Raw genomic sequence first — 115,343 nt, 5'->3', positions numbered from 1 at the left:
CATCGCGCGGGCAAACGGGAACTCCGAGACGCGGTTGTCGCGGGCGCCCGGGGCCGAGCCGGGGATCGGCACGGTTCCGGCGGCGGCCGACGGCACCGTCAACACCGGCGACGCGGGTGCTCGGGGCAATGCCGGGCGTACCGCGAACGATCCGTCGACCGCTGTCGCGGGGCAGGCGGTGCCGGGGCAGGAAGTGCCGGTGCAGCAACGTCGCGCCGTGCGGCCCGAGCTCGGTACGGAGGCCGTGGCGCGTCGGGGCGGTTCGGTGGGGCCGGAGGAGCATTGAGGACGTGGGTGCGGGCGGCGGTGCCGCTCGGGGTCGCCGTCGCCTGCACCCTCCCCGGGATATATCTCGGCGCGACCGGCGCGCACATCGCGCCCCCGGTCGCCGCGGCCCTCTACGGCATCGCTGTCGTGGGGGCCGCTTTCGTGCTGGGGTGGGTGGCCGAGGCGATCCAGGTGGACATCTCCGCCGGGCTGGCTATCACGGTGCTCGCGCTCATCGCCGTGCTGCCCGAGTACGCCGTCGACTTCGTGTTCGCCTGGGAGGGCGGGCACGCGTTCGCCACCGACGGGCCCGCGTGCAGCGCGGGGAGCTGCGGGCTGGCACTGGCGAACATGACCGGCGCGAACCGGATCCTCGTCGGCATCGGCTGGGCCGCCGTCGTCCTGCTCGCCGCATGGCGCACCCGGAAAGGCGGTTCCCGCACCGTCACCCTGGAACGCACCGACGCCGTCCCGCTCGCCTTCCTCGCCCTGGCCACCGTCTACTCGCTCACCCTGCCGCTGCGCCACAGCGTCACGATCGTCGACACCACCGTCCTCGTCGCCATCTTCGTCCTCTACGCCGTCCGTGTGGCCAAGGCGCCCGCGGGCGATCCCGACCTGGCGGGCGTCGCCGAGCTGATCGGCAGGCAACCCCGGCAGCGCAGGCGGCTCACCTGCACGGCGCTGTTCGCGTTCTCCGCCATGGTGATCCTGCTCGTGGCCGAGAACTTCGCGCACGCCCTCGTGGAGACCGGCGAGAAGCTCGGCGTCAGCAGGTTCCTGCTCGTCCAGTGGGTCGCGCCGGTGGCCTCCGAGGCGCCCGAGCTGCTCGTCGCCTGCCTGTTCGCGTGGCGGTTGAAGACCACCGACGCGCTGGCCACGCTCGTCTCGTCCAAGGTCAACCAGTGGACGCTGCTCGTCGGCACCCTGCCGGTGGTCTTCGCCGTCGCCGCCGGAAGCACCGCCGGGCTGCCGTTGGACGCCGCGCAGCGCGACGAGCTGCTGCTCACCGCCGCGCAGTCGCTGTTCGCGGTGACACTGCTGGTGAGTCTGTCGATCACGGTCCGTGCCGCGCTCGTATTGCTCGGACTGTTCGTCGCGCAGTTCGTGCTCGCCGCCGTGCTGCCCGACTCGGTGCGCGGCGTCGAGGTGATCGCGCTGTCCGTGGCCTACCTGCTCGGGGCGATCGTCGTCGGCGTCCGGTCGCGGGCGCACGTGCGCACGCTCCTGCGGGACGGGTTCCGCACGTCCTACCGCGACCTCGCGCGCTCAGGCCCGGACGTGCGGGGCCAGTAGCACCCGGGTGTCCGCGTGCACCCGGAACGTCTGCCGCAGCCCCGTGATGTCCAACGGCCGCAACACCGCCCGCGTGGTCGCCACCAGCCGCAGGTCGACCGCGCGCACGCGCGCCTGCTCACGCGTGTGCACCAGCGCGGTGAGCCCGGCCGCCGCCATGAAGTCCACTTCGGACAGATCGACCACCAGCACCAGCAGGTCCGGCCCGGCCAGCACCGACGCCAGCGCGCGCTCCACGGCGGGCGCGGTGCTCAGGTCGACCTCCCCGCGCACCCGGGCCAGCGCGGCCCAGCGGCCCGCCCGGGTGACCCGGACGGCGGCCCCGGGATCGCGCGCGCCGCGGGGCAGAGGGATCTCGGGAACTGTCGCGGGTGTCCATGTGCGAGGAGCCATGTCGGCCTCGGTTCCGGGACGCGGGTGGGAAGTCTTCGAAGCATAGAGCACCCCCGCGCGCGGGCAAGGTCCGCGCGTCCGCTTCGCCCGATGGGCGCAGGAAGTCCGCCGGAGCGGGCGATGTCCGGCGATTGGGTGTGACGATGCAGTGGTAGGTCATGTTCACCGGTGTACTAGGGAGGACGCATGCTGCGGCGTTGCTACCGACTCGGCTGGACGACCGTGGCCGCCCTGGTGGCCTTCACCGGCGTCGGCACCGGCGCGGTGCTGCTGCGGTCGTGGACCCTGGTGTTCATCGCGATCACCGCGGTCTGCCTGGCCATGGCCGCGGCCGCCGCGCTGACCGAGCAGCACGGCACGGCGCCCGGCGCGGTGCCGCTGACGCTGGTGATCTCCACCGCCCTGGTGGGTATGTCCGGGTTGGTGATGCTGGTCGAGTGGGTCGCGGTCGGCATTGTCGTGGCGTTGGTGGTGGCCGCGTATCCGCTGGTCGGGCTGCGCGGGCTGACCACCGACCAGCTGTGCGAGCGCTGGACCGCCGGGCTGGCCGGGCTGCGCGCCGCCCCCTCCGCCGTCGCGGCGGCCGCGATCGTGCGCGACCGGCAGCGTTGCCTGGACGAGCTCGAACGCCGCGACCCCGCAGGCGTGCGCCGCTGCCTGGCCACGCCGGGCGCCGACCCGGCCAGCGTGCTGCGCCACCGGCAGGGCTCGCACTGACGCGCGGGGCCGGGGGATCGCTGCGATAGTGGGCGGGTCCTCGTCCCCAGCCCTCGGGAGCGGCCGTGTCGACCTGTCTCGTCCTCGGCGCGAGCGGCTACGTCGGCGCCCTGCTGGTGGAGGCGCTGGCCGCGGCGGGGCACCGGGTGCGGGCGCTGTCGCGGGGCATCGAGCACGCCCCCGCCGGGGTGGTGGTCGTGCGTGCGGACGTGCGCGACGCCGACGCGCTGCGCGAGGCGATGGACGGTGCCGACGTCGTCTACCACCTCGTGCACTCGATGGTGGCGACCGGTTTCGCGCGTGCCGACGAGGAGATCGCCTACGCGGTGGCGGACGAGGCCTTCCGCGCGGGTGTGCGGCAGCTGGTCTACCTGGGCGGCCCGCGTCCGTGGGACGGCGAGGTGTCCGATCACCTGGCGTCGCGGGCCAGGGTGGGTGACATCTTCCTGGACTCGCCGACGCCCGCGCTGGTGCTGCAGGCGTCGATGGTCATCGGTGCCGGGTCGGCGAGCTTCACGCTGCTGACCAGGGCCGCGCGCGGCGGGCCGGTGCTGCCCAGCCCCGCGTACATGGCCAACCGCAGCAGACCGATCGCGATCGACGACGTGCTGCACTACCTGGTCGAGGCGGCCGAGGCGGAACCGGTCGACTGGGTCGCCGACATCGGCGGCCCGGAGGTGGTCACCTACCTGGAGCTGGTGCAACGCTGCGCGCGCGTGCTCGGGCTGCCGCGCCGGTTGTCGGTGCCGGTGCCGGAGGTCCCGATCGCGCTCGCCGCCGCGGTGAGCCCGTTGCCGGAGCCGCTGGTGCGGGCGTTGCTGGACTCGCTGCGGCACGACCTGGTTCCCACCTCCGTGCTGCCGCCCCCGCCCGGCGGGTCGACCAGCCTCGACTGCGCGATGCGCAGCGCCTTGGGCGTGCCCGTGCCGGTGGGGCCGCCGGACGACGTGGCCGTGCTGTGCGATCACCGGCGGTTGCGGGTGCGCGCGGGGCGGCGGGCGCTGTGGCGGGTGATCACCGACATCGGCGGTGACGCGGGCTGGCACACCCTGCCCGGCGCGTGGGCGTTGCGCGGCTGCGTCGACCACCTGCTCGGCGGCGTCGGCCTGCACCGCGGCCGCCCGGCGCGGCTGACGCCGGGCGACGTGGTGGACAGCTGGAGCGTGGTGGACCGTAGCGACGCCGACCGGACCCTGGTGCTGCGCACGGACATGCGGCTGCCCGGCCGGGCGTGGCTGACGTTGCGCGCGGTGGAGGGGGAGCGGCCGGGGGAGAGCGGCTACGAGCAGACGGTCACCTTCGCGCCGGACGGGATGCTCGGCAAGCTGTACTGGTACAGCCAGAAACCCGCGCACGAGCTGGTGTTCGGCCTGATGGCCCAGGGCGTCGCGTGGTCGGCCGAGCGCTCGCTCAGCCCTCGTCGGCCAGCGCGCTGAGCAACGCGATCGCGTCGCGTTCGGACACCGGACGGAAGAACGCGGCGTCCACGGCCTCCACGGCGGCGACCGCCTCGGGCGCGGCCGCCCGGCCTGCCGCGGTGATCCGGACGTGCTTGGCCCGCAGGTCGGACGGGTCCGGGGCGCGCTCGACCAGGCCCTTGCGCTCCAGCCCGGCCAGCACCTGGGAGGCCATCTTGATGTCCACCCCGGCGAAGCGGGCCAGGCTCAGCTGGTTGGGCACCTCGCCCTGTCCGTCCAGCCACCAGGTGCTCGCCAGCAGCACGAACTGCACGTGCGTCAGGTCCAGCGGCGCGAGCGCGGCGGCGATGTCGCGTTGCCAGCGCAGGGTCGCCCGCCACAGCAGCAGCCCCGGGCTGGCGGCCGGATGCCTGCTCACCGCCGCTCGGCCAGCGCGACGAGCGCGGCCATGGTCTCCGGGAAGTCGCCGGAGATGGTGGGGCCCAGGTCCGGCCCGGCCTGGCCGGTGATCTCCATCCGGTAGGTGACGGTGGTGCCGGTCGGGGTGGGGGTGAGCAGGTGGTGGGTGCGCACCAGCAGGCCGGGGAAGCGGGCCTCGTCTGTGAACGAGCGGTCCGCCTGCACGTCGGCCAGGGTGAGCGGGATCCGGTCGCCGTCCAGGGTGGTCATGGCGATGGTGCTGCCGGTGGCGAACGGGCCGTCGAGCACGCTGGCGGTGACGTCCCCGTTCCAGGCCCGCCAGCCGGGGACGTCGGCCCACAGGGCGAAGACGGCGGCCGGGGTGGCGGTGGTGTCGACGGAGTGTTCGTGGGTCCACATGCGGGTGCCTCTCAGTTGGTCTGCGCAGAGACTATCTGTGCGCAGACTATATGTCACCACCTGCGGCGGATGGATGTGACGGTGCCGGCTGCGGCGCTCGGGCGCGAGCGGGCGGCCCCTGCGCGATCATGGGGGGATGACCGCTGGGGACGGGGTGAACCGGATCGCGGGTGATGTCGGGCGGGCGGTGCAGGCCGGGGAGATCCACGGCGACGTCCACCTGCACGCCGGGGCCGCCGCCGAGCGGGCGCGATGCCGGTTCGGCCAGGTGCCGCCGCGCGTGGCCGGGTTCCAGCCGCGTCCGGTGGCGGGCGGCGGCCTGGTGCTGGTGGGGATGGGCGGCGCGGGGAAGACGCAGATCGCCGCCGATCTCGCGCACGCCGCCCGGGAAGCCGGGACGGAGGTGGTCGCGTGGGTGAACGCGGCGTCGCGGGACCGGGTGATCACCGCCTACACGGAGTTGGCGCATCGGATCAGCGGGGTGGAACGGGCGCCGGACGACGCGGTGTCGTGGCTGCTGGGCTGGCTGGACACGGCGCCGTCGTGGCTGGTGGTGCTGGACGACGCGGGGTCGCCGGACGAGGTGCGCGGGTTGGTCCCGGCCGCGACCCCGACCGGGCGGGTGGTGGTGACCACGCGGCATCGCGGGGTGGCGTGGCGGACGTTCGACCGACAGGTGGTGGAGGTCGGGTTGTTCAGCGCGGAGCAGGCCCGCGAGTGCCTCACCGCCTGGCTGGCTCGGGAGCCCCATCTCCTGGACGGCGCGGACGAGTTGGTGGCGGAGCTGGGGCGGTTGCCGTTGGCGGTCGGTCAGGCGGGTGCCTACCTGGCGGACCGGGGCATCTCCTGTGTGGACTATCGCCGGCGGTTTCGCGAGAGGCGGCTGTCGGACCTGTTCCCCGACGCCGACGAGTTGCCCGAGGGGCTCGACCGGGTGGTCGCGTTGACGTGGGCGATCTCCCTCACGCGCGCGGATGAACGGGAGCCGGTCGGGGTGGCGCGGCCGCTCATGCACGTGCTGTCCGTGTTGGATCCCAACGGAATCCCGACCGGATTGCTCGCGGCGCGGCGTGTCCGGGACTACCTGTCGACCGGCCGCGACACGCCGGTCACCGAGGAACAGGTGTGGGACGCGGCACGCTCGCTGGCGCGCCTGAACCTGATCGCGATGGACACCCGGCCCGAGGCGAGCGCGGTCGGGATCCGAGTACACGCCCTGGTCCAGCGTGCCACCCGCGAACACGCCTCCCCGGAACGTGTCACTGTGCAGACTCGCGTGGCCGCGGACGCACTGATGTCGATCTGGCCCAGCGTGCAGAACGACCCGACACTCGGGGATTCATTGCGGGCCAACGCGGCCGCGCTGCCGGATGGTCCATTGTGGACTATGGGAGTGCATCCGGTGCTGGTGCGGGTGGGACAGAGTCTGGGCGTGTCGGGGCAGGTTCGGGTGGCGCACCGGTATTTCACCGAGCTGCACCTCCGTGCGGTCGAGGCATTCGGGACCGATCACCCCGACACGCTGTCCGTCCGCCATGAGGTCGCGTTCTGGCAGGGGAGGGCCGGGGACGCGGCAGGCGCGATGGCCGCCTACGAGACACTCCTGGCCGACCGCGTGCGGGTGCTGTCCGAGGATGATCCGGCCATCGTGAACACCCGTGCCTGCATCGCCCATTATCGTGGTGAGTCCGGTGATCCGGCGGGCGCGCTGGTCGAGTTCCGCTCTCTGCTGCCCGACCAGATCCGGCTGCTCGGCGCCGACCACCCCCAGACCCTGCTCACCCGCAGCAACATCGCCTACTGGCGTGGCTGGTCCGGCGATCCGGCAGGTGCCTTGGCCGACTTTCGGCTGCTGCTCCCCGACCAGTTGCATCTGCTCGGCGCCGATCACCCTGACACCCTGCTTACCCGCAACAACGTCGCCTACTGGCGCGGCCGCTCCGGTGACCCTGAGGGTGCCCTTGCCGACCTGCTAGCCCTGCTGCCCGACCGCGCTCGCGTGATGGGGGTGGACAATCCGAACACGTTCGTCACTCGCGCCGCCATCGCTGCTTTTCGTGGTGAGACCGGGGATGTTGTCGGTGCGCTGGCCGATCTGCAAGCCTTGCTTGCTGACCAACACCGGGTCCTGGGAGTGGATCATCCGGCCGCCCTTGCCACTCGTGCTGATATAGGTCGCTGGTCGGTGGTGGTCGAGTCCTGAGCACTGATGTATAGCGGCTGCTGCTGTGTTTGTTGGCCTCGACTTCGCCTCGGCGGCGGGATCGCCTTCAGCCGGTCTCTTCCCACCCGATCACGTGCGGCCCGGGGGGCCGAACGCGATCGGGTGGGAAGAGACCGGCGCGATCCCGCGTGGTGGTCCAGCCAGGGGTGGTCGAGTTGGGGGTGGCTGGGTTAGTGGTGGTTGGGGTGGGGGTGGCTGGGTTGGGGGGTAGAGGGGGGTGGGGGAGCCGGGTCTGCGGCGGAACGTGTGCGGGTCGGGTTCAATAGGGGGCGATCCGACCGGCCGGGTGAAAGGGTCCCTTGTGGACGATCGTCTGATCGAGCGCGCTGCCGCGCTCGGGGTTGCGACCGAGTATGAGAACGGCGCGCGGGAGCGGGTGGTGGTCGACCCGGCGGTGGTGCAAGCCATCCTCGACGAGCTGGGGGACCCGACCCCGGCCCCACCCTCGGTCGTGCGCCAGGGAACCCGTGTCGAGGTCGGCCGAGGCGAGATCCTCCTGGAGGACGGCGATATCCGTCCGGTCGACGGCGCACTTCCGGACCTCCCTCCTGGCTGGCACACCCTCCGCACGGACGGCCGGGAGCGTTCGCTGGCCGTCGCCCCGAACGGGCTGCCTCAGGTCGCTCGGACCTGGGGATGGATGACCCAGCTCTACGCCCTGCACACATCCGACTCCTGGGGGATCGGCGACTACGCCGACCTGCGCGCGTTCGTCACCCGCGCCGCCCGGGACGATGCGGGCGCGGTCCTGGTCAGTCCCGTCTCGGCGGGCGCGCTCACCCATCCCGTGCGCAAGTCCCCCTACTCGCCGTCCAGCAGGCGCTTCCTCAACGCCCTGCACCTGTCCGTCGCCGACATCGACGAGTTCCGTGGCGCCGACCCCGACACCCAGGCCCGTGTTCGCGCTCTCAAGCCCGACCTTGGCGCCCGGATCGACCACGACGCGGTGTGGCAGGCCAAGACCGCCGCCTTCGACCTGCTCCAGCCGCGGATCCCCGATCTGGACACCCTCGATCCCGCGCTCCGCGACTTCGCCACCTACAGCGCCCTCGCCGAACGGCACGGTCCCGACTGGCGTGCCTGGCCGGCCGAGCTGCGCCACCCCGCGAGCGAGCATGTCGCCAGGGCTCGGCGTGAACTCGTCGATCGGGTGGGGTTTCACGCGTGGCTGCAACAGCGGGCCGACGAACAACTCGCCGCCGTGCACTCCGCCGCTCGGGGTATGTCGGTCGGAGTGATCCATGACCTGCCGGTGGGGGTCGACCCGGGCGGTGCCGACGGGTGGTCACTCCAGGACGTCCTCGCGACCCGGTGCACAGTCGGCGCGCCGCCGGACGCGTTCAGTCCGTTGGGGCAGGACTGGGTGTTGCCGCCGTTCCGGCCGAACGCCCTGGCCGAGGCCGGGTACCTGCCGTTCCGGGACATGATCCGGGCCATCCTCGCGCACGGCGACGGCATCCGGGTGGACCACGTGGCGGGGTTGTGGCGGCTGTGGTGGATCCCGCCGGGCGAGTCGCCCGATCGTGGGACGTATGTGCACTACGACGCCGAGGCCATGCTGGGCGTGCTGTTGCTGGAGGCGCACCGGGCGGGCGCGGTGGTGATCGGCGAGGATCTCGGGACCGTGCCCGAGTACGTCACCGACACCCTGCAGGAACGTGGCGTGCTCAGCTGCGCGGTCGCGTGGTTCCAGCGCGACCGGGAAGGGGACCCGCTGCCGTCGGACCGCTACCCCGCGCAGGCCGCCGCCAGCATCTCCACCCACGACCTGCCGACCGCGCCCGGGTTTCTCGCGGGCGAGCACGTACGGGTGCGGACCGAGCTCGGGCTGCTCACCGACCCCGAACGCGAGGCGCGCGCCGCCGTCGAGGAGCGCGCCGCGATCGTGAAGATGCTCGCCGATGAAGGTTTGGTGGGGGAAACCGCGACCACCGAGGAGATCGTGCTCGCGTTGCACGAGTTCATCGCGCTAACGCCGTGTGCGCTCGTCTTCGCCGCGCCGCCGGATCTCGTCGGTGAGCTCCGACAGCCCAACCTGCCCGGCACGGTCGACCAGTACCCCAACTGGCGGCTGCCGTTGCCGGTGACGGTGGACGAGCTGTTCGACCACCCGGCGGTGCGCGCCGCGGTGGCCCGTCTGCGGGCCCGGTGACTCGGACGGCCTACTGGTCCTGCTCCTGGGGTTCCGGCAGGGGGGTGACGCCCTGCTCTTCGAGCAGCGCGGTGTAGATCGGGGTCGGGTCGGTGTCCGGCACGGTCCTCGGTCTCCTGGGGACTAGGTCGAATGGTGATCGACTGCTGGTCTGTTCAACGCTGTGTATCCAAATCGTCTTCCCCGCACACCTCCGATCGGGTGACAGTTGCCGGTTCGCAATAGTCGAAGATCATTCAGTATCGCCCGATGTGGCCCGCAGCAGGTCGAGGTAACCGGCGCTGGCCTGCCACAACGCGTCCGAGAACGGTTCGAGCTTCCCCGGCTTCCACCGTCGCCGCTCGTACTCGGCAGTGCGCTCCGTCAGCGCCCGCAGGCTCACGTCAAGCTCGTCCCGCAGCCGCGCGGCCGTCTCCTCCTCCGAGGGTGCGGGCTCGCGCAACGCCTCCACGTCCCCGGCCGCCAACGCGTCGAGCACGTCCTCACGCACACCGTCCGCCGACCACACCGGCAGGGGCCGGTGCAGCACGTGGTTCCACACCGGCGCGCGCGCCGACCGCCAGTACGCGGTGAACGGCAGCTGCGGCAACCGGGTCGCCTGCGCCCAGTGCCGGGCCCCGTGCGGCTCGGTGCGCCACGGCACCTCGGGGACGTCCACGGTCAACGCGACCGTCACCGCCTCCACCTCGCCCGCCGGGCCGAGCAGCTCGCCCGCCACCCACAGCCCGTCCACCCGCAGCGGGTGGATCGCGATCGGCCGGGTGGTCATGTCGGCGCAGGTCTCGGCCAGGGCACGCAGGTGGTGCAGGGCGCGGGTCCGGTTCACGCGGGCCATCCTGCCGCACCGGTCCGTCGGTCACCCTCCGCCACTGGTCGTTGACGGTCCGCGCAACCAGGTCGTAGGTTGTGAATGTCAACCGAATCCCCACCGGTGTCCGGCGCCCACCAGGCGCGCGGTCGATCGGGCCTGCCCGGGTGGGGACCGGGTCACCCGGTGCCGATCGCGAGGGGAAGACGATGACCACGGCCGACGAGCGCGTGCACACCTATCCGTTCAACCGGCCGGAAGGACTGGAGCTGTCCCCGGCCTACCGGGACGCGCGGGTCGCCCCCGGCATGATCCGGGTGCGGCTCCCGTTCGGCGAGCCCGCCTGGCTGGCCACCCGCTACGAGGACGTCCGCTTCGTGCTCGGCGACCGCCGGTTCAGCCGCGCGCTGGCCGCGCGCAGCGACGAGCCGCGCAACCAGTCCTACCGGCGCCCCGGCGGCATCCTGGCCATGGATCCGCCTGACCACACCCGGCTGCGCGTGCTGGTCGCGGGCGCGTTCACGGTGCGGCGGGTGGAGAAGCTGCGGCCCTGGGTCCGGCAGATCGCCGCCGGGCTGGTCGCCGACCTGGTGGCCGCGGGTCCGCCCGCCGACCTGGTCGACGCGTTCGCGCTGCCGCTGCCGGTCCAGGTGATCTGCGAGCTGCTCGGCGTCCCGGCCGAGGACCGGCACCTGTTCCGGGCCTGGAGCGACGCCATGCTGTCCACCTCCAGCCTCACCGCCGAGGAGTTCGTGCGCAACGAGCGCGAGCTCAACGCCTACATGGCCGGGCTGGTCGCGCAGCGCCGCGAGCGGCCCGCCGACGACCTGATGTCGGCGCTGATCGCCGCCCGCGCGGAGAACCTCGACCGGCTCACCGAGGAGGAGCTGGTCGAGCTGTGCATCGGCGTGCTGGTCGCCGGGCACGAGACCACCGCCACCCAGATCCCCAACTTCACCCACGTGCTGCTCGCCCACCCGGAGCGGTTCGACCAGCTGCGTGCCGACCCGGACCTGATCCCGGCCGCGGTCGAGGAGCTGATGCGGTTCGTGCCGCTGGGCGCGGGCGCCGGGTTCGCCCGCTACGCCACCGAGGACGTGCTGGTCGGCGACGTGCCGGTGCGGGCGGGGGAGCCGGTGCTGTGCGCGGTCGCCTCGGCCAACCGGGACGAGGGCCGGTTCGAGGAACCGGAGGAGCTGCGGTTCGACCGCCAGGAGACCCAGCACCTGGGCTTCGGCCACGGCGTGCACCACTGTCTGGGCGCTCCGCTGGCCCGGTTGGAGCTGCAGGAGGCGCTGCGGGCCTTGATCACCCTGCCCGACCTGCGGCTGGCGGGCGACCCGGTGTGGAAGACGCAGATGCTGGTGCGCGGCCCCCGCGAGCTGCCGGTGGCCTGGGGCTGAGCCGAGAGACGAGGGAACCATGAGCTGGACGATCACCGTCGACCGCGGGACCTGCATGGGCTCGGGCATCTGCGCCGGGTCCCGGCCGGACGTGTTCCGGCTCGCGGGCACCGCATCGGAGCCGGTCGTGGACCGGATCGAACCGGACGAGGACGTGCTGGACCTGGCCGACACCTGCCCGGCCGCGGCGATCACCGTGCGGGACGAGGCGGGCACGGAGCTCGGCCCGCGCCCCTGAGGACCCCCGCCCGATCCGACCGTCTCGGACGGACGGTCGGATCGGACGGGCCTACCACTAGATCCGGCTGGACTCCAGCGGGGTCACCAGGATCGCGCGTGCGCCCACGTCCCACAGCTCGTCCATCACCAACGGCGCGCGGTCGCGCGGCACCAGCGAGCGCACCGCCACCCAGCCCTCGCGGGCCAGCGGCGACACCGTCGGCGACTCGATGCCCGGGGTCAGCGCGCAGGCGGCCTCCCGCACGTCGGCCGGGCAGTCGAAGTCGATCATCACGTACTGCCGGGCGATCAGCACGCCCTTGAGCCTGCGGTGCACCCGCTCGATCGCGTTGGCGGCCGTCTCGTCCAGGTCGGGCCTGCGCACCAGCACCGCCTGGGACCGCAGGATCGGGTCGCCGAACACGGCCAGCCCGGAGTTGCGCAGGCTGGTGCCGGTCTCCACCACGTCGGCCACCGCGTCCGCGATGCCCAGCTGCACCGAGGTCTCCACTGCGCCGTCCAGCCGGACCAGCCGAGCCTCCACCCCGTGCCGGGCCAGGTACTGGCCGACCAGGCCGGGGTAGCTGGTGGCCACCCGCTTGCCGCGCAGGTCCTCGACGGCGCGCATCTCGTCCGGGCGGGCCGCGAACCGGAAGGTCGACGCGGAGTAACCGAGCTCCATGACCTCCTCGGCGCCGGTGTCGGCGTCGATCAGCAGGTCGCGGCCGGTGATGCCCGCGTCCAGCGTGCCGCTGCCGACGTAGAGCGCGATGTCGCGCGGGCGGAGGAAGAAGAAGGCCACGCCGTTGCGCGTGTCGTCGATCATGAGCTCGCGGTTGGCGCGATGGACCTGGTACCCGGCGGCGGACAGGAGCTGTTCGGAGGGGACGCTGAGCGACCCCTTGTTGGGCACGGCGATCCGTAGCGTGGTCACGCGCCGGAATCTTGCCACAGTGGACCCCTCGCGGCCCCGGTGACGGGCGTCGCACACAGTCATTGACAAAATTCTGTTTTACGTACAAACTCGTTTTTGCCATGAGAGATGTCCTGTACCTGGAGCGGATGGAGCAGGCCGAGGCCCTGCTCAAACCGCAGCGCGTCGAGGTGCTGCGACAGCTGGCCGAGCCCCGTTCGTGCACCGAGGTGGCGAGCAGGCTGGACCAGACCCCGCAGCGCGTCTACTACCACGTCAAGAAGCTGGTCGAGGTGGGCCTGGTGACCCAGGTCGCCGAGCGCAGGGTGCGCGGTATCGGCGAGGGGGTCTACCAGGCGGCGGCGCGGGCCTACTGGCTCTCGCCCCGGCTGGTCGGCCGGGTCGCCCCGCGCGGCGACGATCTCGCGCTGGGCTACCTGGTGGACCTGATGGAGCAGGTCCAGGCCGATATCGGCGCGCTGGACCGGGCCGCGCCCGAGCTGCCGTCGCTGGGGGTCTCCGGTGCCATCCGGCTGCCCCCGGAGCGCCGCCAGGAGTTCTTCGCCGACCTGCGCGCCACCCTCCAGGACCTGTTCACCCGCTACGGCGGTGCCGAGGGCGACCCGTTCGCGCTCGTCGTCGCCTGCTACCCGAAGGAGACGACCGATGAGTGAGCCGCTGGTGCTCAAGGCCCGGATCGCCGCCGACCCCGAGCGGGTCAGCCGCGCCATCACCGACCCGGCCGAGCTGCGCGGCTGGCTGGCCGACCACGTCGAGTCCGACGCCGCGACCTTCGCCTTCTGGGGGCCGACGATCCCCGAGGGCGACGCCCCGCACCAGCGGCTGATCACGCGCACGCCGACCGAGCTCACCTTCGGGTGGCGGGTGGGCGGCGAGGACACCACGGTGTCGCTGGTGCTGGCCGAGGCGGCGGACGGCGGGACCTCGCTGACGCTGACGCAGAGCCACTTCCCCGGCTGGGCCGTGGCCGCGTCGCGCGAGGGCGGCGTGCTCGCCCTGCTCGGCACGATCTGGGGCCTGGTGCTGGCCAACCTGGTCGAGTACGTCGAGGGGCGGCCGCTGACCCCGCGCCAGGACCTGACCTCGTCCGAGCTGCGCGCGGAGGTCGTCATCGCGGCGGACGCGGCGCGCGTGTACGACGCGCTGGTCGACCCGGCGCGGTTCGAGGAGTGGTTCGGCCACGCGGTCGGCATCGAGCCGTGGGTCGGCGGCCGGTGGGCGATGGGCGGCCTCGACGTCAACCCGAACCCGGCGACCATCACCGTGCTGGAACCGGGACACGGGCTGACCCTCGACTTCGGGTCCGGTTTCGGCGTGACCTCCTGGGAGCTGGCCGAGTCCGACGGCCGCACCCGGCTGACCATGGTGCAGAGCGGTTTCGACCCGGCGAACCCGCCGTACGGCGGCTGGTGCGGCTGGCTCAGCGGCATCGCCGAGCTGCGCCGCTACCTGGAGCAGGCGGCCTGGCGCTCGACCTGGGTCGACCTCGAACAGGTGGGCTGACCTGCTTCCCTTGCGCGGGGCGGACTTCCGGACACGAGTGTCCGGAAGTCCGCGCACGCCAACCGTACGGCGAACGATTTTGCACGGTGTTCAAGCGACGCTCTGATGCGGATTGGTCCGATCCGGTGATCCGCGCGGCCACGCGTGTTGGTCTACGACGGTTGACGGTCGCGTGCGGTGATCACCCGGCGGTGTCCTGCGGTACTGGGGGAGGAACCCGGCGAGGCCGGACACGCAGGGCGTAGGTCGCGTGTCCGGCCCGTACCCGTGGCCGACCCACCATTCGGGTGGCCCGGGGCCCGGAGCCGACGGCCGGTTTCCGCGGCGGCCGTCCACGCTCCGATCGGAGTGGTGCAGGGTGACTTGAGCATGCCGGATCCCCGCGCGGCGCACCCATCCCAATCCCTCATAGCCCCGCGTTATGATCAATTCGGGTACCAAGATCGTCTTCGCCGGACGGTGTCCGGGGAAACTCGCTCGCCGCAACGGGGTTCGCCGACCTACGCTCGGCGCGCACTCCCGGTGCGAGGCCCGACGGATACTTCTGCAAGAGGAAACGACCGTAGGGTGTCCGGTGAACTCGGGAGGGCCCGGACGCGATCCGGTGCGCAGGCAACGGCTACTTCGCTTCTAACGACGGGGTCGTGGGTTCGATCCCCACCACCTCCACCAAGGTGGAGGTGTAGCTCAGCGGCAGAGCACGAAGCCGTCGCCGACCCTTGATCTCGGATCGCGCCCAGGGTTCCTCCCTCGGGATTCCTTGGGGGAAAACGATGTCCAAGTTCAACAAGGTCGGCGTGCGCCCGGCCGTCCGCTCGCCGGTCGTCACCACCGACCGCGAGCCCAACCACGCGGGCCGTCCCGGCCACGCGCGCGACCTGCGCGGCGAGCTGTTCCTGCTGGCTGTGTCCAACATGGCCGGCGAGCGTACTTTCCACGAGTCGGCCGGTTCCCGCGACGAGCGCTACGCGGAGCTGGTGCGCGCGGCGACGGTCGCCGACCCGGACTGGACCGCGCGCCTGCTGCGCTGGCTGCGCGCCGAGGCCAGCCTGCGCTCCGCGTCCCTGGTGGGCGCGGCCGAGTTCGCCAAGGCGCGCCTGGACGCGGGCCTGCCCGGCCGGTCCCGGCAGGTGATCGATTCCGTGCTGCTGCGCGCCGACGAGCCGGGGGAGCTGCTCGCGTACTGGATCTCCACGTGCGGCCGCGCGGTGCCCAAGCCGGTCAAGCGCGGTATCGCCGACGCGGCCGCGCGCCTGTACGACGAGCGCGCGCTGCTGAAGTGGGACGGCGACAGCCACGCGTTCCGCTTCGCCGACGTGCTCGACCTCGCCCACCCGTCGCCGCGCGCGCCGTGGCAGGGCGAGCTGTTCCGGCACGCGCTGGATCTGCGGCACGACAATGCGGACGGTGTACCGGCAGGGCTGCCCGTGCTGACCGCGCGCGCCGCGCTGATGGCGGTACCGGTGGCGGAGCGCGCGGAGCTGTTCGCGCGCGACGACGCCGTGGAGACGTTACGAAGTGCGGGTATGACGTGGGAATCGGTGGCCGGTTGGCTGCAGGGTCCGCTGACCGCGCGGGTGTGGGAGTCGCTCATCCCGTCGATGGGATACATGGCCCTGCTGCGCAACCTCCGCAACTTCGACGCGGCGGAGGTCTCCGACGAGGCCGCCGCCCGGGTCGCGGCCCGGCTCGCCGACCCGGCGGAGGTCGCCCGCTCCCGCCAGCTGCCGATGCGGTTCCTGTCGGCCTACCGGGCCGCGTCGGCGCGATGGGCGTACCCGCTGGAGCGCGCGCTGGAGTCGGCACTGGCCAACGTCCCGGCCCTGCCGGGGCGGACGCTGGTGCTGGTGGACCGCTCCGGGTCGATGTTCTGGTCCCGGACCTCCGGCCGCTCCGAGCTCACCTGGGCCGACACCGGCGCCCTGTTCGGCTCGGCCCTGGCACTGCGGGCCGCGCACGCGGACCTGGTGGAGTTCGGGTCGACCAGTCAGCCCGTGCACCTCCGTCCGCGTGAGTCCCTGCTGCGCGCGGTCGACGGTCGCTTCCACGATCTCGGCGGCACCGACACGCCGTCGGCGATCCGGGAGCACTACCGGGGGCACGACCGGGTGGTGATCGTGACGGATGAGCAGTACACGAACGGATACGACCCGACCTTGCTGGTGCCCGCGGACATCCCGGTCTACACCTGGAACCTGGTGGGCTACGGCGTCGGCCATGCACAGTCCGGAATGGACAACCGACACACCTTCGGTGGTCTGTCGGACGCCGCGTTCCGCGCGATCCCGCTGCTGGAGTCGGGTCGGACGGCCGACTGGCCGTTCTGACCTCGTTGTCCGGCAAGGGTTTCGGCAGCACCGACTGCCTGGGACGTGCCGACGGTCTCCGGTTGCCGCCTGCTCACGGCAACCGGAGACCGGGTCGTCAGGAGGCGTTGAGATCGGGGGAGAACTGGGCCACGGCCGCGGCGCGGGCGGCCGCGACCTCCTCGGCGGACGCCGTCTCCGCCGCGACGGCGGTCCACGCCTCGATCGAGGCGAGGCTGAACTGTTGCGCCTCGGCCGAGTTGCCCGCGGCCACCGGGTCGTCGATGACCTCGCCTGCGAGATACAGGCCCAGAGCGAGGACCGCGCCGTCCCAGCCGGGGCCGACGTAGAGCGAGCCCGCGGCCCCGCCCGCGAGCTCGATCGGCACCGTGTGCTCCAGCACCAGCTCGGTCTCGTCGCCGTGGGTGGACAGTCGCACCTCGACGACGCTGGTCGGGCCGCCGAAGGTGACGCGCAGCAGGGTCGGCGGCTCGCAGTGCAGGATGTCCCCGCCCGCGTTGCCCTCCAGCTGGAACGTGCCGCCGGGGCGCAGGTCGCCGGACAGCGGCAGGAACCAGCGCGCGACCCGGTCGGGGTCGGTGATGGCGTCCCACACGTCCGCGGCGTCGGCCCGGTAGCGGCGGGTGAGCAGCACGCCCACGCTCTCCCCGGTCTGCTGGACGGCGCGCGTGACGGCGGCGATCTGGGCGGCTATATCCATCATGAGGGTTCCTTGTCGGTGGTGGGTCGGCGCTCGCGTCGCCCCCGGGCCAGCTCGGTGGCCAGCGCGTCGAGGTGTCGGTCCCAGAACCGCCGGAACCGCCCGAGCCACTCGTCGACCTCGCGCAGCGCCGCCCCGTCCACGGCGTACAGGCGGCGCGTTCCCTCGGCGCGCACGGTGGTGAAACCGTGCTCCCGCAACACCCGCAGGTGCTGCGACACCGCAGGCTGGGAGATGCCGAACTCCGCCCGGACGATCTCGGTGATCGCCCCGGAGGCCTGTTCGCCCTCGGCGAGCAGTTCGAGGATCCGACGACGCACCGGGTCGCCCAGGACGTCGAACGCGTGCATGGCGGCAAGTGTCTAGGTGCAGCTTATATAAGTCAAGGCTTTGTCTGTCGGTGCCCGCCGCTACCGTGCGCGACATGACGATCGCCACCGTGTCCGGCGTCGGCCTGACCCTCGACTGCGCCGACGCCGACCGCCTCGCCGACTTCTACCGTGCGGCGTTCGGCTACGCGGACCAACCGGTGCCCGCCCCCTTCGCCACCCGCGCCGAGTGGGTCGCCTCCGTCGGCGATGACCCGGACGAGGGTGGCGCCTGGCTGTGCCACCCGGCGGGAGTGATGCCGGACCTGTTCCTGCAACAGGTCCCCGAGCCCCGGCCGGGCAAGCTCCGCCTGCACCTGGACGTGTCCCTGTCCGGCGATCCCGACTGGTCCCGCGTCATCTCGGTCGCCGACGCCCTGGTCGCCATCGGCGCCACCCGCCTCGCGGACTTCCCGGGCCGCTGGGTGGTGCCGGCCGATCCGGAGGGGAATGAGTTCTGCTTGTCGTGATAATCCATTAAGGACACGTTCGTCACCCCGCGATCCGCGATACACTCGGGACCCATGCGGCCGCGCGCGGGGTGTCGCCCCCGATGAGAACACTGCTCACCTTCGCCCGCTCCACCCTGGACGACTGCGTCCTGCTGGAGGTCCACGGCGAGGTCGACATGTCCTGCGCGCACCTGCTCGACACGGCGGTGCGCGAGTCCCCCGGCGACATCCTCGTCCTGGACCTCACCGGCGTCCGGTTCCTTAGCGGCGCGGGCGTCGACGTGGTCCTCAACGCCGCCTGCCGCGACGGCCACGCCACCGTCGTCGTGGTCGCACCGCCCGCCTGTCCGGCCTACCGCACCCTGGCCCTGGCGGGCGTCGAGGCCACGACCACCCTGTACCACTCCATCACCGACGCCCTCACCGCGACCCGGGACGTGGCCTGGTAGTCGATCGTCTCTTATGGACGGACCGGGGCGGGGTCAACGGGCGGCCCGCGCGAGCGCCTGTGGACGACTCGGCGCTCACGTCAGGGAGTCCGCCAAGTCATGCAGGGCGGCCACGTCCGCCCATGTCCGAGCCGTGTCCAGCACGATCCGATCCGGCCGGATCAACGCCGCCACCACCCCCGCCCCCCGCAACCACTCACCGAACGGCGAGTCCAATCCGACCACCACCGGTGCGTCGCCCAACATCTCATCCGACCAATCCCATTGCGGACACACAGTCCCCGCCAACCGCCCCCGCCCCACCAACGCCCCCCGCCCCAACCGAGGCGACGACAACCGCAACGCCGCCGTCGACACCCCGGGAACCCGTGCCGCCGCCCGGATCGCGCCCCGTCGAGCAGGTCCGCCGGTCAGAGCCCAGCCGACCACCCGGGCCGCGTGGATCGTTCGGGTGACGTGTGGCCGCCGTTCGGACTCGTAACTGTCCAGTAAGGAAGCATGTTCCAGCTTCCACGCCAGGTTGTGCGCGTCCCGCAACCCCGCCCCCAGCCCCTGTCCGATGAACGGCGGCGTCTCGTGCGCCGCGTCCCCCAACAGGAACGCGTTCCCCACCCGCCACCGCTCCGCCACGCGCGCGTGGAACGTGTACGTCGTCGCGCGCAGCACCTCCAGCTCGGCGAAACCCGGCAGTAACAAGCGCGGGTCCGCCCGTTCCCCCTCCCGCAGCCGGAACTCCCACCGGTAACGGTCGCCCGCCACCCGCATGAACGTCGTCGGCCGCCGGGCGTCGCACACCTGGTGCACACCGTCCCAATCGGACAGTCGAACCGTCGAACGCGCGTCCACCACCAGCCACGTCTCGGAACGTCCCAGGCGCCGGTGGCCGATTCCCAGCAGCCGTCGGACCGTGCTGTCCGCGCCGTCGCACGCGAGCACCGCTCGGGCGGGGACCGGGCCCGCGTCGGTGTGCACGACGCCGTCCGACAGACCGGTGACCGTCACCCCGCGCCGGATCTCCACCGGCAGCGCGGCGGCGAGCAGCCGTTCCAGCATCGGCTGGTCGAACATCGACGACTCGGGATGACCGTCGGGTCCGACCATCGCGTCCCGGCGGAACTCCGCCAGCACCCGCCCGGTCGGCGAGACCAGGCGCAGACCGGGCATCGGACGGCTGATCGCGCGGAACCGCCCCGCCACGCCCGCGGCCTGCAGCACCCGCAGCACCTCCCCGTCCAGGTGCACGGCGCGGGGGAGTGGGTACGGCCGCTCGTGCCGTTCCAACACCACGGTCGGGATCCCACGGCGGGTGAGCAGCAGCGCCGCGGTGAGCCCCACCGGTCCCGCGCCCACCACGACCACCGGGCTGATCAATCCTGATACCGCCTCACGTTCCGGAGTGGGCAACCTCCCGGTCGAGCAACCACGGGGCCCAGGGTGGACCGGCCCAGCGTCACGTTCGCGGCCCCGGACCCGCATAGGCATCGCTGTGGGCGCCGGGAAGAGCTACGGGCCGCTCGATGACGTGCTGTCCGCGCCTGCCCGAGCCCCGTTCGCGAGCACGCCGCCGAGCCAGGTCACCACCAGGCCCGCCACCACCACGCCGAGCAGGCCCACACGCAGGCTCGCGGCGTCCGCGACCACGCCGACCAGGGGCGGGGACACCAGCGAGCCGATCCGCAGCAGCCAGCTCACCACCGTCAGCCCCACCCCGGGCGGCAGGCCGCGCACCTCGTCGGCGCTGTGCATGGCGGCCGGGACCAGGGTCGCCACGCCCAGCCCGGCCACGGTGAACCCGGCGATGGTCGTCCACACCGCCGGGAACGCCAGTGCGAAACCCAGCCCGGCCGCGGTCACCACGCCGCCCACCCGCACCACGCGGCGTTGTCCGAACCGGTCGGTGACCCGGTCGCCCGCCAGCCGTCCCACGGTCATCGCCGATTGCAGGCCCACGAACGCCAGCCCGGCGACAGCCCCGCCCGCGCCCAAGGACCCCGATAGATACACCGCGCCCCAGGACGAGCCCGCGTCCTCGACCAGCGCGCCGCACGCTGCCAGCACGCCGAACACGAGCACGAGTCGGATCGCCGCGCCCGACCGCCTGCCCGGCGGATGAGAGGCCGGTTCGCGTTCGGTGTCGTCGTGGCCGGGCAGCATGAACCGGTAGCAGACGAACGCCACCGCGGTGAAGAACACGGCCGCGGCGATCACGTGCACGGTCAGCGGAAGGCGGGTCCCCGCCGCGAACGAGCCCAGCAGTCCACCCGCGACCGCGCCCACGCTCCACAGTCCGTGAAACGAGTTCACGATGGACCGGCCGTAGCGGCGCTGCACCCGCAGGCCGTGCGTGTTCTGCGCGACGTCGATGATCGAGTCAGCGGCCCCGGCGGCGAACCACGCGGCCGCGAGCGCGAACCAGGACGGCGCGAACGCGACCCCGACCAGCGTCGCGGCCAGCACGGCCATGCCCAGCGCCGCCACCCGCGCCGACCGCAGCCGGGAGATCAGCGCGGGCGCGAACAATCCGGCGAGCAGAGCGCCCAAGGGCATCGCGGCTATCGCGGTGCCCAGCTCGGTGTTGTTCAACGCGAGCGCCGCTTTGATCTCCGGCAGGCGCGGCACGACGGTGGCGGGCAGCGCGCCGTTGGTGAGGAACACACCTGCCACCGCGAGTCGGGCTCGCGTATCGGCGCTGGTCGGAGTGGGCACGACAGCCCACACTACCGGCCGGTCCCGACTCGACTTCGGACACGCTGAGTGTATGAAAGCGGATCATGGATTGCTCGATCGGGTGGAATCCTCGGCCACCCCTTTGCCTTCCCCGGCGACCGCTGGTTGCCTTTGCCCGTCCGGATCACCGTCGGGGAGCGCCGATCCCCAGAGAGGTCGGGTGCGCGATGCCGCAGCCCTTCCAGCTGCCCGAGTTCTACACGCCCTACCCGGCCCGGCTGAACCCGAACCTGGAGAGCGCCCGCGCGCACACCAAGGAGTGGGCGCGCGCCATGGAGATGATCGACGTCGCGCAGCAGGGCAAGGTCATCTGGACCGAGGCGGACCTGGACGCGCACGACTACGCGCTGCTGTGCTCCTACACCCATCCGGACTGCGACGCCACCGAGCTGGCCCTGATCACCGACTGGTACGTCTGGGTCTTCTACTTCGACGACCACTTCCTGGAGCTGTTCAAGCGCACCCGCGACATCCCCGGCGCGCGCGCCTACCTCGACCGGCTGCGCCTGTTCATGCCGGTGTCCGGCCCGATCACCGAGACGCCGACCAACCCGGTCGAGGCGGGCCTGGCCGACCTGTGGAACCGCACCACGCCCGCCATGTCCGACGACTGGCGGCGCCGGTTCGTGGAGAGCACCAAGAACCTGCTCGACGAGTCGCTGTGGGAGCTGGCCAACATCAACGAGGACCGGGTGGCCAACCCGCTGGAGTACATCGAGATGCGCCGCAAGGTCGGCGGCGCCCCCTGGTCGGCCAACCTGATCGAGCACGCGGTCGGCGCCGAGGTGCCCGCGGCGATCTCCGAGACCCGCCCCATGCATGTGCTGCGCGACACCTTCGCCGACGCCGTGCACCTGCGCAACGACCTGTTCTCCTACGAGCGCGAGGTGCTCGACGAGGGCGAGCTGAGCAACAGCGTGCTGGTGTTCGAGAAGTTCCTGGACATCGACACCCAGGCCGCCGCCGAGGCGGTCAACGACCTGCTCACCTCCCGCCTGCACCAGTTCGAGCACACCGCGCTCACCGAGGTGCCGCCGCTGTTCGCCGACCACGGCATCGGGCCGGGCGAGCAGCTCGGCGTGGTCGCGTACGTGAAGGGCCTGCAGGACTGGCAGTCCGGCGGTCACGAGTGGCACATGCGCTCCAGCCGGTACATGAACGGCGGCGGCCCGAGCACCGGCCTGCCGTCCGGCCCGCAGGGCCTGGGCACCTCGGCCGCCCGGATCGTCCCGTCGCTGCTGGCCACCCACCGCCAGCGCGCGCGCTCGTTCACGCACATCCCGTTCGAGCAGGTCGGCGAGGTGCCGCTGCCGAAGCTGCGGATGCCGTTCCCGGTCCGGGTCAACCCGCACCGCGACGCCGCGCGGGAGAACATCGTCACCTGGTCGAGGCGGATGGGCATCCTCGACGAGATCCCCGGCCTGTGGGACGAGGAGAAGCTGCGCGACTACGACCTGCCGCTGTGCTCGGCGGGCATCCACCCCGGCGCCACCGCCGACGAGCTGGACCTCACCTCCGGTTGGCTGACCTGGGGCACCTACGGCGACGACTACTACCCGGTCGTGTTCGGCCGCACCGGCGACATCGCGGGCGCCAAGGCCATGACGGCCCGCTTCTCCCAGTTCATGCCGGTGGACGGCGAGCCCACCCCGGAGCCGGTGAACGCCCTGGAGCGGGGGCTGCACGACCTGTGGCAGCGCACCGCGAGCCCGATGACCCGGTCCGCGCGCGAGCAGTTCCGCCGCGCCGTCGAGGTCATGGCCGACAGCTGGGTGTGGGAGCTGCGCAACCAGCAGCAGAACCGCATCCCGGACCCGGTCGACTACATCGAGATGCGCAGGCACACCTTCGGCTCGGAGCTGACCATCAGCCTGTCCCGGATCGGCCACGGGAAGACGGTGCCGGACGAGGTGTTCCACAGCAGGCCGGTGCTGGCCATGGAGAACGCGGCCATGGACTACGCCTGCATGCTCAACGACATCTACTCCTACCAGAAGGAGATCCAGTTCGAGGGCGAGATCCACAACCTGGTGCTGGTGGTGCGCAACTTCTTCGACACCGACTCCGACACGGCCATGGCGATCGTCGGCGACCTGATGGAGGGCCGCATGCGCGAGTTCGAGCACGTCGTCGCCACCGGCCTGCCCGCCATGTTCGAGGACTTCGACCTGGCCCCGGAGGCCCGCAAACCCCTGCTCGACTACGCCGAGGACCTGCGCAACTGGCTCTCCGGCATCCTCGCCTGGCATGAGGGCGTCCGCCGCTACTCGGAGGCCGACCTGGTCCGGCACTTCCCGGACAGCCCCGGCGCCCCGGCCGGGCCGTCGCCGCGCGTCCTGCACCGTCCGTCCGGCCTGGGCACGGCCGCCGCTCGCGTCGTGCCCCCACGGGTCCCCGCCTGAGAGTCCATTCCCCACAACGGCACCAAGGCCGCCTTCGGGCCCTTGGTGTCGTTTTCTTTCCCGCGTGTACTTCCCGGTGCCGTGCCTGCGCCCGTGGGGCCGTGCTCGCGGACGACGCTGTCTCGCATGTGGACGAACGGCGTCCACCGATAGGCCGCTCGGCCGAATCCTGGCCGGGGTGGCGGGATTTCGGCATCGCGCGTGGCAGACTCGCCGGTTGTGTGGAGTACGGGGCGGTATCGGCGGGTCGTGCGGTCCTCGTTCGCGACCGTGCCCTTCTACCGGGAGCACTGGGCCCTCTCCGGCCGCACCGACCCGACCGTCGTGCCCGGCCGTACCGGTGTCGACGGGGGAGCGGTGGCCTGGGCCGACATCGCGGGGCGGGTGCCCGACCTCGTACCGCTGGCGGGCGGCCCGATGCGGATCGATCCCTTGCGCGGCCTGCGGACCACGCTCCCCGACCACGTTCCGATCGGCCGCCGCACCCGGGTCGTCGTGCTCGGCGACGGTGGTGACGACCTGTCCGGGGATGTGATCGTCCTCGGCACCGCGAAGCAGCTCGCCCGCCTCGACCCCGGACTCGCGGCCACCCGAGTCGCCCTCGTCCCGCTGGCCGAGCGCCACGCCGCCGAGCGTGGCCTGCTCGTCGACGACACGCTCGGCATCATCGGATATACGCGGGAATGCGGCCACTGGCACCTCGACGATGACCAGGTGCATGTTCGCGAGACCCCCATCGGATTGGCGTGCACCCTGTTACGACAGCATTCCCCGCGCCTGGTCGACATCGTCCCGGACGGCGCGGACGGCACGATCGGATCATGCCCGCGGCACCGGACCCCGGTGATCGTGTGAGGGCGGAGATCCTCGACCCGCGCACCGACCCGGAGCCCGACTACTGGCCGCGGCTGCGGGCGACCGCCGGGCTGCGCGCCGACTGGGACTGGCGGGTGCTCGCCGCCCAGGCGTGGGGCGCGCGCACGATCCAGCTGATCACCGTGCTCTTCGACGGCGACGCCCCGGTCGCGGTCGTCAACGCGGCCTGGTTGGGTGCCCCAGTGCACCGATTCAGCTTCAACGCCGCCGGATCAAGGCCGTGGCTGGGCGCGGTGCATGTCCGCGGGCCGGGATCGGGCGCTGTGCCCGGCTGGTGGCTGGCGGACGGTGTGCCTCTCTCGGTGCTCACCGACGCGTACGCGCGGGCGATGCGTCGCGAACTCGGCGCGGGTTGCCTGGCCCTGGTTCTCCGACAGGTCACCGCCGAACAGGCCGCCACGGTGCGGAGTCGGAAGCTGGTGCGGGTGACCGAGCCGGTGTGGCGGCTGCCGACGCACAGGTGGGCCGACAAGGAGCAATGGCTGATGTCCTTGACCCGCAGCAGGCGGAGCAACCTGCGGGGCATCCTGCGGAAGGTCGCGGAGAACGAGGACCTGGAGGTCCGGAGCCATCGGGCCACCGAGGAGATCGACGAGGTGCGTGTCATCGAGGCGATGCGCTGGAACGACGACAAGTACGCGGGCGGTATCGCCCCGCGTATCCGCGTCCTCAACGAGTACATGCGTGCCCTGATGCGCCAGCCCGACGTGTACTCCTACACCTACACCGAGCGTTCCACCGGTCAGCTGATCGCGTTCGGCATGGTGTTCGACCACCCGACGACGCCGATCGTGCGGTCCTGGACGCAGCGGCCCGCGGCCGAGGGCGGGGCGAAGTTCCTGTACTTCTACCACCTGGCCAAGCAGGTCGAGTGGGCGGTCGGGCACGGCCGCGAGTGGGTCGAGCTGGGCAAGGGCAAGTCCGCGGAGAAGAAGTCCCTGGGCGCCGAGCCGAGCGAGCAGCTGGCGATGGCGGTGCCTATCCGGCCGTGGTGACCGGGACCGGGCCGCGGCCGGTGGACAGTCTGGTGTGGAGGATCGCGGCCTTGGTGACCAGCCCGGCGGTGAGCGCCAGGAACGCGCCGATCGCGCCGAGCGGACCGGTCGCGACCATCGCCGTGGCCACGGTCGCCAGGAGCGCGGCCAACGCGGCCGCGGTCGTGAGCGACAGCACCGCGCCATTGGTGTTCTCCAGCAGGAACACCGCGTAGACCACGGCACAGAACGAGGTCATCTCCACGGCCACGATCGCACCGAGCAGGACCCGGTTGTCCGCGCCTGCGGTCAGTGCACCGGCCCCGATCCCGAGGGCCGCCGACCCCGCCACGACCGCGGTCCAGCCGCTCACCCGCCGGGCCAGCGCGCGGCCGCCCTCGCCGGAAGGGCCACGCAGCCGCAACGAGATCGACGGCTGGATCAGGCGGAGCACCAATACACCGAATGCGCCGAGCGTGCTGGAAATCAATACCAGCACATATACCAAGGCTGCCTCGGCGGGCGCCGCGATCGCCGCGAGCAGGATGTACAGCACCGACACCCCCGCCGCGTCGGCCACGTCGGAGAACCCGAGCAACAGCACGCGCCGGTTGATCACTCCGGACAGTCCCGATCGGATCATCCGAGGACGGTCACGGGGAACCAGCGCCACCAGCACCGCGCAGACGACCGCCAGCCCGCCGGTCAACATCAGGGCGTAGCCGTTCGGTCGCAGCACGTCGGCGAAGGCCAACGCCGCCGCCGCGACCACCCACACCGCGTAGGCGAGGAACGCGACCGAGTCCCGGCCCGGCCGCTGGAGCAGACGGTGGATCGCCGCCGACACCGACAGCAGCCCGAGCCCGGCGGCGTTGGCCGCGGCCGCCGCGTAGAGACCGAGCGGTCCACCTGCCGGGGCCAGCGCGACGGCCGCGACACCGGTCACCACGAACGGCGTGGCCGCGCGCCGCAGCAACATCCACGTGACCTGACCGCCGAGCGACCGAGCCCGCGGGACGGCCGTCAACGCGGCCTTCTCCACCCCCGCGACCGACATCTGCAACCAGGAGAACGTCCCGACCGCCGCGACATAGCGACCGAAGTCGTCGGCTCCCCACACCGGCAGCAGCGCGAGCAATGACAGCTGGATGCCCGCGCGGGCCGCGCCCCGGCCCGCGATCACCCGGAGCGCGGCCCGCACCGGGTCAGCTCCGAACGGCAGCGGCCGATTCCTCCGACGACGCGCCCGCGTCGGTGTCCGATTGCACCGATGTAGTGCTCCCGGCCGAAGTGCTCTCGGCCCGGCGCCCCACGATCCGCCGCCAGAAGCGGTCGGGCAGGGTGAGGATGAGGACCGCGAGCACCACGTGCACCGCGATGAACGCGTACGCCTCGTACTTGGTCGCCGCGTGTCCCAGCACGACGGTCATGTGGTCGGCCCAGGTCCACACCTCCGGGATCGGCGTCCAGGCCGGGTCCGTGTGCGGGTTGACGGTGAGGAAGGCCAGGTCCTCGATGCCGGACAGCTGCAACAGGATCATCGCGTACCCGAGCCTGCGTGCCCCGCCGGGCGTGCCGCCGCCGAGCCGGTGGCTCAGCGTGAGCGACAGGATGACGAACGGGGTGAGCGTGAGCACCAGGTAGTAGAAGCTCTTGTCGTTGGCCGCGGCGAAGAAGATCTGCGGCACGAAGTAGGCGAAGAACACCAGGAAGCACACCGGCACGACCACCCGCGCGGCCAGCTGCATGGTGCGCGGACCGAACCGCATCGCCGCGATCGCCTCGACCGCGATCACGAACGGCGCCAGCTTCGCCAGGAACACCCAGATGTTCGGGATCGCCTTCTCGTGCGGGAATCCGAACCAGACCGCGGCGGCCGCCACGAGCGCCGCGACCAAGAGGATGATGAAGGTGGTGTGCGCGCGCACGCCCGCGCGATTGTCCGCCATGCGAGGAACTCCAGCCCGATGTCGCCCCGAATCCAGAATGGGCATACTACGCGGGAAATCGTTGCCGGGAAGGGGTTTCGGCGACTCGGCGCAAGCCGTGGGGCCGTTCGGACCACCGGAGCACGGGAGGCGACCATGAGTTTTTCCCAGTTGGCCTGGGAACGATCGGCCGCGTCGGTCGGCGCGCGGGCCATCGCGGAGGTCCCGTTCTACCGCGGGCGATACGCGGTCGGCCTGGGATTGTCACCGGTCCCGTCGGCCGAGCTGACCGACCGCCTGTGGTCGCTGTGCCCGATCGCCCACCCCTACTCACCCGCCCGGGAGCCTACGTTGTGGACCGGCGACCCGGCCGATCTTTCCGCCGTACTGCGGATTTCGGGGACGGGGAACACCCCGGTCCTGGAGGTCCGGCAGTCCCTGGTCCCCTGGACCCGCCTCGGCCCGCGCGACTACGCCCCCGTCCTGTCGGCGTCCGCGGTGGCACTCGATGTGTCCGCTTTGGATACCCGCGCCCGCGAGCTGGCGGCCGGACGGCGCACCGTGCTGATCGCCCCACCCGACGAGGTCGCCGACGTGGTCCGCCGAACGGCCCGGCACGGCCCGGTGATCCACCGCCTGACGACACCATCCGGCGACATCCCCGCCGTCCTGCACGACCCGCGCGTCGGCTACTTCGCGGCCCTCGCCCCGACCTGCGGACACTGGCACATCCCGTGGCGTCGGTTCCATGTGGAGGGCGGCGCGGACGGACTGCTGGTGACCGCCCTCCGTCGCCGCCGCCCGACCCTGGTTCGGATCCTGGTCCCGGCTCGGGGCTCGATCGGCCTATGCCCCCGACACCGGACACCGGTAATCAAGGCTTGAACCGGTTGTCCACAGCCAAGATCGACAACTCTCCGCAGGATCGGGGCGCCGGAGGCAGGCCTCAGGACTCCAGCTCCCGCAACACCGCATCACGCAGAGGTCGCAGCCCCTCGCCATACGCGGTCACCGCCGCCTCGATCTCCGCCGCCGTGAACAGCCCGAGCAGCCGTCGAGCGCCGGGCCCGCCGTCGGTGCCGAACAGGGCCGCGCGCAGGTCACCGAGCTGTTCCCGCGACACCTCACCCCCACCCAGGAACGCCTCGGCCGCCGACTCCACCCCGGACACCGCAGGGCGATCCGCCGTCTCCCGGCTCACGATCCAGCAATGCCCACGCCCCGGCCCCGCCAACCACCGCCGCGCGTACACCGCCCGTTCGCGTGCGGCGGGAGTCGAACAGCCCAGCTCGGCCAGCACCGGATCGATTCGGTATCCATGATCGTGCAGCTTCCCGATCACCGCCGACACCGCGGGCAATCCCGGCAACACACCCGCCCGGTCGAAACGCGAATGCAGTTGCAGGTACGCCGCACGATCCAGTTCCGCGGGCACCCGCCCCGCCGCCGACCGGGCCCACGACAGCACCGCCGGAGCCAGCACGCCTGCGTGCGGGTCGGGTGGTGCCGGGGCCGGGGCGGGACGTAGGGAAGCAAGGTCGCGAGTGGACACGACAGCTCCGCAGTGGACACACCAGAACTCGGCGTGTCGTCGGTCGAGGTAGTGCACCACGGTCGTGTCGTCGCGCCCGCACTGGGGGCATCGTGCCGCCAACCCCTCGCGATCCGGCGAACGGCCCACTGCGACGGCGGCCGAGCGGCGCAGGTCATCCAGCCAGGTCACCGGCCCACCACCAGGTGGTTCGGTACGAGCCGCGCGCCGAACCGCTCCTTGATGCGGGTCATCCCCTTGCCGGGGCGCAATGTCGCGCGGCCCAGGTCGATGGTGTGCGCGACGACGTCGACGTAGTGGTCGAAATAGAGATTGGCCAGTCCGCCCTCGGTGCGGTCCCGATTGCCCCAGTAGCTCATCATCAGCCCCGTGCCGTCGTCGTGCAGGGTGGACAGGGCGAGCAGGCCCGCCGCGTCGGAGTAGGTCGCGAAGCGGGTGTGCGGGTCCGCGTTGAGGTGGGTGAGGTATTGCTCCGAGATGGGCGGCAGCACCAGGCCGGGTCGCTGGTGTCGGGAGCGGACCTGGTTCACCAGCCGGGCCGCGTCGGCGATCGGGACGGTGTCGGTGATCGCGCGCCGGACGCGGGTCGCCAGGCCGGAGTGGATCTTGCGCAGCTGCGAGCGCCACTTGCCGGACAGCGACCGAACGTACTCATCCACAGTGGACCATTCGGTCGCCAGCAGCGAGTCCGGGGAGACCCGGACGACCCGCCGGGTCCGGCCGGTCATGGCGGGGAGGTCCGCGGTTTCCACATGCCGGTAACAGAAACCGAGCGCTCGGTATCTCGCCCGCACGGCCCGTTCGAACGCCCCGACGGCGGCCCGTCTGCCCGCCTGGTCCAGACCAGCGGCGAACCGGTGGCCGGCCAGCGAGGCGGGCGCGAGCCTGCACTCGAACACGCCGAGCGGCGGAATCTCACCGGGACGCACGAACCGGCGGAAGTCGCGCGGGCCGTGGAAACGGCCGTGCAGCAGGGCGACGACAGTGTCGCCATCGGACACCACCGCCAGCACCGGGGTGCTCTGCGCCGACCACGCCGCCGCGGTCAGCGGGCCGGAACCCCACAGCACCGGCAGCCGCTGCTCGGCGACGAACCGGTCCCACGCGGGCGGGACGGCCTCGGTCAGCGGGTCGACGAGTTCCGCGCGCATGATCTCCCCGCTACGCTCCACGGCCACACCGCGGGAGACACCCGCGTCGCCCCTCACTCTCCCGGAGGACCACCGTGGATGTCCAGGATGTCCAGGACTGGCAGCGGGACGCGGACGCCACCGTCGCCGCGCACCTCGGCGCCGTCGTCGGCCGCGATCTCGACACCTACGCCGCCACCGTGCACCAGGACGTCACCGTGATCATCCCATCCGGACGGATGCTGCGCGGCGCGGCAGAGGTCATCGGGTTCCACCGCGAGTGGTTCGCCGACCGCGCCTGGACCTACACCGCCGACCCGGTCTCGGGCAGCACCACGGACAGCACGGCGACCCGGGTGCTCCGGGTGCGGGTGGTCGGGGAACCCGGGGCGGAGCCCTCGGAGTTCCTCATGGGACTGACGTTCACCGCGGTGTCCGGGCGCTGGCTACTCATTCACGACCAGTGCACTGTCCTCCGTCCGGACTAGTTCTCCGCCGTTCCCGTTCACCTGCGTGAATTCCGGTGACGACAACTCTTTTGCCCCACGATAAGCGTTGTTATAGTCCGCTCACTTCGTGGCAAAGTCCGACTCGCCGATCACCACCGAACACCCTCCGGTGGCGGTCCACCGTGCCCACCTCGGCCGGTGGACCGCCCGCGGTCGGGTGTGTCCGGCGAGCCGCGAACCACGGGGCCGGTGCCGGTCCACACCCGGACCGCACCGCATGACCAGGCGTGACCGACGGCTGGTCCGGCAACGATGTAAGGGGTCGTCGTCATGGCGCAACCGGTCCTGATAACCGGGGTGGCGGGTTTTCTGGGCAGTCATCTCGCGGACGATTTGCTCGGTCGCGGCTACTCCGTTCGCGGTATCGACAACATGATCGACGGATTCAAGGAGAATATTCCGGACGGGGTCGAGTTCCACGAGCTCGACTGCCGGGACGCGCTCGGCCACCCGGACCTGTTCGCCGACGTCGCCATGGTGTTCCACTGCGCGGCGGCGCCGTACGAGGGACTGTCGGTGTTCTCCCCGTTCCTGGTGCACGAGCACACGACCAGCGCCACCGTCGCGATGCTGTCCGCGGCCGTGCGCGCCGGGGTGGGTCGGTTCGTGCACTGCTCGTCGATGTCGCGCTACGGCGCGCTGGTACCGCCGTTCACCGAGGATCTCACGCCCGCGCCGCTGACGCCGTACGGCATCGCCAAGTACGCCGCCGACCTGCAGGTGCGCGCGATCGCGGACGTGCACGGCATGGAGTACAACATCGCCGTGCCGCACAACATCATCGGCACCCGGCAGCGCTACGACGACCCCTACCGCAACGTCGCCGCGATCATGATCAACCGGGTGCTGCGCGGCAAGCAGCCGATCATCTACGGCGACGGCAGCCAGACCCGTTGCTTCAGCTTCGTCTCGGACGTGGTGTCCTGCCTGACCAGGCTGGGCACCGAGCCGGACATCCGCGGCGAGATCGTGAACGTCGGCCCGGACGAGGGCGAGGTGACCGTGCTGGACCTGTCCAGGGAGATCTGCTCCATCGCGGGCCTGGACTTCGACCCGGTCTTCATGCCCGCGCGGCCGCTGGAGGTGCACCACGCGACCTGCAGCTCGGACAAGGCCCGTCGATTGCTCGGCTATCGCACCGAGGTGGCGCTGCGCGACGGACTGACCGAGATGGTCGAGTGGGTCGCCAAGGTCGGGCCGAAGGAGTTCCACTACAACCTGGAACTGGAGATCGTCAACGAGCTGACCCCGCGGACCTGGTCGAGCAGGCTGATGTGAGCGGCCTGACCGCGATCGTGCCCTGCTACAACGAGGGCGAGCAGGTCGACGTCGCCTACGGCTCGGTGTGCGCCGCGCTGTCCGATATAGACGGTTTGGAGCTGCTGTTCATCGACGACGGCAGCCGGGACGACACCCTGGACCGCATTCGCGCACTGGCCGAAAAGGACAGTCGGGTGCACTACCTGTCGTTCGCGCGCAACTTCGGCCTGGCGGCGGCGGTCACCGCGGGCTTCCGGTACGCGGGCAGGCCCTGGTCGGTGCAATTGGACGCCGACCTCCAGTTCCCGGCCGCCGAGACCTGGCCGCTGCTGGAGACCGCCGCGCGGGGGTACGACGTGGTGTTCGGCGTGCGGCGCGACCGACGGGACTCCTGGGTGCGGCGGACCGGGGCGGCGATGACGCACCGGGTCGCGCGCGGCCTGCTCGGCATCGAGGTGCCGCAGGGGGCCAGCTCGTTCCGGGTCGTCCGGACCGCGGTGGGGCGCACGATCGTGAACCTGCCGACCGGGAACTCGCACTTCGTGGCCAAGGCCCCGCAGATCGGCGCCCGGTACACCTCGGTGCCGGTGGCGCACGCGCCGCGCACGGCCGGGCGGTCGAAGTTCCGGTTCGGGCGGTTGGCCGGGGACGCGTTCGAGCTGTTGTTCGGGTTCTCGTGGCGGCCGTTGAACATGCTCTACGGCCTCGCGGCGTCGGTGTTCTCGGTCGCGTTGGCGCTGGCGGTGCTCGGTGCGATCGGTGTGGTGTCCGCGATGACGATGCTCGTGGCGGCGCTGCTGGTCGGCGCGCTCGGGATGGGGTCGGTGGCGCTGGTGGGTCGCTATCTGCACCGGCGCATGCTGGATGTCCGGCCGTGCCGCGCCTACTACATCCGGGAGTCGAACATCGCCGTGCTGCCCGAGGATCTGCTGGACCAGGGTGAGCCCGCGGTGCCGCCGCCGGGACGTCGGCCCACGTTGGAGGTCGCGTCATGACACCGGTGCTGGTGGTGCTCGGGGCAGGCGAGGAACAGGTCGTGCTCTACCAGGAGGCACGACGTCGGGGTATGCCGACGGTGGCGGTCGATATGCGCTCCGACCGGCCGGGCATCCCGCTGGCCGACGAGTTCCTCTCGATGTCCACGACCGACCACGAGGGGATCGCGGCGGCGTTGGCCGGACGCGCGGTCGCCGGGGTGGTGTCGACGGCGGCGGACACCTGCCTCGCCTCGTGGCACCGGCTGTCGGCCCACTTCGGCACGCCGTGGGTGTACCCGGAGCGGGCGGCGGAGGTGTCGATGGACAAGTCCGCCTTCCACGCGCTCGCGGCGTCCGTCGGTGTTCCGACGTACCGGTGGGCGCAGTCGGAGGATCTCGCGCGGTTGTCCGAGGTGGCCCGCGGGTTCGGCGGGCCATTGGTGGTGAAGCCGACCGACGCCTCGGGCTGCCGGGGCGTCCTGCGGGTCGACTCACCGTCCGAACTGGACGCCGCGCTGCGCAACGCGGCGGGGCATTCGCCGAGCAATCAGGTCATCGTGGAGGAATTGCTCTCCGGGCAGGACTACACGGTGAACGTGTTCCTGCGGAACGGGAACATGGCCCTCGCCCTGGTGACCGAGAAGGACATCCTGCCGGGGCCGCGCTTCCTCATCGGCGGGCACACCGCCCCGGCGGACCTCGACCCGGGCGTGGAGAGCGCCCTGATCGCCGACGCGCACACGCTGTGTCTGGCGATGGGGCTGACCGACGGCCCGGCCAACTTCGACGTGATCATCGCCGCCGACGGCACCCGCTACTTCCTGGAGGTCGGTGCGCGCATGTCGGGCAACGGCTTCCCCCGGTTGGCCCACGCCGTCGCGGGAGTGGATTGCGTGCGCGCGTTGGTGGACCTCACGGTGGGTGTGCCGTTCACCTTGCGCGCCGTGCACGCCCGCTACGCGCGGTTGCAGGTGCTCGCCTCGCCACTGCCCGTGCCGGGGGAGCTGGCCTCGATCGGCGATCTGGCCGCGGTGCGGGCGATGCCCCAGGTGAGCGAGGTCGACGTGTTCGCCCGGCCGGGCGACATCGTGCAGCCGTTCACGGAGGCGGGCCGCAAACTCGGCTGGCTCGTCGTCACCGCGGACACCCACGACGGCCTGCCCGCGGCGCTGGCCTCGGCCGTGGCCGCGCTCGACATCCGGGTGGCCCCGGCGGAGGTGGTGGTCTGAGCCCTGCGACGTCGATCGCGTCCGGATCCGCCGGTACACGGCCGACGTTCCGGGGCGAGCCAGTGGTGCGACTCGTTCTGGGTCGCACCGCTAGTCCTGCTCGACGACGATGACCTTCGAGTCCGCGTACCCGTCCAGGTCGTCGGACGTCCACCCCGCGCCGGGCCGGTGGCGGTGGAAGCGGAACGTGCCGTTGGTGTCGTTCACGCTCACGATGCACCGCACCGGCAGGGACACCTCGTCGGCGAGCCGGGCGATCTCCACCGCGAACGTGAAGCCCTGGCGCAACAGGACGACCTGCTCGGCCTCGCCGACGTGCGGCACGCAGTCGGTCACCTCGACGTGCACCGGGACCACGTCCTCCAGGTGGAAGGAGTTGACGTCGCACTCCCAACCGATCGGGTCGTCCCGGTACCGTTCCGGCACCACCAGGTCGGCGTACCGGGCGAACAGGACGTGCTCGCCGTGGACGACGATGCCCTCGGCGACCAGCGCGCGCAGGCCGGGGGAGAGGTCCACCGGGCACAGGTCCCGGCCGAGGGCCGCGACCGCCACATCGTTCATCCGCACGCTCGACATGGTCGGCATACTGTCACCGGCCGCCCGCGATTTCCCCACCGTCGCGGGTCCCGGGCAACCGGTCCCGGCTGCCGACCGTGATCGGGCATCATGTGGCGCTATGGAGACCGATCAGTCGCCCAGGGCCCGGATCGCCCGATTGGTGGATGGATACCAAGCCACCCAGCTGCTCTTCGTGGCGGTGGACCTCGACCTCGCCGAACGGCTCGCGGCCGGTCCGCGCACGGCGGCCGAGATCGCGCCCGAGACCGGCGTGGCACCCGGCACCCTGCACCGCGTGTTACGCGGGCTGGCCGCGCTCGGGGTGTTCGAGGAGCTCGGCGAGGGCAGGTTCGGTCTGGGGGAGCTCGGTCACCTGCTGCGCGCGGACGCACCCGGTTCCGTCCACGGTCTGCTTCTGGTCCGCGGCGGGCTGTACTACCGCTCGTACGACCACTTCCGCGAGTCCGTGCGCGAGGGGGGAACCGCGTTCGAACGGTTCTACGGCAGCAAGTTCTTCGACTACCTCAACGACCACCCGGAGACGGGCGAGGTGTTCCAGCTGTCGATGACCGCCCGCTCCCGGCACGAGGCCATCGGCGTCACCGCCGCCTACGACTTCGGCCGCTTCGACAGCCTGGTCGACGTCGGCGGCGGCGAGGGCGTCCTGCTCGCGGCCATCGCGGCCGCCAGCCCGGACCTGCGCGCCGTCCTGTTCGACCAGCCCGACGTCGTCGCCCGCGCCACCGACCTCCCGGCCAACTGCGAGGTCATCGGCGGCGACTTCTTCGGCGACATCCCGGCAGGCGCCGACGCCTACCTCCTCTCCCGCGTCATCCACGACTGGGACGACGCCGAGGCCGTCACCATCCTCACCGCCTGCCGCAAGGCGATCCCGGACCACGGCACCCTCGTCCTCGTCGAGGCCCTCCTCCCGGAACGCGCCATCGACGCCCCGGCCGCCGTGCGCATGGACGTCAGCATGCTCGCCATGTTCGGCGGTCGTGAACGCACCGAGGCCGAGTTCACCGAACTGCTCGCGAGCACCGGCTTCGCACTGGAACGCGTCGCACTCGCGGAAGCCGAACTCGGCTTGTACGTCCTGGAGGCCCGCCCCGTCTGACCTCGTTCTCGACCGGCTACTCGATGGGGCCCGACTTCATCGAGTAGCCGGTTCCCGCTCTGCACGCCCATTCCCGGCTTCCGGCCGTCCCCCAAGTCCACGACTGTCACCGACTCTCGCGAACGATCCCCCGCCCAGCCATCCCGATCCGGCGAACGTCGTCCCCGCGCTGCCCACCCGCGCCTCCGCAAGACAGTCCCCACCCGCGCCTCCGAAAGACAGTCCCCACCCACCCGGGGGCCGGCCCATTTCTGAATCTAACGGTCCCAGGATTTTGTCAATACCCCGTGCCCGTGGCTTGTGGATGATTGCCGAGCATTGTGGACAACTCCGTACCCGGGCGTCTCGATCCGGTGAACGCCGGCTCATCCCGGCCCATTCCGCCCTCGGGTAGGCAGACCCCCGCCCACCCGGGGAACGTCCCCCGGCACTGACATTACCCGATTTCGCCGCCTGTCAAGATCGCCCGATCGAGAACTGTGGACAACCAGCGCAACCCTGTGGACAACTCAGGGAATTGTCGGCGACCACGGCTACTGTGGGCACCATGTTGGATCTCCGCCTGACCGGCCTCGCCTGCCACACCATGGATCCCGCGCACCCCACCGCCCGCCAAGTGGGCATCTGGGCCGGGCGGATCGTCGGCGTGGACGACGCCGTGGCGGACCTGCCCGCGCGCCGGGAGGTCGATCTCGGTGGGGCGGTCGTGCTCCCCGGGTTCGTCGACGCGCACGTGCACCTCGCCTGGGCCGGGCTCGGCGCAGGCGCGGTCTCGGTCGCGCCCAGCGAGGACATCGCCGCCGTGCTCGCGACCATCGGCGCGGCGGCAGCGGCCTCCGACGACGAATGGCTCGATGTCGTCGGCTACGACCAGCGCCCGCTCGGCAGACACCTCACGGCCACTGAGCTGGACCGGGTCGCGTGTGGGCGCAAAGTGCTGCTCCTGCACGACTCCGGCCACGCCTGCGTCGTCAACAGTCCGGTGCTCGCCGAGCTGCCCGCGGGCGTGGAACACGACCACGGCTTCCTCGCCGAGGGCGGGATGGCCGCCGCCCGTGCACTGCGCCAGCCGTACTCGTTGTCCGAGCTGACCACCGCATTGCACCGAGCCGCGGCGACCTGCCTCGCCGAGGGCGTCACCACCGTCGCCGAGGCGGGCATCGGCGGCGGGCTGATCAGCCACAGCCCGGTCGAGCTGGCCGCCTACCAACGCGCCGACCTGCCGATCCGGGTCCGGCTGATGGTCGCCGCGAGCCTGCTCCGTGATCTCGGCGCACACCGGGCCGACGGCCTGCCGCGCGCCATGGACCTGGGCCTGACCAGCGGTTTCGGCGGTGACCGGCTGGGCATCGGCGCCCTCAAGGTGTTCACCGACGGCGGCATGATGGCCCGCACCGCCGCGCTGACCGACCCGTACGCCGGATCCGACCACAGTGGACAGTTCTACGCCGACCAGGACGAGCTGCGCGCCCTGATCATCGACGGCCACCGCGCGGGCTGGCAGCTGGCCGTGCACGCGATCGGCGACCGGGCGGTCGACCTGGCCCTCGACGCCATCGCCGACGCCCAGCGCGCGTACCCGCGACCCGGCGCCCGACATCGAATCGAGCACGCGGGCGCCGTCCGCCCCGACCAGCTGCCCCGGTTCGCCGACCACGACATCAGCGCCGTCGTCCAACCGAACTTCCTCTACTACAACGGCGACGACTACGCCGCCGTCATGGGCCCCGACCGCGCCGACTGGCTCTACCGGGGCCGCGCGTTCCTCGACCACGGCGTCCGGCTCGTGGGCAGCTCCGACCGACCGGTCACGCCGAGCGCGCCATTGCGGTCCATCCAGTTCATGACCACCCGCCGTACCAACTCCGGCCACACCGTCGGCCCGGCCGAGTCCGTCACCGTCGCCGAGGCCCTCCGCGCGTACACCACCGAGGCCGCCTGGGCCTGCGGCATGGAGGACGCGGTCGGGTCCATCGCCGAGGGCAGGCTGGCCGATCTGGTCGTTCTCGGCGGCGATCCGCACACCACCGAACCGGACCGGATCGGCGACATCCCGGTGATCGCCACCGCCATCGGTGGTCGAATCGTGCACGGTGCGCACCTCTGGTGAAAACCGCCGCCCCGGTATTCGGCGGATGTTTGTCGCGAATGGGTGAGGATCGGAGTATTCGGTAGCGCCGTTTCCATTCGTCTCGATATCGAGACGGGGGTGGTGCACGGTGTTGTCCGGACGCGCGGCGAGAATCGCGGTATTGCTCGCACTGCTGTCCGGCGCGAGGTCGGCGACGGTAATAATTCCCGACCGGCCCACCGTGACGGTCGTCCCCGCCACCCGCTGCCTCAACGACACCAACGACCCCCGATGCACCCCCATCACCGCCGACGGATACCTCCCTTACGGTCCCGCCACCGCTGCCTGTGCGAGCTCCCTCGCCGTCCTGGTGTTCGTCGCCTCCCGGCGCCGTAAACGGTGACCTGTCCGCGCGGAATACTCCGAGACCGGTGGACTGGTCCAATCATGTTGTCGTTCGCATTTTGCACGCTGGACATGATCTGCCCTGTCGGAGCTTGCCCGGCTTGACGTCGTGGAGTGCGGGCGGTTGTCCACAGGCCGGATTGTCGATCTTCGTTTCTGTCGGTGCACCCCGGTAGAATGGAATTCGGGGGTCCCTCTCACCAGTTGTCCACATCCGTTGGATTTGTCCACAGGTGCAGGCGTGGGGTGGCGGTCCGGGTGGGTCCGGCGGGAGTGGCTTGTGTGTTATGTCGGGTTCGACCCCGGCGGCCAAACGGACCTGGGGACGTTTCTCGGTGATATTCCGTCGCGTCGCTGGTAGGACTCGCGGGCATCGGTCCACATCCGGCGGATTCGTTCATGGACCCTTGTCCCGGGGGTATTGACCGGCGCGGAAATCCGGTAGCGTCGTTAAGGGACAAGGTTCATCCGGTTGGGGGTCGGGGAAGTTTTGTGGAGACTGGGCGGAAGTCCCTCTCGCGAGGGATGGGGATCCCCTGGGGACGGTCCGAATCCGGGGGTGCGCGGGCCTGGTCTCCGGGGGGTGCGAGGGATGCGGTTGCTGTTGGCCGTGGTGCTGCTGTTCGTGGCGACCGGTTCGCCCGCCCTGGCCGACTCCGGGCCGGTGGGGGCCGATGTGGTGGTGGCGCAGACGTTGGGGGAGCGTGAGTTGACCGTGGTGGTGCGGCGGGTCGACGCGCCGGGGCCGGTGCAGGTCGAGGTGGTGGGGCACGGTGTGGGCGGGGGGCTGCGGCTGCGCGTGCTGCCCGCGGGCGGGCGGGCGACGAGTGAGACCGCGCTCGACGTTCCCGCCGTGGGGGTCGCGGACACCCGGTTGTCGGTGGATCGGTTCGGGGCCTGGGAGCTCGAACTGGACGACGGGGTGGACGCCGCGCGGGTGCCGTTCCAGGTGTTGCAGCGGGTCACGCCCGCGTGGGAGCGCGCCGCCTACGGGGGGTTCGTGGCGGCAGGCGCCTTTCTCCTGGTCGCGCTGCCGCTCGCTGCGCGGCGTGGCTGGGTGGTGTGGGTGCCGGTCGGCGGGATCGTGGTGTCGTTGACCGTCGCGGTGACGGCGGCGTTGTTGTCCCCGACCATTCCCGCTCCGTCGACAGTGTCTAGAGTGTCCAATTCGGACACCGGGCGGCCGCCCGCGAACCTGGTCGTCACCACCGACGGCGCACCGGTGGCGGGGCGGCCGACGGCGGTGGAGCTGCGGTTCGGCGACAGCGGCACCGGGCGGCCGGTGGACGACCTGCTCGTGCACCACGGGGCCCTGGTGCACCTGGAGATCATCAGTCCGGGCGGCGTGCTCGCCCACGTCCACCCCGTCCGGGTCGCCCAGGGCGACTACCGGGTGCGGTTCACGCCGCGCGAGGCCGGGCGTTACGCGCTGGGGGCCGAGATCGCCCGCGCCGGTGGCGGGTCACAGCTCGTCCGGGCCGAACTGGCCGTCGGTGGGACCACTGTGGACAGTCCGGAGCCGTCCGCCGAGGGCAGGGTGGAGACCGGGGCGCTCGTCGCGAACCGGCCGGTTCAGCTGACGGCGGATTTCGGGGGCGCGGACGATCTGCAACCGTGGCTGGGGATGCGCGGGCACCTGTTCATCGTCGGGCCGGGGGAACGCGTCTGGGCGCATCTGCACGCGTTGACGCCTGCCGCGGCGGGCGGGCAGCCGGACGAGACCGTGGCGGCCTATCCGGCGCGAGTGCCGTTCACCTTCACCTTTCCGGAACCCGGCCGTTATCGGCTGTGGTTCCAGGCCGAACGCGATTACCGCATTCGCACCATTTCCACCGTCGTCGATATCGCCGCGGACGGCGGTGCGCGATGACGACCCGAACCAGGTGGGCCTTCGCGGGCGTGGCGGCGGTGCTGGTCGTCGGGCTCGCCGTGCTGCTCTGGCCCAGCTCGGGCCGCGGCGTCGACCTGCGTGCCTCGGCGGGTGACTACGCGCTGCGGCTCACCGTCGACGACCCGCGGGTGGGCGCCAACACCGTGCGGGTCGAGGTCACCGACCAGGCAGGCGGGCCGGTGGCCGCCGACGAGGTCACCGTCGAACCCGTGATGGCCGACATGGGGCACGCGCTCGCCCCGGTCACCGCGACCCCCGACGGGCCCGGCCGGTACACCGCCGCGCCCACCGACCTGCCCATGGCCGGGCTCTGGGAGCTCACCGTCACCGTGCGCCGCGACCGGACCAGCGCGCACGCCGTCTTCACCCTCGTCGTCTAAGCCCGTCCCCGCTCCAGCAAGGAGGAACCATGGCCATCACCGCGAGCCGCGCGCGCGGGCTGCCCGCCGCTGTCGTGCTGCTGACCGGCACAGTGTTCTCGCTCATCGGCCTGACCTGGGACGTGCAGTGGCACTCCGACGTCGGGCCGGACACCTTCTTCACCCTGCCGCACCTCTTCCTCTACGCGGGCAGCGCCATCTCCGGCCTGGCCGCGCTCACCGCCGTGCTTGCCACCACCGCCGCGCACCGGGCGGGCGCCGTCCCCGACCCGAGCCTGGGCGGCCCGCCGATCCGGGTTTTCGGCCGCGCCTTCACCGCCCCGCTCGGCTACCTGGTGGCGGGCTGCGGCGCCGCGTCCTTCCTGCTCTACGGCCTCTGGGACCAGTGGTGGCACGGCCTCTACGGGTTCGACGCGGTGATCGACTCGCCGCCGCACATCGGGCTGCTGCTGTCCATCTCGGCCACCCTGGTCGGCACCGTCGTGGTGTTCGGCGCCGCGGACGAGCACCGGTGGGGCCGGATCGGCGCGCTCGTGTCGCTGGCCGTGCTCGGCGCGTTCGACACCGTCATCGTGTTCGCGTTCAAGTCCCTCAACGGCCAGGTCAACGCCATGCACGTGGCCATGGCCGCGCTGATGGTGCTGGTGCTGGCCTGCGCGACCGCGTTCACCCGGTACGGCGGCGTGCTGATGGCGCTGGGCCTGGCCGTCATCCAGGCCGTCACCTGGTGGTTCTCGCCCTGGGCCAGCCGCGTCTACGCCGAGGCCGTCGGCCTGCCGATGCGCGACTACGCCGGGCAGGAGCCGCAGCTGCCCGCGCTCATCCCGATGTCCCTGGTCGTGGTCGCGCTGCTGGTCCACCCGCTGCTCACCAGCCGGTCCCGGTGGGCCGCGCCGCTGGCGGGCGCCATCGCGGGCGGTCTGCTCGCGGGCCTGCAGCGCCCGCAGAGCTCCTGGGTCTTCGACGGGCCCCTGCCGCCGCTGCAGCGCGTGCTGCTCACCGCGCTCGTCGGCGCCGTCGTCGGCCTGGTCGCCGCCCCCGCGGGCAGGCGCTTCGGCCGGATGCTCCGTCTCGCGGGCGACCGCACCCCGGAAAGGAACTGACATGCGCAAGCTCGCCGTCCTGCTCGCCACCGCGGGCCTGCTCGTCGCCACCGCGCCCGCCGCGCTCGCCTACGAGCCGGTCAACGTGGTCCACACGGAGAAGGTGCAGGCGGGCCCGTACGCGGTCACCGTCGGGTTCAGCGCCTGGCCGGTGCGGGCCATGCAGTCGCTCGACTTCACCTTCGCCGTCGACGGCGGCATCGCGGGCAAGTCCGGCTCCATCGTGTTCCTGCCCGCCGCGGACCCGCGCGAGGCCTGGGACGAGCCGCTGGCCCGGCACCCGCGCCAACGCGAGGTGTGGGGGCTGGACGTGCGGGCCATGGACGAGCCGGGCGACTACGCCATGCGGTTCCTGATCGACGGACCCGCGGGTCCCGGCGTCGGCGAGCTGGCCGACCTGCACGTGCTCGACCAGCCGGGCCCGCCGCTGGGGCTGAGCTGGGCGGTCAGCTCGCTGCCGTTGGTCGGTCTGGTGGTCTTCCTGGTGCTGGCCTGGCGCCGCACCAAGGGCCGATTGATCACCTGAGCGGGTGACCTCACGGCCCATTCACGGGTCGCTCATGGGGATTCCTCAGGTTCGTCCGGAACATGCCGACCAACCACTCGAAGTAGGTGGCAGGTGATGCCCTGGGACTGAGTGGACGTGAGGTTACCGATGGCTGCGGCTAACGCGACAGACAACAAGCCCCCGCGCGCCTCCGGGGTGCGCTTCGCCAACTGGGGGATCCGGGCGAAGATCATGGTGGCGCTGACCGCCGTGGTCGCGGTGGCGGTGGTCATCGGCGTCCTGGCCATGATCCAGATGTCCCGGTTGGACAAGCGCCTCAACACCGTGGCCACCCGCAACGCGGCCGCGCTGAGCGACCTCGGCGACATCCGCGGCGCCCAGGGCGACATCAACCACTGGGCCGCGATGTGGTACGTCATCCCGACCCCGGAGGGCAAGAAGACCGCCCGCGACGGCCAGCACGAGGCGGACGGCAAGATCGACAAGTCCATCACCAGCTACCTCGCGCACACCACCGAGCAGGAGGGCCGCGACAAGGCCGCCAAGCTGCTCGCCGACCAGAAGACCTTCCGCATCGAGCGGGACATGAGCTACGGCGACCCGGCCCCGGCCGGCTACACGCCGATGAACGACATGAGCAAGTTCACCGACCTGATCATGGGCATCGACAACGGCATCGCCGACCTGGCCACCATCGAGCGCACCAGCGCCGAGCGCGCGGCCGCCGACGGCGAGAGCGCCTACACCACCGCGTGGACCATCGTGCTGATCGCGATGATCCTCGGCCTGGCCGCCGCGCTGGCCCTCGGCGTGATCATCGCGGGCCGCATCGTGCGTCCGCTGCGCCAGATCACCGGCGTGGCCAAGCACATGGCCGACGGCGACCTGAGCCGGGCCGCGATCGTGCAGGGCAATGACGAGGTCGGCCAGCTTGGCGTGGCGTTCAACCAGGCCAGGGAGAACTTCGGCACCGCCGTGTCCGCGCTGGCGAACACCGCGGAGACCCTGCAGAACGACTCCACCCGCCTGGTCCAGGTCAGCGACCGGCTGCTCACCGGCACCACCGGCGCCAACACCCAGGCCACCCAGGTCGCCTCGGCCGCGGACCGGGTGTCGCTGAACCTGCAGACCGTCGCCACCGGCGCCGACGAGCTCGGCTCCTCCATCAAGGAGATCGCGCACAGCGCCAACGAGGGTGCCACCGTGGCCTCGCACGCGGTCGAGGTCGCCGCCTCCACCACCGACGTGGTCGCCAAGCTCGGCGACTCCTCGGCGCAGATCGGCAACGTGGTCAAGGTCATCACCGAGATCGCCGAGCAGACCAACCTGCTGGCCCTCAACGCCACCATCGAGGCCGCCCGCGCCGGTGAGGCGGGCCGCGGCTTCGCCGTGGTCGCCTCCGAGGTCAAGGAGCTCGCCCAGGAGACCGCCAAGGCCACCGAGGACATCGTCCGCAAGGTCGAGGCCATCCAGTCCGACACCGCCCAGGCCGTCGGCACCATCGGCGAGATCAGCTCGATCATCGCCAAGATCAACGACTACCAGCTGGTGATCGCCTCCGCGGTGGAGGAGCAGACCGCCACCACCGCCGAGATGGGCCGCAACATCGCCCAGGCCGCCTCCGGCTCCTCGGAGATCGCGGGCAGCATCGGGCACGTCGCCGACGCCACCAGCGTCGCGGCCAACGAGATCGACGAGAGCCGCCAGGCCGCCGTCGACCTGGAGAAGCTGTCGGCCCACCTGCGCGACCTGGTCGCCAAGTTCCGCTACTGACCCGCGTCCCCACAGCCGGAGGCCGGTTCGAGCACCCGCTCGGACCGGCCTCCGGCCTTTTGCCATGAGGTGGCGCCTGGCCCGCTGTTCACCGGCGGGCTGTGGCGCCGGGCAGAGGGGTGGCGGGCGCCTGGCGGCCGGGAGTGGATGATCTTGGGCGGCCCTTGGCCCCCGTATCCATCCCAGGGCGGGGGTACGACGGTTCCGGCGGCGGATGATCTTGCCTGGGGATGGCGGGTGTACGGCGGCTCGGGAGTGTGACCTGGGGGTCGGGCGCGGGTGCCGGGTCGGGCATGATGGCCGGTCGTGTCCACACTGGTCGTTCTGCAGGCGGCGCTCGACGGCGAGGTCGGGCGGTTTCCGGAGAAGCGCGTCGCCGACGCCGTGCGGGGGCTGATCGAGCGGTACCGCACCGGGGTCGACCCGGGGGACGTGGTGCTCGACGCCGATCTCGCCGCCGTCGCCTACGCCGCCTACCGGATGCCCGCCACGCACGCGGCGGTGGCGTCCGTGCTGGGGCGGGTGGCGGACCTGGCGCCGGGGTTCGCGCCGGCGCGGATGGTCGATGTCGGGGGTGGGACCGGGGCGGCGGTGTGGGCGGCGGCGGAGCGGTGGCCGTCGTTGACCGACGTGACCGTGCTCGACCGGTCGGGGCCCGCGCTGACGTTGGGGGCGCGGCTGGCCAAGGGGGCCGGTCTTCCCGACGTGCACTGGCGGCGGGCGGCGATCGGGACCGACATCCCGGACGCCGACGTCGCGACCCTCTCCTACGTCCTGAGCGAGCTCACCGAGGCCGCGCGCGCCGACGTCGTGCGGGCGATGGCCGCGAAGGCGGGTCTGGTGGTCGTCGTGGAGCCGGGCACGCCCGCCGGGTACGAGCGGGTGCTGGCCGCCCGCGACGAGCTGCTCGCCGCCGGGATGCGGGTGCTCGCCCCCTGCCCGCACGACGACGCCTGTCCCGTCCCGCGCGGCCAGGACTGGTGCCACTTCGTCGCACGGCTCGGGCGCAGTGCCGTGCACCGGCGGGTCAAGACGGCCACGCTCGGGCACGAGGACGAGAAGTTCTCCTACGTCGCCGCCACCCGTGCCGAGTGGCCGCCCGCGCCGGGCCGGGTGGTCCGGCACCCGCTCAAGCGCAAGGGGCTCGTCGCGCTGCGGGTCTGCGGGCCGGACGGGCTCGTCGACACCACCGTCACCAGACGCGACCCCGGCGCCTACCGGTCCGCCCGGGACACCGCCTGGGGCGATCCCTGGCCCGACCCCGCCGGGTGACCGGTCGGCAACGCCGCGTGTCAGGCGCGGAATCTGAGGAGTTGTTGGGAAAATTCGGACGTGAACCGCGTCATGATCGACGACCCCGGGCGTTCCCCAGGCATGCGGACCCCCAAGACGCCCCACGGCCCCCGGCTCGTCATCCCCGAGCCGCGCCAGGGCACGGCCGACCCGATGGCCGCGCTCACCCCGTTGCAGCTGCGCGTGCTGCGCATGCGGGTTGTCGAGGGACGTACTGCGGAACAGGTCGCGGTGCTGCTGGACATGTCCCCGCGCGCGGTGCGCGTCACCCAGCACAAGGCGTTGGAGACCCTGCGCGCCTACCTCAAGGCCGCCGACGACCAACCCGACGCGGGCTGACCTGTCCCGGGGCGCGCGCCCGCATCGCGCGTCCCACCCGGACAGGTGAACCTCGCGTCGAAGATCGGCCAGGACACCCGGCCCGCCCCGGCCGCGCCCCTAGCGTGGTCGCCATGAACGCGGCGACCGTCCACCGGCGGCACTGGGCCACCATCGACGCCTACGACTGGGAGGGCATGCGCGCCCTCTACCACCCGGAGTACGTCTACACCGACGTCACCGGCACCCGGTTCGCCGAGACCGACACCCCGGTGGCGGTGATGAAGTACCTGCACGCCGCGTTCCCCGACGTGGTGTTCGGCTACACCGACTTCCACACCGGCGTCGACGGCGCCACCTCGTTCGTCGAGGTCCGCTGCGTCGGCACGCACCTGGGCCCGCTCGGCCCGCTCCAGCCCACCGGCCGCCGCGTGGTCAGCCACGCCTGCCACGTCGTCGAGGTCCGCGACGGGCTCATCCGGCGCGAGCGCGACTACTTCGACATGGCGGCCATCCACCGGCAGATCAGCGGCGAGTTGGTCGTCGTACCCTGATCCACATCGGGTCGGTATTCACCACCCGGCCGTTACCAGTCGCCGTTCTATTCTGTGAATAGCCCGGATTGGTATTCCCGTTTCGCCCGAAGTCGGCCGTCGCCCCCGGCAACCGCCCTGGTCCGGGTGGTGCAACGGAGGTTTCGGCCATTCGGACCATCACGCCGTCCTATAGTGGAATGTGATGGCCGGAATGATTCTTGTAATCCTCTCGTGATATCTGGGCGCCGTGTCCTCCTCTACTGTTTCGCGAGGCTTCACCCGGAGTCATCCCCACGAATCGGGAGGAATTAGTGCGCCGAAGATTGGTCGTCGCGCTCGCCGCGGCGACGGTGGTCGGCACCGGGGCGGTGGTGGTGCACGGCTCGGCCGTGGCCGCGCCCGCCTCCGCGCCAGCACCCCAGGCCGCGGCGGACCAGACCGACGAGGTCGTCTCGCCGTTGGAGAACAAGCGCCGCACCCTGCGCGAGGAGGGCCTGGCCAAGGTCCTCTCCGGAGAGGCCAGCGCCGAACAGCGCGGGGCCAGCACCGTGGTCAAGGTCGGCGCCAAGCCCGCCGCCAAGAACCGCAACAACGGCAAGGCGGGCGACCAGTACGTCGAGCTCGGCCGCGAGAAGACCGACAAGATCTTCGTCGTGCTCGCCGAGTTCGGCGACCAGCGGCACCCGGACTTCCCGGACCGCGACACCAGCCCGGCGACCCCGGGCCCGACGCGCTACGACGGTCCGCGGCACAACCAGATCCCCAAGCCCAACCGCGCGGTCGACAACAAGACCGTGTGGCAGGCGGACTACTCGCAGAAGCACTACCAGGACCTGTACTTCGGCCAGGGGTCGAACGTCGAGTCGCTGAAGACCTTCTACGAGAAGGCCTCCTCCGGCCGGTACTCGGTCGACGGCCAGGTCACCGACTGGGTGAAGGTGCCCTACAACGAGGCCCGGTACGGCCGCTCGGACGGCTCCCCGTGCCCCGGCAAGATCTGCGGCAACAGCTGGTACCTGGTCCAGGACGCGCTCAACCAGTGGGTCACGGACCGCAAGGCGCAGGGCGCGAGCGACGCCGACATCAAGGCCGATCTCGCCTCCTACGACCAGTGGGACCGCTACGACTACGACGGCGACGGCGACTTCAACGAGCCGGACGGCTACATCGACCACTTCCAGATCGTGCACGCGGGTGCGGACCAGTCCGACGGCGACCCGCAGTACGGTGAGGACGCCATCTGGGCGCACCGCTGGTACGCCTTCTCCGGCAACACCACCGGACCGGCGGACAACCGGCTCGGCGGCGTGCAGATCGGCAACACCGGTCTGTGGGTCGGCGACTACACGATGCAGCCGGAGAACGGCGGCCTCGGCGTGTTCGCGCACGAGTACGGCCACGACCTCGGTCTGCCGGACAACTACGACACGGTCGGCCCGGGTGGTGCCCAGGAGAACGGCATCAACTGGTGGTCGCTGATGGGCCAGAGCCGCGTCTCGCTGGCCAACGAGCCCATCGGCCTGCGCGCCAACGACCTGTCCCCGTGGGACAAGCTGCAGCTGGGCTGGCTGGACTACGAGACCGTGGTCGCGGGCCAGGACAGGAAGATCGACCTCGGCCCGGCCGCGTACAACACGGACAAGGCGCAGGGCGTCGTGGTCGTGCTGCCCGACAAGGTGAAATCCGCCGTGTACGGGCCGCCGTTCGCGGGCCAGAAGATGTGGTGGAGCGACAAGGGGGACAACCTCTCCAACTCGCTCACCCGCCCGGTCGACCTGACCGGCAAGTCGTCGGCCGAGCTCAAGCTCAAGGCCCGCTACGACATCGAGGACTGCGACTGCGACTTCCTCTTCGTCGAGGCGTCCACCGACGGCGGTGCCAACTGGACCGCGCTGGACGGCGTGGCCAACGGCAAGCCGTTCACCCGGGACGCCACGGGGGTCCCGGCGATCACCAACACCACCAACAACCAGTGGGTGGACGTGTCGGTGCCGCTGAACTCCCTGGCGGGCAAGAACACCCTGCTGCGCCTGCGCTACCGCACCGACGGCGGCCTGGCGCTCAACGGGTTCTTCGCCGACGAGATCTCGGTCGTCGCCGACGGCGCCGCGCTGTTCACCGACGGCGCGGAGTCGGGCAACAACGGCTGGACCCCGACCGGGTTCCGCATCACCACCGGCACCGAGACGGCCACGTTCGACAACTTCTACGTGGCGGCCAACCGGGTCTACACCGGGTACGACAAGTACCTGCAGCCCGGCCCCTACGACTACGGGTACCCGGACAAGCCGAACTTCGCCACCCGGTTCCCGTACCAGGAAGGCCTGCTGGTCAGCTACTGGGACACCTCGCAGGCGGACAACAACACGTCCGTGCACCCCGGCGAGGCGAACCTGTCGATCGTGGACGCGCACCCGGACCCGATCTACAACCTGCAGGGCCAGGCGTGGCGGCCCCGGGTCGCCGGGTACGACGCGCCGTTCTCGCTGCGGAAGGCCGACTCGTTCACCCTGTACGCGGGTGGTCGGGCCAGCTACATCCGGGGCCAGAACGCGCAGCCGCTGTTCGACGACACCAAGTCGTACTGGAACGCGGCGCAGCCGACGGCGGGCGTCAAGCTCCCGGCCGCGGGCGTGGGCATCAAGGTGCTCAAGCAGGAGGGCACCTCGCTGACCGTTCGGGTCTTCCCGACCAAGAGGTGAGGTGACGGGCCGGGGGTGACGGCGGGGCATGCCTGCCACCTCTGTGTCCACTGAGGACACCAGGGCCGGTGCTGGGGTTATCCCCAGCACCGGCCCTGGTGGCTGCCGGATGGCCGGACCGGGGACCGCTGCTTACCGTGAGTGATACCACTCAACGGGAAAGCGGGGTTTCTCTGTCATGTCGAGTGTCGTGGTCCGCACGTTCCGGCGTACGCCGTGGCTCGTCCCGGCCGCCGCACTGATCGTGGTCTTCCTGGTCTACTCGCTGCCGCCGTACGTCGGGCTCGACCCGGCCCGGTCCCGGGTACCGGCGACGTCGTCGGTGCACTACCCGGCACTGATCGCGCACATCGCCTTCGGGGTGGTCGCGATGGTGGCGGGGTTCCTGCAACTGTGGCCGTGGTTCCGTGCCCACTATCCGCGACTGCACCGCCGCGTCGGCCGCGTCTACGTCTTCGCCGGGGTGCTGCCGGCCGCGGTCGCCGGGTTCTTCGTCGGCATGACCTCGCCGTTCGGCCCGGCCAACCAGGCCAGCGCGATGCTGCTGGCACCACTGTGGTTCCTGAGCACGCTCACGGGCTGGCGGCGGGTGCGCGCGCGGGACTTCAAGGGGCATCGGGAATGGATGCTGCGCAGCTATGTACTCACGCTGTCGACAATCACCAACCGGATCTGGGCGCCGATACTCGCGGTGGTGCTGAGCCCCGGCCTGGACACGACCTTCGGCGGCAGTGAGGTCGCGCTCGGCCAGGCCATCGCGGGCACCACGGCGTGGCTCGGCTGGACCGTCCCGCTCATCGGCGTGGAGTGGTTCCTGCACCGGAAGCGGCAATCGGCCCGGTGAACCGGGCGAGCGGTGCGCGATCCGGTACGGGCCGGTTGGCCGTCGCCTCCCCTGAGGTGCCCCGGTCACGGCCGGTAGCGCTGACCTCCCTGCTGACCGGTTCGGTGGGGATCGTCGGGTTCGTTGGACGGAATACGTCGACCGGTGTGCTGCGACGACTGCCCCATCGGCCGCAGTGGATGCCGAATCACTGTTCACTGTGGATGGTCGTCGGTCCGGCGGGAGTACCAGTAGTCCACCGCGCCCTGTAGCACCGTCCGGAAGAGGGCGAAGTTCACCGGCTTGTAGATGTAGCTGTCCGCCCCGGCCGCATAACACCGGTCGATGTCCGCGGACGTGGTGGACGATGTCAGCACGATGATGGTCATGTCCGCGAAGGACGGGTCCGCGCGGACCGTGGTGAGCACCGTGTAGCCGTCGGTGGCGGGCATGGTGAGGTCGAGGAACATGAGGGCCGGGCGGGGGCGCGACGGGTCGTGCAGACGCGGTAGGACCGTGTCGCCGTCGGGGAGGAACTCCAGGGTGAGCTCGGGGTGGGAGCGGGACAGGGCGCGTTCGATGGCCTCGCGGTCGAGTTCGTTGTCCTCGACGATGAGGACCAACCGGTCGTCGGTCACCTGCCGGTCCACGACGTGGCTCCGTTCCTGGGGTCGAGGTGGCGGATGGCGAGGACGGCGACGTCGTCGTTGACGTGGTAGCGGTCGGAGCCGGAGACGAGGGCGTCGACCAGGGCGGCGGCGGGCAGCGAGCGCAGTCCGGCGAGGGTGTCCGCCAGCTCGGTCTCGCCGAAGAGGCGGCCGTCGGTGTCGCGGGCCTCCAGCAGGCCGTCGGAGAACAGCAGGACCAGGTCGCCGGGGTAGAGGTGGTCGGTGGCGGTGTGCAGGGCCAGGTCGTCGAAGACGCCGAGGAGGCGGCCGGTGCAGTGGGGTTCCTCGACCGTGCCGTCGCGGCGGACGATCAGGGGGCGGGGGTGGCCCGCGGACAGGGTCTCCAGGCGCAGCACGTCGTCCGCCACCGGGCCGAGGGTGGCGGTGGCGATGGTCAGGAAGCGGGAGATGCGGTCGCGGCGCATCTTCCGGTTGAGGATGTCCAGGGCGTGCCGGGGCGAGCCGCCGCCCGCCAGGACGGTCTCCAGGGTGTGCCGGGCCAGGCCGGTGAGCGCGGCGGCCGGGGCGCCGCGGCCGCACACGTCGCCGACCAGGGCGACGACCGGGCCGCCCTGGTCGACCACGCCGTAGAAGTCGCCGCCGACCTCCAGGGTGTGGTCGGCGGCGTTGTAGCCCGCGGCCAGTTCCAGGCCGGGGACCTCGGGCAGCACGGCGGGCAGCAGGTGCTGCTGCAACGAGAGCACGTCGTGCCTGCGCTGCTCGTACAACGTCGCGTTGTCGATCGCCAGCGCCGCGCGGCCCGCCAGGTCGTGCAGGAACCGGGTGGAGTTGCGCCAGGTCGAGTGCCTGCGGTGGAAGAACGTCAGCAGCCCGAGATCCCGGCCGCGGGCGCGCAGCACGGCGATCGTCATGGTGTCCAGGCCGACCGCCGCGGGCAGGCACGCCGGGTGCGGGCCGTCGCCGGGGGTGGGTCGGGCGGTGCCGTCGACCACCGGTTCACCCGCCCAGTGGCCCGCGCGCAGGTGGTCGGCGAGTGGGGCTTCGCGGTGCGCGTCCACGTGCGCCACCGCGATCGGGACCATCCGGCCGTCCCGCTGGATGTGGATCGCGGCGCCGTCGGCCAGGGCGGGCACGACCATGCGCACCACCGCGCGCAGCGTGTCGGCGATGTCCAGCGAGGCGTCCATCCGCAGCGACGCCTCGGCCAGCAGCGCGTCCAGGGCCTGCTGGTCCTCCAGGTCCCGCTGCTCGCTGATGCGGTGGTCGGCGGCCACCACCACCTCGCTCGCCTGCCCCAACGCGGTGACGAGCGTGGCCTGGTCGGCCGCGGCGGAGGCGACCGCAAGCGCCATCACGCCCCGGCCGCGCCGCGCGACGTCGAGGGTGGCCACCAGCAGCCCGTCCGCCCCGCACCCGGCGACGCGCTCGGCGAGCCCGGCGGACAGCCGCGCCGCGGGCAGCTGGGTGATCTGGCCGATCATGGTCTTGTGGTGCGGGTCGGTGATGTCCGCGACCGGCTGGGCGGACAGGTCCCGGCCCAGCTCGGCGACGTCGGCGGCCAGGCCGGGCAGCCGGGTGTGCAGGCCCGCCGCGTCGGCCCAGCGGGTGACCAGGACCTGGCCCGCGGCGGCGAACCGGACCCCGAGCACGGCGCGGACGCCCGACAGCGACAGCAGGCCGGTGTACAGCTCGTGCGCGAACTCGCGGGTGCTCGCTGCCGTGAACGCCGAGCGCCACAGCGCGTGCAATCGGTCGGACCAACGGTCCGGTCGGTTCGGCTCCACGATCCCACTCTGCTCGTCCCGGTGCGCCGCGAATGCGCCGGGCCAACTGTATGGTCTTGGCGCGGGATCGGCCCGCGGGCGGGACGGGGAGCAGGCGGTGAGCGTGCGCGGCGACGACAGCGCGTGGCAGCCCGGCGAACGCGACCGGGCCGCGGAAGTCGAGTCCGGCACGCCGTTCGACCTGTCGGTGTGCCTGAGCGAACCGATCCACCGGCTCGGCGGCATCCAGTCCTACGGCGCCCTGCTCGCCCTCGACGCGGACGGGCGGGTCGCGGTCGCCAGTTCCAACTGCGGGTCCGTGCTCGGCACCGGCGACCTGCTCGGCACCGCCGCCGTCGACCTGTTCGGCGCGGCCGCCCTCGACGCGATCCACCGCACGCTCGACGCCCCCACCGGCGACCGCGGCCTGCTCACCCTCACCGTGGCCGGGCGCGAGTTCGACGCCACCGTCCACCGCGCCGACGGGCGGCTCGTCGTCGAGCTGGAGCCCGTGACCGAGGAGCGCCCGTTCGTCTTCTCCCGCTTCTACCCGGCCGTCCGCACCGCGCTGACCAGGCTGCAGCACGGCCGCACGGTGGTGGACGTGTGCGCCGCCGCGGTGGCCGAGATCCGGGCGCTGACCGGCTACGACCGGGTCGTGGCCTATCGCTTCGAGGGCCCGGCCGGGCCCGGCGAGGTGCTCGCCGAGTCGGTCGCCGACGGCCTGGAGCCGTGGCTGGGGCTGTGGTTCCCGGCCACCGACATCCCGCCGCAGGCGCGCAGGCTCTACGAGCGCAACTGGATCCGGGTCATCCACGACGTGGACGACGACACCGCCCGGCTCGTCCCGCCGGTGCCGCCGGGCGCGGCCGACCCGCTGGACCTGTCGGACTCGACCCTGCGCACGGTGTCCGGCTTCCACCTGGAGTACCTGCGCAACATCGGCGTGCGGTCGTCGATGTCGGTGTCGCTGCTCGACGGCGGCAGGCTGTGGGGCCTGATCGCCTGCCACGGCCTGGCGCCCCGGCGGCTGAGCGCGGAGGTGCGCGCGGCCTGCGAGTTCTTCGGCGTGACGCTGTCGTTGCAGCTGGCCGCGGTGCAGGAGGCGGAGGCCGCGCAGGCCAGGCAGCAGGCGCGGACCGCGCTGTTGACGCTGGTCACCGAGCTGCACTCGGACATCGCGGGCTCGCTGCTCGCGCACGGCGCCGAGCTGGCGTCGCTGGTCCGGGCCGACGCGGTCGCGCTGCGGCTGTCCGGCCGAACGACCGGCGACGCGCCGATGGACGACGCGCTGTGGGAGCACCTGCCCGAGCTTGCCGCCGGTCAGGTGTGGAGCTGCGAGTGTCTCGGCGAGCACGCTCCGGAGCTGGCCGGGCTCGCCGACGAGGTCAGCGGGGTGTTGGTGCTGGCGTTGGACGGGGCGGGCGACCTGGTGGTGTGGACCCGGCGGGAACGACGGGCCGCGCGCACCTGGGCCACCGACCCCGAGCAGCCGGTCCGGGTCGGTCCGCGCGGGCAGCGGCTGACCCCGCGCGGGTCGTCGGCGGTCTACCAGGCCGTCGTGCGCGGCCGGTGCCTGCCGTGGACGACCTCGGACGAGGTGGTCGCCGAGGAGCTCGGTGCCGCCGTCCGCACCGCGGCCCTGCGCCGCGCCAACCGGCTGGTCGAGGTCAACGACGAGCTGCGCCGCGCCAACCAGGACCTGGACACGTTCACTCATGTCGCCGCGCACGAGATGAAGGAGCCGCTGCGCGGGATCGCCACCACGGCCGCGTTCATCACCGAGGACGCCGAGACGCTCGACGCCACCACCGCGCGCAGGCTGGGCACGATCCAGCACCTGGCCCAGCGGATGGACGAGCTGATCAACGGCCTGCTGCACTTCGCCCAGCTCGGCCAGGGCGAGCTGAGCCGCGAGGACATCGACCTGCGCGCGGCAGCGGTCCGCGCGCTGGAGATCGCGGGTGGGCGGTTGGCCGAGCAGGAGGTCGAGGTGACCCTGCCCGCGCCGGGTCTCACCGTGTCCGGGGACGCCGAGCGGCTACAGGAGATCCTGGTCAACCTGCTGGTCAACGCCGCCAAGTACGCGAGCCCCGAGCGGCCGCGCACGGTCGAGGTCGGGGTCGTGCGGCCGTCGGAGGGGGCGCCCGAGGTGTTCGTTCGGGACAACGGGATCGGCATCCCCGAGGCGTACCAGGGAGATGTGCTGCGCCTGTTCCGCCGCCTGCACCCGCGCGACGCGCACGGCGGCGGCCACGGCGCGGGACTCGCGATCGTGGACCGGATCGTGGCCCGACACGGCGGGTCGCTGCGACTGGAGTCGTCGCCGGGGGCGGGGACGACGGTGTGGTTCAGCCTCGGACCGTGATTCGGTGCCGGTGTGGGTGGACACCGAGAACGTGCCGTCTTTGCCTTGGTAGGCAACGGTTTTCGGCAACGATGACAACGGCTGGCCGAGGACGAAAGGGGGTTTCGTTGCCCGGGGAGCCCAGTTCCGTTGTCTCCTCGGGGTTCGGGGCAGGGTGGATCACGAGTCCGTGACGAGATACATCCCGTCGACCGTAGTGCTTCCGGGCGGGAAGTGACCGACGGTCGTCAAGGCGCTATATCAGGCGGATTTGATGTCGTTTCTCCATGTGTGCCGTCAGCGAGATTATCGCTCCGGTTTTCTGGTCCCAGACGCCCGCGTATTCGCCGCATCCGCAGCGCCACATGAAACCGGGGCCGCCGTCCTCGGCGGGCAGTACGTGCGAAGCGTTGTGCAGGGCCATGTTCGGCGCCCGGCCCAGGTTCTTCGTGCACACCGGACAGACGACGCTCTTGGACTTGCCGAAGATGGGCACGCGGCGGACCGCCTCGGTGAGGGTTCGACAGGGGTTTGTCCGAGTGTCGCTGTGACCGGCGTCGCTGTTACCGCCGGTTCCGGCGTCGCAGCACACCGGGCCTGTGGGCAAATTGCATATAGCAAATCCGCTGCCCGGGGCACCGGCTTCGGGCTGCCGCGCGGCGTCCTGACTCCACCCTCGCCACGACCCGCGCGGGCAGGGCGCGGCCGCTGGGCGGCGCACTCCCTCGAATCGGTCACAGTCGGTCGGCACTTTTCGGTGTTCGTGTGCCGCATTGTGCGGTTCGTGTCCACTGGCGTCGATGCGGTCACCGGCCGAACGGGGTGACCATGGGGGTATGGGAACGCGGATCACCGGCGCGCGGGGCGCGCGAGCTTGGGGACTGGTCCTGGCGGCGGGCGGGGTGGTGATGGTGCCGTGGATGGTCCTGCTCGGCGGCGCGCTGCCGCCGACCGTCCGAGTGCACCACTGGTCGGTGGTGTGGATCGGCCTGGACGCGATGATGGCCGTCTGCCTGTCGGTGACCGGGTTCCTGTTGTGGCGGGGCGACGAGCGGTTCCGGCTGTTCGCCATGTCCGCCGCGACCATGTTCACGGTGGACGCCTGGTTCGACACCATGACCGCGGCGCCCGGCATGCAACGGTTCTTCTCCTGCTTCCTGGCCGTGTTCTTCGAGCTGCCCATCGTCCTGCTCTGCCTCTGGGTCGCCTTCCGCGCGGCGCGGAGACCGGTCGGGAATCCGCTGCCGGTCACATCCGCGAGTGAATAGCGCGGTGTTCGCGCGTGTTCCTTGCGCCGAACGGCCCACCCGCGTCGAGCGGCTCCGATACGGTCTTGTTTGTCGGGGATGTGTCGGGAGGGCTTGGCGGGTGTTGTGTCCGATGCGCGGCAGTGGTTGCGGCGGGCCGAGGAGCGGAACGCGGACATGGCGTGGCGCGCCGCCGCGATGCGCGAGGCGGTGGCGGGCGCGCGGGGGACGGCCCGCAGCGCCGACGGTTCGGTGACGGCCGTGGTCGCGCCCGGCGGGGCACTGGTGTCGCTGGAACTGGCCGAGCGGTCGGTCGCGCTGGGGGCGCGGCAGTTGCAGGCCCTGATCGTGGACACCATCCACCAGGCGAGCGCCGACGCCGCGGCCGTACTGGCCGCGGAGATGCGGCCGCTGGTGGGCGACCAGTTCGACGAGGCCGTGCGGGCCGCGCAGTCGCTGAGCCCCGAGGAGCCCGACGAGCTCGTCCGGCCCGCCGCCGCGCCGGTGGAGGACGAGGACGTCAGCGACCAGTCCGTCTACACCTGGCGGGGTGAGCGCTGATGGCGGGCGAGTTCCAGGTCGCGCCCGCCGCCCTGCACGCCAAGGGCCGCTACGACCACGACCGCGCCGGGGTCGTCGACGGGCTGGGGGAGCAGATCCAGCAGGCCCGTGCCACCGCGGACTGCTTCGGGCTGATCGGCATGAACGCCGGGTTCTTCACCGGAGTACCTGAAGAAGATCAAGAAGTCGGTCGAGGAGGCGATCAAGGCGCAGAGCCTGCTGGTCCGCGCGGGCCTGCGGGTCGGCGGCGCGCGCACCGCGCTCAAGTACCTCGACCCGGTGTCGTTGGCGGTCAAGGGCGTCACCGGGCTGACCGGCACCAAGCCGGGCAGGACGTTGATGGAGAGCGGCACCGAGCTGGCCACCGACCAGGTCCTCACCGAGGCGGGCGAGGAAGCCACCGGTGAGAACCAACGCGAGCAACACAACCGGGACGACATGGAGCGCGGATTCCAGTGACCCTCGACGAACTGGTGCACGGCCACGCGAACGGCTGGCTGCGCGGTGACCAGCTTCAGGTAGTGGTGCCTATCGGTCAGCTGTCGCGTGAGCGGTACCGGGTGCGTGGCCTGGACGAGGAGGGGCACCCGCGCGCGGAGAACATGTTCAGCCGCGCGGTCGACCGGGTCTCGTCTGCGGTGGACGACTACAACGAGAACGGCTACGTCGCCGTGGCCGGTCCTGACCCGCGCTGTACCGCCGTCGTGGTCTATCGGGCCGCGCGGTACGAGCACACCTGGCTGACCATCACCACACACCGGATCGCCGTGCTCCGGCTCCGCGACACGACACACGATGAGGACACCCTCGCCCAGGTGACCAGCGAGGTCGCCCAACCCGGCCTGGGCAACCTCGTGCGTGGCGTGGGTCGGTTGCTCAAGACCGGCGCCAAGGAGCTGGCCGCGTCCGTCCGCCGATCGCCGCTGGCGGAACGCCCCGGCGACGCGGTACTGGAGATCCCGTTCGAGGCACCCCGACACGTGCTGCGCGGCGTGACCCGCTGGAAACAGCCGATGGTCCCCGAGTTCGACGGCGGCCCCCGACACACCCGCGTCGACTTCGCCGACGAGTCCTGGACCCGGCTGGAGACCGACGAGACCGGGCTGCGCGCACTGGGCATCGCCTGAGCCACCGTCTGCGATCATGAGTCGGGCCGGGTCGGCCGGGTGGTGATCGGGCCGCGCGGACCGGGTGATCGGGTCGGGTCGGCGCGCCGAGTCATCGAAACGGTCGATCGGGCCGGCTGATCGAGCCGGGCAGGCGGCCCTGGTGATCGGGTTGGTCAGTCGGGCCGGGTGATCGGACTGGCCGGTCTGGCTGGGTGATCGGGCCGCGCGAGCCGGGTGATCGGGCTGAGTCGGCGCGCCGGGTGACCGAAACCGTTGGTCGGCCTGGATGATCGAGACAGGTGGGCGGCCGTGGTGGCCAGATTGGTCGGTCGGGCCGGATGATCGGACTGGTCCGGTCTGGGCTGGGTGATCCAGACGGTCTGCTTGGTGATCAGGTGGGTGGGCGGGCTGGGTGATCAGGTGGGTGGGCGGGCTGGGTGATCAAGGAGGTGCCGGGTGCGGCGGTGGTCGCTGGTCGCGGCGGCGGTCGTCCCGGTGTTGCTGGGGCTGGTCGGCAACATGGCCTCGGCCGCGCTGCCGAGCGGGTGGCAGCGGTGGCAGTGGCTGGCCTGGCCGGTGTTCGTGGTGCTCGGCCTGCTCGCCGTGGCCCAGGAGATCGGGCGGCGGCGCGCGCCCGAGCCGGGCGGGGATCGGCTGACCGAGGCCGCGCGGGCGTTGGAGATCGCGGCGCGGGCGCAGTGGACCAGGGAGGCCGAGGTCCGGGAGCTGGTGTCGCCCCGGCTGTTGCCGCTGCCGTGGTCCACCACCGACCGGCCCGTGTTGCCGCCGATGGTCGACATCGTCGGACCGGAGCCGAGGCGGCTGGACGGTGGCGTACCGGAGCTGATCGATGCCTTCCTGGACCTGCCCGCCCGGCGGCTGATCGTGCTCGGCGAACCCGGCGCGGGCAAGAGCGTGCTCGCCATCCTGCTCACGTTGGCACTGCTGGACAAGCGTGACCGGGACCGTGTGCCCGTGCTGGTGTCGGTGTCCTCGTGGCGGGTAGGCGAGGAGCCGTTGCTGGACTACCTGACGCGGAGGCTGCGTGAGGACTACCCGGCGCTGGCCAATACCGCCCGCTATGGACCGGATGCTGCGGGCAGGCTGGTGCGGGAGAAGAAGATCCTGCCGGTGTTCGACGGCATGGACGAGCTGCCGCCCGCTCTGCATGCCCGCGCGATCGAGCTGATCGACGCCGAGACACCCGGCCAGCACCTCGTGCTGACCTGCCGGAGCGCCGAGTACCAGGCGGCCGTGGCGCGGGCCGAGTCGATCCCGGCGACCGCGTTGGTGGTGGAACTGCGCCCGGTCGACCGCGCGGACACTGTCGCCTACCTCGCCGCCGGGCACGTCGCCGACGATCCGCGCTGGGCGCCGCTGTTCGCGGATCTGCGGGCGAACCCGGACAGCCCGCTCGCCGAGGCGCTGCGGACGCCACTCATGATCAGCCTGGTCCGCGTCGCCTATCGGGACCGGGACAGCGAGCCGGGGGAGCTGGTCGACCGGTTCACCACTCGGGCCGAGGTCGAGGGCCACCTGCTCGACGCGTTCCTCACCGCCTCCTACGGTCCGGACAGCCGTGCCGAGCGGTGGCTGCGGTTCCTGGCCCGGCACCTGCACCGGCAACGCACCTACGAGTTCGCTTGGTGGCGGCTGCACCGCGCGCTGCCTGCCCGACAGGCGACCGCCGTGATCGGCCTGGGCGCGGGACTCGTGGCCGCCGTCGTGGCGACCGTGGCGGTGTGGCTCGCGGTGGCACCGACGATCGCGACCACCCCGGAGACCATTCTGCTCGGCCTAGCAGGCGGTGGGGTGGCGAGCCTGATCGTGACCGCCGAGGTCGGCTCCGCCGCGCGCCGGACGACCGTGCCGCGCCGGGTCCGGCTGCGCGGCCGGTCCCGTGGCCTCGGTGTCCGACTGGTCCGCAGCACCGCCCGCCGGGTGGCGATCGGCGTCGCGGCGGGCATCGTGGCCGAGATCAGCTACACGCTCGCCTTCGACATCGATGACCCGACCCGGCTCGGCCTGGTGATCGGCTCGGCGTCGGGCCTGATCTCAGCAGTGGCGTTCGGCCTGGCCGACTGGCTGGGAATCCCGGCCGACGCGGTCACCGCCACCGACCCCGGCGCCGTGCTGCGCACTGACCGGGCCGCGAACGCGGTGCAACTGCTGGTGTTCGCGTCTGCCTTCGGCTTGCCCGCCGGGCTCGCGCTGGGTCTGGTCGCGAGTCCGCTGATCGGCCTGCTCGACGGGATCGGGTTCGCGTTGGGCGGGGTGGCGGTCGCGCTGGCGCGGCGTCGACAGGCATGGTCGCGGTTCACGGTTGTTCGCCTGTGGTTGGCGTTGCGTGGGCGGTTGCCTCGGAGATTGATGCCGTTTCTCGCGGACGCGCATCGGCGGGGTGTGTTGCGGGAGAGCGGTGGGGTCTATCAGTTCCGGCACGCGTTGCTCCAGGACCGGCTGGCAGGAGCCACTGAGCCGATTACGCCGATCGTGGAGGGGGAGCCGGATCGCGCGCCGAGGCGGATGCAGCGATACGCGGCGTTGGGCGGGGTGGCGTTAGTGCTGGGGGTGAGCCTCGGGGTGGGGTTGCCGGTCGCGGGGGCGTTGCAGACGCGGTGTGGGGTGTCGCCGTTCGACCGGGACATCCGGTTCGTGCGCACGGAATGCGTTGGGGTGACGGACGGGTCGTTCGCTTTGAGTCCCGGATTGGCTTCGGTGACGGAGATGGTCGCCCGGGAGAACGCTGCGGTGCGGGGAAGTAGAAGGCCGTATGTGCGGGTCGCTCTGTTGACGCCCATGGATGACCCGAGTTCGGTGCGCGGGGCATTCGTGGCCCAGATGCGGGCCAATCGCTCCGGTGGACCGGGGCCGCTGGTCGAGCTGGTGTTGGCCAATCCGGGACACGACTCCGCCTACTGGAGCCTGCCTGTGGAACGGCTGGTGGAGATGTCGCGTGCGGACCATCCGGTGGTCGCGGCCGTGGGACTGGGGCCGTCGACAGTCGGAAGTGTGGACGCGGTTCGGTACCTGTCTGCGGCGGGGATCCCCACGGTTGCCGCGTACCTGTCAGCTGACCAGGCCCCGGTCACGTTGTCCACGTGGCCTTCGGACGACCAGTTGGCTTTCAAGGTGACTTGCCGGGGAAGAGAGTGCTCATTGGTGTGCAGTACCAAGGACTGCCTTCGCCGGTCGGATGTGCCCGCGTGGCTTGCTGGAGTTCCCGGAACGCCTGCGGGATTTCCCCCCTTCACCGGTGAGTACAGGTGGTTCGGCTGGGGCGATCCGAACGAGGCTGCTGTGCTCGACCACGACGCGGCCTACACCGCGTTCACCGCGATCACCCGCACGGTGGGCGCCGAGAACCCACCCGCTGTTCGTACGGCACTGGGCAGGCTGACCCGCGACAGACCGGTGTACGCCGCTACCGGGAACCTCAGCTGGAACGACGGCAAGGCATCGCCCAGCGGCCGAGTCATTGTGGTGGTCGAGTCGCCCACGTCGGCATATATGTACTTGACTCGCTGACGACTGGTCTGCGAGATACCAGGTATCGGTCGCCGGGCTGGGCACGTTCGGCGGATGTGCTGTGCGGGCGTCTCGGTAGGGACGGTTGAGGGTCGTTGCGGGGTCCGCTCGTCAGCCCGCGCTACCTTGCGGGCCGCTGGTGCCCATTCACCGGACCGCGTGCGCTTGGCGGCCAACCGGGTTATCCACAGGCAAGATCGACGGATCCCCGGCGGGTGCCTTGTCCCGGTAGAATGAAACTCGGGGGTCCCCCTTCGGGTTGTCCACATGGTGGCGCGGCATCCACAGGCGTGGTGGTGGGGTCGACTTCGGGGGTGGCGGCCCGGCGATCTTCGGGTGGGGCCGGCGTGGTCTGGTCCTGGTCCATTGGGACATCAACGGGAATGCCGCTCGACCGGGGGGTCGAGCAGGGGGAATTCGTCGGTGTGTCAACGCTTACCGGGGGTGGGGGTTTCGACTCGCCGGGTGGGCGGGGCGCCGGTAGCGTCGGGGCGGTACGGGGTATGGCGGCGCGCCGGGGTGGCCCCGTGGGTGAGGAGGGGGATATGCGTGCCGGTGGCGAGGTCGGGCGGGGGCGCCCGGCGATCGGTGCCGGGCTCGGGTGAGCCCGCTGGGGACCCCGCCCGGACCGGTGATCAGCCGGGTCGAGGCGAGTGACGCCGAGGGGATCGAGGCGGTGCTCAGCGGTGCCTACCACACCGGGATCCGATTCGTCGGTGCCGCGCGGCGGTGCTTCTACCGGCATGCCCGGGTGGACGCCGGGCCGTTCCGGGTCGACACCGTGGCGGCGGACGGGCTGTCGGTCGCCTCGGCGCCGCTGGGCGCGGTCGTGGTCACCACTCTCCACAGTGGACAGTTCGAGCGGCGGACCGCCGGGGTGCGGGAGGTGCTGGGGGCGGGCGACACCGCGTTGATGGCGCAGCCCGACCAGCCGGTGACCGTGGAGTGGCGGGGCGCGGCAGGAGCCATCGAGACCATCGGAATCGACCTTCCACTCGTCGCCGCGATCCTGGCCACCGACCCCGAGGCCCTGCCGCCACGCGTCCGGTTCACCGGCTACCGGCCGGTGACCCCGGCCGCCGCCCGACACTGGCGGCGCACGGTCGACCACGTCACCCGGGACGTGCTGGGCAACCCCGAGGCCGCCCTCAACGACCTCGTGCTGGGCAACACGGCCCGACTGCTCGCCGCGACCGCGCTGACCACGTTCCCCAACACGGCCGTCGTCGAGTCACGCACCTGCGACCGCACCGACGCCACGCCCGCCATCCTGCGGCAGGCGATCTCGTTCATCGAGTCGCACGCCGCCGCCGACATCACCCTCCTCGACATCGCGGCCGCCACCCACGTCACGGCCCGCGCGGTCCAGTACGCCTTCCGCCGCCACCTCGACACCACGCCGATGTCCTACCTGCGCAAGGTCCGCCTCGCCCACGCCCACCGCGATCTCCTGGGCGCCGACCCCACCCGCGACACCGTCACGGCCGTGGCGGCCCGCTGGGGCTTCACCCACCCGGGCCGGTTCGCCACAACCTATCGGTCCACCTACGGCCAATCGCCGAGCAACACCCTGCGCGGCTGAGCCGCTCTGCCTGTTCGGCGCAGGCGGGGAAACACCGCCTGTGCGAGCCCTTGGCACATCGCTGTGTCGATTGCCGCTGCGTCGATCGCCGGTCGGTACGGCGGTCGACTTCATGGTGACCGGGGTGGCGGCGTACCCCGGCATTGGTTGTCCACATGGACTGTCCTGGGCCCGGAGGTCTGGTGTGGCTCGGGCAGGTAGCAAGCGGCGAGTGGGGACGCGCGGACATGGCCGGTGCCTTTCGTGCGGGCGGGGCATGGCCGCGTGGCCGATCCGGGGTCCACGTGGCGATGTCGGTCAACCGCCAAGGTACGGATCCGTGCGGCGGGTTCGCAGCATCCGATCGTGTCTGCTGCTTGCGCGATGGGTGGTTCCTCTCGGGAGTCGGTCCACAAAGGACTTTCTGGCATTCGACGCGGCACACGATCCGGTCGGCTCTGTCGGGCCCGCGGCCGGACCTCGCGCGCCATGGTTCCTGTGGACAACCTCGCGCACAACCTTGTCTACCGGCGGTAGTGTGGAGATCCGGGGATCCCCTGCAAGTCATCCACATCCCGTCGAACGATCCCCAGGCGGACAGCGACACTTGACGAGTTCGCACACCAAGGTCCCTGGACAGTTTCGCGCGTGCCCCTGGCCACCGGCGGTAGTGTGGAAACCGGGGGTCCCCAGCGAGTTGTCCACAAGCTGCTGAACTATCCCCAGGCGCGCGGTGGTACTTGACGAGCTTGCGCACCCTGGCTCCTGTGGACAGCTTGGGGCGCGGCTTCGCTTGCAGGCGATAGTGTGGAAAACGGGGGGATCCCGGCGAGTTGTCCACAACCCGCTGGATTCGTCCACAGGCCGACCGTTGTGACTTCCGCCGCCTGGACCTGCGGCGATAGGCTCACGCGCGGGCAGGCTCCCGGGTGGGAGGGGCTGTGTCTGCGGGGGATGCTGTGGGTGGGTCGGGTTTCGGGGATGGGTGGTCCGGGGCCGTTGTCGGTCAGAGGTGGCGGCTGCTGAGAACGGCGGTCTGGTCGATCTTCCACTGGCCGTTCTGGTTCACCAGGATGTAGCGGTGTCGTTCGCGAATGGATCGGCCGTCGGTGAACTGGTAGTCGATCGTCGCGTTCACCACGGTGTCGCCTTCGGGGGCGACCTCCGAGATGTGCACGGAGCGCACGCCGTTCCAGAAGTGTTCGTAGTTGTCGCGGCCGCCTGCCGGGGTGTTCTGGAAGCGGGGCGTGAGCAGGCCCCAGCCCTGTTCCGTGCCGCCGGGCATCAGCGCGTAGTACGCGGTGAGGGCGGTGGCCGGGTCGGCCGCGGGTGGGGGTTGGGCCGGGGGAGCTGGGGCCTCGGTGGTCTGTGGGGGCGGTTGCGTGGTGGTGGTCTGCGGCGGGGGAGTGGTGGTGGGTTCGGTCGAGACCGGGGTCGGTTCGGCCGAGGTGGCGGCTTCGGGTGGGGGTGCGGCGGTGTTGGAGGTGTCGTCGGTGTCGAGGATGGCGTAGGTGGCCAGGGAGGCGATGATCAGCAGCACGATCGCCGCCGCGAACAGCAGGGTTCGGCCGCGCTTGGCCGGGGGTACGGGTTCGAGCCGGTCGGTCTCCGGGGCGAGTGCGGGGACCACGGCCGTGGGGATCTCCTCCTCGGCCGGTGCGGGCTCGGGGAGGTGGGACAGTTCGCGGTGGACGTCCGCCATGGTGGGGCGGGCGGCGGGGTCCGGGGACAGCATGCGGTGCAGCAGCGGGGTCAGGGGGCCGGAGCGGGTGGGGGGTGTGTATTCGCCGGTGGATACCCGGTACAGCAAGGCCATCGGGTTGTCGTGGCGGCCGAACGGGGGCGTGCCCTCGACGGCGGTGTAGAGCGTGGCACCCAAGGAGTACACATCCGAGGCGAACGTGGCGTTGTCCCCGCGCGCCACCTCGGGCGCGATGTAGGCCGGGGTGCCACGGACCGTGCCGGTGGTGGTGACCGTGCCGTTCGCGTCCACTGCCAGCCGGGAGATGCCGAAGTCGGTGATCTTCACCTGGTCGTCCGCGCCGAGCAGCACGTTGCCGGGCTTGACGTCCCGGTGCACCACACCCGCCTCGTGCGCGGCGGTGAGTCCGGCCGCGACCGCAGCGCCCACGCGTGCCGCCTCGGCCGGGGCGATCGGGCCGGAGGAGGCGAGCAGGTCGGCGAACGTGGTGGACGGCAGGTACTCCATCACCAGGTACGGCCGATCGTCGGCGTCCTCGGCCACGTCGTACACGGTGATCGCGTGCGGGTGGTGGAGCTTGGCCGCGATCCGCCCCTCGCGCACGGCCAAGCGGGTCGCCGCCTCGGCGCCCGGTCCTGCGGGCGCCCGCATCCGCTTCACCGCGACGGTGCGGTGCAGGCGCTCGTCGTAGGCCTGCCAGACCTCGCCCATCCCGCCGGTGCCGAGCCGACTGACCAGCCGGTACCGCTCGGAAAGCAGTCGATCTTCCACTCCGTGAAGGGTACCCGGCGCACCACCCGGTGAAACCGGACCACGCACTCCACCCCGCCCCACCGAACCAGAGCCGTGTCACGTGCGGGATCAACCCAGCCGGACAGCAGATCCGGCCTGATCCCGGCCCGTCGGTCGTGCCACCGAGGTGACCACGACCTCCTGTCCGACGACTGGATGCCAGACATGGCGGAACGTCCCACATCGAGCAAGACCCCAGCGGACTGCCAGACCAGGGCAAGCACCCGGTGAGTCGAAAACGCCAAGTCCGGCACCCTCCCGCAAGCCGACGCTGCCAGGTCGGGAACAGTGCCCGGTGAGCCAAAACGCCAAGTCCGGCACCCTCCCGCAAGCCGACGCTGCCAGGTCGGGAACAGTGCCCGGTGAGCCAAAACGCCAAGCCCGGCACCCTCCCGCAAGCCGACGCTGCCAGGCCGGGGGACGATGCCGGGCGGGGATGAGGGGGCGGGTGGCGGGAGAGAATCGACTCAGTCGTGGGTCATGTCGGGGGTGGAGTCGTGGGTCATGCCGGGGTCGGTGCCCGCGAAGGCCGGGGCGGCCAGGACGCCGCCGGTGATCACGGCGGCGAGGGCGAGCAGGGCGGCGAGGATGGATCGCTTGACGCGCATGGTTTCTCCGTCGGTCGGCCGCCGGGCCGGGTGCGGCCCGATCGGGCTGTGCACGGTTGGAGCGCGACCGATGGTGTCGAGGCGCGGCCACCTGGGGGACAACGGGCGGTAAAGGGGTGACCAATGTCGGATGACCTGGCCGTGTGCGTGTCCGATTACCGCGCGTGGTCACCGCTGGGCCATTCGGTTCATCCTGTAGGACACCTGTTGTTCACTGCCAGTTCACATCCATAACCTGGTCGGATGTCCATCCCGCTGGTCGGTCGTGCCGTCGAGCGCCGTCGTCTGAACGGTCGGGTCGACGCGCTGGTCGCCGGGCGGGGGCGGGCGCTGTTGGTCGAGGGCGAGCCGGGGATCGGCAAGACCACGCTCGTGCGGGCGGTTGCCGAGCGGGCACACGAGCTGGGGTGTCGGGTCCGGTGGGGCGCGGGTGACGAGCTCGGTCAGGCGTTGCCGTTGTTGCCGTTGCTGGACGCGTTGCGTGGGGACGACGACCGGCTGCGGATGATCGACGGGTTGCTGCGCGGCGGTGGCCGGGACAGCGCGGCCGACCCGGTCGCGGCGGCGTCGCGGCAGGTGCTCGCGATGGTCACCGACCAGTGCGCGGTGGCCCCGACCGTGCTCGTGATCGACGACCTGCAATGGGCCGACCGCGCCACGGCGACCCTCTGGTGCCGACTGGCCCATCTCGCACGCGACCTCCCGCTGCTGCTGCTCGGCACAGCCCGGCAGATCCCACGAAGCACAGAACTTCTCGCCGTGCGACGCGCGGCAGGGCGCACTGGCGTGCTGACGCTGGACCGACTACCGGAGCCGGCAGTGACCACTCTGGTGGGCAGGCTCGCGGGCGGACGTCCCGGCGCGCGACTGCTCGCGTTGGCCGACGGCGCGGCCGGAAACCCGCTGTACCTCACCGAACTGGTGGAGGCGCTCGGGCGCGCGCATGCGATCACCGAGGTGGACGGGAAGGCCGAACTAACCGACGACCCGGCCCCGGGCTCGCTGGGCGCTGCCATCGCGCACCGGCTGGACTTCCTGCCCGAGCGGGTGCGCGCGGTGCTGCGCGCGGCCGCGTTGCTGGGGGTCGAGTTCGACCCGGCGGACGTCGCCGCCGTGCTGGGGGAGCGGGTTACGGACCTGCTGAGCGCCTTCGAGGAGGCGCGCGCGGCGGGGGTGCTGCGTGAGTCGGCCGACCGGTTGGCGTTCCGGCACCCACTGATCCGGTCCGCGATCCACGACGACATGCCCGCCGCCGTGCGTGCTGTGCTGCACCGGGACGCCGCCGTCGCGCTCGCCGGTTCCGGCGCGCCGCTGCGCCGGGTGGCCCGGCAGTTCCTGCGCGCGGTGGACCTGTCCGGCACGGCCCGTCTCGACGACTGGTCGACGGGGTGGCTCGCGGACTCCGCGCCCGCGTTGATCGCCCAGGCCCCCGCGCTGGCGGTGCGGCTGCTCGAACGGGCCGTACGGGACATCGGCGAGGCCGGTCCGCTGGCCGCGCGGCTGGCGGAGGCGCGGTTCCGCACGGGTGACCACGCCGGTGCCGAGCAGGTCGCGGCGCGCGCGTTGGCGGGCGCGACCGACCCCGATCTGATCGTCGATCTGCACCTCACGTTGGCCCAGTGCCGCGTGATGACCGGACGGGCCCGTGAGTCGCTGGTGGCGTTGGCCGACCCTGCGCCCCGGATGCCTGCCCGGCAGCGGGCCCGGTTGCTGGTGTTGACGGCACGCGCGCACCGCAACCTCGGCGAGGTCGACCAGGCAGGCGTGGTGGCCGCCGAGGCGTTGGCCGCCGCCGACGACGACCGGCGGACCGTGGGCTGGGCGCTGCACGTGCTGACCGTGGTGTCGGTGATGCGTGGCGACGTCGCGACGGCGTTGCCGCTGTTCGACCGGGCGCTCGCGGTGACCGCCGCCGACCCGTCGCTCCTGGACCTGCGCCTGCTGCTGCAGATCAACCAGGCCGTCGCGCTCGGCGACGTCGACCGGTACACCGAGGCCCTGGACGCCGCCGCCCAGGTGCGCGACCTGGCGCGGCGGACCGGCGGCCTGGTCCGGCAGGCGCAGGCGCACAGCGCGCTCGGCGAGCTGCTGTTCGACGTCGGCCGCTGGGACGAGGCGCTGGCCGAGGTCACCGCCCTGCCCGACGAGCTGAAGGACCCGGCCGTGGCCTGCTGCGACCACGGCGTTGCCGCGCTGATCGCGTTCCACCGGGGCGATCCGGACGCGGCCGTCGCGCACCTGGCCGCCGCCGGGGACCACGCCGGACACCTGGGCACCCGGGTGATCGGCTCGCTTGCGCTCGCGGGCGCGTTGGAACGGGAACGACGTGGCGCGCCCGAGCGCGCGTTGGCCAAACTGCTGGAGTTCCTGTCCGGTCCGGCGGAGGAACTGGAGGAGATGGAGGACTTGCTGCCGGAGGCCGTGCGGCTGGCGGTGCAACTGGGCGAGGTAACAGCCGCCGATTACGCCGCCGGGCTCGCGGAGAAGGCAGGCCACACGGTGGCTCACCGCGCGGGGGCCGCGTTGCTGTGCCGAGGACTGATCAGCAACGACCCGGAGACTCTGGTGGCGGCGGCCGGACACTACGAGGACGCGGGCAGACCGTTCTCCCGTGCGCGCGCCCTGCACGCGGCAGCACTGGCTTACGCGGGTGCGGGTGACGTCGTCGCCGCGCGCGCGGCATTCACCGCCGCCGACAACCTGTACGACAAACTCGGGGCCGCCTGGGACGCGGCAGGGTTGCGGGCCGCCCTGCACAGCCACGGTATCCGGCGCGGACCGCGCGTGGCACACCGCGCGGAACGCTCGGGGTGGGGAAGTCTCACGCCGACCGAGACCCGGGTGGCGGCGTTGGTGGCGCAGGGACTGTCCAACCCGGCCATCGCCGACCGGCTCGTGCTGTCCCGCCGCACCGTCACCACGCACGTGTCGCACATCCTGGCGAAGCTCGGGATGGCCTCCCGGACCGAGATCGCCCGGGAGGCGGCCACCCGCTACCGCGACTCGGGCTGACGCGCCGCGCGCGTCCTGCTCCACAGCGGGGCGATGAACCACCAGCAGGCGAACCAGGCGAGCGTGCCGCCGGTCAGCCAGAGCGCCGGGGTGGTGCCGAGCACGAAGTCGAGGATGAGCAGCATCGACGCGCCAAGCGACAGCATCAGGAAGGTCAGGCCGCACAGGGTGAACCTGGCGGTGGCCGCGACGAGGTTGCTCTTCAGCCTGCGGCGGAAGACGAGGCGGTGGAAGGGGGCCGGGGCGATGAGCAGGGCGGTGGCGGCGGCGCCGAGGAGGAGGGCGACGACGTAGATGTCGCGTTGGAAGGGGGAGATCTCGGTGAAGCGGGGGGTGAAGGCGAGGGCGAGCAGGAAGGCGAGGAGGAACTGGACGCCGGTCTGGGCTACGCGGACCTCTTGGAGCATCTCGCCGTAGTTGCGGTCGAGGCGTTGGACCGGGGTCTCGGTGGGGGTGGGGAGGGTGATCATGGTGGCTCCTGGTCGGTGTCGGGGTGACACCGATCTTGAGCCTGGGGAGCGGGGTGAGACATCGGTCGGGTGACGTATTCGGGAAGGCCTGGAACTTCGGACACGCGGGCGAGACCATCGCGACCCTCCGTGGAGTCAACGGAGTCTCGACGGTCGCCAGCGAGAAAGTCGTTGTGCGACAAGCGATCCAGGTCGCTATCATGGCGGCATGGATGAGACGCCGTGGGAGCCGCCGTTGGCGGGCAGTGAGGAGGAGCATCTGCTGGGTGCCCTCGACCGGCTGCGCGCCACCTTCCACTGGAAGGTCGACGGACTCGACGCCGATGGGTTGCGGGTCCGGCTCGGTCCGTCCGCGCTCACGCTCGGTGGTCTGCTCAAGCATCTCGCCGTCGTCGAGGATCTCACGTTCGCCTACAAGCTCAGTGGTGCCCGGCCGGACATCGGCCGCCAAGGTGACCACGAGTGGCCTTTCACCTCGGCGGCCGACGACTCGCCCGAGCATCTCTACACTCTCTGGACGGACGCCGTCGCCCGCTCGCGCGCACGGCTGGCCGCCGCGCTCGCCGATGGCGGACTCGACCAGTTGGTGCACATCTCCGACGGGCAGGGGCGGCATGCCGGTCTCCGCCGGTTGGTCTGTGATCTGATCGAGGAGTACGGCAGGCACACCGGCCATGCCGATCTGCTGCGCGAGTCCGTCGACGGCCGCGTCGGCGAGGACCCGCCGCCGGGCTGGCGACCGGCCGGTCCCAAGTAGACTTGGCGGGCGGGTTTTCGTTCGCTCACGGGGTGTCGATGGTGAAGAAGAAGTAGAGTCCGCTGCCGCGGTTCTGGCCACCGGGATCCGATGTGCTGTAGTAGCAAGGGTATGCGACGTAGTGCGGGGGATTGTTCATCCCCGCGCGATAGTCTGAGCATTGCCGATCGGTCGTGAACGGGCCCACATAGTACTGGTCGTGCTGGCTCGCGAGGGCGGGCGTGGTTCCGGTGATCGCGAGTCCGGCCGCCAGGACGGTAGCGGCGAGTGCTCTCACGGTGTCCTCCGTTCCGTTGTGCTCAGCGGATGTCGATGATCAGGAAGTAGTACCAACCCGCGCCGCGGCCCTGCTTCTCCGGGTCCGTTGCCAGGTAGCCGCACGGGTAGGTGTAGGAGTACGGCGGGTTGTGCATGTCCGCCGCCTGCTCGTCGCAGGACTGGCGATCGGCGAAGGCACCTTCGTGGTAGCGCGCCCACTGGTTGTCGTCCGCGCCCGCCGACGCGGCGCCCGTGATCGTCAGGCCTGCCGACAGGACGATGGCGGCGAGGGTTCTCATCCGTGCCCCCTTTTTCCGGATCGGGTGTGCTGAACGATCACACGGCGATTGCCCGGCGCGCCAACAAGATCACCCCTCCGTACCAGCGGCGGACAGGAGTCCGCCGCCGGTCGGCGTCCGGTGATCGGGCATCCGGCTCAGAGGGACTTGAGGAAGCCGCCGTCCACCACGAACTCGGCGCCGGTGGTGCTCGCCGACAGCGGGGACGCCAGGAACGCCACCACGTCCGCCACCTCCCGCGGCTCCACCAGCCGCCCGGTCACCATGTTCATCATCCGCGGCGCCAGGGTCGTCAGCACCGTGTCCCGGTCGCTGCCTGCCATGTCCGCGATCCGGTCCGCCGCGCCGCCCGCGTCCGTCCACCACGGTGTCCGCACCGCGCCAGGCGACACCGTGTTCACCCGGATGCCCTGGCCGCCGAACTCCTCGGACAGCACCTTCGACAGGTTCAGCACCGCCGCCTTGACCGCCCCGTAGTCCGCGCTCATCGGCGCGGGCTGGCGGGCCAGCGTGGTGGCCACGTTGACGATCGAGCCGCCGCCGCGCGCCAGCAGGTGCGGGATGGCGGCGCGGACCAGGCGGACGACGGAGAACAGGTTGAACTCGACCATCGCCTGCCAGTCCGCGTCGGCGGCGTCGAGGAACGAGCCGCGCGGCAGCCTGATCCCCGGCGGTGGTCCGCCCGCGTTGTTGACGACCACGTCCACGCCGCCGAACGCGTCCACCGCGGCCTCGATCGCGCGCTCCGGCGCGGCCGGGTCCATCAGGTCCAGCGCGACGTGCCGCAGGTCCCCGGCGAGGCCCGCCAGGTCGCCCGCCGTGCGGGAGACCGCGACGACCCGGGCGCCCTCGGCGAGCAGGGTGTGCGTGACCGCCAGCCCGATGCCCTTGGACGCGCCGGTGACCACGGCGACGCGGCCGATGAGGTTGAGCTCCATGACTTCCCATCCGTTCGACGGGAACCGTCGTTCCCGTGTCGGATGGTGAACACCGGCCCGGCCGGGACGGACGCACCCGGATCCGAAGAGGACGGATCAGCCGGTGACCACCAGCAACGGGATCAGCTGTTCCGCGGGCGTCAACGATCCGTGGTGACCGATGAACGCGCTCAGCCTCGGCTCCACCGAGGACCGGGTCAGCGCCAGCGTCCCGCGTGCCGCGACGACCAGGTCGCCGATGCGCTCCCGGACGTGGTCCTCCACCACCGGCCCGAACCAGCCCGCCGCGATGGCCTCCTCCCGGTCGGCGATCCAGGCGCGGTCGCCGAGCACCTCGGTCCACGCGGGCCGTGGGTCGGCGCCGGGCTCGGCGTAGAGGTGGCGGACGCGGGCCTCGCCGCCGACCAGGCGCAGGCCGTCGCGCAGGGCCGGGGTGGTGTCGATGTCCACCCGGTCCTCCTCGCCGATGGGCACCATGCCGTGGTCGGCGGTGACGACCAGCGCGCCGCCGCGGGGCAGCCGGTCGGCGATGGCGCGGGCGAGGTGGTCGACGAACGACAGCTGGATGCGCCACGGGTCGCTGCCCGGCCCGTGCACGTGGCCGACCGCGTCGAGGTCGGCGTGGTAGGTGTAGCAGAGGACGCGGTCGTGTTCGCGTAACGCGTTGACCGTGCGGCCGACCAGGTCGCCGAGCGCGTGCACGCCGCGGAACGCGCCGCCGCGCAGGACCGCGCGCGACAGTCCGGTGTTCTGCAGCTCCCGCGGCACGATCACCCGCACCGACACGCCCGCCTCGACCGCGCGCTCGAACGCCGTGGGGTGCGGTTGGATCTCCTCCGGCACCAGGATCTGCCGCAGATCGGCCGCGCTGCCGCCGTGCCGGTGCCAGCGCAGCGCGTTCAACAGCTCCTCGCGAACGGCGAACGAATAGCCCACCATGCCGTGCCGACCGGTCGCCGTGCCGGTGCCCAGCGCCGCCACGCTGGTGGCCGTGGTCGCCGGGAACCCCGCGGTGATCGGCGACCGGTCCGCCGCCAGCGCCGCCAGGAACGGTGCGTCCTGTGCGTACTCGCCCAGCAGCTCCCAACCCAGCCCGTCGACGAGCAGCACGCACACCCGCGCCGGACCGGCCAGCCCGAGTGCGTCGGCCATGCCCGGCACGCCCAGCCCGGCGAGCACGGACGGCACGACCTCCGCCAGCGAACCACGCCCGTACCAGGGCACCAGTGGATCCATACCCCGACCCTAGTGGCCGGGTGCGCCGGGTGGCGGGTCCTTGATCACCTGGCGCCTTTCGGACGGGTGGGCGTCCGCACGCCGCGCGGGGCGGAAGACTCGCGGCGAGGAGGACACACCATGGGGGACCTCGCTGCCGGTCGTCGGATCTCGCGGACGGTGGCCGTGTTGTTGGCTGTCATTGTTCTGTCCGGTGGTTCCGCGCCGTCCCGTGGGACAATCGCGACTCCTCGCGCGCACCACATCGAGGTGCTCGTGGACACCGCGTTGTCACCGGAGAGCGCGGAGGCGCTCATCGGTGTGGTCGATCCGAACGCGGTGACGCTGCATCGGTTCGGCGACGACTGCGCGGGCGGGCGGCGGCCGTCGCTGACCCGTGCGCTGCGGGACGCGGTGGCCAGGGTCGATCGTGTGATCGTGCTGACCAGGCGGGACGTCGACACCTGTCCGTATGCCGACCGTCTCATCGGGGAGATCCGCGCCGCCGGGGTCGCGCTGGACTTCATCGGTGATGACCTCCGTGCGCCGGATGCCCTCGACGGGCTGGCTGCCGCGACCGGGGCGCCGGATCCGCTGCGCACTGCGAACCCGGCTCGCTTGGCCGAGGTGCTCGGGTGGCTGCTCGACGTCGAGCCTGCTGCGCGGGCGTTGAGTCGGGCGGTGGATGTTCTCGGTCCGGCGATGGTCAGGTTGGAACGTACGCTGCGTGTGGTTCTGGACAACCATCTTGTGGCTACCGGTCTGGCTCGTGAGGAGGCGGGTGCCGCGGTGGCTGCGGTGGATACATCCGAGCTGGAGTCTCGGGCGGATCGGCCGAGTGTGGCCGAGATGGCTGCGCTGGCGCGTACGCTGCGGGAGCGGGCCGGTCGGATGATCGATGCGTCGGCTCGGGTGATGGATACGATCAAGTCGGGTGGGCCGCGGGCTCGGCCGTTGGCCGTGTATGCGCGGGCCGGGCGTGAGTATCTTGACACGGTGCGGGAGATTCGTCAGGTGCTGGATGCGTTGGCGGTCAAGGCGTTGCGGCCTTGGGGGTGACGTGGGTCCTTTGTGGAGAGCCGGACCGCAAAGTCGAGGTGGTAAAGCACCCCATCACCGCTGAGCAGCTTACGTCCGCCCGTTGGAGTGCGAGTCCCTTGGTCCTGGCCTGATCGTGCGCGTAGGCAGGGGGTAGGGGATGTTGCTTCTCGTGCCTGCCGGTTGCCGTTTGATGCAGGCCTGAGCAGGCGGGTGGGCTCGCGTGCCGCGGATCGTCGGGTCGGCGAGTTTCGGACGTGTATGGCGGGGGCGCGATGGACGAGCCCGCCGCGCGGCACACTCGCGCCGTGGGGGATCGCTACCGTGTGTGCGGCGCACCGTTGGACCCGGCCTGGTTGGTCCCTTGTGGACATTCGAGTGCCGGGGCGGTGTGGCATGCCGCGTAAGGAGGGCCCGTTGGGGCCGGGGCCGGACGCGCTGCTGGAACTCGCCGGACAGCTGCGGTTGCTGCGGGCGCGGGCAGGCAGCCCGACCTACCGCGTGCTCGCCACCCGCGCGCATTGCTCGGCGGCCGCGTTGTCGGAGGCCGCGGGCGGTAGGCGGATGCCGAGTCTGGGCGTCACGCTGGCGTTCGTCGCCGCCTGCCATGGGGATCGGGGGGAGTGGGAGGCACGCTGGCACGACACCGCCGCCGCGCTCAACGGCACGGCCGAGCCGGAGCCGCCCGCCGAGCCGGACACCGCGATGCCTTATGTCGGGCTGCGCGCGTTCCAACTGGCCGACGCGGATCGTTTCCACGGACGCGATCGGGTGGTGGAGCATCTGCTGGACCAGGTCCGCGCCAAACGGTTCGTCGGTGTGTTCGGCCCGTCCGGGAGCGGCAAGTCGTCCGTGCTGCGTGCCGGGCTCGCGGCCCGGCTGACCGGCTCGCCGGTCGTCGTGTTCACCCCGGGGCCGCACCCGTTCCAGGAATGCGCCGTGCACCTCGCGGACCTGCTCGGCGCCGACCCCGCGTCGTTGCGCGCGGAGCTGGCGGGCGGTGCCGACCACCTGCACCTGCGGATCCGGCAGCTGATGGTGCACCGGGGCGGAGACCTGGTGCTGGTCGTCGACCAGTTCGAGGAGCTGTTCACTCTCTGCGCCGACCCGGACGAACGCGCCCGGTTCATCGAGGCCCTGGTCACCGCCGCGCGGGCGGCCGACAGTCGGGTCAGGGTGGTGCTGGCCGTGCGGGCCGACTTCCTCGGGCACTGCGCGGGCGACCACCGGCTGGTCGCGGCGCTGCGTGAGGCGCAGGTGCTGATCGGCCCGATGTCCGCCGACGAGCTGCGCCTGGCCGTCACCAAACCGGCCGAGACGGCGGGCTGCCGGGTGGAGACCGCGTTGGTCGCCGCGCTCGTCGCGGATGCCACCGGCCGCCCCGGCACGCTGCCGCTGATCTCGCACGCGCTGGCCGAGACCTGGCGCCGCCGCAAGGGCACCACGCTCACGCTGGCCGGTTACGACGCGGTGGGCGGCGTCCAGCACGCCATCGCGCGTACCGCCGAACAGGCCTACGCCCGGCTCGACCCGGCCGCCCGCGAGGTCGCCAAGCAGGTGTTCCTGCGGCTGACCGCGCTCGGCGAGGGCACCGAGGACACCCGCCGCAGGCTCGCGCCCGCCGAGGTCGACCCGGACGCGGCCGCCGTGCTGGAGACGCTGGCCGCCGCCCGGCTGGTCAGCCTCGACCGGGACGGTGCCGAGATCGCGCACGAGGCCCTCATCCGGCACTGGCCCCGGCTGCGCGACTGGCTCGCCGAGGACCGCGACGGACACCGCGTGCACCGGGCGCTCACCGAGGCGGCGGCGGGCTGGCACGACCTGGACGAGGACCCCGGCGCCCTCTACCGGGGAACCCGCCTCGACCTCGCCCGCGAGTGGGCGGTGGGCGCCGCATCCGCGCTCAGCGAACGGGAACGGCGGTTCCTGGACGCCAGCCTCGCCGCCCGTGACGCCGAATCGGCCGCTGTCCGTCGGCGGGGGCGCCGGTTGCGGCAGCTGGTGGCGCTGCTCGCGGTCCTGCTGCTGGTGGCCATCAGTACCACCGTCTACGCCACGTACGCGCAGATCACCGCGACCCGACAACGCAACTCCGCGCTGGCGGAGAAGGCGGTGCGGGAGGCGGCGGAACTGCGCACCACCGACCCGGCGCTGTCGGTGCAGCTCGTGCTGGCCGCCTACCGACTGGACCCGACACCGTCGACCCGCACGGTTCTCCTGAGCCTGCTGGGCATCCCCTATTCGACACCGGTGCCGACCGAGCACACGATCGTCACCTCGTTCGCGCTCAACCGCGACGGCACCGTCCTCGTCACCGCAGGGCCCGACTTCGACACCACGGTGGTGTGGGATGTCCGGGACAAGCAGCAACCCCGGCGGCTGGCGGGGCTGTACGAACCGATGATGTCCGTGGCCTTCAACGCCGACGGCACCATGCTGGCGGGCTCCGGTCCTGACGGCGACACCCTCTGGGACATGCGCGACCCTCGGCGGCCGGTGCGGTTGGCGATGGTCCCCCCGGCCGGGGGCGACCACCCGATCGTCGGCGACGGCAACGGCGTGCGGATCGTGACCAGCACGGCCGGGTTCAGCGCCGACGGCAAGCTCGTCGCGTTCACCCGGGGGCAGCTGCGCACCCGGGTGTGGGGGATCGAGGACCCCGCGCATCCCGAGCTGATGTCCACCCTTGACGTCGGGGACACCTCGCGGGTCGACGAGGACTCCCGCGACTGGTCGCTGTTCGACCCCGTCCGACCCGTGCTCGCCACCGCCCTGCCCGACGGCCGCGTGCGGCTGTGGGACCTCACCCGGCCGCGGTCCCCGCACCCGCTCACCTTCATCGACGGCCACGCCGGACCGTTGTACGCCTTGGCGTTCGCCCCGGACGGCCGGGTGCTGGCCACTGCGGGCGAGGACCACGTCGGCCGCTTGTGGGACGTGTCCGAACCGAGTAATCCCCGGCCGCTCGGCACCCTCAGCGGGTACTCCGGCGCGGTGCGGGACATCGCCTTCGCCCGCGACGGCCGCACCGTGGTCACCGGTGGCGACGAGCGGACCAGCCTGCTGTGGGACGTGTCGGACCCGCGCGCGCCCCGCCACTACGCCGTCCTCGGGGGCCACTCGGACGCGGTGACCGAGGTCGCGTTGGACGTCGATGGTCGGACGGTGGTCACCCTGGAGGGCGCCACCTCCGTCCGGCTTGTCGACGCGGGCCAGCTGTCGTTGGAGAATCAGGGAGAGTCGGCCTACACGCTGACCTTCGCCGACAACGGCGCGTCCTTGGTCACCGGGGCCGGTGACCACGTGACCGGGGTCTGGGACATCACCGACATGTGGGCCCCGCGCCCGCGCACCGACCGCGGCACCGCGTTGGGCATCGGCGTCACACCCGCCGGGCACACCCTCGCCACCGGTAGTGGTGCCGCCCAGGTAGCCCTGGGCGATGTGCATTGCGAAGACCCGGCGATGCTGTTCCCGCCCAGGGAAACGGGTCCGGTCATGCTTACCCCGGACGGGCGCACCATGCTGTCCGGCAATTGCCTGCTGGACGTCACCGACCCCGGACACCCGGTCAAGGTCACTACCTTCCCCGGCCTCGTCCAGTACGCGGTGTTCAGCACGGACGGCCGCTACCTCGCGTACTACGCGGTCGACCGCAACGCGACCCTCGTCTGGGATCTCACCCGCGTCCGTGACCCCACCCCGGCCTTCACCGTGCCGGGCGAGGCGTTCGCCCTCGCCCTCGGTGCCGACGGCCTGCTCGCCATCAGTGGCCGCGACTCGGTCACCCGGCTGCGGCGCATCACCCAACCTGGCGCCCCGGAGATCGCTGCCCTCCCCGCAGAGCGCGACGAACGCGGGGACCCGCCGCGCCTGCGGCTCGACCAGAACGGAACACTCCTGGTCACCAGCGGCGACGGCCGCTCCCCACGGCTGTGGGACCTGCGCGACCCGGCGCACCCCATCGAGATCGGCTCACTGGTGGGGCACAGCTCAGCGATCGGCGACATGGCCCTCAGCCACGACGGCCGGATGCTCGCCACCACCTCCGCCGACAGCGTCCGGCTGTGGGATCTTGATGTGGACCGGTTATTCGGTCGGTTGTGCGGTCTTGCTTATCCTAGGCTTACTTCTGAGCAGTGGCGGGAATACTTTGCGGACTTGGAGTTTGTGGCGCCTTGTTCGTGAATGATTTGGCTGGTGCTGTGTTTATTGGCTCGGCTTCGCCTCGCGGCGGGATCGCCTTCAGCCGGTCTCTTCCCACCCGATCCCACTCGGCCCTGGGGGCCTCCTGGGATCGGGTGGGAAGAGACCGGCGCGATCCCGCGTGGTGGTCCAGTCAGGGGTGGCTGGGTTAGGGGTGGTCGAGTTGGGGGTGGCTGGGTTAGTTGTGGTTGGGGTGGGGGTGGTTGGGTTAGTTGTGGTTGGGGTGGGGGTGGTTGAGTTTGGGGTGGGGGTGGGGGTGGGGGTGCTTGTGCGGGTGGGTGAAGAAGATCAGGAAGGCGGTGGTGATTGCGCCGATTAGGTAGTTGGCTACGTAGGGGTCGACCGCTTCTATGCGGCTTTGTTCGGCTCGTATGGATTGGGGCATGCCGATTGGGGCGCTGAGGTCTGGTGCGAGGTTGGGGGCCAGGCGGTAGGTGAGGACGGCGGCCAGGAACATCAGTAGGAGTACGGCTGCGGTGGCGGTGAGGCCGGTGAGTAGGCCGCGGGTTCTTGAACCGAGGCGTGAGCCGAGGGATGCGCCGATGGGGATCAGGGCGAATGCGGCGAGGAAGGTCAGGGGTGGGGCCGCGCGGACGGCGGGGCTGAGGAGCATGGGGAGCCACCAGACGGCCAGGGCTGTTGGTACCAGGATTGCTATGAGTGGCAGGGAGATGAGGTTGCGGGTTGATCGGGCGGTGACTCGGAGGAATCCGGCGAGGTAGACGACCAGGGCGATGGCGGCCAGCCACCAGCCTTCCGGGTCGTTCACGCCGGTGGTCAGGAGGACCGCCGCGGTTGCCATGATCATGGCGTAGGCGGACGAGCGGGCGAGGCCCGCGCCTGCCGGGCCCAGGGTGCTCCGGCGTCTGCCGTACCGGGCGAGTCCGATGATGGCTGCGATCAATCCGATTGCCTCGATCTGGACGCCGCGCGATGGTAGCCCGGTCGCTCGGACTACTGCGGCTGCTGCGAACGTCAGCAAACCGAGGTGGCAGGCGACTGCTCGGAGCATGGAGCCGCTGAACAGCACCGCGCGGGCGCAGCCACGGGCGAAGCGGCGGCGGTCGACCGGGTCGGTGAGTGCGGCCAGTTCGGCCGTCATCGCCGCGCCCCAGTCGCGGCGGTGGGCGGGGAGGGCGCGGGTGGCGATCGTCAACGTCCGCTCGGCGAAGTCCCTCACCACGCACCTCTCAACGACTGGCGGCCCGACCGTGCCTGCGGCGAGCGTTCCCGTGCCTCCTCGATCAGCTGCACGCCTGCGCCCAGGACGCGGTACAGGTGTCGGGGCGGTCGGCCTGCGGGCGGGTCGGATTCCCAGGACGCGGCAAGGAAACCGCGCTCGCACAGCCGGATCAGGATCGGGTAGAGCGTGCCCGCCTTGAGGTCCAGCTCCTTGCACAGCTGATAGCCGTAGCGCGGGGTGTCCGGGTCGCGGGCCAGAACCTCCAGCACCGCCAGGGTCTGCGCGGATGGTCGACGAGCCATGCGCGGAAGTCTACCTATATAGAGTTCTGTCCGGCAAGAGGGTCCGAGGTCACCTCCCGGATCGCTCATCGGTGGTTCGCCGACAACCGATGTAGGGCGGGCAACGCGGACTCGCCGTTGATCGGTATCCACGATCCGGCGACCGTCGTCCGTGTGATGATTGCAGAAATGGCGACGCAGTGTAGAAAACGGCCGGTTGCTCTGTCCTGCTTGGACGGTTGCGTCCCGGGGGCGGAACGGCAGCGGACTCGGTATTCGGCGCCCACGCCGGATCCGGCGCGCGCAACGATGAGCGCAGTGACCGCTACCGACCCAGGGGAGCCGAGATGACCGAGAACGAGATGATCGCCCTGCAGGACGTCGCCGACGGCGCGATCCTCTTCCACAACGGCCTCTGGGGCGCCCCGATGGGCTTCCGCTGGGCCGACTACGACGGCACCCCGGCGGGCGAGCTGGCCCAGTGGCAGGCCGACGCGGTCCTCGCCCTGGTCCGCCGCGGCCTGGTGATGATCGAGCGCGCCGTCACCCCGGGCCGCTACGCCCGGGTCCAGGTCACCGCCACCGGCTCCGCCCTGGTCGACTACTCCCTGGTCGCCCTCGCCGCCGCCTGACCGGATACCGGGTCTCACCGGGTGAGGGTGTCGAAGGCGAGGCGCGCGGGCAGCAGCATCGCGCTCAGCCCCCGGGTGGCGTCGGAGTCCTCGACCGACCCGACGACCGGGTGTCTGTCTGATCACCCGGGTGGTACCCGCTGAACCCGAATGGATATCACGCTCGGCCCGTGCGGATATCGAACCGGCACCAACCGGCATACCGGGCGCGGATCTGGGTATCTCCGGCGCGGTGAGCACCCCACCGCTGCGGATCGAGGTCACCGCCCGCCCCGACACGCTGGGCGTCATCAGGTCCGCTCTGCGGTCGTGGCTGTCCGAGCTCGGTATCGACGCCCGTGCCGCCGATGAGGTCCTGCTCGGCGTGGACGAGGCGGTCACCAACTGTGTGGAGCACGCCTACCGGTCGGCCGCCCCCGGCCCGGTGGTCGTCACCGCCACCCTGGTCGACGCCCGGACGGTCCGGGTCACGGTGCGTGATCACGGCCGATGGCTCCCGCCGACCCCGACCCCCGCACTCGGCGGCGTGCCGTTGCGCGGCCGTGGCCTCGACATCCTCAGAGCTCTCTCCGCCCACGTGCACCTCGACCCCGGCCCCGACGGCACCACCGTCACCGCCGACTTCACCGACCCGGCGGCCTGATCACGGCCGCGGACCCGGCAACAGGCGAGCACGTCCGGCCAGGCGCGGCTCCGGCCGTCGATCCGGAAGCACTCCAGGAGTCGGATCTTCTCGACCCCGCGGACGACGCGCTGTCCATCAGGGAATCCTGGTGTGCAGTGTGACCGTCGTGCCCGTCGCCCCCGGCGTGATGGTGACCTCCTGCATCACGGCCCGCATGAGCCCGATCCCGTGCCCCCGATGGGAGGCGGCGTCCGGCCGCGGCGTCCGCCAGGTACCGGAGTCCGTGATGGTCACCCGCAGATCATCCGTCGTCACCTCGGCCCGCAGGTGAATCGGCCCGGCCCCGTGCTCCACCGCGTTCGCCCCGGCCTCGCCCACGGCCAGCAGGACATCCTGCGTGAGCGAGTCAGGCAGCCCGTAGCGATCGAGCCAGTCGCGGAGCGACTTTCGGGTGGGGGAGAGGTGCGCGGGGTCCGCGGGAAAGGTGAGGGTCAACGGAGCGGGGTGTCGATACAGGAGCACGGCCACGTCGTCGTCGTAGCCGTCCTCGGGTGAGAGACGGGCCATGACATGGGTGGCCAGGGTGTGCAGGGGAGTGTCGTGACCGGCGTGAACGGCTTCGGCGGCCAGGTCGATACCGACGTCGAGCGGGCTGTGTCGGCGTTCCACCAGGCCGTCGGTGTACATGAGCAGTGTCGATCCAGCGGGCAGCGTGCATTCCGCGAGAGGGCGATGCGTGCCCGGTAGGACTGCCAACGGAATCGTGCCCGCGGCGTCCAACAGCTGGGTAGTACCGTTCGGGAGCGCGAGAATCGCAGGCGGATGACCGGCGCGGGAATACGTCAACGAACCCGTCCGCACGTCCAACACGGCGCAGAACACCGTCGTGCAGGTCGCGCCCGGGATGCCTGCGGCGAAGTTGTCCAGGGCGGTCAGGGTTCGGGCCGGGTCCGAGTCCTGCAACAGGAGCGCGCGGCAGGCACTGCGCAGCTGGCCCATCACCGCGGCCGCTGCCAGGCCGCGGCCCACGCAGTCGCCGACGACGATGCCGATGCGGCCGTCGGGGAGGGGGACCGTGTCGTACCAGTCGCCACCCACCTCCAGGGGGCGGGCGGCGGGTTCGTAGCGGACGGTGAAGCCGGTGGGCAGGGTGGACGGGCCCAGGATGGCGCGTTGCAGGGCGAGCGCGGTCTCCCGTTGTTGGTCGATCTGGTGGACCCGGGTCAGGCCCTGGGCGAGGCGGGCCGCGAGCAGGGACAGCAGCAGCTCGTCCTCGTCGGTGAACGGGCGGTGCTCGCTCAGGTCCAGCCACACGACCATCGGGCCGTGCGGGTGTTCCACCGTGATGGTCACGTCCGGGCCGCGCACGTCGGGCACGAGCGTCGGCAGGGTGCGCCGGGCCCTGAGCGTGCTGCGGCGGCCTTCCGGCAGGTCACGCCAGTCCGCCGTCGGGCCGAACACGGTCGGTTCGTCGTCGGTGAAGATCACGGCGTGTACGCGGGTGGTGCGCCAGAGGGTCGCGAACTCGGCGAGCACGCCCGCCAGGGCCTCGGGGAGGCTGCCCGCGTCGGTGAGACGTACGTTGACCGCGGCCAGGGCGGTCTCGCGCTGGATCGCGTAGTGCTCGGCCGTGACGTCGCGGAACGTGCCCACGGTGACGGCGCGGCCGGTGTCCGGGTCCTGGGCCTGGTTGAACATGGCGCTGATCCACAGCCGGTGCCCGTCGCGGTGGACCACCGGGATCGAGCGGCTGCCGTGCGACTCGCCGCCGAGCAGGCCGGAGAACGCCTCGGCGGCGAGCCGGTGCGCCTCGGGGTCGCGGGTCTCGTCCGGCCACCACGGGTACCGCGGCGGGTAGGGCAGCCCGTCCGGTTCATAACCGAGGATGTCCGTGAACGCGGCGTTGATCTCGACGACGGCGCCGTGGTCGTCGCAGATGAAGAACGCCTCCTGCAACGAGTCGATCAGCGCGGTCCGCCACCGCGCGTGGTGGGTGCGCAGCCGCGACAGCTCCACGTTCGCGCGGACCCGGGCCAGCAGTTCGGCGGCCGCGAACGGTTTGACCAGATAGTCGTCCGCGCCCGCGTGCAGGCCCTCGATCGACGCCTCCTGCCCGGCGCGCGCCGAGAGCAGCAGCACCGGCACGGCCGCCGTCCTCGGGTCCGCCCGGAGCGCGGCGACCAGGGACAGCCCGTCCATGCGCGGCATCATCACGTCGCTGACCACGAGGTCCGGTGGCACCCGGCGCACCCGGCTGAGCGCCTCCACCCCGTCGACCACGCCCTGCACCTCGTACCCGGCGCCCGCCAGCAGCCGGGTCAGGTACTCGCGCATGTCCGCGTTGTCGTCGGCGACCAGCACCGTCGCGGGCATGGACGGCCCGAGGTCGCCCCGGTCGACCGTGACCACGTCCTGGACATCCACCGGCGCCGCGTCGCCGCCGCCCGGCAGCCACCGCAACGCCTCCTGCACGAACGGGTCGGCCGCGCTCGATGTGACCGGCCTGCTCGGCGTGGACGACAGCGCCTCGGCCGGGACATGCGCGGCGCCGAACGGCAGCCGGATCGTGAACCGGGTGCCCACCCCCTGCTCGCTGGCCGCGGTGATCGTGCCGCCGTGCAGGTCCACCAGCTCCTTGACCAGCGCCAACCCGATGCCACTGCCCTCGTTCGAGCGGGTGCGGGCGTTCTCGATCCGGTGGAACCGCTCGAACAGGCGCGGGATCTCCGTGACCGGCACCCCGATCCCGGTATCGGCGACGGTCACCACCGCCCGGCCCGCCTCGACGCGCGTCGAGATCGCGATGGAACCGTCGAAGGTGAACTTCAGCGCGTTGCTGAGCAGGTTCAGGATCACCTTCTCCCACATGCCCCGGTCGACGTAGACGGGCTCGGGCAGCGGCGGGCAGTCGACCTCGAACGTCAGCCCCGCCTTGTCGACCGCGGACCGGAACACGCTGGCCAGCTCGGCGGTGACGGCGGACAGGTCGACCGGCTCGTAGGTGGCGCGCATCCGGCCCGCCTCGATACGGGAGAAGTCCAGCAGGCTGTTGACCAGCTTGCCCAGCCGCAACCCGTTGCGGTGCACCATGTCCAGTTCCCCGGACGCGGCCGGGTCGGCGTCGGCGAGCCGGTCGCGCAGGTCCTCGACCGGGCCCAGCATCAGGGTGAGCGGGGTGCGGAACTCGTGGCTGATATTGGAGAAGAACGTGGTCTTGGCCCGGTCCAGCTCGGCAAGGTCCTCGGCGCGGCGCTGCTGCACCCGGTAGCTGCGCGCGCTCGCGATCCCGGCCGCGAGATGCCCGGCCACCAGGTCCACGAACCCGCGGTAGGCGTCGTCCAGTGGTCGGTAGCGGTTCAGACCGGCGACCATGAACCCGTACGGAGACCCTCCCTGTTGCGGCAGCGGAACGACCAACGCCTGCGTGGGCGGTTCGGACCAGCCTCCGCTGGGCAGTCCGGCGAAGCCGAGCGGCATCAGGACGGACCTGCCGCGCGCGAGGTCCGCTACGGGCCAGGGGCCGCTGCCGTCGGCGGACAGTGTCGTGGGACCTACCGGGTGGCCGGTGGGGATACCGGTCGTGCCCGCCAATTGGGCCTGGCCGTCGTCCAGGAACAGGTAGGTCAGCATGAACGGCATGTCGTGCGGGTTGTGGTCCAGCTGACGACAGGCGAACGCGAGCGCCTCCTGCTCCGAGCGCACCACATTGGAGTCCGACCCGAGATCGCGCAGCGTCGCCATCCGCCGCTCACCGATGACCCGGTCGGTGTCCTCGCTGACCACGCACAACATGCCCACCACGATGCCCGCGTCGTCGCGCAGGGGACTGTAGGAGAAGGTGTGATAGGTCTCCTCGGGATACCCCGAGCGTTCCAGGAAGAGCAACAGCGCCTCGTCCCAGGTCGCGTTGCCCGTGGTGAGCACGGTGTCGATGCGCGGCCCGATGTCGTCCCAGATCTCCGCCCACACCTCGCTCGCGGGCCTGCCCAGTGCCCATGGATATTTCCGCCCGAGCGTGTCGGTGCGGTAGGCGGCGTTGCAGAAGAACGTCAGGTCCGGGCCCCACGCCAGCCACATGGGGAACCGGGACGACAACAGGATGCTCACGGCCGTCCGCAGACTCACCGGCCACCCGGCAGGCTCCCCGAGCGGCGTCTCCGACCAGTTCACCCGGCTGAGATCGCGCCCCACCTCCGCGTCGGCGGCGAACACGTCATCGGCCCGCGTCACGGGGGTCTCCTCTCACGTCCGGGATGCGCCCACGACGCCCTGGAAAGCATAGGTCAGCCAACCGGGGGCCCGCCGTGTCACGACGACGGCCGACCTCTCTCACGGCGAGTAAGGGATTCCGGGATTCGGAAGGCGCGGCGGTAGGCGCCGGGGGTGGTGCCGACGTGGGTGTGGAAGCGACGGCGGAGGTTGACCGGGGAGGTCAGGCCGACGCGGGTGGCTATGGAGGCTATGGGGAGGTCGGTCTCCTCCAGGAGGGTGCGGGCCTCGGTGATCCGGCGGGCGAGGAGCCATGCGCCGGGGCTGGTGCCCAGTTGGTCGGTGAAGCGGCGGGCCAGGGTGCGGGGAGAGAGGCCGAGATAGGCGGCCATGTCCGTGACCGATAGCGGTGTTCCGAGACGCTCGCTCACCCACGCCAGCAAGCCGTCCAGGGCGTCGGAGGGTGGGGGCGGGGGCGCGTACTGGGTCTGGCCGCCATCTCGGTGTGGCGGGGTCACCAGGTAGCGGGCGACCAGGGCGGCGTAGGCGGCGCCGTGGTCTTTGCGGACCAGGTGCAGGCACAGGTCGATGCCCGCACCCGCTCCGGCGCTCGTGGCGACGTCCCCGTGGTCGACGTAGAGGACGTCCGGTTCCACCAGCACCCGGGGGAACTCCTCCTGCAGCCGTCCGGCGGCGGCCCAGTGCGTGGTGGCCGATCGGCCGTTCAGCAAGCCGGTGCGGGCGAGGGCGAACGCCCCGGAGCAGATGGTGACCAGGCGGGTCCCGCGGGCGTGGGCTCGGAGCAATGCGCGGCGGACTCGGGGTGACAATGGCTGCTCCACCGGCTGCCACCCCGGGATCAATACCGTGTCCGCCGACGTGAGCGCCGACAGTCCCCGCGACACCGAGATCCCGTACCCGGCCGACGTCGGCACCATTCCCGGCGTCTCCGTGCACACCGAGAACTCGTAGCGACGTTCCGTTCCCGGCCGCGCGGTGCCGAACACCTCCGCCGCGCACCCCAGTTCGAACGTCGATTGCACCGGCCGCACCAGGGCCACCACGCGATGCATGGCGTGAAAGTACCCCACGGAGTCTTTCCAGACACTTCCCGCCGCGGCCTGCCCGAGGGCACCGTGGACGCCATGCACCCCGAGATCCTCGCCCAGGAGGGCTACACCGCGGCCACCGTCCAGGATTCCCCTGTCCGCGAGCTCTTCCCCGGCATCCGCTTGCGTCCACTATGGACAAACGGGACCGCGCACGCCGACCTGCTGGAGATGGACCCCGGCACGTCCTGGCCCCGTCGGGACGTGCACGAGCCCGGTCCGGAGGAGGTCTACGTCGTCGCGGGCACGTTCAACGACGGCGCCCGCGACTACCCGGCGGGCACGTTCCTGCACGCCCCGGCCGGTTCCTGGCACCTTCCCTCGACCACCATCGGCTGCACCCTGTTCCTCTTCTACCCGGCCGGGTGAGTCGACCCGGCCCGGTCCGGGTAGCTCATCGGGTGACGGAGGGAGTGATCGTGTCCGTTCCGCTGGTCATCGACGCGGGCGGGGCGGTGCTCGATGGTGATCTGGTCGTGCCCGCGGACACCAGGGACATCATCCTGTTCGCGCACGGCAGGCGCCGGTGGCCGCCACGCGACGCGATGCCGTGCGGGCCGTCGTCTCCCGGGGCGGCCGACCCGATCTGGCGGGCGAGGCGCTCGCGCAGCTGCGCGCACCCACGCTGCTCGTCGTCGGCGGTCTCGATCGGCGGGACACTCGGCCAGGTCGCCCGGCTCGCGGTCGACTGGTTCACCGAACACCTTGCCCGACCGAACACCTTGCCTGATGGTGGGTCGCACCACCAGTCCGCCGCCGCGGACTCTCACCCGGATCGTGTGGAGCGGAACTACCCTGGATACGTCTCCCCGGGGCGACGGGAGGGTGATGGCGAGGCCGGTGCGGGACCTGATCGTCGTCGGCGCGTCCGCCGGCGGCGTTGAAGCACTCGGCTCGCTGGTCTCCGGGCTGCCCGCGGGCCTGCCCGCCGCCGTGGCCGTCGTGCTGCACATGCCCGCACGCGGCAGCAGCGCGCTGCCCCGGATCCTCGACCGGCTCGGTCCGCTGCCCGCCGTCGCCGCCCGCTCCGGCACGCCGGTGCGCCCCGGGCGGGTGTACGCGGCGCGGCCCGACCACCACCTGCTGGTCGCCGACGACCGGTTCATCCTCTCCCGCGGACCGACCGAGAACGGCTACCGCCCGTCGGTGGACGCGCTGTTCCGGTCGGCGGCGGTGGCCGCGGGCAGCCGGGTGGTGGGGGTGCTGCTCTCCGGCGTGCTCGACGACGGGGTCGCGGGCTTGGTGGCCATCCGCCGCCGCGGTGGGCTGGTGCTCGTGCAGGACCCGGCCGACGCCCTGCACCCGGGCATGCCGGAGAACGCGCTGCGGCACGTCCCCACCGCCGTGGTGCTCCCGGCCGCCGAGATGGGGCGGTGGCTCGCCAAGGAGATCGAGCAGCCCGCCCTGGTCGAGGCGTCGGCCGTGTCGGCCACGCTCGTGCGGGAGAACGAGATCGCCGGGTCGGAGTCGGGCGACGGCGGAGCAGGCGAGGTGACCATCGGCATGGCGTCCTCGTACTCCTGCCCGGACTGCCGGAGTGTGCTCAACGAGGTCGAACCGGGCAGCATGCGCTACCGGTGCCAGGTCGGGCACGGGTGGACCGCGGAGGCGCTGGCGGTCGCGCAGGGTGGCACGCTCGAACGGGCGCTGTGGATGGCATTGCGCACCCTGGAGGATCGGAGCAGGCTGTCGCGGCGGATGGCGCGCGCCGCCGAGGAACGCGGCGACGAGCGCAGCGCGCGCAGGCACCACGACCTGGTCGAGGAGTCGGTCACCGCCGCGGCGACCCTGCGCCGGTTCCTGACATCGATCGCACGGGATGCGCGGTAGAACCCGGGCCCGAGATCGGTACGATCGTGTGTCGTGAGTGGTGAGCAGCCGACACAGGACAGCCGCTTCGAGGCGGTGCTGATGTACCTGAAGGAGTCGAGAGGGTTCGACTTCACCGGATACAAGCGCACGAGCCTCGCCCGCCGGGTCCAGCGGCGGATGGCCCAGGTCGGTATCGACGACTACGACGCCTACATCGACCTGCTCCAGGTCGACGCGGACGAGTTCGACGCGCTGTTCAACACCATCCTGATCAACGTCACCGCGTTCTTCCGGGACACCGAGGCCTGGGACTACCTGCGCGCCGAGGTGGTGCCCAGCCTGCTCGCCGAGCGCGGCCCGGACGACCCCCTGCGGGTGTGGAGCGCCGGGTGCGCCAGCGGGCAGGAGGCCTACAGCCTGGCCATGGTGCTCGCCGACATCCTCGGCCCGGAGCGGTTCCGGCAGCGGGTCAAGATCTACGCCACGGACGTCGACGAGGAGGCCCTTGCCCAGGCCCGGCAGGCCTCCTACCTGGCCAACGACGTGCAGGACCTGACCGAGGAGCAGTTGCGGCTGTTCTTCGAGCCGCAGGGCAACCGGTACGTCTTCCGCAAGGACCTGCGCCGGTCGGTGATCTTCGGGCGGAACGACCTGGTGCAGGACGCGCCGATCTCCCGGATAGACCTGCTGGTGTGCCGCAACACGCTGATGTACTTCAACGCCGAGACCCAGGCCAAGATCCTCGGCCGGTTCCACTTCGCGCTCGCGCCGCGCGGGCTGCTGTTCCTGGGCAAGGCGGAGCTACTGCTCTCGCACAGCCGCATCTTCGACCCCGTCGACCTCAAGCGGCGGGTCTTCCGCAAGACCCCGGGCACGCCGATGGGGCTGGGCGGCCTCGTCTCGCACACCACGGTGTACGACCGCGGCGGGGACATCGGCGGCCTCGACGAGCTGCGCGAGTACGCGTTCTCGGTCAGCCCGGTCGCGCAGGTGGTGATCACCGGCGAGGACATCGTCGCGCTGATCAACCAGCAGGCCGAGCTGATGTTCGGGCTGTCCCCGCGCGACATCGGCCGCCCGCTGCGCGACCTGGAGCTGTCCTACCGGCCGGTCGAGCTGCGCGGCTACATCGAGCAGTGCAAGGTCGAGCGGCGCGCGATCCGCATCAAGGACGTCGAGTGGTCCCGGTCCCCCGGCGAGTCCCTGTGGTTCGAGATCCACGTCAACCCGTTGGTGCACAGCGACAATGGCCTGCTCGGCGTGACGATCGTGTTCCACGACGTCAGCGCGGCCCGCAAGCTGATGGAGGAGCTGGAGCACACCAACCGGCAGCTGGAGTCCGCCTACGAGGAGCTCCAGTCCACCAACGAGGAGCTGGAGACCACGAACGAGGAGCTGCAGTCCACCGTGGAGGAGCTGGAGACCACGAACGAGGAGCTCCAGTCCACCAACGAGGAACTGGAGACGATGAACGAGGAGCTGCAGTCCACCAACGATGAGCTCCAGGCGATCAACGACACGCTGCGCGAGCGCAGCGCCGAGCTGGACGGCGTCAACGAGTTCATGGAGTCGATCCTCGGCTCCATCCGCGCCGGGGTGGTGGTCGTCGACACCGAGATGCGGGTGCAGGTGTGGAACCGGGGCACCGAGGACCTGTGGGGCCTGCGGCGGGACGAGGCGATCGGGGCGCACCTGCTCAACCTCGACATCGGCCTGCCCGTCGCCGACCTGCGCTCGGCGGTCCGCTCGGCGCTCGGCGGGACCTCGGAGGAGGAGGTGCTGGTGCTCGACGCGATCAACCGGCGCGGGCGCAGCACCACGATCCGGGTGGTGGTGGCGAGCCTGCGCACCTCGCAGGGCCAGGTGTCCGGGGCGATATTGGCCATGGAGCCGGTGCCCTGACGGTCAGCCCGCCCACGGCGACGCCGCGACCCGCAGCACCGCCCACACCACCTTCCGCCCGGCCGCCCGGTCGACCACGCACCCCCACGTCTTGGCGAACGCGGTGACCACCAGCAAACCCATCGCCGAGGGCACCGCCGCGGTCCCGCGGTCGCGCAGCACCGCGGGCGTCGGATCGTCGTCGGTCACCGCGACGGTCAACAGCCCGCGCCGCGCCTCCACCCGCACGCGTGCCTCGGAGTCCGTGTGTCGCATGGTGTTCTCCACCAGCTCGGTCACCACCTGCTCCGCCTCGACGACGTGGTCGGCGGGCACCCCCCACGCCACGCACGCCGCGGCGACCTCATTCCGCCCGATCGCCGCCGCGTCGCGTACCCGGGGCACGGTGAAGTGCCTGCGCAGCACCGGTTGCGTGTGTCCCGCCGCGGCGACGGCCTGGCCCGCGGTGTCGTGGAAGCGGACGTAGCGGCGCACCGCCGAGGTCCGCATCGCCTCGGGGACGCCGACCACCAGCAGCGGCACGCCGGGCCAGTCGCAGGTCCGCAGCCAGACGGTGGCGAACACGCTCAGCAGGCTCTCGCAGCCGACCTCGGTCTCGCCCAGGTCCACGACCACGGCGCGGGGTTGCGCCACCGCGCACTTGAGCAACGTGTCCCGCAATGCCGGGTAGGTGGCCGGGTCGAGCACCCCGCGCGGCCTGACCAGCAGGCAGCCGGACCGGGACTCGACCGGGCACAGGAGGTCACCGTTCATCGTCCGCCCTTCGCATCCGGCCATCGGATGACCCGCTGTCGGGCCGTGGCGCTCGGATTCCGCCCGATCCGCGCACCTCGCTGGTGGCCGTGTCGGTGCCAAGCGTGACCCCACTCCGGGATGGCACTCCGCGTCGGGTCCGGTCCCGGAGATCGATCCGGCCACCGCACCGGCTCGACAACGGTACTCCCGATCGCGTGCATCGGTGGGTGCGAGTGATGCGACCCAGAACGTCGACCCTGTCGCGACCCGCCCACGACGTGCCTGACGGCACCGCCGAAACGATGACCGGCGCTCCTGATGGACGTCAGGCGGTCTGGCCCTGGGGCGTGCAGGCTTCGAGCGATGGCTCGGGGTATCCGAGCATGAACACCGCGATGATCCGATCCTCGCCCGGCGGGATCTCGATGCATGGCGCGGTGGGCGCGTGCTCGCGCCAGCCCACCGTCACGGGCTCGCAGTTGCGGTACTGGACCAGGACATACCCCATCATCGTCCGGACGTGCATACCGCACACCGGGTCGGCGGCCGCGGTGGGCGCCAGGGCCACGGTCGACGCGACCAGGGCGCCGGTGGCGACGAGAATACGGATTCCGTGCATCGTCTCCTCCAGGGTCGTTCGGTGTGCGGAGCCAACCAGGGCGGGGCACACCGGCGATACCGCCGCGCGAACAGCGCTTCCTGCCCGCCGGTCGATGATCGTCGGCCGATCGGGCGAGGAACGTGGGCGGTCGGGACCCGTGACCCGTTCGGTGCGGACCTGCTGGTCCGCACCAGGACCTGACTGTCCACACGGGACATCGAGCCGAGCCGCCCCCGATCTGCCCCCGTCCCGGCGACCTGCGGCGTGGTTGATCCGATCGGCATGGCGGTCAGTCCTCCATCACCCCGAGCTCGGCCAGCGCCAGCTTCTCCTCGTCGAGGTCGCGGAGCTCGCGGTCCGGCACCGGGAGCGTGCTCAGGAAGATCACCACGGCGACCGCCGACACGGTCAGGAACACCGGTTCCATCGCCGTGACATAGGCCGCGGGTGTCGGCGCGCCGCCCGACGTGGTCAGCTGCGCGGTGAGCAGGGCACCGAAGACCGAACCGCCCAGGGAGCCGCCGAGGGTGCGGAAGAAGGTGCTCGACGCGGTCGCCACGCCCATGTCCTGGTCGGCGGCGTCGTTCTGGATGCCGAGGACGAACATCTGCTGCATCAACCCCGACCCGATCCCCACCACCAGCGCGTACACCCGCACCAGCCAGATCGAGCTGTCCGCGGTCAGCGTCGACAGCAGCACGCCGCCCACGGCCAGCAGCGGCGCGCCTGCGAGGATGAACACCCGGAACCGGCCGAGCCTGCTCGCCAGCATGCCGGTGACCGTCGACGACCCGACCATCCCCAGCGACAGCGGCAACAGGCTCAACCCGGCCTGCGTCGGCGTCACGTGCTGGGCGAGCTGCACGTAGACCGTCAGGTACACCAGCACGCCGGTGATCGCGGCGCCCAGCAGCAGGCTGCCCAGGTTGAGCATGCCGAACGTCCGCGCGCGGAACAGGCGGATCGGCAGGATCGGCTCCGCGGCCCGCTTTTCCCACAGTACGAACCCGACCAGCACGACCACCGCCGCCACACCGAGCTGCCACGAACCGTCCCGCTGGAGCGCCAGCAGACCGGCGGACACCCCGGCGACCAGGAGGACAGCGCCGAGCAGGTCGAGCCTGGGCGCGCGTCTGCGTGGCGACTTGGGCAGTAGCAGGGCATTGACGATGATCGCGAGCACGCCGAGCGGGATGTTCAGGGCGAACACCGCGTGCCAGTCGAGCGGGACGCCCAGGACCGTGCCGCCGTCGGCGAAGAAGCCGCCGATCACCGGGCCGAGCAGGCTGGACGAGGCGAACACCGCGCCGAACCCGCCCTGGTACTTGCCGCGCTCGCGCGGGGTGACCAGGTCGGCCAGCACCGCGAAGGTCGCACTGACCAGTGCCCCGCCGCCGAGGCCCTGCACGCCCCGGGTGATCGCGAGCATGGTCATGTCCCGGGACAGCGCGGCGCCCAGGGAGCCGAGCGCGAACAGGGACATCGCGCCCAGGTAGACGGCTTTGCGGCCGTAGAGGTCGGACAGCTTGCCTGCCAACGGCATGGCTGCGGTCGAGGCGAGCAGGTAGGTGGTGACCAGCCACCCGGCCTGACCTGCGGCGTCCCCGCCCGCCAGGTCGCGGACGATCGACAACGACAGCGTCGTGACCACCATCTGGTCGATCGCGGACACGAACATGCCCAACAGCAACGAGCAGAAGATGACCGCGAACCGCCCCCTGGCGATTTCCGTGGTGACCATGCCCACTCTCCTTACTGATCGCTCGATAAGTGCAGCGTCATGCTAGCCTACTGATCGATCGATAAGTCAAGGAGACGTCATGCCCCCCACCGTCGGAACCCGGGAACGCATCCTCGACGTCGCGGTCGGGTTGTTCGCCGAGGTCGGCTACGACAAGGCGTCCATCCGCGAGCTCGCGAACCGGCTCGGCATCACCAGCGCCGCGCTGTACTACTACTTCCGCAACAAGCAGGAGATCCTGACCGCGATCGCGAACACGGTCTACACCGAGGTCGACAAACTGGTCGACTCGGCCGAGGCGGAGCCGCCGTCCCCGGCTCGCGGCAGGCGCCTGTTGGAGCGCTACCTCGACATCGTCACCGAACACGGCGGTCTGATGACGGTCCTGGAGAGCAGCATCGCGACCCTGCGCACCCTGGACACCGCGCAGCATGCCGCCGCGGGCCTGCACCGACTCGCCGCCCTCATCGCACCGGGCGACAGCGAGGGCGATCGGCTCCGCGCCACCGCCGCCCTCGGCATCCTCACCACCCTCCCGCAACGCGTCCCCGAATCGGCTCGCGACGAGATGCGCCCATATCTCCTCGCCGCCGCCCTCGGCGCGCTCCGACATCCGATGGAATAGTCCACAGTGGAGTAATGGGGTGCTGGCCGCGCTCGGATGCGGGACAATGGTGGTGAGCCGAGCGAGGGAGGAACGATGGTGGTGTACACCGGTCCCCGGTGGTCGACGGCGACGCGGGGTGTCCTGGCGTTGCTGTTCGGTCTGCTCGCGATCGCCCTACCGGGCCTCACCCTGCTCGGCCTCGCCATCGTCTTCGGCGTCTACGCGGTGGTCGGCGGCGTCGTGGCGGCCGTTGCGGCGAGCCGGAGTGGCGCGCGCGGGCCGTACCTGTGGGAGGCGGTCGTGCTGATCGTCACGGGACTGCTGACGTTGTCGTGGCCGGATGCGACGGTCCTGGTGCTGGTGATCGTGCCGGCGATCTGGTCGATCGTGTCCGGCCTCGGCCAGCTGGGCTTCGCCTCCCGCGCCCTGCGCGAGCACCGGGCGGCCTGGCTGGTCTTCCTCTCCGGCGCCTTCGGCGTCCTGTTCGGCATCCTCGTCCTGGCCCGACCGGGCGCGGGTGTCGCCGCGATCGCCTTCCTCATCGGTTTGTACGCGATCCTGCATGGCGTGATGCTGCTGGCTCTCACGTATGTGTCGCGAAACCGCGACTCCGCGGGAACCGGCTGAGCACGACGACGACGGCGGGGCAGGCGGTTGGTGGGACTCCGCATGCTGTGTTGCGGATCGGTTTCGGCCCGGGGACGGTCACTCCGCGCAGGCTTGTCGACGCCGTGACTCGGTATGTCCAGGGGAGTGTGGAGTGAACCGCCGCGACGAGCGTCTTCGGGCTCTGTCGACACGGGACGTTGGTCACTGTCCAGTCCGGACGCGCGCGGGGCACTGTTGGGACGGGACGCGCGGCACACCCCCTTCGGTCGAGGCGTCCGGTCGGGCCCCGGTGTAGCCGTTGCCTCCCTGACGGGTGCACCGGGGTCGTCCGTATCCGCTGATCGCAAGAGCCCACGGCAGCGATGGCCCCGCCGACTCCGACGGGGCATCGCTATATCCGGGGCGATATCTACAGCGGCAGGTGTGCCTGGTCGGCCACCCGCAGTGCCAACAGCTCCAGCTCCGCCAGCATCCGGGCGGCGCCCTCCGTCGTCTCGGCGACGCAGACCGCGCCGAACTTCCCGTACTCCGGCAGGGCGCTCAGCAGGTGCAGCACCACGCCCTCGCGGCGGACCGGGTCGTAGTGCAGGGGCGAGTGCTCGATCGCGTCGATGAGCGCCGCGGGCCGGATGCCGACGTAGCGGGGATCGGTGATGCCGTCCGAGGCCACGTACACCCGGGGCGACCCGTCCACCCGCAGTTCGCCCGTCGCGTCCGGCCGGACGCCGAGCAGGGTGGTGACCATGTCGAACCCGTGTCGGGTCCCGGTCGCCCGCAGGTTCAGCTCGCAACCGTGGATGTGCTGCCGCCCGTCCCGGTCGATGACGATGAAGTCGACCCCGTAGTCGCCGACGTCGATGCCCTCGGCGAGCAGGTGCGCGCCGACCCGCTCGGTGTATTCGACGATCCGCGCCCGGTACTCCGAGGACGCGGGGAAGGCACTGCCGGTGTAGGTCTGTCGGTTGGCCGCCAGCACCTGCTCGTGCGTCGACACGATCACCGCCCCGGCCGGGCCGAGCCGCCCCTGGACACTGGGGCTGCGCACGTTGTCGTTGTCGTCGACGAGCAGCTCCTCCGCCAGCACCCCCGCCACCGGCACCCCGGCCACGAAACCCGGCCAGCCCAGCTTCGGGTCCATCACCTGGGCCTCGGGCAGCGCGGCGAGGATGGCCGCGGGCAGGTCGTCGGCGGCCGCGCGGGCGTCGTCGACGGTGAAGAACGCGTTGCCCATGCCCGCGCCGTAGGCGGTGCTGTCCAGCTTGAGGACGAACCGCCGGTGACCCGCGCGTACCAGGCCCGCCAGCTCCGCGGCCAGCTCCTCCAGCGAGTGCACGAGCGGGGTGCCCGCCGCCACCGGGATGCCCAGCCGCTGGAACAGCTGCCTGCCCGCGGTCTTGGTGCCCATCGGGATGGTCCACGACGGCGCCTGGTCGAGCGGGATCCCCAGCGAGTCCGCCAACCGCTCCAGCGGCTCGGACGGCTCGAACTGGCACAGCAGCACCCCCCGCCCGGCCGTCCGCTCGGCCTCGACCAGCGCGGCCAGCTCGGCCCGCACGGCGGCGGCCTCGGCCCGGTCGGGGTCGAGCAGCTTCTGGCTCAGCCAGCGGAAGGACAGGTCGTCGAGCGAGAGCAGGGTGACCCGCGAGCGCGGCGGCCGCGGGTCGTCCCGGTGCGGTGTGGTGGCGCCGCCGAGGCGCAGGTAGTAGCCGACCTGCTCCTCGGCGTCGGCCAACGCGGGCGCGCTGAGGCAGACGACCGAGCCGCCGGGCCGGTGCAGGGCGGAGACGATCGCCGCCCCGATCGGTCGTTCCGGGAACAGCGACGAACCCGCGAGCCGTTCCAGGATGCCGGGACTGCATTCCCGGCTCTGCACGCACACGCGGGTGGGAAACGCCTCGGGGGAGGGATGAGTCATGGGCGGAGTGCCTTTCGTGTGACCATCACGATGTCGCCTGCCGGGCGCCCGACCGGGTCACGGCCGCGGCGCGGCCGGACGCCGTCGGGTGGCGGTGGCGCGCGGGCGGATCGTGACCGCCCCGGGAGTGGCGCCCGGCCGCGCGCGTTCGGTACGGAAAGCCATGGCACACAACGATAGTCCGCCGGCACAAGACACGAATGGGCGATCCCGCCCGGGACCGCCCATTCGATTCACCGCGGAAAAGCGGGATTCTCTCAGTTATCCCCGTCCATCAGCTCCACGATCGTGATGTACAGCCGCTCCAGCTGGTTGCCCTGCCGCTTGCGGCGCAGCTTCACCCGGCCGATCTCGCCGGTGGAGCGCACGTGCGTGCCGCCGCACGGGATCACCATGTCGCCGCTGTGCCAGACCCGGGCCTCGTGCTCGCCGTCCACCGGCACGGTGTGGATCTCCAGGTCCTTGGCGATCACCTCGTTGGCCCGCTCCTCCCACTCCGCGACCTCCTCGGCGGTGAGCCGCTCGCGGGTGTGGAAGTCGAACCTGGCCGTGCTGCCGTCGATCCGCGCGCCCTTGGTGTAGAGGTCGGGGCGGGCGGTGGTGGCGAACCAGAACCCCAGGTGCGCGGCCGAGTGGTGGCGCATGTTGCGCAGTCGCCGCTCCCAGTCGATGCGCACCGGCACCTCGGCGCCCACGGTCGGCACCGCGGTGTCCTCGGCCAGCCGGTGCCCGACATCGCCGTTGATCATGATCAGGTCCGGGAACTCCGGGTGCGCGAACGGGGTGCCGCCGACCTTCTGCGTGTCGACTATCCGCGACTCGCCGACCCAGCCGGTGTCGCCGACCTGCCCGCCGCCCTCCGGGTAGAACACGGTGTCGCTGAGGAAGACCTGACCGCCGCGTACCTCGGTGACCCGCGCCTCGCACTCGCCCCGGTACGGCTCGTCGATGTAGTGCTTCGCGACCAACGTCAACCTCCAACGCCTTGGGATGGGACAGCGTCCACTGGAGGGGAGGCAGGCGCGGGCAGTGCGTCCAGATAGTCCAGCACGCCGTCGTAAGCGAAGGTCAGTATACAGGCGCCGGTCGGCAGCCCCGGCGCCAGGCGGGTGGCCGCGACGAGGTTGGCCGCGGACGAGATCCCCACGGCCAGGCCCTCGGTGCGCATCACCCGCGGCAGCATCGCCACCGCTTCGTCGTAGGAGACGGTGATCTCGTCGTCGACCAGGTCCAGGTCCAGCACGGCGGGCACCAGCCCGACCGCCAGGCCCTGGATCCCGTGCGTGACGAACCTGTTCTCCCGCAACGAACACCCCTCCGGCAGCACCGCGACGATCCGCATGTCCGGATTGTGCTGCCGGAGCACGCGACCGACACCGGTGAGGTGCCCGCCGGTGCCGACCCCGGCCACCATCGCGTCCGGCACCCGACCATCCAGACTGGACAGGATCTCCAGCGCGGTGGCCGACTCGTGCGCCGCCGGGTTCGCCGGGTTCGCCTGCTGGTTGAGCATCACCCAGTCCGGGTTGTCGAACAGCATGCGCAGCGCCAGTTCCGCGTGCGAGTTGTTCCCCAACCGGTGGTCGGACAGTACGACGCGCGCGCCGTAGCCCTGCAGCAGTCGTTGCTTGCTTGGGCTGTAGTTGTCCGGGATGACCAGTACCAGCCGATAGCCCAGCAGCGCGGACGCCATCGCCAGGCCGATCCCGGTGTTGCCGCCGGTCGACTCGATGATGGTCTGGCCGCTGCCGCGGGTCAGCTCGCCGTCCCGCTCGGCCGCCAGGATCATGCCCAGCGCGATGCGCACCTTGTGGCTGCCGCCCGGGTTGACGGACTCGACCTTGACCAGCAGCTCGCGGCCCAGGTCCGGTTCGAGCCTGCCGAAGCGCACCAGCGGGGTGCCGCCGATGGCGTCCAGGATGGAGTCGGCGACCCGGGCCGTCATGCCCGCTCCCCGGTGGTCTCCGGCCGCGGCACCCGGTCGCGCGGCTCGCCGAACACTGCCGATTCCACGTAACGGCCCTCCGTCTCGGAGAAGTCGAAAAGTCGCGCACCGCGCGCGCCGTCGGCGGTGGCGTCGACGACCAGGTGGCGCACCGGGTACACCGCCGCCCCCTCGAACACCGCGTTCCGGTGGTCCTCGTCGCTGAAGTACGCGCCCACGTCGGGGTGCGAGTGGTAGACGACCCGGACCGGGTCGTCGCCGTCGAACGAGTCGGCCAGCTCGCGCAGGTCGGCGACGCCGAACGCGTAGCCGGTGCGGCTGGTGCGGGTGAAGTCCTCCGGTCGGCTGTGCGACAGCTCGTCGATCGTGTTGACGCACTCGCGCACGTCGCCCGCGCGGACGAACCCGCACGCCTCGGCCGGGTACGCGCGCCGGGCGTGCTCGTAGATCGCGGCCAGCGCGGCCTCGGTGGGCAGGCCGTCCGCGTCCAGCGCGGCGGGCGCGGACGCCTCGGCGGTGAGCCTGCGGGTCCGCCGCTGCCCCCACTGGGTGATCGCGAACGAGCCCAGGATGACCACCGTGAGCAGCGTGTCCAGCAGGTCGAACGCGGTGTCCTCCAGGAACACGCCGAGGATCTGCGCCACGATCGGGAACAGCACGAACACGAACGACACCGTCACCGTGTCGATCCGCTGCACCAGCCAGAAGTACACCGCGAACCCGATGACCGAGGCGACCACGCCAAGGTAGAGCGTGGCGCCCACGCTCGCGGCGGTGAACGCCTCCGCGCCGGGCCGCTCCACCAGCAGGCCCAGCCCGGTGAGCAGCACGCCCGCCACCGCCATCGGCATGGTGTTGAGGGTCAGCGAGTGCATGCCGCCGCCGTACTTCTTGATCATGATGTAGGACAGCGCGTGCATCACCGCGGCGGACAGCACCGCGGCCACGCCCCAGCCGCTGCCCACCCCGACGCCCTGCGAGTGCACGATCAGCAGGCCCAGCGCGGTGAACGCGACCAGCACGGCCAGGAACTGCGTCGGGGTGATGCGCGTGCGCAGGATCGGCACGCTGAACACCACCATCATCACCGCAACCGACGAGAAGCAGATGGCGGTCAGGCCGGACGAGATGTACTGCTCGCCGTAGTTGTAGAGGAAGAACGGGATGGCGAAGTAGCAGGCGAAGATGAACACGAAGAACCAGCCGAGCCCGCGCGGGTAGGCCAGCGGCTTGCGCATCGAGCGGCAGGCGATGATGAACACCGGCGCGGCGACCACGAACCGGAGCCCGGAGGCGGTCATCGGCGGCAGGTCGGTGACCGCGATCTTGATGGCGATCCAGGTCGACCCCCAGATCAGGCACACCATGGCGAAGCTGGCGACCAGCCAGAGCGTCTTGCGCGAGACCCCGGGCCGCCCGGTCGGCGGCACGGTGGCCCGCGCGCTCGGATCCGGGGTGGCGTCGATCGTGGTCTCAATATCCGAAGCGGACATCGGAACGGTTTTCTCCAAACGTGGGAACACATCAGTCGCCCGGGGACCGGGCGGTTGAGGGAAGACAGGAAGGACAGGGAGGACAGGGAGAGTCAGCGCGTCGGGGGCACCGGCCGCGCGCCGCACACCGGGATGCCGACGGTGACCTCGGAGCCACCGTGCCGGATCCGGATGTGCGTGGCGGGCCTGGGTACTCGCGCGGACACCTGGACGACCAGGGTCTCCGCGCTGCGCTGCAGCACGGTCAGGTCGCCCGCGGCGAGCGCGGCCTGGGTCGGGTCGAGCAGGTCCACCTCGATGCCGGACTGGTCCAGGTCGGCGCCGTGCAGCCGGAACCGGGACTCGCCGAGCGCCTCGACGCCGTAGATGGTGACCGGCAGCGGGCCGGTGACCATCTGGTACTGGTGCAGCACGGCCACCCGGGCACCGGCGGGCACGTCCGAGCGGACCAGCGCGTGGCAGCCGATCACCACGTCGTCGCCGACCGAGATCGGCCCGAGCACCCTGGCGAACCCGCCCACCTGCACCCGGTCGCCGAGCCTCGGGTGGCGCCTGCCGGAGGCGTTGTCGGCGATGCCGCGCGCGCCGACCACCACGCCCTGCAGGATGTAGCAGTCGGCGCCGATGACGGTGTCCTCGCCGATGACCGTGCCCACGCCGTGGTCGACCACGAACCGCGGCCCGATCTCGGCGGCCGGGTGGATCTCCACCCCGGTCCGCACCTTCGCCTCCTCGGAGATGGCGCGGGCCGCGGTCAGCGCGGGCCAGCGGTCGCCCGCGGGCGCGGCCAGCACGGCGTGCGCCACCCGGTGCGCGAGCACGGCGCGGAAGCAGGCGTAGCTGCCCAGCACGTACTCCCAGCTGCCCATGCCCGCCGGGTCGCGCCGGGCGAGGGCGAGCAGGTCGTCCACGGCGGGCTCGACGGCGGCGGCCAGCACGGCGGCGGGATCGATGCCCATGGGGGCCAACGACTCGACCCACGGCGCCAGCACGGCCTCGGCCGCGCGGGCCGTCTCCCGGACGGCACGCGAGCGGTCCACGTCGTGCGCGTCGGGTCGTTCATGGCAGGCCAGCATGGACATATTCCCCCCTGACGTCACCGGCACATTCGGCGGGCGAGGGTGTCTCGCCGGGCCGCGCGCCTCACCTGAAGTACAGCCGCGAGTTACCGCGGCGCGCGTGCGGCCCCAGTGGTACGTCCCCGCGTGTACGGCCGGTCCCGTTGCCGGTGACCAAGCCCAGTGCGGCGCGCTCGGCTCCGGAAGTCTACCGACGGCGACGGTTCCGCAGCAATGTGCTTGCCGATTGAACGGCGAGCCCGATCGGAGTATTCGCTCCGCCGAGTGGGTGGAATTCGCGCCATATTAACACTGTTACACATCCATTAACAAGGTAGTGCTCCTGTTCTGTCGGTTTCCCGTCGATGACGGGCTCTACCAGCGGTTCGCGGCGACCGTGCCGCCCCGGTCACGCCGGGCCGGAGCGGTCGGTCGAATGCGTGTGCAAGCCGACGGTACTCGGATCGGCCGCCCGGTTTGCCGAAACGGCCGAATTCGCCGGGGTGGTGGGCGGTTTGTGCACATCAGGGGTCGGGGTAATGATCGGGAGCGATCTTGACGGTCTCGTGATCCGGTGGTTAAGGTCCGAGGGCGGCTCTTGTGTCCGTCGGAGGAACAACTTCGTTCTGCGGGGGAAATGATGTCCGAGCAATTGCCCGAGCCCGCCACCGAACTCGTCGCGGCCGAGGCGGGCGCGGCAGCCCCGGCCGACTCGGTCGACCCGGTGGACGAGATCGAGGAGTTCGACCTCGACGACATCGAGGTGATCGAGAGCAAGGTCTTCGGCTGACCCGAGCAGGCCGGTCCCGCCCATGCCCGTCCAGGCTGGAGGTCCCGTGGTCACGTCCCTGCCCCTCGTCCCCCGGCCACCCGGCGCCGCGCTCGACCTGTCCGATGTGGACATCGAGTCGGTGCGCCCGCTCGCGGTCGGCCTGGTGGCCTACAACTGGGAGGCCGATACCTCCCTGGCGCTGTGGAACCTGGTCAACTACGCCCGTCAGGTCCCCCTGGTCGCCGACCGCGTGCGCTTCGAGCAGCGCTGCGCGGCCACGCCCAAGACCGCGATCGCGGAGAAGGAGGAGCTGTTCGCCGCGCTGGCCTGGATCCGCGCGAACGACTTCGACGTCGTCGGTTTCTCCTGCTACATCTGGAACATCCGCTTCGTCAACCAGCTCGCCCAGGCCATCAAGGAGATCTGGCCGCACATCCGGATCGTCTACGGCGGCCAGCAGATCCGCGGCTTCTACGTCCCCCAGGTCTTCGAACGCGAGCGGTGCGTGGACATCTGCGTCGTCAACGAGGCGGAGATCACCTTCCAGCGGCTGCTGGCACACCTGCTGACCGGGACGCCCGCGCTGTCCGGGATTCCCGGGCTGGCCTACTGGGCCGCCGCGGACGACCCCGACAAGATCCACTGGTTCGACGGCACCAGCGCGCTCCCGCCGGGCTACGGCCTGCACGAGACCGGGAACGCCGTGCTGGTCGACGACCTGGACGTGATCCCGTCGCCGTACCGGGCGGAGTCGGAGCTGCCGGTGGGCGGCGCGTTCCTCTACGAGGCCTCCCGCGGCTGCCCCTACTCCTGCTCGTTCTGCATCTGGGGCGAGTCCAAGGGCGTGCGCGAGTACCCGATGGACCGGGTCCGCGCGGAGCTGCACGCCATCCTCGCGCACCACCCGTCGCACATCATGTTCTGCGACGGCACCTTCAACATGCGCAAGGCCCGCGCCGCCGAGATCCTCACGATCCTGGTGGAGCACCTGCGCGACGGCCGGGTCAAGCCGTTCAGCCTGCTGCTGGAGCTCAAGCTGGAGCTGATCGACGACGTGCTGGTGCGCGTGCTGGACGAGCTGCTCACGCTCAACCCGCTGGTCACCGTCGAGTTCGGCATGCAGAGCGCCACCCAGGAGGCGGCGGCGCTGATGCGCAGGCCGTTCAAGGAGGACAAGTACCGGGCCGCCTGGGACCGGCTGACGCCGAAACTCCAGTCCTCGGCCGTGATCGACTGCATCTACGGCCTGCCCGGCGACGGCGTCGAGCAGTTCAAGACCACCGTCGACTACGCCTACTCGCTGGCCCCGCACCGGATGCAGTGCTTCCGGCTGTCGATCCTGCCCGGCTCGGAGTTCGAACGGCAGGCCGAGGCGCACGACATCAAGTACGCCCGCGAGCCGGGGCACGCGGTCTACCGGACCGCCTGGCTGGACCTGGACGAGATGGCCTGGCTGGAGACCTTCGGCTTCGCCGTGGCGGACCTGTACCACTTCCACGGCACCACGATCCGCTGCCTGCTCGGCCTGCCCGACGCGGGTGACACCCGGTTCAGCGACCTGATCACGGAGTTCGTGGCCTGGGCGGGCCGCGACCGGGTGATGGGCACCTCCTACGACGGCAACACCCCGGACGGACGCTGGCGGGCGATCAACCTCAGCGCCCTGTTCGAGGGCTTCGTACTGGACCGGCTGGTGCCCCGGCTGGCACCGGACGACCCGGGGCTACTCGCGAAGATCGGGGAACTGATCCACTACGAGACCCGACTGGGTAGGATCGCCATCGAGGGACTTCCCGGCAGCCCGGTCGCGGGCATACCCGGTCGGGCGGTGCGCGCGGAGCTGATGCGCGCCCGCTACGACCTGCCGGGCTTCATCATCGCGGGGCGCGGCCGCACCCGCATCGACCTCGGCGACCTACGCGAGTCGCCGACCTGCGTCGCGTTCACCGTGAAGGCGGGTCACCAGGACGTGCGCGTACCGATCGCCTACCGTGTCGGTGACCGCACCGCGGACCTGATCGAACGACTGCGCGACGGGGGCGGCGCGCGGATCGGCGAGCGGACCATACACAGATTGATCGAAGTCGGACTCCTGACCTGAGGGGTCCGCGTGGGGGAGCGAGCGAGTGTTTGGCTGGGAATGGGTGCTGCACCTGGCGTTGTTCGCCGCGGCGGCGACCTTCACCCCGGGCCCGAACGCCCTGCTGTTGTTGAGCATGGGCGCGCGGTTCCCGCTGCGGCTGGCGTTGCCCGCCGCGGCGGGGGTCGCGATCGGCATCCCGTCGGTGGTCATGGTGGTGGGGGCGGGGCTGGGCGAGGCGTTCAACGCCGTGTCCTGGCTGCGGCTGGTGATGCACATCCTGGCGACGCTGTACATCGCGTGGCTGGGTTGGCAGATCCTGCGGATGGGTACGCCGAAAGACGCTACTGCCGCCACGACCGAGGGAAAGCCGGTCGGGTTGTGGCAGGCCGCGGCGTTGCAGTGGGTGAACCCCAAGGTGTGGACGATGGCGGTCGGTGCCGTCAGCGCCTACAGCCTGGAGGGCAACCCGGTGGTCGGCGCGCTGCTGATCGGCGCGGTGTTCGCGGTGATCTCCGTCCCGGCGGTGGTGACCTGGACCCTGTTCGGGGTGGGCATCCGGCACTGGCTGACCTCGCCCGCCCGGCTCACGATCTACAAGGTGGTGATGACCGCCGCGCTGGTGGTGTCCGTGGCGCTCACCTGGGTTACCTGACCACGGCTCCGGCGCCGCCGGGGCCCGGAGAGGAGCACGGCGGTGGACAAGCCCGACCCGATCGGCGTCGGAATCCAGTACAACCCCGAGATCCTGGACTGGTTCCCGTTCGAGTCGCTGGACGTGGACCTGTTCGAGGTCCTGCTGGACCCGTTCATGGGCCCGCTCGACGGCCCGTCGGTGTTCCTGCCGGGGGCGCTGGAGCGGCTGCGGGAGCTGCGCCGGAAGCGGCCGCTGCTGGCGCATTCCAATTACGGCTGCGACTTCGGGTTCGGTGACCTGGAACGGACCCCGGCCGTGCTGCGGCACGTGCCGATGGCCCGGGCCATCGGCAGCCCGTGGATCGCCGACCACAGCTTCTACGGGGACGAGTCCTGGTTGGACATCTGGAGCAGCCCGGTCCAGTTCTCGCCGACCGAGGTCCGCCGGATCGCCGACCGCGCCCGCCGGTTGCAGGAGCACTACGGGATCCCGCTGGCGCACGAGAACGCCGCGTACTACCTGGCCACGCCGGGGTCCACGATGCGCGAGGCCGACTTCATGGCCGCGCTGGTCGAGCGGTCGGGCACGTTCCTGCACCTGGACCTGCACAACGTGTACGCGAACTCGTTGAACCTGGCGGGGTTCGACCCGATGGCGTACCTGGAGACGATCCCGCTCGATCGGGTGATCGCGGTGCACCTGGCAGGCGGCAGCTGGCATGACGGGCTGTATCACGACTGGCACGACAATCCGGTGCCCGAGCCGGTGTGGGAGCTGTTGGACTGGCTGCTGGCGCGGGCCCGGCCGGGCGCGGTGATCCTGGAGTACCAGGGGCGGTGCCACCACGAGAGCACCCGGCTGCTGGACACCGACGACGAGTCGATGATCGTCCGCGACCTGGCGCGCGCGAAGGCCGCGTGGGCCGCCGCCTCGGTGCACTGGGCAGGCGTGTCATGACAATGGACGCGGCGACGGTGTGGCACGTGTGGCGGCGGGTGCTGCGCGAGCCCGCGTTGCAGGAGGCCATGTTCCGGGAGGACTTCGGGGCGCGCGCGCCGGAGTTCGGGCTGGACGCGGCGGCGCGCGAGGTGGTGGAGCAGTACGCGCGGACGCCCTCGGGGACGCGGTTCTTCATCGCCAACTACCGGTACCGGATGACGAGTTCGTTCGTGAACGCGCTGGAGACGGCGCTGCCGTTGACCCACCGGCTGTTGCGCGCGCACGAGGTGGACATCGACGCGTGGGCGGTGGAGTTCCTGGACTCGGTGGGGTGGTACGACTTCGGGCCGTACGTGTACACCTACGGGCTGCGCGTGCTGGAGCACCTGCTGGGCCGGCCGGAGGCGTCGATTCCGGGACTGCCGGACCTGGTCGCGTTGGAGCAGGCGGCGAACCGGATCACGATCGCGGCGGCCGAGCGCGGGGTGGACGCGGAGCCGGTTTCCGACGGCCATCGGAGCATCGGCGCGGTCGAGGTGGTGCGGACCGAGCGGGATATCTCCGATTGGCTGCGGAATTCGTCGGCATTGGGCCGTGCTGACGTGCCCGAGCGGCCTCGGACCTTCCTGGTGTACCTGCGGCCTTCCGACTTGCGTCGTCGGATCGTGGCGGTGTCGCCGCGCGCGGCCGCCGTGGTGACGCGGTTACGGGTTCCGGGTGCGGTCCGGTCGGAGGAGGAAGCGACGGCCGCCTCTCTGGTGCGGCTGGGTGTGCTGCTTGCTCCGATCGGGAGCGACTGAATGCCGTGGCCATTGCCCTGCGCGGGGCTCGTGGCATGGGGGAGGGGCTGAATGCTGTTCCCGTGGTTGTGGGTGCGGTCGACCGGTTTCCCGTTCGCCTGGCTCGACGAGCTGGCCTGTCCGGAGCTGTTGTCCGGCTCGGCCGCGGATTTCGATCGTGCCGTGGTGGCGGCGCGGCGGGCCCTGGTCGCGCGGATGACCGGGCCGGACGTCGCCGAGGCGTTGCTGTTGTCCAATGTCGCCGCCGTCGACCGGATCGGCGCGTTGGCGGACGCGGATCTCGAACACCCGAACGTGCGGATACGGCAGCGGCTGCGGTTGGCTTGGTCCTATCTGCAGCGGTTCTGCGCCAAGAACGAGACCTGCAGCTTCTTCGGTCCCTTGGCGTGGGGCGTGGTCGATCCGCGGGCGGAGCGGTCGCTGGAGTTCGATGTCGCCGACCCGGCGGCGGGGCGGTTGCGCAGGCGGCGGGTCCGGGTGGAGCACTGGGTGGTGCGCGGGTTGTGTGCCGGGGTGGCCCGGTCCGCGGGGCCGTACCGGCTGCACCCGGGGTGCGATGTGGACGACGCGGGCCTGCGGGTGCCGGTCGGCAAGCGGATCGCGTTGCCGGACGGGGTGGCGGGGTTCCTTCGGTCGGTACAGGCCGGTGCGGCCGTGGGCGAGCCGCCGCGTGGGGCTTCCCGGCTGGTCGAGGCCGGGGTGCTGACCCGTGAGGTGGCCGTGCCGCCGGAGAGTTCGCGCGGGCCGCTGGGCATCGAGGACGTGGTCGGCTCGCCGGTGCCGTTGGTCACCCGGCTGGAGGAGCTGCGCTCTCGGTTCGAACGGCAGACCACCGTCGACGCGCGTCGGTCGATCCTCGGTGAGCTGGACGCGCTGCTGGTGTCGGCGGGTGTGGACGGGACGCGTTCGACGGGCACGATGTACGCGGGCAGGCTGCCGGTGTACGAGGACTGCGAGCGCAATCTGCTGGTGCGCGTGGGCGGGGCACTGGCCGGGGTGCTGCGTGATCAGCTCCCGCCATTGCTTCGACTGCACCGACTGGTCGCCGAGTGCGCCGCGTCCGAGTTGCACCGGCATTACGCCGCCGTCGCCGCGGTCCGGATCACCGAGGAAGGGGTCCCGGACGCGGACTTCCTGGCGTTCCTGCGCGCCGCCCGCGCCGACGAGGCGATCGGCCCGGTGCGCTCCGCGATCGCCGCCGACCTGCGCGCGGTAATGGACCGAGCCTGGTCCGACTTCGGTTGGCACACCGAGGAAGTCCTCATCGAGGACTCCCACCTCGCCACCGTGGCGGCGGCGCTGCGGTCGCGGTATCCCGAGCACGCGCGGTTCGCGTCGGTGCTCGGTGTGGGGGTGATGTCCCCGGACGTGCTGGTCGCCGAAGGCTCCACCGTCGTGCTGGGCGAGGTGCACCCTTGTGTGCCCGCCGCCGTCCAGTCCGTCGCCCTCCCGTTCCTCGACGACGCGGCCGCCGCCCTCGCCGTCGCCGACCGGTTGCTCGGCGGTGACCGCATGGTCCTGGCCGTCTCCGACACCGCCTACCAACGGTCCTTGTTCACCTGGCCGGTCACACCCGGCCTGGCCGAGGTGGTCGTCCCGGGCGCGACCAGCCGGTGCCCACCGGATCGGACCATTCCGGCCGGACGTGGCCGAGTCCGCCTGTGCGACGGCCTGGTGTTGTTCGTCGACCGTCACACCGGCCGCACCGAGGACATGGTCAGTGTTCTCTCGTCCGACCTCCAGCACATCGTCTTCGCGGTGGCGGGCGCGGTCCTCGGCGGAGACCTACAAGCCCGCCTGCGTTACGGCGACGTAGTGGTACGCAGACGCTCCTGGTCTCCCGACCCCACCACGCTCCCCGATGCCGCACGCCCGTCGGAGACCCACACCGACTATCAAGCGTTGCTGTCCTGGGCCCACGCGCACGACCTGCCCCGCCGTTGCTTCCTCCGCACCGACACCGAACCCAAACCCGTCTATGTCGACTGGGCCAACCCGATCGCCGTCGACACCTTCGCCCGCCTCGCCCGCGCCGCGGGCCGGATCCGGGTCACCGAGCTCAGCCCCACCCCCGACTGCTTCTGGCTCACCGACGACCTCGGCACCCACGGCGCCGAGCTCCGTCTGTCCTATTCGGTCTGAAAGCCCCGTTCCCGACCGTGGTCGTCCTATTCGGTCCGAACGGATCACGTCCCGGGAGGAGATCGGTATGCGTGCCGACGACACCGTACGCGCCCGCTTCCCGCACCGGCTGGTGGTGGTCCCGGCCGATCGCGGGCGCAGCAGGGTCACCGACCCCCGGACCCGGGCGGGCTGGGTGCTCGGCCGCGCCGAACTGGCCTTGGCCCGCCGGTTCGACGGGGTGCGGACCTACGCGGCCGTCGCCGAGGGCCTGCCCGGCGCCACCCCGGAGAAGGTCCGCGCCTTCGAGACCCGGCTGCTGGCTCTCGGCGTCCTGGAACCGCCGCCGTCACCGGTCCGCCGGATCGCGCGCGCGGTGGTCGCCCTCGACCGCGTCGACATCGGCACCGCAGACCCGACCCGCGCCCTCGACGTCGTGCTCCGCCGGACGCCCTGGCTGGTACGACGCTCCTTCGTCCGCACCACAACGGTCCTGTCGCTGGGGGTGCTGACCGGCCTCCTGATCACCCGAGGCGGCGAGTTCGTGGCCGCGGTGCCCGACGCGGTGCGCGGGTGGGGATTGCCCTGTCTGCTTGTGGTCGTATTGCTCTCCACGGTGTTCCACGAAGGCGGCCACGCATTGGCCTGCCGTCACTACGAGGTGGCGGTCAGAGAGGTCGGTCTAGGCCTACGGTCATTGTTCCCGTTCGCCTGGACGGAACCGGACCAACAGCGCTGGGCCGCCCTGCCACCGGGCCCCCGCCTGGTCACCGTCGCCGCGGGCCCGCTCGGCAGCCTCGTCTACGCCGCTGCGGGCGCCTGCCTGTGGCTGCCCCCGCTCCCGGACCCGCTGCGCTGGCTGGGTCTGGCGATGGTCCTGTCCGGCACGGTCTTCATCATCCCCACTCTCATCCCCGCCTTCGACGGCGACGCCTACCTGCTGCTCACGACCGTCCCCGGCCTGGACAACCTGCGCGGCCGCTCCTTCGCACACGTCCGCGGTCTCCTCGGCGGCACCCGGTCGGTCGGATTCGTTGTCAGCCTCGGCTATGTCGCTTTCGCTGCCCTGACCGTCCTGGGCCGTCTCGCGGTCGCCGCCTGCGTGGTGTGGCTCCTGCTGTGGTGAACTACCACAGCCAGGCCCACTGGGACGGCGTGCACTCGGTCGAGTCACCCACCGGCGGAGCGGCGGCCGCCGCCGTACTCGACTCCGTCGTGCGAGTTCTTTCCCCACTGCCCCGAGACGCGACCGTCGTCGATGTGGCCTGTGGAGACGGTGCTCTGCTCCGAGCCCTGCCCGGTCCACTGATCCGCATCGGCCTGGATCTGGCCCCCACCGCGCTGCACAAAGCCTGGACCACGACCCCGACGACCTTCCTGCAAGCCGACGCGGCAAGACTGCCGTTGGGGGCCAATACAACCGACGCCGTCACGTTGCTGTCCTCCTGGTGGGCGCTCCCCACCCCGGAGCGGATGGTCGTCGAAGCCGCCCGAGTACTGCGCCCCGGCGGTCGTCTGCTCATCCACACCTGGGACGCTCCCACCACCTGCCGAATGATCACCCTGGGCGCGGCCACCCTCGCCCGAGTCATCCCCTCGTTGATCCGACCCGCCGACCACCGCGGCCCCTTCGACGACTCGACCGAGGAGATCACCACGGCCACGACCCGGGCAGGGCTGACCACGCCCACCCGCCACCCCTTCAGCTGGTCATGGCCCATCGCCTCGACCGACGCCTACCTGACCGAACTGGCCAACCTGGCCCCGACCGCCTACGCCACCTACGCGACCGCTCCAGACCGAACCCGCGTCACCGCCCAGCGGCTGCTCACGGCCCTGCTCGCCCGACTCGTCGACGAGGGCACCGGCACCCTTGGTCTGACCTGGCACCTGTCGATCGCCACCAAACCTTCCTGATGGCAACCGGCCGACCGAGTGATACCGACCGGACCTGGCCTCTGCGAGCCGCTTCGCCGATGGCCGCTCGGGCCTCGGCGGCAGGGTGGCCACCGACACGGTCGCCGCCGGTTCTCGGCCGCGCCATTGTCCTCAGTCGCGGCTGACGCTTGTGCCGTGGCGGCTTCCGGTCATACCCGGCTGAATGCGGGCGCGATGTCCGCCAGCCGCTCGCCCACGGCGAAGCGCACGGCGGCCTCCGCGTGCAACCGGGTGGTCGGGAAGGCGGGGATCGGGCTGTGCGCCGAGTCGAGCAGCAGTTCGATCTCGGTGCAGCCGTAGATCACACCCTGCGCGCCCCGCGCGACCAACCCGCGCACCACCCCCGCGAATGCCTCGCGCGCGGCGTCGGTGAAAATCCCCCGGCACAGCTCCTCGTAGATCACCCGGTGGACCAGCGCCCGGTCGTCCGCGTCCGGCACGATGGCCTCGATCCCGTGTCCGGCCAGATGTTCCCGGTAGAACGGCCGCTCCATGGTGAACGCGGTGCCCAGCAACCCCACCCGCGTCACCCCGGCCGCCCGCACCGCGGCCGCGGTCACGTCGCCCAGATGCAGCAGCGGTACCCGCTCGGCCAGCGGACCGGCCACCAGGTGCATGGTGTTGCTGCAGACCAGCACGACCCCGGCCCCGCTCAGCACCAGCCGTTCCCCGGCGACGGCCAGCAGCTCGGCCGCCTCGGCCCAGCGCTCCTCGGTCTGCAGCACCGCGACCTCGGCGAAATCCACCGAGTACAACAGGCAGCGCGCCGAGTGCAGACCGCCCAGGCGCTCCGCGGTGAGCTCGTTGAGCAGGCGGTAGTACTCGGCGGTCGACTGCCAGCTCATTCCACCGAGCAGTCCGACGGCCCGCAGTGAGGTCGACACTCGCGCGACGGTATGCCCACTGTGGACCGGATGGCCGGACGTGCCGCCGAAGTTGACTCGACCGGGTGTTCAGAGTCGAACCGGGTCGTCCACCGGCGCGAGCCCCAGCGCCGCCCGCAGCCTGCGGTCCAGGTCGAACGCGCGGGCCCGGGTCGACTCCACCGCCGTGGTCTCCAGATAACCGCAGCCCGGGATCGCACCGAGCATGTGCAGCAGGACGCCCGTACGGCTGGTGTGGTCGAAGAGCAGTCCGCGCGAGCGCAGTCCCTCCACCACGTCCCCGATCGTGCGGTGGGCCAGCACGGCGGGTTCGTGCACCCGGTGGTGGACGAAGTGCGCGTCGAGCGACGCCGCGTCCGCGACGTGCGCGGTGACGTGGCTCGGTCCGACCTTGCGCAGGTTGATCTCGGTCGCCAGCAGCACGCCGTCGGTGTCCGCGATGAAGTCCACCCCGAACGTGCCGCGCACCCCGTGGCCCGCCAGCACCTTGCCGGTGGCGGCGAGGTGCTCGCGCATCCGCTCCACCAGCGGCGCCGACGCCGGGCCGACGCAGCCGATGTAGCGGTCGCCGTCGAGGAGCTGGTCGTGCGTGGAGATCACCCGCACCTCGCCGTCCGCGTCGATCGCCGCCTGCCCGCTCGGCGAGGCCACGACGTCGAGCAGGAAGGCCTCCAGGATGGCGCCGCCGACCGCCATGTCGGCCACCACGTCCGGCCACGGCTGCGCCTGCTTGACCACCGCCCCGGCCAGGTCGCCGGTCACCGCCGCGGCCAGGTCCAGCACCACGGTGCCGACCCCGGCCCCCCACTTCGGGTCGTCCAGCTTCAGCGCGACCCGGGTGGGCGGGTCCGGCTCGGCCGCCAGGTCCCGGCACGCGACGATCACCTCATCCGGTGTGTGCAGCCGCTCCAGCGGCCCGCCCGGCGTGGGCACGTTGGCCAACCGCAGCACCCGCTTGCCGCCCAGCTTCCCGCCCATGTCCCGGATGTGCGCCGCGGGCGCCTGCTCGGCCGCGACCCCGAGCGCCGCCGCCAGCTCGTCCCCCTCCGCGGACGCGGCGAAGTTGACCAGCCGCGCCGACCCGCTGTCCGCGACCGCCTTCCGCAGGTGCGCCATCAGCTCGGCGTCCCCCAAAGTCCGTGCGTCCAACGCCCCGTCGCCGTCCGGCCGCGGCCGGTGCAGTTCCAGCCTCGCCCGAATCCCCGGCAACTCGTCCTCGGAGAACCCCGAGGCGTCCCGCAGGTAGTACTCCAGCACTTCCTCCGCGACCGGCTCGGGGGTGACCACCACGACCCGCGTGCCCGGCGCCCGCAATGCCCCGATCTGGGACAGCCCCCGCTCGGCCGCGTGGTTCATGAACGGCAGCCTGCTCAACAACGCCGCGTCATAGGACATCGAGTACAACACGATCAACGTGCTCCCGACCCCGGCGGTCGCGTCCACGGCGTACTCCCTTCGCGGCACCCACCGACGGCACCGCGCGGGCCGCCGCTCATCAACGTATCCAACCGTCCGGCCCCGACCGCGCCGCCAAACGAGTGGCGATCAACGACTTTCTTTCGGTGCGTCACCGTGCCCTGGTGCCGTCCCGGTCGTCGGTGGCGAGCCTCGCTCACACTTGTGGGTGCATTTGGTGGTCCGGTGCGTGGCATGCTGGGGTCTGCCGGGTAGGCCAGTGGGGGATGACCGTTCCCGTTGGGAGAGTTCGAGATGCGCAGTCGGATTATCGCTCTGGTGGTGTTCGCGATGCTCGCCGGTAGTGGTGTCGCGGCGGCGGAGGGATTGCCGCTTCCTTACACCGGCGACGCGAACCAGGTGATCACCGTGATCGCCCCGACCGCCACCTCGACCACCGCCACCCTGACCGCCTGGCGGCGCACCTCGACCGGGTGGGCCGCGGAGATCGGCCCCGTCGGCGCGTACGTCGGGAAGGCCGGGGTGGGGCGGGCGAGCGAGGCAGGCACCAAGACCCCCGCGGGCGTGTGGACCTTGACCGAGGCGTTCGGGAACAAGCCGGGCCTCGGGACCCCGTTGCCCTACCGGCAGGTCGACGCGTCCGACTGGTGGGTGTCCGATGTGCACTCGCCGCTCTACAACACCCCGTACCGGTGCGCGCCCGGCACCTGCCCGTTCGACGAGCGGGCGGGGGAGGACTTGGGCCGGGTCGGCGTCGCCTACGACCGGGCCGTGGTCATGGACTACAACCGCGACCCGGTCGTCACGGGCGCCGGGTCGGCGTTCTTCCTGCACGTCAGCACGGGGCGGCCGACCGCGGGCTGCGTCAGCGTCCCGGCGCCGACGGTCGACGCCATCGTCGCCTGGCTCGACCCGGGCAGCCACCCCGTCATCGACATCGCCGTGGCGTGACTCAGCCTGCCTGGCCGAACCAGTGGCCGAGGGCAGGCTCCAGGTCGTCCGGGTCGCCCGCCCAGCAGACGTAGCCGTCCGGGCGGACGAGCATCGGTTCGGTGCCCTGACGCACATAGTCGACGTGATCGACACGGTCGGACCAGAGGTCGGCGAGCTTGCCGTGCTCGCCTTCCGGGTCCAGCAGGATGCCGCGTCCGGATCGGAGCAATGCGTGCAACCGGGTCGGGTCGAGCGGCAGGTCCGGCACCGGGCGGCCGATGAGCGGGTGCCGGTCGACGCCCGGCATGGCGTAGCGGATGGCCATCCCGGACATCAGGTCGCCCAGATGGCGTTGCACATCGGGAAGTCGCGCCAGGTCCGTGAGGAGTTCCTTGGTGGCCAACACATCCGGCGCTCGGGTGCCCGCCCAGTCCATCACCAGGCACTGCGCCTGGACGTTGCGCAGCACGGCGGCCCCGGCCGGGTGGCGCTCCGCGTGATAGGTGTCGAGCAGGCCGTCCGGCGCCCAGCCGCGCACGGTCGCACCGAGCTTCCAGCCGAGATTGATCGCGTCCTGCATCCCGGTGTTCATGCCCTGCGCTCCGAGCGGGAGATGGACGTGCGCGGCGTCCCCGGCCAACAGCACCCGCCCGTGCCGGTATTGCGCGGCCTGGCGGGCGGTGTCGGTGATGCGGCGGCCGTAACGCAGTTCGAGCAACCGCGCGTTCGATCCGAGCACGGTGCGCAGACTCTCGCGGATCTCCTCCTCGGTGACCTCGACATCCCTGGGCAGCGAATGACGTGGTCCGCCGAGGACGAGACGGCTCAACCGCCTGCCTTGGGAGTCGGTACCGAGCGGGAACACCGCCGCCCAATGCCCGTCGGGGCTCCAGACATGCGACATCCGGTCGTCGACACCGCCCAGCCGCACGTCGGCGGCGACCACCGTCGCCGTACCGGACTGCCCGGGGAAATCGACTCGGAGCAATGAGCGCACCGTGCTGTGCGCGCCGTCCGCGGCGACGAGGTAGCGGCCGCGGAGGGCGGTGCCATCGGCGAAGGTCGCGGTGACACCGTCCGAGTCCTGGTCAATGGCCACGAGTTCGTGGTCCCGGCGCACGCGCAGGCCATGCGTGGCGAGGTGCTCCTCAAGGAACCCTTCGATCACCACCTGCGGCACGGACCGCCACGGCAGGCGGTGCCGGGCGAAGTCGAGCGAGAGCGGGAACCCGGCGAAGTGACCGGCGCTGATCGGGTAGTCCCCGGTGGCCAGCAACGGTTCCAGCAGACCGCGCTGGTCGAGCGCCGCCAATGTGCGGGACTGCACCCCGCCCGCCCTGGACAGCTCACTGCGCCTGGACAGTCGGTCGACCACCACGGTCGACACCCCGGCCAGCAGCAGTTCGTTGGCCACCATCATCCCGGTCGGTCCGGCGCCGACCACGAGCACGTCGGTATGCATGATTGCTCCCCTGGTTGTGTCGATCAGGACAAGAACAACGCTCCGCCCTGCCCCGACGATCAAGCCAGCAGCACACCCGATTGCACCGACATCCGACACCATCTACGCTCCGAGCGGTGGAATCCGACTTCGACGAGCTGGACCGCCGCCTCGTGCACGCGCTGCAGATCGACGCGCGGGCCCCGTTCAGCACAATCGCCGCCGTCCTGGGCGTGTCGGATCGCACCATCGCGCGCCGCTACGCCAGATTGCGTTCATCCGGATCGCTCCGAGTGTTCGGCGCCGTGGACCCGACCGCCCTCGGCGCCACACTCTGGTTCCTCCGCGTCCGCTGCGCCCCGGCCGCGGCGGCCCCGGTCGCCGAGGCACTGGCCCGCCGCCCCGACACGTCCTGGGTCAGCCTCACCTCCGGCGGCACCGAGATCACCTGCAACGTCCGCACCGAGAACGCCGCCGACAGCGAGTCCCTGCTGCTCGCCAAACTCCCGCGCACCCCCCGCGTCGAAGGCGTCACCGCCCACTCCGTCCTGCACACCTTCTACGGCGGCGCCGACAGCATCGTCGCCAAGCTCGGCCCCCTCACCCCCGCCGAGATCGACCGCCTACGCCCACCCCCGACCGCACCCCGCCCCGGCCCCGTCCACCTCGACGACGGCGACCGAAAACTCCTGGCCACCCTCGCCGCCGACGGCCGCGCCGACTACGAACAACTCGCCACAGCGACCGGCTGGTCCCCGACCACGACCCGCCGCCGCATGACCGAACTACGCGAACACGGCGCCCTCTACCTGGACCTCGACATCGACAGCCGCCTGCTCGGCATCGGCCCCCGCACCCTGCTCTGGCTCTCCGTCTCCCCGACCCACCTCGTCGAGGCAGGCACGACCCTCGCCCAACACCCGGAAATCGCCTTCGCCGCAGCCACAACCGGCCCCACCAGCCTGGTGGCAAGCGTCGTGTGCGCGACCCAACAAGACCTCTACCACTACCTGACCACCCGCGTGGCCGCCCTACCCACAATCACCCACATCGAGACGGCCCCGATCATCAAGACCGTCAAACGAGCCGCCAACCGAACCTAGTGTCCTGCGCCAGGAATTCGATCAAGATATGAGCCGAGGCGGTCGAGGATCTCGTCCGCGTTCTTGGTCCAGACGAAGGGGTTGGGGTTCTCGTTCCAGGTCTTGATCCAGTCGCGGATGTCGTTCTCCAGGGCGCGCAGGGACTTGTGGGCGGCGCGGCGTAGTCGTTTGTCGGTGAGCAGACCGAACCATCGCTCGACCTGGTTGAGCCAGGAGGAGTAGGTGGGGGTGAAGTGCATGTGGAAGCGCGGGTGCGCTTCCAGCCACTTCCGGACGGTGGGGTGT

The 115,343-nt window shown here is 71.5% G+C and carries 103 protein-coding genes (1 of these 103 running past the window's edge); 61 read left to right on the top strand and 42 right to left on the bottom strand.

Annotated elements, in window-relative coordinates:
- Positions 1 to 286, top strand: the 3' portion of a protein-coding gene (locus C503_RS43580) for a hypothetical protein (protein ID WP_156893458.1). Its footprint begins 422 nt before the window's first position; only the last 286 of its 708 coding nucleotides appear in the window; its start codon lies beyond the left edge, outside the window; it ends in the stop codon at positions 284 to 286.
- A complete protein-coding gene (locus tag C503_RS0124990; RefSeq protein WP_033401008.1) occupies positions 283 to 1,563 on the top strand; it encodes a sodium:proton exchanger in 1,281 nt (426 codons plus the stop codon). The genes C503_RS43580 and C503_RS0124990 overlap by 4 nt, the downstream gene beginning before the upstream one ends.
- Here C503_RS0124990 and C503_RS40740 read toward each other — a convergent pair.
- A complete protein-coding gene (locus C503_RS40740; RefSeq protein WP_018684972.1) occupies positions 1,537 to 1,956 on the bottom strand; it encodes an anti-sigma factor antagonist in 420 nt (139 codons plus the stop codon). The genes C503_RS0124990 and C503_RS40740 overlap by 27 nt on opposite strands.
- A gap of 186 nt (positions 1,957 to 2,142) precedes the next feature.
- Between C503_RS40740 and C503_RS0124980 the strand changes: the two genes are divergently transcribed.
- Positions 2,143 to 2,673, top strand: a complete 531-nt coding sequence (locus C503_RS0124980) for a hypothetical protein (RefSeq protein ID WP_018684971.1) — start codon at positions 2,143 to 2,145, stop codon at positions 2,671 to 2,673.
- Between the two features lie 65 nt (positions 2,674 to 2,738).
- Complete coding sequence (locus tag C503_RS40735; protein ID WP_018684970.1) at positions 2,739 to 4,109, top strand: DUF2867 domain-containing protein; 1,371 nt, start codon at positions 2,739 to 2,741, stop codon at positions 4,107 to 4,109.
- On the opposite strand, the gene C503_RS0124970 is transcribed toward C503_RS40735, so the two are convergent.
- The gene (locus C503_RS0124970) at positions 4,084 to 4,509 is read right to left on the bottom strand and encodes a MarR family winged helix-turn-helix transcriptional regulator (RefSeq protein WP_018684969.1); all 426 of its coding nucleotides are present in this window, start codon (positions 4,507 to 4,509) and stop codon (positions 4,084 to 4,086) included. The genes C503_RS40735 and C503_RS0124970 overlap by 26 nt on opposite strands.
- Entirely contained in the window at positions 4,506 to 4,910 is a 405-nt protein-coding gene (locus C503_RS0124965) for an SRPBCC family protein (RefSeq protein ID WP_018684968.1), read from the bottom strand. The genes C503_RS0124970 and C503_RS0124965 overlap by 4 nt, the downstream gene beginning before the upstream one ends.
- 136 nt (positions 4,911 to 5,046) lie before the next feature.
- Between C503_RS0124965 and C503_RS40730 the strand changes: the two genes are divergently transcribed.
- The gene (locus C503_RS40730; RefSeq protein ID WP_156893457.1) at positions 5,047 to 7,113 is read left to right on the top strand and encodes an NB-ARC domain-containing protein; all 2,067 of its coding nucleotides are present in this window, start codon (positions 5,047 to 5,049) and stop codon (positions 7,111 to 7,113) included.
- Positions 7,114 to 7,435: 322 nt separating this feature from the next.
- The gene (gene malQ / locus C503_RS0124955) at positions 7,436 to 9,286 is read left to right on the top strand and encodes a 4-alpha-glucanotransferase (RefSeq protein WP_018684966.1); all 1,851 of its coding nucleotides are present in this window, start codon (positions 7,436 to 7,438) and stop codon (positions 9,284 to 9,286) included.
- 232 nt (positions 9,287 to 9,518) lie between these two features.
- Here malQ and C503_RS46185 read toward each other — a convergent pair whose 3' ends face one another.
- On the bottom strand, positions 9,519 to 10,112 hold the full coding sequence (locus tag C503_RS46185) for a DUF7711 family protein (protein WP_018684964.1): 594 nt from the start codon (positions 10,110 to 10,112) through the stop codon (positions 9,519 to 9,521).
- Positions 10,113 to 10,303: 191 nt separating this feature from the next.
- Here C503_RS46185 and C503_RS0124940 point away from each other — a divergent pair, with 191 nt between their 5' ends.
- Positions 10,304 to 11,497: a cytochrome P450 gene (locus tag C503_RS0124940; RefSeq protein ID WP_018684963.1), complete on the top strand. Its 1,194-nt coding sequence runs from the start codon at positions 10,304 to 10,306 to the stop codon at positions 11,495 to 11,497.
- Between the two features lie 19 nt (positions 11,498 to 11,516).
- Positions 11,517 to 11,735: a ferredoxin gene (locus C503_RS0124935; RefSeq protein ID WP_018684962.1), complete on the top strand. Its 219-nt coding sequence runs from the start codon at positions 11,517 to 11,519 to the stop codon at positions 11,733 to 11,735.
- Positions 11,736 to 11,792: 57 nt separating this feature from the next.
- Here C503_RS0124935 and hisG read toward each other — a convergent pair whose 3' ends face one another.
- Positions 11,793 to 12,650: an ATP phosphoribosyltransferase gene (gene hisG, locus C503_RS0124930; protein ID WP_018684961.1), complete on the bottom strand. Its 858-nt coding sequence runs from the start codon at positions 12,648 to 12,650 to the stop codon at positions 11,793 to 11,795.
- Positions 12,651 to 12,751: 101 nt separating this feature from the next.
- Here hisG and C503_RS0124925 point away from each other — a divergent pair, with 101 nt between their 5' ends.
- The 3 genes from C503_RS0124925 (at position 12,752) to C503_RS0124910 (ending at position 16,480) form a co-directional block, all read left to right on the top strand.
- Positions 12,752 to 13,303 (top strand): ArsR/SmtB family transcription factor, encoded by a 552-nt coding sequence (locus C503_RS0124925; protein WP_026316678.1) that lies wholly within the window; start codon positions 12,752 to 12,754, stop codon positions 13,301 to 13,303.
- Positions 13,296 to 14,153 carry an SRPBCC family protein gene (locus tag C503_RS0124920; protein ID WP_018684959.1) on the top strand — a complete coding sequence of 286 codons (858 nt, stop codon included), beginning with the start codon at positions 13,296 to 13,298 and terminating at the stop codon, positions 14,151 to 14,153. Before C503_RS0124925 ends, C503_RS0124920 begins: the two co-directional genes overlap by 8 nt.
- A 773-nt stretch (positions 14,154 to 14,926) precedes the next feature.
- Positions 14,927 to 16,480 (top strand): TROVE domain-containing protein, encoded by a 1,554-nt coding sequence (locus C503_RS0124910; protein ID WP_018684958.1) that lies wholly within the window; start codon positions 14,927 to 14,929, stop codon positions 16,478 to 16,480.
- Positions 16,481 to 16,577: 97 nt separating this feature from the next.
- Here the strand turns inward: C503_RS0124910 and C503_RS0124905 are convergent, their stop codons facing one another.
- Together C503_RS0124905 and C503_RS0124900 are read right to left on the bottom strand one after the other, a co-directional pair.
- Positions 16,578 to 17,183 (bottom strand): SRPBCC family protein, encoded by a 606-nt coding sequence (locus C503_RS0124905; protein WP_026316677.1) that lies wholly within the window; start codon positions 17,181 to 17,183, stop codon positions 16,578 to 16,580.
- Positions 17,180 to 17,530, bottom strand: coding sequence for an ArsR/SmtB family transcription factor (locus tag C503_RS0124900; RefSeq protein WP_018684956.1), 351 nt, complete (start codon positions 17,528 to 17,530; stop codon positions 17,180 to 17,182). The genes C503_RS0124905 and C503_RS0124900 overlap by 4 nt, the downstream gene beginning before the upstream one ends.
- A 74-nt stretch (positions 17,531 to 17,604) precedes the next feature.
- On the opposite strand from C503_RS0124900, the gene C503_RS0124895 reads away from it, so the two are divergent.
- A complete protein-coding gene (locus tag C503_RS0124895; protein WP_018684955.1) occupies positions 17,605 to 18,018 on the top strand; it encodes a VOC family protein in 414 nt (137 codons plus the stop codon).
- A gap of 83 nt (positions 18,019 to 18,101) precedes the next feature.
- On the top strand, positions 18,102 to 18,449 hold the full coding sequence (locus C503_RS40725) for an STAS domain-containing protein (protein WP_018684954.1): 348 nt from the start codon (positions 18,102 to 18,104) through the stop codon (positions 18,447 to 18,449).
- A gap of 75 nt (positions 18,450 to 18,524) precedes the next feature.
- Here the strand turns inward: C503_RS40725 and C503_RS40720 are convergent, their stop codons facing one another.
- Both C503_RS40720 and C503_RS0124880 read right to left on the bottom strand, forming a co-directional pair.
- On the bottom strand, positions 18,525 to 19,820 hold the full coding sequence (locus tag C503_RS40720; RefSeq protein ID WP_169514610.1) for a bifunctional 3-(3-hydroxy-phenyl)propionate/3-hydroxycinnamic acid hydroxylase: 1,296 nt from the start codon (positions 19,818 to 19,820) through the stop codon (positions 18,525 to 18,527).
- Between the two features lie 132 nt (positions 19,821 to 19,952).
- Positions 19,953 to 21,155: an MFS transporter gene (locus C503_RS0124880; protein ID WP_026316676.1), complete on the bottom strand. Its 1,203-nt coding sequence runs from the start codon at positions 21,153 to 21,155 to the stop codon at positions 19,953 to 19,955.
- Between the two features lie 188 nt (positions 21,156 to 21,343).
- Here C503_RS0124880 and C503_RS0124875 point away from each other — a divergent pair, with 188 nt between their 5' ends.
- The 3 genes from C503_RS0124875 (at position 21,344) to C503_RS0124865 (ending at position 25,449) form a co-directional block, all read left to right on the top strand.
- Positions 21,344 to 23,578, top strand: a complete 2,235-nt coding sequence (locus C503_RS0124875) for a terpene synthase family protein (RefSeq protein WP_018684951.1) — start codon at positions 21,344 to 21,346, stop codon at positions 23,576 to 23,578.
- Between the two features lie 249 nt (positions 23,579 to 23,827).
- Positions 23,828 to 24,433, top strand: coding sequence for a hypothetical protein (locus tag C503_RS0124870; protein WP_018684950.1), 606 nt, complete (start codon positions 23,828 to 23,830; stop codon positions 24,431 to 24,433).
- A complete protein-coding gene (locus tag C503_RS0124865) occupies positions 24,400 to 25,449 on the top strand; it encodes a GNAT family N-acetyltransferase (RefSeq protein ID WP_018684949.1) in 1,050 nt (349 codons plus the stop codon). The genes C503_RS0124870 and C503_RS0124865 overlap by 34 nt, the downstream gene beginning before the upstream one ends.
- On the opposite strand, the gene C503_RS0124860 is transcribed toward C503_RS0124865, so the two are convergent.
- Both C503_RS0124860 and C503_RS0124855 read right to left on the bottom strand, forming a co-directional pair.
- Complete coding sequence (locus C503_RS0124860; RefSeq protein ID WP_018684948.1) at positions 25,433 to 26,629, bottom strand: hypothetical protein; 1,197 nt, start codon at positions 26,627 to 26,629, stop codon at positions 25,433 to 25,435. The genes C503_RS0124865 and C503_RS0124860 overlap by 17 nt on opposite strands.
- A gap of 4 nt (positions 26,630 to 26,633) precedes the next feature.
- Entirely contained in the window at positions 26,634 to 27,377 is a 744-nt protein-coding gene (locus tag C503_RS0124855; protein WP_018684947.1) for a hypothetical protein, read from the bottom strand.
- A 135-nt stretch (positions 27,378 to 27,512) separates the two neighbouring features.
- Here C503_RS0124855 and C503_RS43575 point away from each other — a divergent pair, with 135 nt between their 5' ends.
- Positions 27,513 to 28,241: a hypothetical protein gene (locus C503_RS43575; protein ID WP_018684946.1), complete on the top strand. Its 729-nt coding sequence runs from the start codon at positions 27,513 to 27,515 to the stop codon at positions 28,239 to 28,241.
- A 61-nt stretch (positions 28,242 to 28,302) separates the two neighbouring features.
- Here the strand turns inward: C503_RS43575 and C503_RS0124845 are convergent, their stop codons facing one another.
- Both C503_RS0124845 and C503_RS0124840 read right to left on the bottom strand, forming a co-directional pair.
- Positions 28,303 to 29,079, bottom strand: coding sequence for a hypothetical protein (locus tag C503_RS0124845; RefSeq protein WP_156893455.1), 777 nt, complete (start codon positions 29,077 to 29,079; stop codon positions 28,303 to 28,305).
- Complete coding sequence (locus tag C503_RS0124840; protein WP_156893454.1) at positions 29,076 to 30,080, bottom strand: hypothetical protein; 1,005 nt, start codon at positions 30,078 to 30,080, stop codon at positions 29,076 to 29,078. Before C503_RS0124840 ends, C503_RS0124845 begins: the two co-directional genes overlap by 4 nt.
- A gap of 53 nt (positions 30,081 to 30,133) precedes the next feature.
- On the opposite strand from C503_RS0124840, the gene C503_RS40710 reads away from it, so the two are divergent.
- From C503_RS40710 to C503_RS0124820, 4 genes are all read left to right on the top strand, one after another.
- Entirely contained in the window at positions 30,134 to 30,526 is a 393-nt protein-coding gene (locus tag C503_RS40710; protein ID WP_018684943.1) for a nuclear transport factor 2 family protein, read from the top strand.
- Between the two features lie 291 nt (positions 30,527 to 30,817).
- On the top strand, positions 30,818 to 31,825 hold the full coding sequence (locus C503_RS0124830) for an NAD-dependent epimerase/dehydratase family protein (protein WP_018684942.1): 1,008 nt from the start codon (positions 30,818 to 30,820) through the stop codon (positions 31,823 to 31,825).
- Positions 31,822 to 32,802, top strand: coding sequence for a glycosyltransferase family 2 protein (locus C503_RS0124825; RefSeq protein WP_018684941.1), 981 nt, complete (start codon positions 31,822 to 31,824; stop codon positions 32,800 to 32,802). Before C503_RS0124830 ends, C503_RS0124825 begins: the two co-directional genes overlap by 4 nt.
- The gene (locus tag C503_RS0124820) at positions 32,799 to 34,013 is read left to right on the top strand and encodes an ATP-grasp domain-containing protein (RefSeq protein WP_018684940.1); all 1,215 of its coding nucleotides are present in this window, start codon (positions 32,799 to 32,801) and stop codon (positions 34,011 to 34,013) included. Before C503_RS0124825 ends, C503_RS0124820 begins: the two co-directional genes overlap by 4 nt.
- A 90-nt stretch (positions 34,014 to 34,103) precedes the next feature.
- On the opposite strand, the gene C503_RS0124815 is transcribed toward C503_RS0124820, so the two are convergent.
- Positions 34,104 to 34,592 carry a hypothetical protein gene (locus C503_RS0124815; protein ID WP_169514609.1) on the bottom strand — a complete coding sequence of 163 codons (489 nt, stop codon included), beginning with the start codon at positions 34,590 to 34,592 and terminating at the stop codon, positions 34,104 to 34,106.
- A gap of 100 nt (positions 34,593 to 34,692) precedes the next feature.
- Between C503_RS0124815 and C503_RS0124810 the strand changes: the two genes are divergently transcribed.
- From C503_RS0124810 to C503_RS0124755, 12 genes are all read left to right on the top strand, one after another.
- Entirely contained in the window at positions 34,693 to 35,694 is a 1,002-nt protein-coding gene (locus C503_RS0124810; protein ID WP_018684938.1) for a methyltransferase, read from the top strand.
- A 547-nt stretch (positions 35,695 to 36,241) separates the two neighbouring features.
- The gene (locus C503_RS0124805; protein ID WP_026316672.1) at positions 36,242 to 37,804 is read left to right on the top strand and encodes an amidohydrolase; all 1,563 of its coding nucleotides are present in this window, start codon (positions 36,242 to 36,244) and stop codon (positions 37,802 to 37,804) included.
- Between the two features lie 958 nt (positions 37,805 to 38,762).
- Entirely contained in the window at positions 38,763 to 40,040 is a 1,278-nt protein-coding gene (locus C503_RS0124800; RefSeq protein WP_018684936.1) for a hypothetical protein, read from the top strand.
- Positions 40,037 to 40,441, top strand: coding sequence for a FixH family protein (locus C503_RS0124795; protein ID WP_018684935.1), 405 nt, complete (start codon positions 40,037 to 40,039; stop codon positions 40,439 to 40,441). The genes C503_RS0124800 and C503_RS0124795 overlap by 4 nt, the downstream gene beginning before the upstream one ends.
- Positions 40,442 to 40,470: 29 nt before the next feature.
- Positions 40,471 to 41,544 (top strand): hypothetical protein, encoded by a 1,074-nt coding sequence (locus C503_RS0124790; RefSeq protein ID WP_018684934.1) that lies wholly within the window; start codon positions 40,471 to 40,473, stop codon positions 41,542 to 41,544.
- A gap of 1 nt (position 41,545) precedes the next feature.
- On the top strand, positions 41,546 to 42,070 hold the full coding sequence (locus C503_RS0124785) for a hypothetical protein (protein ID WP_018684933.1): 525 nt from the start codon (positions 41,546 to 41,548) through the stop codon (positions 42,068 to 42,070).
- Positions 42,071 to 42,199: 129 nt separating this feature from the next.
- The gene (locus C503_RS0124780; RefSeq protein WP_063710839.1) at positions 42,200 to 43,825 is read left to right on the top strand and encodes a methyl-accepting chemotaxis protein; all 1,626 of its coding nucleotides are present in this window, start codon (positions 42,200 to 42,202) and stop codon (positions 43,823 to 43,825) included.
- Between the two features lie 306 nt (positions 43,826 to 44,131).
- Positions 44,132 to 45,097, top strand: a complete 966-nt coding sequence (locus C503_RS0124775; RefSeq protein ID WP_018684931.1) for a small ribosomal subunit Rsm22 family protein — start codon at positions 44,132 to 44,134, stop codon at positions 45,095 to 45,097.
- 60 nt (positions 45,098 to 45,157) lie between these two features.
- Positions 45,158 to 45,457, top strand: coding sequence for an RNA polymerase sigma factor (locus C503_RS40705; protein ID WP_018684930.1), 300 nt, complete (start codon positions 45,158 to 45,160; stop codon positions 45,455 to 45,457).
- A gap of 113 nt (positions 45,458 to 45,570) precedes the next feature.
- On the top strand, positions 45,571 to 45,990 hold the full coding sequence (locus C503_RS0124765; protein ID WP_156893452.1) for a nuclear transport factor 2 family protein: 420 nt from the start codon (positions 45,571 to 45,573) through the stop codon (positions 45,988 to 45,990).
- Between the two features lie 293 nt (positions 45,991 to 46,283).
- Positions 46,284 to 48,674 (top strand): immune inhibitor A domain-containing protein, encoded by a 2,391-nt coding sequence (locus tag C503_RS0124760; RefSeq protein WP_033401007.1) that lies wholly within the window; start codon positions 46,284 to 46,286, stop codon positions 48,672 to 48,674.
- 178 nt (positions 48,675 to 48,852) lie between these two features.
- Positions 48,853 to 49,518, top strand: coding sequence for a DUF2306 domain-containing protein (locus C503_RS0124755; RefSeq protein ID WP_018684927.1), 666 nt, complete (start codon positions 48,853 to 48,855; stop codon positions 49,516 to 49,518).
- 194 nt (positions 49,519 to 49,712) lie between these two features.
- Here C503_RS0124755 and C503_RS0124750 read toward each other — a convergent pair whose 3' ends face one another.
- Together C503_RS0124750 and C503_RS0124745 are read right to left on the bottom strand one after the other, a co-directional pair.
- Positions 49,713 to 50,147 (bottom strand): response regulator, encoded by a 435-nt coding sequence (locus C503_RS0124750; RefSeq protein WP_018684926.1) that lies wholly within the window; start codon positions 50,145 to 50,147, stop codon positions 49,713 to 49,715.
- Positions 50,132 to 51,910 (bottom strand): PP2C family protein-serine/threonine phosphatase, encoded by a 1,779-nt coding sequence (locus tag C503_RS0124745; RefSeq protein WP_018684925.1) that lies wholly within the window; start codon positions 51,908 to 51,910, stop codon positions 50,132 to 50,134. Before C503_RS0124745 ends, C503_RS0124750 begins: the two co-directional genes overlap by 16 nt.
- A gap of 97 nt (positions 51,911 to 52,007) precedes the next feature.
- Between C503_RS0124745 and C503_RS0124740 the strand changes: the two genes are divergently transcribed.
- The gene (locus C503_RS0124740) at positions 52,008 to 54,257 is read left to right on the top strand and encodes an ATP-binding protein (RefSeq protein ID WP_018684924.1); all 2,250 of its coding nucleotides are present in this window, start codon (positions 52,008 to 52,010) and stop codon (positions 54,255 to 54,257) included.
- Between the two features lie 235 nt (positions 54,258 to 54,492).
- Here the strand turns inward: C503_RS0124740 and C503_RS46180 are convergent, their stop codons facing one another.
- Complete coding sequence (locus tag C503_RS46180) at positions 54,493 to 54,732, bottom strand: hypothetical protein (RefSeq protein ID WP_156893450.1); 240 nt, start codon at positions 54,730 to 54,732, stop codon at positions 54,493 to 54,495.
- 340 nt (positions 54,733 to 55,072) lie between these two features.
- On the opposite strand from C503_RS46180, the gene C503_RS40700 reads away from it, so the two are divergent.
- Positions 55,073 to 55,504: a hypothetical protein gene (locus C503_RS40700; protein ID WP_018684922.1), complete on the top strand. Its 432-nt coding sequence runs from the start codon at positions 55,073 to 55,075 to the stop codon at positions 55,502 to 55,504.
- A gap of 105 nt (positions 55,505 to 55,609) precedes the next feature.
- A complete protein-coding gene (locus C503_RS40695; RefSeq protein ID WP_018684921.1) occupies positions 55,610 to 56,044 on the top strand; it encodes a YbaB/EbfC family nucleoid-associated protein in 435 nt (144 codons plus the stop codon).
- Here C503_RS40695 and C503_RS0124720 read toward each other — a convergent pair.
- Complete coding sequence (locus tag C503_RS0124720; protein WP_156893449.1) at positions 56,020 to 56,340, bottom strand: hypothetical protein; 321 nt, start codon at positions 56,338 to 56,340, stop codon at positions 56,020 to 56,022. The genes C503_RS40695 and C503_RS0124720 overlap by 25 nt on opposite strands.
- Here C503_RS0124720 and C503_RS0124715 point away from each other — a divergent pair.
- The 4 genes from C503_RS0124715 to C503_RS0124695 all read left to right on the top strand — a co-directional run bounded on the left by C503_RS0124715 (position 56,324) and on the right by C503_RS0124695 (position 62,263).
- Positions 56,324 to 56,503 (top strand): hypothetical protein, encoded by a 180-nt coding sequence (locus C503_RS0124715; protein ID WP_018684919.1) that lies wholly within the window; start codon positions 56,324 to 56,326, stop codon positions 56,501 to 56,503. The genes C503_RS0124720 and C503_RS0124715 overlap by 17 nt on opposite strands.
- On the top strand, positions 56,500 to 57,171 hold the full coding sequence (locus tag C503_RS0124710; RefSeq protein WP_018684918.1) for a hypothetical protein: 672 nt from the start codon (positions 56,500 to 56,502) through the stop codon (positions 57,169 to 57,171). The genes C503_RS0124715 and C503_RS0124710 overlap by 4 nt, the downstream gene beginning before the upstream one ends.
- Positions 57,172 to 57,609: 438 nt before the next feature.
- A complete protein-coding gene (locus tag C503_RS43570) occupies positions 57,610 to 60,681 on the top strand; it encodes an NACHT domain-containing protein (protein WP_018684917.1) in 3,072 nt (1,023 codons plus the stop codon).
- Between the two features lie 601 nt (positions 60,682 to 61,282).
- Positions 61,283 to 62,263 (top strand): helix-turn-helix transcriptional regulator, encoded by a 981-nt coding sequence (locus C503_RS0124695; protein ID WP_026316668.1) that lies wholly within the window; start codon positions 61,283 to 61,285, stop codon positions 62,261 to 62,263.
- Positions 62,264 to 63,248: 985 nt separating this feature from the next.
- On the opposite strand, the gene C503_RS0124690 is transcribed toward C503_RS0124695, so the two are convergent.
- Both C503_RS0124690 and C503_RS46175 read right to left on the bottom strand, forming a co-directional pair.
- Positions 63,249 to 64,715, bottom strand: a complete 1,467-nt coding sequence (locus tag C503_RS0124690; protein ID WP_018684915.1) for a protein kinase domain-containing protein — start codon at positions 64,713 to 64,715, stop codon at positions 63,249 to 63,251.
- Between the two features lie 488 nt (positions 64,716 to 65,203).
- Positions 65,204 to 65,344 (bottom strand): hypothetical protein, encoded by a 141-nt coding sequence (locus tag C503_RS46175; protein WP_018684914.1) that lies wholly within the window; start codon positions 65,342 to 65,344, stop codon positions 65,204 to 65,206.
- A 243-nt stretch (positions 65,345 to 65,587) separates the two neighbouring features.
- Between C503_RS46175 and C503_RS0124680 the strand changes: the two genes are divergently transcribed.
- The gene (locus C503_RS0124680) at positions 65,588 to 68,356 is read left to right on the top strand and encodes a helix-turn-helix transcriptional regulator (protein WP_018684913.1); all 2,769 of its coding nucleotides are present in this window, start codon (positions 65,588 to 65,590) and stop codon (positions 68,354 to 68,356) included.
- Here the strand turns inward: C503_RS0124680 and C503_RS0124675 are convergent.
- A complete protein-coding gene (locus C503_RS0124675) occupies positions 68,338 to 68,826 on the bottom strand; it encodes a DUF6328 family protein (protein WP_018684912.1) in 489 nt (162 codons plus the stop codon). The two genes, C503_RS0124680 and C503_RS0124675, sit on opposite strands and share 19 nt — an antisense overlap.
- Before the next feature lie 208 nt (positions 68,827 to 69,034).
- Between C503_RS0124675 and C503_RS0124670 the strand changes: the two genes are divergently transcribed.
- Positions 69,035 to 69,583 carry a mycothiol transferase gene (locus tag C503_RS0124670; protein WP_018684911.1) on the top strand — a complete coding sequence of 183 codons (549 nt, stop codon included), beginning with the start codon at positions 69,035 to 69,037 and terminating at the stop codon, positions 69,581 to 69,583.
- 25 nt (positions 69,584 to 69,608) lie between these two features.
- On the opposite strand, the gene C503_RS0124665 is transcribed toward C503_RS0124670, so the two are convergent.
- From C503_RS0124665 to C503_RS0124650, 4 genes are all read right to left on the bottom strand, one after another.
- Positions 69,609 to 69,860 (bottom strand): hypothetical protein, encoded by a 252-nt coding sequence (locus tag C503_RS0124665; protein ID WP_018684910.1) that lies wholly within the window; start codon positions 69,858 to 69,860, stop codon positions 69,609 to 69,611.
- Positions 69,861 to 69,882: 22 nt separating this feature from the next.
- Positions 69,883 to 70,140 carry a hypothetical protein gene (locus tag C503_RS0124660; RefSeq protein WP_018684909.1) on the bottom strand — a complete coding sequence of 86 codons (258 nt, stop codon included), beginning with the start codon at positions 70,138 to 70,140 and terminating at the stop codon, positions 69,883 to 69,885.
- A gap of 137 nt (positions 70,141 to 70,277) precedes the next feature.
- Positions 70,278 to 71,078, bottom strand: a complete 801-nt coding sequence (locus tag C503_RS0124655; protein ID WP_018684908.1) for an SDR family NAD(P)-dependent oxidoreductase — start codon at positions 71,076 to 71,078, stop codon at positions 70,278 to 70,280.
- A gap of 96 nt (positions 71,079 to 71,174) precedes the next feature.
- Positions 71,175 to 72,314, bottom strand: a complete 1,140-nt coding sequence (locus tag C503_RS0124650; protein WP_018684907.1) for an alkaline phosphatase family protein — start codon at positions 72,312 to 72,314, stop codon at positions 71,175 to 71,177.
- A 120-nt stretch (positions 72,315 to 72,434) separates the two neighbouring features.
- Here C503_RS0124650 and C503_RS0124645 point away from each other — a divergent pair, with 120 nt between their 5' ends.
- Positions 72,435 to 73,352, top strand: a complete 918-nt coding sequence (locus C503_RS0124645; protein WP_018684906.1) for a hypothetical protein — start codon at positions 72,435 to 72,437, stop codon at positions 73,350 to 73,352.
- A gap of 375 nt (positions 73,353 to 73,727) precedes the next feature.
- On the top strand, positions 73,728 to 77,519 hold the full coding sequence (locus tag C503_RS0124640; protein ID WP_026316665.1) for an nSTAND1 domain-containing NTPase: 3,792 nt from the start codon (positions 73,728 to 73,730) through the stop codon (positions 77,517 to 77,519).
- Positions 77,520 to 77,745: 226 nt separating this feature from the next.
- On the opposite strand, the gene C503_RS0124635 is transcribed toward C503_RS0124640, so the two are convergent.
- Complete coding sequence (locus C503_RS0124635; RefSeq protein ID WP_033401005.1) at positions 77,746 to 78,717, bottom strand: hypothetical protein; 972 nt, start codon at positions 78,715 to 78,717, stop codon at positions 77,746 to 77,748.
- On the bottom strand, positions 78,714 to 79,022 hold the full coding sequence (locus tag C503_RS0124630) for a PadR family transcriptional regulator (protein WP_018684903.1): 309 nt from the start codon (positions 79,020 to 79,022) through the stop codon (positions 78,714 to 78,716). The genes C503_RS0124635 and C503_RS0124630 overlap by 4 nt, the downstream gene beginning before the upstream one ends.
- A gap of 326 nt (positions 79,023 to 79,348) precedes the next feature.
- Between C503_RS0124630 and C503_RS43565 the strand changes: the two genes are divergently transcribed.
- Both C503_RS43565 and C503_RS0124620 read left to right on the top strand, forming a co-directional pair.
- The gene (locus tag C503_RS43565) at positions 79,349 to 79,633 is read left to right on the top strand and encodes a hypothetical protein (protein WP_018684902.1); all 285 of its coding nucleotides are present in this window, start codon (positions 79,349 to 79,351) and stop codon (positions 79,631 to 79,633) included.
- Between the two features lie 232 nt (positions 79,634 to 79,865).
- Positions 79,866 to 80,276: an ATP-binding protein gene (locus C503_RS0124620; protein ID WP_018684901.1), complete on the top strand. Its 411-nt coding sequence runs from the start codon at positions 79,866 to 79,868 to the stop codon at positions 80,274 to 80,276.
- A 117-nt stretch (positions 80,277 to 80,393) separates the two neighbouring features.
- On the opposite strand, the gene C503_RS0124615 is transcribed toward C503_RS0124620, so the two are convergent.
- Positions 80,394 to 84,488, bottom strand: coding sequence for a SpoIIE family protein phosphatase (locus C503_RS0124615; protein WP_018684900.1), 4,095 nt, complete (start codon positions 84,486 to 84,488; stop codon positions 80,394 to 80,396).
- 77 nt (positions 84,489 to 84,565) lie between these two features.
- On the bottom strand, positions 84,566 to 85,540 hold the full coding sequence (locus tag C503_RS40675; protein ID WP_018684899.1) for a GlxA family transcriptional regulator: 975 nt from the start codon (positions 85,538 to 85,540) through the stop codon (positions 84,566 to 84,568).
- A gap of 72 nt (positions 85,541 to 85,612) precedes the next feature.
- Between C503_RS40675 and C503_RS0124605 the strand changes: the two genes are divergently transcribed.
- Positions 85,613 to 85,945 (top strand): cupin domain-containing protein, encoded by a 333-nt coding sequence (locus C503_RS0124605; protein ID WP_026316663.1) that lies wholly within the window; start codon positions 85,613 to 85,615, stop codon positions 85,943 to 85,945.
- Positions 85,946 to 85,970: 25 nt separating this feature from the next.
- Here the strand turns inward: C503_RS0124605 and C503_RS47395 are convergent, their stop codons facing one another.
- Positions 85,971 to 86,273 carry a hypothetical protein gene (locus C503_RS47395; protein ID WP_018684897.1) on the bottom strand — a complete coding sequence of 101 codons (303 nt, stop codon included), beginning with the start codon at positions 86,271 to 86,273 and terminating at the stop codon, positions 85,971 to 85,973.
- 131 nt (positions 86,274 to 86,404) lie between these two features.
- Between C503_RS47395 and C503_RS0124595 the strand changes: the two genes are divergently transcribed.
- The gene (locus C503_RS0124595; RefSeq protein WP_018684896.1) at positions 86,405 to 87,406 is read left to right on the top strand and encodes a chemotaxis protein CheB; all 1,002 of its coding nucleotides are present in this window, start codon (positions 86,405 to 86,407) and stop codon (positions 87,404 to 87,406) included.
- An 81-nt stretch (positions 87,407 to 87,487) separates the two neighbouring features.
- Complete coding sequence (locus C503_RS0124590) at positions 87,488 to 89,290, top strand: CheR family methyltransferase (RefSeq protein WP_051114936.1); 1,803 nt, start codon at positions 87,488 to 87,490, stop codon at positions 89,288 to 89,290.
- Positions 89,291 to 89,293: 3 nt separating this feature from the next.
- Here C503_RS0124590 and C503_RS0124585 read toward each other — a convergent pair whose 3' ends face one another.
- From C503_RS0124585 to C503_RS40670, 3 genes are all read right to left on the bottom strand, one after another.
- On the bottom strand, positions 89,294 to 90,043 hold the full coding sequence (locus tag C503_RS0124585; protein WP_018684894.1) for a hypothetical protein: 750 nt from the start codon (positions 90,041 to 90,043) through the stop codon (positions 89,294 to 89,296).
- A gap of 307 nt (positions 90,044 to 90,350) precedes the next feature.
- The gene (locus tag C503_RS0124580) at positions 90,351 to 90,644 is read right to left on the bottom strand and encodes a hypothetical protein (protein WP_026316662.1); all 294 of its coding nucleotides are present in this window, start codon (positions 90,642 to 90,644) and stop codon (positions 90,351 to 90,353) included.
- A gap of 271 nt (positions 90,645 to 90,915) precedes the next feature.
- A complete protein-coding gene (locus C503_RS40670; protein WP_018684892.1) occupies positions 90,916 to 92,367 on the bottom strand; it encodes an MFS transporter in 1,452 nt (483 codons plus the stop codon).
- Positions 92,368 to 92,446: 79 nt separating this feature from the next.
- Between C503_RS40670 and C503_RS40665 the strand changes: the two genes are divergently transcribed.
- Both C503_RS40665 and C503_RS0124565 read left to right on the top strand, forming a co-directional pair.
- Positions 92,447 to 92,992, top strand: coding sequence for a TetR/AcrR family transcriptional regulator (locus C503_RS40665; protein WP_018684891.1), 546 nt, complete (start codon positions 92,447 to 92,449; stop codon positions 92,990 to 92,992).
- Between the two features lie 75 nt (positions 92,993 to 93,067).
- Positions 93,068 to 93,601 (top strand): HdeD family acid-resistance protein, encoded by a 534-nt coding sequence (locus C503_RS0124565; protein ID WP_018684890.1) that lies wholly within the window; start codon positions 93,068 to 93,070, stop codon positions 93,599 to 93,601.
- 391 nt (positions 93,602 to 93,992) lie between these two features.
- Here the strand turns inward: C503_RS0124565 and C503_RS0124560 are convergent, their stop codons facing one another.
- The 5 genes from C503_RS0124560 to C503_RS43555 all read right to left on the bottom strand — a co-directional run bounded on the left by C503_RS0124560 (position 93,993) and on the right by C503_RS43555 (position 100,018).
- On the bottom strand, positions 93,993 to 95,498 hold the full coding sequence (locus C503_RS0124560) for a peptide ligase PGM1-related protein (protein ID WP_156893448.1): 1,506 nt from the start codon (positions 95,496 to 95,498) through the stop codon (positions 93,993 to 93,995).
- Positions 95,499 to 95,755: 257 nt separating this feature from the next.
- Positions 95,756 to 96,472, bottom strand: a complete 717-nt coding sequence (locus C503_RS0124555) for an alanyl-tRNA editing protein (protein WP_018684888.1) — start codon at positions 96,470 to 96,472, stop codon at positions 95,756 to 95,758.
- Positions 96,469 to 97,443, bottom strand: a complete 975-nt coding sequence (locus tag C503_RS0124550) for a PLP-dependent cysteine synthase family protein (RefSeq protein ID WP_018684887.1) — start codon at positions 97,441 to 97,443, stop codon at positions 96,469 to 96,471. The genes C503_RS0124555 and C503_RS0124550 overlap by 4 nt, the downstream gene beginning before the upstream one ends.
- Positions 97,440 to 98,936 (bottom strand): EamA family transporter, encoded by a 1,497-nt coding sequence (locus tag C503_RS43560; RefSeq protein ID WP_018684886.1) that lies wholly within the window; start codon positions 98,934 to 98,936, stop codon positions 97,440 to 97,442. Before C503_RS43560 ends, C503_RS0124550 begins: the two co-directional genes overlap by 4 nt.
- Positions 98,937 to 99,028: 92 nt before the next feature.
- Positions 99,029 to 100,018, bottom strand: coding sequence for a serine O-acetyltransferase (locus C503_RS43555; protein WP_211222454.1), 990 nt, complete (start codon positions 100,016 to 100,018; stop codon positions 99,029 to 99,031).
- A gap of 616 nt (positions 100,019 to 100,634) precedes the next feature.
- On the opposite strand from C503_RS43555, the gene C503_RS46165 reads away from it, so the two are divergent.
- From C503_RS46165 to C503_RS46905, 8 genes are all read left to right on the top strand, one after another.
- Entirely contained in the window at positions 100,635 to 100,784 is a 150-nt protein-coding gene (locus C503_RS46165) for a TglA family RiPP precursor (RefSeq protein ID WP_156893446.1), read from the top strand.
- Positions 100,785 to 100,830: 46 nt separating this feature from the next.
- On the top strand, positions 100,831 to 102,867 hold the full coding sequence (locus C503_RS0124530; protein ID WP_018684883.1) for a B12-binding domain-containing radical SAM protein: 2,037 nt from the start codon (positions 100,831 to 100,833) through the stop codon (positions 102,865 to 102,867).
- Between the two features lie 25 nt (positions 102,868 to 102,892).
- Positions 102,893 to 103,501 carry a LysE family translocator gene (locus C503_RS0124525; protein WP_026316660.1) on the top strand — a complete coding sequence of 203 codons (609 nt, stop codon included), beginning with the start codon at positions 102,893 to 102,895 and terminating at the stop codon, positions 103,499 to 103,501.
- A gap of 42 nt (positions 103,502 to 103,543) precedes the next feature.
- Positions 103,544 to 104,440, top strand: a complete 897-nt coding sequence (locus C503_RS0124520; protein WP_018684881.1) for an MbnB/TglH/ChrH family RiPP precursor modification enzyme — start codon at positions 103,544 to 103,546, stop codon at positions 104,438 to 104,440.
- Complete coding sequence (locus C503_RS0124515) at positions 104,437 to 105,222, top strand: Rossmann-fold NAD(P)-binding domain-containing protein (RefSeq protein WP_156893444.1); 786 nt, start codon at positions 104,437 to 104,439, stop codon at positions 105,220 to 105,222. The genes C503_RS0124520 and C503_RS0124515 overlap by 4 nt, the downstream gene beginning before the upstream one ends.
- 51 nt (positions 105,223 to 105,273) lie before the next feature.
- Positions 105,274 to 107,364 carry a hypothetical protein gene (locus C503_RS0124510; RefSeq protein WP_018684879.1) on the top strand — a complete coding sequence of 697 codons (2,091 nt, stop codon included), beginning with the start codon at positions 105,274 to 105,276 and terminating at the stop codon, positions 107,362 to 107,364.
- A 67-nt stretch (positions 107,365 to 107,431) separates the two neighbouring features.
- A complete protein-coding gene (locus C503_RS46910; protein ID WP_018684878.1) occupies positions 107,432 to 108,469 on the top strand; it encodes a zinc metalloprotease in 1,038 nt (345 codons plus the stop codon).
- The gene (locus tag C503_RS46905; protein ID WP_169514608.1) at positions 108,466 to 109,260 is read left to right on the top strand and encodes a class I SAM-dependent methyltransferase; all 795 of its coding nucleotides are present in this window, start codon (positions 108,466 to 108,468) and stop codon (positions 109,258 to 109,260) included. The genes C503_RS46910 and C503_RS46905 overlap by 4 nt, the downstream gene beginning before the upstream one ends.
- A 170-nt stretch (positions 109,261 to 109,430) precedes the next feature.
- Here C503_RS46905 and C503_RS0124495 read toward each other — a convergent pair whose 3' ends face one another.
- The gene (locus C503_RS0124495; protein WP_026316659.1) at positions 109,431 to 110,153 is read right to left on the bottom strand and encodes an aspartate/glutamate racemase family protein; all 723 of its coding nucleotides are present in this window, start codon (positions 110,151 to 110,153) and stop codon (positions 109,431 to 109,433) included.
- 81 nt (positions 110,154 to 110,234) lie between these two features.
- Positions 110,235 to 111,629, bottom strand: a complete 1,395-nt coding sequence (locus C503_RS0124490; protein WP_211222453.1) for a peptide ligase PGM1-related protein — start codon at positions 111,627 to 111,629, stop codon at positions 110,235 to 110,237.
- A 246-nt stretch (positions 111,630 to 111,875) separates the two neighbouring features.
- Here C503_RS0124490 and C503_RS0124485 point away from each other — a divergent pair, with 246 nt between their 5' ends.
- Positions 111,876 to 112,532 carry a L,D-transpeptidase family protein gene (locus tag C503_RS0124485; protein ID WP_018684874.1) on the top strand — a complete coding sequence of 219 codons (657 nt, stop codon included), beginning with the start codon at positions 111,876 to 111,878 and terminating at the stop codon, positions 112,530 to 112,532.
- A gap of 1 nt (position 112,533) precedes the next feature.
- Here the strand turns inward: C503_RS0124485 and C503_RS0124480 are convergent, their stop codons facing one another.
- On the bottom strand, positions 112,534 to 113,976 hold the full coding sequence (locus C503_RS0124480) for an FAD-dependent monooxygenase (RefSeq protein WP_018684873.1): 1,443 nt from the start codon (positions 113,974 to 113,976) through the stop codon (positions 112,534 to 112,536).
- Positions 113,977 to 114,092: 116 nt separating this feature from the next.
- Between C503_RS0124480 and C503_RS0124475 the strand changes: the two genes are divergently transcribed.
- Positions 114,093 to 115,058, top strand: a complete 966-nt coding sequence (locus C503_RS0124475) for an Lrp/AsnC family transcriptional regulator (RefSeq protein WP_018684872.1) — start codon at positions 114,093 to 114,095, stop codon at positions 115,056 to 115,058.
- Here C503_RS0124475 and C503_RS40640 read toward each other — a convergent pair.
- Positions 115,055 to 115,343, bottom strand: a 289-nt coding sequence (locus C503_RS40640) for a transposase (RefSeq protein ID WP_018684871.1), incomplete at its 5' end; no start/stop codon positions are given. The two genes, C503_RS0124475 and C503_RS40640, sit on opposite strands and share 4 nt — an antisense overlap.

The organism is Actinokineospora enzanensis DSM 44649 (assembly GCF_000374445.1).
GTDB classification, from domain to species: Bacteria; Actinomycetota; Actinomycetes; order Mycobacteriales; family Pseudonocardiaceae; genus Actinokineospora; species Actinokineospora enzanensis.
This window is presented reverse-complemented; position numbering and strand designations above follow the sequence as displayed.

Excerpts from the sequence above, each read along its gene's own strand:
- C503_RS43565 (WP_018684902.1), top strand. The coding sequence starts at position 79,349 with ATGACCGAGAACGAGATGATCGCCCTGCAGGACGTCGCCGACGGCGCG.
- C503_RS0124935 (WP_018684962.1), top strand. The coding sequence starts at position 11,517 with ATGAGCTGGACGATCACCGTCGACCGCGGGACCTGCATGGGCTCGGGC.
- C503_RS40730 (WP_156893457.1), top strand. The coding sequence starts at position 5,047 with ATGACCGCTGGGGACGGGGTGAACCGGATCGCGGGTGATGTCGGGCGG.
- C503_RS40700 (WP_018684922.1), top strand. The coding sequence starts at position 55,073 with ATGGGAACGCGGATCACCGGCGCGCGGGGCGCGCGAGCTTGGGGACTG.
- C503_RS0124925 (WP_026316678.1), top strand. The coding sequence starts at position 12,752 with ATGAGAGATGTCCTGTACCTGGAGCGGATGGAGCAGGCCGAGGCCCTG.
- C503_RS40740 (WP_018684972.1), bottom strand. The coding sequence starts at position 1,956 with ATGGCTCCTCGCACATGGACACCCGCGACAGTTCCCGAGATCCCTCTG.
- C503_RS0124585 (WP_018684894.1), bottom strand. The coding sequence starts at position 90,043 with ATGAACGGTGACCTCCTGTGCCCGGTCGAGTCCCGGTCCGGCTGCCTG.
- C503_RS43555 (WP_211222454.1), bottom strand. The coding sequence starts at position 100,018 with ATGTCCATGCTGGCCTGCCATGAACGACCCGACGCGCACGACGTGGAC.
- C503_RS0124940 (WP_018684963.1), top strand. The coding sequence starts at position 10,304 with ATGACCACGGCCGACGAGCGCGTGCACACCTATCCGTTCAACCGGCCG.
- C503_RS0124785 (WP_018684933.1), top strand. The coding sequence starts at position 41,546 with ATGCGCAAGCTCGCCGTCCTGCTCGCCACCGCGGGCCTGCTCGTCGCC.
- C503_RS0124560 (WP_156893448.1), bottom strand. The coding sequence starts at position 95,498 with ATGACTCATCCCTCCCCCGAGGCGTTTCCCACCCGCGTGTGCGTGCAG.
- C503_RS0124595 (WP_018684896.1), top strand. The coding sequence starts at position 86,405 with ATGGCGAGGCCGGTGCGGGACCTGATCGTCGTCGGCGCGTCCGCCGGC.
- C503_RS43560 (WP_018684886.1), bottom strand. The coding sequence starts at position 98,936 with ATGTCCGCTTCGGATATTGAGACCACGATCGACGCCACCCCGGATCCG.
- C503_RS0124980 (WP_018684971.1), top strand. The coding sequence starts at position 2,143 with ATGCTGCGGCGTTGCTACCGACTCGGCTGGACGACCGTGGCCGCCCTG.
- C503_RS0124580 (WP_026316662.1), bottom strand. The coding sequence starts at position 90,644 with ATGCACGGAATCCGTATTCTCGTCGCCACCGGCGCCCTGGTCGCGTCG.
- C503_RS0124590 (WP_051114936.1), top strand. The coding sequence starts at position 87,488 with ATGTACCTGAAGGAGTCGAGAGGGTTCGACTTCACCGGATACAAGCGC.
- C503_RS46165 (WP_156893446.1), top strand. The coding sequence starts at position 100,635 with ATGTCCGAGCAATTGCCCGAGCCCGCCACCGAACTCGTCGCGGCCGAG.
- C503_RS0124820 (WP_018684940.1), top strand. The coding sequence starts at position 32,799 with ATGACACCGGTGCTGGTGGTGCTCGGGGCAGGCGAGGAACAGGTCGTG.
- C503_RS0124550 (WP_018684887.1), bottom strand. The coding sequence starts at position 97,443 with ATGACGGCCCGGGTCGCCGACTCCATCCTGGACGCCATCGGCGGCACC.
- C503_RS0124515 (WP_156893444.1), top strand. The coding sequence starts at position 104,437 with ATGACAATGGACGCGGCGACGGTGTGGCACGTGTGGCGGCGGGTGCTG.
- C503_RS46175 (WP_018684914.1), bottom strand. The coding sequence starts at position 65,344 with ATGCGCGTCAAGCGATCCATCCTCGCCGCCCTGCTCGCCCTCGCCGCC.
- C503_RS40670 (WP_018684892.1), bottom strand. The coding sequence starts at position 92,367 with ATGGTCACCACGGAAATCGCCAGGGGGCGGTTCGCGGTCATCTTCTGC.
- C503_RS0124480 (WP_018684873.1), bottom strand. The coding sequence starts at position 113,976 with ATGCATACCGACGTGCTCGTGGTCGGCGCCGGACCGACCGGGATGATG.
- C503_RS0124680 (WP_018684913.1), top strand. The coding sequence starts at position 65,588 with ATGTCCATCCCGCTGGTCGGTCGTGCCGTCGAGCGCCGTCGTCTGAAC.
- C503_RS0124855 (WP_018684947.1), bottom strand. The coding sequence starts at position 27,377 with ATGGCGGACAATCGCGCGGGCGTGCGCGCGCACACCACCTTCATCATC.
- C503_RS0124605 (WP_026316663.1), top strand. The coding sequence starts at position 85,613 with ATGCACCCCGAGATCCTCGCCCAGGAGGGCTACACCGCGGCCACCGTC.
- C503_RS0124765 (WP_156893452.1), top strand. The coding sequence starts at position 45,571 with ATGAACGCGGCGACCGTCCACCGGCGGCACTGGGCCACCATCGACGCC.
- C503_RS0124645 (WP_018684906.1), top strand. The coding sequence starts at position 72,435 with ATGGGGGACCTCGCTGCCGGTCGTCGGATCTCGCGGACGGTGGCCGTG.
- C503_RS0124815 (WP_169514609.1), bottom strand. The coding sequence starts at position 34,592 with ATGTCGAGCGTGCGGATGAACGATGTGGCGGTCGCGGCCCTCGGCCGG.
- C503_RS46910 (WP_018684878.1), top strand. The coding sequence starts at position 107,432 with ATGCGTGCCGACGACACCGTACGCGCCCGCTTCCCGCACCGGCTGGTG.
- C503_RS0124900 (WP_018684956.1), bottom strand. The coding sequence starts at position 17,530 with ATGCACGCGTTCGACGTCCTGGGCGACCCGGTGCGTCGTCGGATCCTC.
- C503_RS0124630 (WP_018684903.1), bottom strand. The coding sequence starts at position 79,022 with ATGGCTCGTCGACCATCCGCGCAGACCCTGGCGGTGCTGGAGGTTCTG.
- C503_RS40665 (WP_018684891.1), top strand. The coding sequence starts at position 92,447 with ATGCCCCCCACCGTCGGAACCCGGGAACGCATCCTCGACGTCGCGGTC.
- C503_RS0124795 (WP_018684935.1), top strand. The coding sequence starts at position 40,037 with ATGACGACCCGAACCAGGTGGGCCTTCGCGGGCGTGGCGGCGGTGCTG.
- C503_RS0124655 (WP_018684908.1), bottom strand. The coding sequence starts at position 71,078 with ATGGAGCTCAACCTCATCGGCCGCGTCGCCGTGGTCACCGGCGCGTCC.
- C503_RS0124660 (WP_018684909.1), bottom strand. The coding sequence starts at position 70,140 with ATGAGAACCCTCGCCGCCATCGTCCTGTCGGCAGGCCTGACGATCACG.
- C503_RS40725 (WP_018684954.1), top strand. The coding sequence starts at position 18,102 with ATGAGAACACTGCTCACCTTCGCCCGCTCCACCCTGGACGACTGCGTC.
- C503_RS40675 (WP_018684899.1), bottom strand. The coding sequence starts at position 85,540 with ATGCATCGCGTGGTGGCCCTGGTGCGGCCGGTGCAATCGACGTTCGAA.
- C503_RS0124805 (WP_026316672.1), top strand. The coding sequence starts at position 36,242 with ATGTTGGATCTCCGCCTGACCGGCCTCGCCTGCCACACCATGGATCCC.
- C503_RS0124675 (WP_018684912.1), bottom strand. The coding sequence starts at position 68,826 with ATGATCACCCTCCCCACCCCCACCGAGACCCCGGTCCAACGCCTCGAC.
- C503_RS0124895 (WP_018684955.1), top strand. The coding sequence starts at position 17,605 with ATGACGATCGCCACCGTGTCCGGCGTCGGCCTGACCCTCGACTGCGCC.
- C503_RS43575 (WP_018684946.1), top strand. The coding sequence starts at position 27,513 with ATGAGTTTTTCCCAGTTGGCCTGGGAACGATCGGCCGCGTCGGTCGGC.
- C503_RS0124790 (WP_018684934.1), top strand. The coding sequence starts at position 40,471 with ATGGCCATCACCGCGAGCCGCGCGCGCGGGCTGCCCGCCGCTGTCGTG.
- C503_RS0124965 (WP_018684968.1), bottom strand. The coding sequence starts at position 4,910 with ATGTGGACCCACGAACACTCCGTCGACACCACCGCCACCCCGGCCGCC.
- C503_RS0124905 (WP_026316677.1), bottom strand. The coding sequence starts at position 17,183 with ATGATGGATATAGCCGCCCAGATCGCCGCCGTCACGCGCGCCGTCCAG.
- C503_RS0124810 (WP_018684938.1), top strand. The coding sequence starts at position 34,693 with ATGGAGACCGATCAGTCGCCCAGGGCCCGGATCGCCCGATTGGTGGAT.
- C503_RS0124755 (WP_018684927.1), top strand. The coding sequence starts at position 48,853 with ATGTCGAGTGTCGTGGTCCGCACGTTCCGGCGTACGCCGTGGCTCGTC.
- C503_RS0124830 (WP_018684942.1), top strand. The coding sequence starts at position 30,818 with ATGGCGCAACCGGTCCTGATAACCGGGGTGGCGGGTTTTCTGGGCAGT.
- C503_RS0124650 (WP_018684907.1), bottom strand. The coding sequence starts at position 72,314 with ATGGATCCACTGGTGCCCTGGTACGGGCGTGGTTCGCTGGCGGAGGTC.
- C503_RS0124510 (WP_018684879.1), top strand. The coding sequence starts at position 105,274 with ATGCTGTTCCCGTGGTTGTGGGTGCGGTCGACCGGTTTCCCGTTCGCC.
- C503_RS0124800 (WP_018684936.1), top strand. The coding sequence starts at position 38,763 with ATGCGGTTGCTGTTGGCCGTGGTGCTGCTGTTCGTGGCGACCGGTTCG.
- C503_RS0124565 (WP_018684890.1), top strand. The coding sequence starts at position 93,068 with ATGGTGGTGTACACCGGTCCCCGGTGGTCGACGGCGACGCGGGGTGTC.
- C503_RS0124485 (WP_018684874.1), top strand. The coding sequence starts at position 111,876 with ATGCGCAGTCGGATTATCGCTCTGGTGGTGTTCGCGATGCTCGCCGGT.
- C503_RS0124910 (WP_018684958.1), top strand. The coding sequence starts at position 14,927 with ATGTCCAAGTTCAACAAGGTCGGCGTGCGCCCGGCCGTCCGCTCGCCG.
- C503_RS0124920 (WP_018684959.1), top strand. The coding sequence starts at position 13,296 with ATGAGTGAGCCGCTGGTGCTCAAGGCCCGGATCGCCGCCGACCCCGAG.
- C503_RS0124640 (WP_026316665.1), top strand. The coding sequence starts at position 73,728 with ATGCCGCGTAAGGAGGGCCCGTTGGGGCCGGGGCCGGACGCGCTGCTG.
- C503_RS0124865 (WP_018684949.1), top strand. The coding sequence starts at position 24,400 with ATGCCCGCGGCACCGGACCCCGGTGATCGTGTGAGGGCGGAGATCCTC.
- C503_RS0124670 (WP_018684911.1), top strand. The coding sequence starts at position 69,035 with ATGGATGAGACGCCGTGGGAGCCGCCGTTGGCGGGCAGTGAGGAGGAG.
- C503_RS0124780 (WP_063710839.1), top strand. The coding sequence starts at position 42,200 with ATGGCTGCGGCTAACGCGACAGACAACAAGCCCCCGCGCGCCTCCGGG.
- C503_RS0124875 (WP_018684951.1), top strand. The coding sequence starts at position 21,344 with ATGCCGCAGCCCTTCCAGCTGCCCGAGTTCTACACGCCCTACCCGGCC.